At 64.7% G+C, this 110,377-nt stretch carries 113 protein-coding genes (2 of these 113 cut by a window edge); 61 read left to right on the top strand and 52 right to left on the bottom strand.

From position 1 onward, the window contains the following. The 3 genes in view from D0Z70_RS05300 to D0Z70_RS05290 are tightly spaced (at most 42 nt apart) and all read right to left on the bottom strand, a layout consistent with a single transcriptional unit that may run on beyond the window. Nucleotides 1–180, bottom strand: the 5' portion of a protein-coding gene (locus D0Z70_RS05300) for a hypothetical protein (RefSeq protein ID WP_119744380.1). Its footprint begins 294 nt before the window's first position; 180 of the gene's 474 nt are visible here — the first part of the coding sequence; its start codon is at nt 178–180; its stop codon lies beyond the left edge, outside the window. Nucleotides 181–209: 29 nt separating this feature from the next. Beyond that, a complete protein-coding gene (locus tag D0Z70_RS05295) occupies nt 210–2,555 on the bottom strand; it encodes a patatin-like protein (RefSeq protein ID WP_119744379.1) in 2,346 nt (781 codons plus the stop codon). Between the two features lie 42 nt (nt 2,556–2,597). Next, a complete protein-coding gene (locus D0Z70_RS05290; protein WP_119744378.1) occupies nt 2,598–3,293 on the bottom strand; it encodes an endonuclease/exonuclease/phosphatase family protein in 696 nt (231 codons plus the stop codon). 89 nt (nt 3,294–3,382) lie between these two features. On the opposite strand from D0Z70_RS05290, the gene radA reads away from it, so the two are divergent. Both radA and D0Z70_RS05280 read left to right on the top strand, forming a co-directional pair. Next, nucleotides 3,383–4,750: a DNA repair protein RadA gene (radA, locus tag D0Z70_RS05285; RefSeq protein WP_119744453.1), complete on the top strand. Its 1,368-nt coding sequence runs from the start codon at nt 3,383–3,385 to the stop codon at nt 4,748–4,750. Between the two features lie 11 nt (nt 4,751–4,761). Then, entirely contained in the window at nt 4,762–5,277 is a 516-nt protein-coding gene (locus D0Z70_RS05280; protein WP_119744377.1) for a CvpA family protein, read from the top strand. 52 nt (nt 5,278–5,329) lie between these two features. On the opposite strand, the gene trmB is transcribed toward D0Z70_RS05280, so the two are convergent. The 4 genes from trmB to D0Z70_RS05260 form a co-directional block, all read right to left on the bottom strand. Next, nucleotides 5,330–6,025 carry a tRNA (guanine(46)-N(7))-methyltransferase TrmB gene (gene trmB / locus D0Z70_RS05275; RefSeq protein WP_119744376.1) on the bottom strand — a complete coding sequence of 232 codons (696 nt, stop codon included), beginning with the start codon at nt 6,023–6,025 and terminating at the stop codon, nt 5,330–5,332. Nucleotides 6,026–6,306: 281 nt separating this feature from the next. After that, on the bottom strand, nt 6,307–7,506 hold the full coding sequence (metK, locus tag D0Z70_RS05270; RefSeq protein ID WP_119744375.1) for a methionine adenosyltransferase: 1,200 nt from the start codon (nt 7,504–7,506) through the stop codon (nt 6,307–6,309). Between the two features lie 57 nt (nt 7,507–7,563). Continuing rightward, nucleotides 7,564–9,183: an apolipoprotein N-acyltransferase gene (gene lnt, locus D0Z70_RS05265; protein ID WP_119744374.1), complete on the bottom strand. Its 1,620-nt coding sequence runs from the start codon at nt 9,181–9,183 to the stop codon at nt 7,564–7,566. Nucleotides 9,184–9,191: 8 nt separating this feature from the next. Beyond that, a complete protein-coding gene (locus D0Z70_RS05260; protein WP_119744373.1) occupies nt 9,192–9,827 on the bottom strand; it encodes a YqaA family protein in 636 nt (211 codons plus the stop codon). Nucleotides 9,828–10,099: 272 nt separating this feature from the next. Between D0Z70_RS05260 and D0Z70_RS05255 the strand changes: the two genes are divergently transcribed. Together D0Z70_RS05255 and D0Z70_RS05250 are read left to right on the top strand one after the other, a co-directional pair. Further along, nucleotides 10,100–10,342, top strand: a complete 243-nt coding sequence (locus D0Z70_RS05255) for a hypothetical protein (RefSeq protein ID WP_119744372.1) — start codon at nt 10,100–10,102, stop codon at nt 10,340–10,342. A gap of 324 nt (nt 10,343–10,666) precedes the next feature. Beyond that, a complete protein-coding gene (locus tag D0Z70_RS05250; protein ID WP_119744371.1) occupies nt 10,667–11,386 on the top strand; it encodes a hypothetical protein in 720 nt (239 codons plus the stop codon). A gap of 65 nt (nt 11,387–11,451) precedes the next feature. On the opposite strand, the gene D0Z70_RS05245 is transcribed toward D0Z70_RS05250, so the two are convergent. Then, entirely contained in the window at nt 11,452–12,543 is a 1,092-nt protein-coding gene (locus D0Z70_RS05245; protein WP_147418741.1) for a hypothetical protein, read from the bottom strand. 31 nt (nt 12,544–12,574) lie between these two features. On the opposite strand from D0Z70_RS05245, the gene D0Z70_RS05240 reads away from it, so the two are divergent. Further along, complete coding sequence (locus tag D0Z70_RS05240) at nt 12,575–13,225, top strand: glutathione S-transferase family protein (protein ID WP_119744369.1); 651 nt, start codon at nt 12,575–12,577, stop codon at nt 13,223–13,225. Nucleotides 13,226–13,383: 158 nt separating this feature from the next. Then, nucleotides 13,384–13,929 (top strand): hypothetical protein, encoded by a 546-nt coding sequence (locus D0Z70_RS05235; RefSeq protein WP_119744368.1) that lies wholly within the window; start codon nt 13,384–13,386, stop codon nt 13,927–13,929. A 9-nt stretch (nt 13,930–13,938) separates the two neighbouring features. Here D0Z70_RS05235 and D0Z70_RS05230 read toward each other — a convergent pair whose 3' ends face one another. Next, nucleotides 13,939–14,187 carry an HP1242/YdcH family protein gene (locus D0Z70_RS05230; protein WP_119744367.1) on the bottom strand — a complete coding sequence of 83 codons (249 nt, stop codon included), beginning with the start codon at nt 14,185–14,187 and terminating at the stop codon, nt 13,939–13,941. Between the two features lie 164 nt (nt 14,188–14,351). Then, nucleotides 14,352–14,903, bottom strand: coding sequence for a helix-turn-helix transcriptional regulator (locus tag D0Z70_RS05225; RefSeq protein ID WP_119744366.1), 552 nt, complete (start codon nt 14,901–14,903; stop codon nt 14,352–14,354). Between the two features lie 245 nt (nt 14,904–15,148). Between D0Z70_RS05225 and D0Z70_RS05220 the strand changes: the two genes are divergently transcribed. The 7 genes from D0Z70_RS05220 (at nt 15,149) to D0Z70_RS05195 (ending at nt 21,232) form a co-directional block, all read left to right on the top strand. Then, the gene (locus D0Z70_RS05220) at nt 15,149–16,456 is read left to right on the top strand and encodes a M28 family peptidase (RefSeq protein ID WP_119744365.1); all 1,308 of its coding nucleotides are present in this window, start codon (nt 15,149–15,151) and stop codon (nt 16,454–16,456) included. Between the two features lie 36 nt (nt 16,457–16,492). Then, complete coding sequence (locus D0Z70_RS05215; protein WP_119744364.1) at nt 16,493–17,821, top strand: DNA-packaging protein; 1,329 nt, start codon at nt 16,493–16,495, stop codon at nt 17,819–17,821. A 321-nt stretch (nt 17,822–18,142) separates the two neighbouring features. Then, entirely contained in the window at nt 18,143–18,640 is a 498-nt protein-coding gene (locus D0Z70_RS24565; protein ID WP_147418740.1) for a hypothetical protein, read from the top strand. 64 nt (nt 18,641–18,704) lie between these two features. Further along, on the top strand, nt 18,705–19,043 hold the full coding sequence (locus D0Z70_RS05210) for a hypothetical protein (protein ID WP_119744363.1): 339 nt from the start codon (nt 18,705–18,707) through the stop codon (nt 19,041–19,043). A gap of 116 nt (nt 19,044–19,159) precedes the next feature. Continuing rightward, nucleotides 19,160–20,284 (top strand): phage portal protein, encoded by a 1,125-nt coding sequence (locus D0Z70_RS05205; RefSeq protein ID WP_119744362.1) that lies wholly within the window; start codon nt 19,160–19,162, stop codon nt 20,282–20,284. A gap of 100 nt (nt 20,285–20,384) precedes the next feature. Continuing rightward, nucleotides 20,385–20,705, top strand: coding sequence for a DUF6127 family protein (locus D0Z70_RS05200; protein WP_119744361.1), 321 nt, complete (start codon nt 20,385–20,387; stop codon nt 20,703–20,705). A gap of 140 nt (nt 20,706–20,845) precedes the next feature. Beyond that, nucleotides 20,846–21,232, top strand: coding sequence for an HK97 family phage prohead protease (locus D0Z70_RS05195; RefSeq protein WP_119744360.1), 387 nt, complete (start codon nt 20,846–20,848; stop codon nt 21,230–21,232). Nucleotides 21,233–21,340: 108 nt separating this feature from the next. Here the strand turns inward: D0Z70_RS05195 and D0Z70_RS05190 are convergent, their stop codons facing one another. After that, nucleotides 21,341–22,009: a phytanoyl-CoA dioxygenase family protein gene (locus tag D0Z70_RS05190; RefSeq protein WP_119744359.1), complete on the bottom strand. Its 669-nt coding sequence runs from the start codon at nt 22,007–22,009 to the stop codon at nt 21,341–21,343. Between the two features lie 184 nt (nt 22,010–22,193). On the opposite strand from D0Z70_RS05190, the gene D0Z70_RS05185 reads away from it, so the two are divergent. The 7 genes from D0Z70_RS05185 (at nt 22,194) to gp17 (ending at nt 26,884) form a co-directional block, all read left to right on the top strand. Continuing rightward, nucleotides 22,194–23,312 carry a phage major capsid protein gene (locus D0Z70_RS05185; RefSeq protein WP_119744452.1) on the top strand — a complete coding sequence of 373 codons (1,119 nt, stop codon included), beginning with the start codon at nt 22,194–22,196 and terminating at the stop codon, nt 23,310–23,312. A gap of 140 nt (nt 23,313–23,452) precedes the next feature. Continuing rightward, nucleotides 23,453–25,324, top strand: coding sequence for a tail fiber domain-containing protein (locus D0Z70_RS05180; protein WP_147418739.1), 1,872 nt, complete (start codon nt 23,453–23,455; stop codon nt 25,322–25,324). Continuing rightward, a complete protein-coding gene (locus D0Z70_RS24835; protein ID WP_182913843.1) occupies nt 25,311–25,487 on the top strand; it encodes a hypothetical protein in 177 nt (58 codons plus the stop codon). The genes D0Z70_RS05180 and D0Z70_RS24835 overlap by 14 nt, the downstream gene beginning before the upstream one ends. Then, a complete protein-coding gene (locus D0Z70_RS05175) occupies nt 25,484–25,762 on the top strand; it encodes a phage fiber-tail adaptor protein (protein WP_119744357.1) in 279 nt (92 codons plus the stop codon). Before D0Z70_RS24835 ends, D0Z70_RS05175 begins: the two co-directional genes overlap by 4 nt. Continuing rightward, nucleotides 25,762–26,298, top strand: coding sequence for a head-tail connector protein (locus D0Z70_RS05170; RefSeq protein ID WP_119744356.1), 537 nt, complete (start codon nt 25,762–25,764; stop codon nt 26,296–26,298). Before D0Z70_RS05175 ends, D0Z70_RS05170 begins: the two co-directional genes overlap by 1 nt. Beyond that, on the top strand, nt 26,295–26,486 hold the full coding sequence (locus tag D0Z70_RS05165; protein ID WP_119744355.1) for a hypothetical protein: 192 nt from the start codon (nt 26,295–26,297) through the stop codon (nt 26,484–26,486). Before D0Z70_RS05170 ends, D0Z70_RS05165 begins: the two co-directional genes overlap by 4 nt. Further along, complete coding sequence (gene gp17 / locus D0Z70_RS05160; protein ID WP_119744354.1) at nt 26,483–26,884, top strand: tail completion protein gp17; 402 nt, start codon at nt 26,483–26,485, stop codon at nt 26,882–26,884. The genes D0Z70_RS05165 and gp17 overlap by 4 nt, the downstream gene beginning before the upstream one ends. A gap of 143 nt (nt 26,885–27,027) precedes the next feature. On the opposite strand, the gene D0Z70_RS05155 is transcribed toward gp17, so the two are convergent. After that, nucleotides 27,028–27,348: a hypothetical protein gene (locus tag D0Z70_RS05155; protein ID WP_119744353.1), complete on the bottom strand. Its 321-nt coding sequence runs from the start codon at nt 27,346–27,348 to the stop codon at nt 27,028–27,030. 54 nt (nt 27,349–27,402) lie between these two features. On the opposite strand from D0Z70_RS05155, the gene D0Z70_RS05150 reads away from it, so the two are divergent. The 10 genes from D0Z70_RS05150 (at nt 27,403) to D0Z70_RS05105 (ending at nt 36,560) form a co-directional block, all read left to right on the top strand. Continuing rightward, nucleotides 27,403–27,810 carry a phage major tail protein, TP901-1 family gene (locus D0Z70_RS05150; RefSeq protein ID WP_119744352.1) on the top strand — a complete coding sequence of 136 codons (408 nt, stop codon included), beginning with the start codon at nt 27,403–27,405 and terminating at the stop codon, nt 27,808–27,810. Further along, nucleotides 27,807–28,115: a gene transfer agent family protein gene (locus D0Z70_RS05145; RefSeq protein ID WP_119744351.1), complete on the top strand. Its 309-nt coding sequence runs from the start codon at nt 27,807–27,809 to the stop codon at nt 28,113–28,115. The genes D0Z70_RS05150 and D0Z70_RS05145 overlap by 4 nt, the downstream gene beginning before the upstream one ends. After that, nucleotides 28,112–28,309, top strand: coding sequence for a phage tail assembly chaperone (locus tag D0Z70_RS05140; protein WP_119744350.1), 198 nt, complete (start codon nt 28,112–28,114; stop codon nt 28,307–28,309). The genes D0Z70_RS05145 and D0Z70_RS05140 overlap by 4 nt, the downstream gene beginning before the upstream one ends. 107 nt (nt 28,310–28,416) lie before the next feature. Next, on the top strand, nt 28,417–28,968 hold the full coding sequence (locus tag D0Z70_RS05135; RefSeq protein ID WP_119744349.1) for a tail tape measure protein: 552 nt from the start codon (nt 28,417–28,419) through the stop codon (nt 28,966–28,968). Continuing rightward, complete coding sequence (locus D0Z70_RS05130; protein WP_119744348.1) at nt 28,968–31,298, top strand: DUF2460 domain-containing protein; 2,331 nt, start codon at nt 28,968–28,970, stop codon at nt 31,296–31,298. Before D0Z70_RS05135 ends, D0Z70_RS05130 begins: the two co-directional genes overlap by 1 nt. After that, on the top strand, nt 31,295–32,110 hold the full coding sequence (locus D0Z70_RS05125) for a DUF2163 domain-containing protein (RefSeq protein ID WP_420820367.1): 816 nt from the start codon (nt 31,295–31,297) through the stop codon (nt 32,108–32,110). The genes D0Z70_RS05130 and D0Z70_RS05125 overlap by 4 nt, the downstream gene beginning before the upstream one ends. Further along, nucleotides 32,107–32,472, top strand: coding sequence for an NlpC/P60 family protein (locus tag D0Z70_RS05120; RefSeq protein ID WP_119744346.1), 366 nt, complete (start codon nt 32,107–32,109; stop codon nt 32,470–32,472). The genes D0Z70_RS05125 and D0Z70_RS05120 overlap by 4 nt, the downstream gene beginning before the upstream one ends. An 89-nt stretch (nt 32,473–32,561) precedes the next feature. After that, nucleotides 32,562–34,751 (top strand): phage tail protein, encoded by a 2,190-nt coding sequence (locus D0Z70_RS05115; protein WP_119744345.1) that lies wholly within the window; start codon nt 32,562–32,564, stop codon nt 34,749–34,751. Between the two features lie 29 nt (nt 34,752–34,780). Further along, nucleotides 34,781–35,284, top strand: a complete 504-nt coding sequence (locus D0Z70_RS05110; protein WP_420820366.1) for a DUF2793 domain-containing protein — start codon at nt 34,781–34,783, stop codon at nt 35,282–35,284. A 199-nt stretch (nt 35,285–35,483) separates the two neighbouring features. Continuing rightward, nucleotides 35,484–36,560: an OmpA family protein gene (locus tag D0Z70_RS05105; protein ID WP_119744344.1), complete on the top strand. Its 1,077-nt coding sequence runs from the start codon at nt 35,484–35,486 to the stop codon at nt 36,558–36,560. Here the strand turns inward: D0Z70_RS05105 and D0Z70_RS24560 are convergent. Beyond that, entirely contained in the window at nt 36,536–36,829 is a 294-nt protein-coding gene (locus tag D0Z70_RS24560; protein WP_147418738.1) for a hypothetical protein, read from the bottom strand. The genes D0Z70_RS05105 and D0Z70_RS24560 overlap by 25 nt on opposite strands. A gap of 55 nt (nt 36,830–36,884) precedes the next feature. On the opposite strand from D0Z70_RS24560, the gene D0Z70_RS05100 reads away from it, so the two are divergent. Beyond that, nucleotides 36,885–37,418 carry a superoxide dismutase family protein gene (locus D0Z70_RS05100; protein ID WP_119744450.1) on the top strand — a complete coding sequence of 178 codons (534 nt, stop codon included), beginning with the start codon at nt 36,885–36,887 and terminating at the stop codon, nt 37,416–37,418. A gap of 9 nt (nt 37,419–37,427) precedes the next feature. On the opposite strand, the gene thpR is transcribed toward D0Z70_RS05100, so the two are convergent. Then, nucleotides 37,428–37,970, bottom strand: coding sequence for an RNA 2',3'-cyclic phosphodiesterase (thpR, locus tag D0Z70_RS05095; protein WP_119744343.1), 543 nt, complete (start codon nt 37,968–37,970; stop codon nt 37,428–37,430). Between the two features lie 125 nt (nt 37,971–38,095). On the opposite strand from thpR, the gene D0Z70_RS05090 reads away from it, so the two are divergent. Next, entirely contained in the window at nt 38,096–38,830 is a 735-nt protein-coding gene (locus D0Z70_RS05090) for a Bax inhibitor-1/YccA family protein (protein WP_119744342.1), read from the top strand. 148 nt (nt 38,831–38,978) lie between these two features. Here D0Z70_RS05090 and D0Z70_RS05085 read toward each other — a convergent pair whose 3' ends face one another. From D0Z70_RS05085 to D0Z70_RS05070, 4 genes are all read right to left on the bottom strand, one after another. Further along, nucleotides 38,979–39,602 (bottom strand): glutathione S-transferase family protein, encoded by a 624-nt coding sequence (locus tag D0Z70_RS05085; RefSeq protein WP_119744341.1) that lies wholly within the window; start codon nt 39,600–39,602, stop codon nt 38,979–38,981. Between the two features lie 16 nt (nt 39,603–39,618). Next, nucleotides 39,619–40,299, bottom strand: coding sequence for an immunity protein Imm33 domain-containing protein (locus D0Z70_RS05080; RefSeq protein ID WP_119744340.1), 681 nt, complete (start codon nt 40,297–40,299; stop codon nt 39,619–39,621). Nucleotides 40,300–40,486: 187 nt separating this feature from the next. Further along, nucleotides 40,487–42,805: an ATP-dependent Clp protease ATP-binding subunit ClpA gene (clpA, locus tag D0Z70_RS05075; RefSeq protein ID WP_119744339.1), complete on the bottom strand. Its 2,319-nt coding sequence runs from the start codon at nt 42,803–42,805 to the stop codon at nt 40,487–40,489. Between the two features lie 156 nt (nt 42,806–42,961). Next, complete coding sequence (locus D0Z70_RS05070; RefSeq protein WP_006953215.1) at nt 42,962–43,159, bottom strand: DUF1192 domain-containing protein; 198 nt, start codon at nt 43,157–43,159, stop codon at nt 42,962–42,964. Nucleotides 43,160–43,237: 78 nt separating this feature from the next. Between D0Z70_RS05070 and D0Z70_RS05065 the strand changes: the two genes are divergently transcribed. The 7 genes from D0Z70_RS05065 (at nt 43,238) to D0Z70_RS05035 (ending at nt 50,002) form a co-directional block, all read left to right on the top strand. Further along, on the top strand, nt 43,238–44,269 hold the full coding sequence (locus D0Z70_RS05065) for an NAD(P)H-quinone oxidoreductase (RefSeq protein ID WP_239018817.1): 1,032 nt from the start codon (nt 43,238–43,240) through the stop codon (nt 44,267–44,269). Between the two features lie 157 nt (nt 44,270–44,426). After that, nucleotides 44,427–45,296 (top strand): UDP-2,3-diacylglucosamine diphosphatase, encoded by an 870-nt coding sequence (locus D0Z70_RS05060; RefSeq protein ID WP_119744338.1) that lies wholly within the window; start codon nt 44,427–44,429, stop codon nt 45,294–45,296. Between the two features lie 96 nt (nt 45,297–45,392). Next, entirely contained in the window at nt 45,393–46,421 is a 1,029-nt protein-coding gene (locus D0Z70_RS05055) for a glycosyltransferase family 4 protein (RefSeq protein ID WP_119744337.1), read from the top strand. 115 nt (nt 46,422–46,536) lie between these two features. Next, nucleotides 46,537–47,220 (top strand): DUF1013 domain-containing protein, encoded by a 684-nt coding sequence (locus D0Z70_RS05050; protein WP_119744336.1) that lies wholly within the window; start codon nt 46,537–46,539, stop codon nt 47,218–47,220. A 136-nt stretch (nt 47,221–47,356) separates the two neighbouring features. Then, on the top strand, nt 47,357–49,036 hold the full coding sequence (locus tag D0Z70_RS05045) for an AMP-binding protein (protein WP_119744335.1): 1,680 nt from the start codon (nt 47,357–47,359) through the stop codon (nt 49,034–49,036). A gap of 67 nt (nt 49,037–49,103) precedes the next feature. Continuing rightward, nucleotides 49,104–49,637 (top strand): peptide-methionine (S)-S-oxide reductase MsrA, encoded by a 534-nt coding sequence (gene msrA, locus D0Z70_RS05040; RefSeq protein ID WP_119744334.1) that lies wholly within the window; start codon nt 49,104–49,106, stop codon nt 49,635–49,637. A 98-nt stretch (nt 49,638–49,735) separates the two neighbouring features. Beyond that, nucleotides 49,736–50,002, top strand: coding sequence for a hypothetical protein (locus tag D0Z70_RS05035; protein WP_119744448.1), 267 nt, complete (start codon nt 49,736–49,738; stop codon nt 50,000–50,002). A 115-nt stretch (nt 50,003–50,117) separates the two neighbouring features. On the opposite strand, the gene D0Z70_RS05030 is transcribed toward D0Z70_RS05035, so the two are convergent. Further along, nucleotides 50,118–51,074, bottom strand: coding sequence for an L-threonylcarbamoyladenylate synthase (locus D0Z70_RS05030; protein WP_119744333.1), 957 nt, complete (start codon nt 51,072–51,074; stop codon nt 50,118–50,120). A 122-nt stretch (nt 51,075–51,196) separates the two neighbouring features. Here D0Z70_RS05030 and D0Z70_RS05025 point away from each other — a divergent pair, with 122 nt between their 5' ends. Then, entirely contained in the window at nt 51,197–52,012 is an 816-nt protein-coding gene (locus D0Z70_RS05025) for an ATP-binding protein (protein WP_119744332.1), read from the top strand. Nucleotides 52,013–52,096: 84 nt separating this feature from the next. On the opposite strand, the gene D0Z70_RS05020 is transcribed toward D0Z70_RS05025, so the two are convergent. Both D0Z70_RS05020 and D0Z70_RS24830 read right to left on the bottom strand, forming a co-directional pair. After that, on the bottom strand, nt 52,097–53,422 hold the full coding sequence (locus D0Z70_RS05020) for a PQQ-dependent sugar dehydrogenase (protein ID WP_119744331.1): 1,326 nt from the start codon (nt 53,420–53,422) through the stop codon (nt 52,097–52,099). Nucleotides 53,423–53,481: 59 nt separating this feature from the next. Next, entirely contained in the window at nt 53,482–53,655 is a 174-nt protein-coding gene (locus D0Z70_RS24830) for a hypothetical protein (protein WP_182913842.1), read from the bottom strand. Nucleotides 53,656–53,879: 224 nt separating this feature from the next. Between D0Z70_RS24830 and D0Z70_RS05015 the strand changes: the two genes are divergently transcribed. Next, nucleotides 53,880–54,089, top strand: a complete 210-nt coding sequence (locus tag D0Z70_RS05015; protein ID WP_182913841.1) for a hypothetical protein — start codon at nt 53,880–53,882, stop codon at nt 54,087–54,089. Between the two features lie 37 nt (nt 54,090–54,126). Here the strand turns inward: D0Z70_RS05015 and argC are convergent, their stop codons facing one another. From argC to D0Z70_RS04995, 4 genes are all read right to left on the bottom strand, one after another. Beyond that, nucleotides 54,127–55,071 carry an N-acetyl-gamma-glutamyl-phosphate reductase gene (gene argC, locus D0Z70_RS05010; protein ID WP_119744330.1) on the bottom strand — a complete coding sequence of 315 codons (945 nt, stop codon included), beginning with the start codon at nt 55,069–55,071 and terminating at the stop codon, nt 54,127–54,129. Next, nucleotides 55,068–55,976 carry a C40 family peptidase gene (locus tag D0Z70_RS05005; protein WP_119744329.1) on the bottom strand — a complete coding sequence of 303 codons (909 nt, stop codon included), beginning with the start codon at nt 55,974–55,976 and terminating at the stop codon, nt 55,068–55,070. The genes argC and D0Z70_RS05005 overlap by 4 nt, the downstream gene beginning before the upstream one ends. Continuing rightward, nucleotides 55,936–56,343 carry a MarR family transcriptional regulator gene (locus tag D0Z70_RS05000; RefSeq protein ID WP_119744328.1) on the bottom strand — a complete coding sequence of 136 codons (408 nt, stop codon included), beginning with the start codon at nt 56,341–56,343 and terminating at the stop codon, nt 55,936–55,938. Before D0Z70_RS05000 ends, D0Z70_RS05005 begins: the two co-directional genes overlap by 41 nt. Before the next feature lie 61 nt (nt 56,344–56,404). Beyond that, complete coding sequence (locus D0Z70_RS04995; RefSeq protein WP_119744327.1) at nt 56,405–57,799, bottom strand: leucyl aminopeptidase family protein; 1,395 nt, start codon at nt 57,797–57,799, stop codon at nt 56,405–56,407. A 144-nt stretch (nt 57,800–57,943) separates the two neighbouring features. Between D0Z70_RS04995 and D0Z70_RS04990 the strand changes: the two genes are divergently transcribed. After that, a complete protein-coding gene (locus D0Z70_RS04990) occupies nt 57,944–58,144 on the top strand; it encodes a hypothetical protein (RefSeq protein ID WP_119744326.1) in 201 nt (66 codons plus the stop codon). Between the two features lie 14 nt (nt 58,145–58,158). Further along, nucleotides 58,159–58,998, top strand: a complete 840-nt coding sequence (locus D0Z70_RS04985) for a PdaC/SigV domain-containing protein (RefSeq protein ID WP_119744446.1) — start codon at nt 58,159–58,161, stop codon at nt 58,996–58,998. A 102-nt stretch (nt 58,999–59,100) separates the two neighbouring features. Here the strand turns inward: D0Z70_RS04985 and rimO are convergent, their stop codons facing one another. From rimO to serS, 5 genes are all read right to left on the bottom strand, one after another. Further along, nucleotides 59,101–60,483 (bottom strand): 30S ribosomal protein S12 methylthiotransferase RimO, encoded by a 1,383-nt coding sequence (gene rimO, locus D0Z70_RS04980; RefSeq protein ID WP_182913853.1) that lies wholly within the window; start codon nt 60,481–60,483, stop codon nt 59,101–59,103. A 47-nt stretch (nt 60,484–60,530) separates the two neighbouring features. Then, complete coding sequence (locus tag D0Z70_RS04975) at nt 60,531–61,586, bottom strand: potassium channel family protein (protein WP_119744325.1); 1,056 nt, start codon at nt 61,584–61,586, stop codon at nt 60,531–60,533. Next, complete coding sequence (locus D0Z70_RS04970) at nt 61,583–62,629, bottom strand: M23 family metallopeptidase (RefSeq protein ID WP_239018816.1); 1,047 nt, start codon at nt 62,627–62,629, stop codon at nt 61,583–61,585. Before D0Z70_RS04970 ends, D0Z70_RS04975 begins: the two co-directional genes overlap by 4 nt. 45 nt (nt 62,630–62,674) lie before the next feature. Continuing rightward, nucleotides 62,675–63,439, bottom strand: a complete 765-nt coding sequence (surE, locus tag D0Z70_RS04965; RefSeq protein WP_119744324.1) for a 5'/3'-nucleotidase SurE — start codon at nt 63,437–63,439, stop codon at nt 62,675–62,677. Nucleotides 63,440–63,549: 110 nt separating this feature from the next. Continuing rightward, entirely contained in the window at nt 63,550–64,830 is a 1,281-nt protein-coding gene (gene serS / locus D0Z70_RS04960) for a serine--tRNA ligase (RefSeq protein ID WP_119744323.1), read from the bottom strand. A 93-nt stretch (nt 64,831–64,923) separates the two neighbouring features. On the opposite strand from serS, the gene D0Z70_RS04955 reads away from it, so the two are divergent. The 4 genes from D0Z70_RS04955 (at nt 64,924) to D0Z70_RS04935 (ending at nt 68,064) form a co-directional block, all read left to right on the top strand. Continuing rightward, nucleotides 64,924–65,364 (top strand): host attachment family protein, encoded by a 441-nt coding sequence (locus D0Z70_RS04955; protein ID WP_119744322.1) that lies wholly within the window; start codon nt 64,924–64,926, stop codon nt 65,362–65,364. A 262-nt stretch (nt 65,365–65,626) separates the two neighbouring features. Further along, nucleotides 65,627–66,583: a hypothetical protein gene (locus tag D0Z70_RS25305; RefSeq protein ID WP_239018815.1), complete on the top strand. Its 957-nt coding sequence runs from the start codon at nt 65,627–65,629 to the stop codon at nt 66,581–66,583. Nucleotides 66,584–67,156: 573 nt separating this feature from the next. Beyond that, entirely contained in the window at nt 67,157–67,621 is a 465-nt protein-coding gene (gene dksA / locus D0Z70_RS04940) for an RNA polymerase-binding protein DksA (protein WP_006966545.1), read from the top strand. Nucleotides 67,622–67,689: 68 nt separating this feature from the next. Then, nucleotides 67,690–68,064 (top strand): PilZ domain-containing protein, encoded by a 375-nt coding sequence (locus D0Z70_RS04935; RefSeq protein WP_119744321.1) that lies wholly within the window; start codon nt 67,690–67,692, stop codon nt 68,062–68,064. A 148-nt stretch (nt 68,065–68,212) separates the two neighbouring features. On the opposite strand, the gene D0Z70_RS04930 is transcribed toward D0Z70_RS04935, so the two are convergent. Then, nucleotides 68,213–68,371, bottom strand: coding sequence for a YdcH family protein (locus D0Z70_RS04930; protein ID WP_006966541.1), 159 nt, complete (start codon nt 68,369–68,371; stop codon nt 68,213–68,215). Between the two features lie 188 nt (nt 68,372–68,559). Between D0Z70_RS04930 and D0Z70_RS04925 the strand changes: the two genes are divergently transcribed. From D0Z70_RS04925 to D0Z70_RS04900, 6 genes are all read left to right on the top strand, one after another. Further along, nucleotides 68,560–68,739, top strand: a complete 180-nt coding sequence (locus tag D0Z70_RS04925; protein WP_119744320.1) for a YdcH family protein — start codon at nt 68,560–68,562, stop codon at nt 68,737–68,739. Between the two features lie 122 nt (nt 68,740–68,861). Beyond that, nucleotides 68,862–69,341, top strand: a complete 480-nt coding sequence (locus tag D0Z70_RS04920; protein ID WP_119744319.1) for a DUF1465 family protein — start codon at nt 68,862–68,864, stop codon at nt 69,339–69,341. Between the two features lie 77 nt (nt 69,342–69,418). Beyond that, the gene (locus D0Z70_RS04915) at nt 69,419–71,467 is read left to right on the top strand and encodes an autotransporter assembly complex protein TamA (protein ID WP_182913840.1); all 2,049 of its coding nucleotides are present in this window, start codon (nt 69,419–69,421) and stop codon (nt 71,465–71,467) included. Then, the gene (locus tag D0Z70_RS04910; RefSeq protein WP_119744318.1) at nt 71,467–75,645 is read left to right on the top strand and encodes a translocation/assembly module TamB domain-containing protein; all 4,179 of its coding nucleotides are present in this window, start codon (nt 71,467–71,469) and stop codon (nt 75,643–75,645) included. The genes D0Z70_RS04915 and D0Z70_RS04910 overlap by 1 nt, the downstream gene beginning before the upstream one ends. A 2-nt stretch (nt 75,646–75,647) precedes the next feature. Next, nucleotides 75,648–77,027, top strand: coding sequence for an L-serine ammonia-lyase (locus D0Z70_RS04905; RefSeq protein WP_119744317.1), 1,380 nt, complete (start codon nt 75,648–75,650; stop codon nt 77,025–77,027). A gap of 175 nt (nt 77,028–77,202) precedes the next feature. Further along, nucleotides 77,203–77,856 (top strand): outer membrane protein, encoded by a 654-nt coding sequence (locus D0Z70_RS04900; RefSeq protein ID WP_119744316.1) that lies wholly within the window; start codon nt 77,203–77,205, stop codon nt 77,854–77,856. A 155-nt stretch (nt 77,857–78,011) separates the two neighbouring features. On the opposite strand, the gene pyrF is transcribed toward D0Z70_RS04900, so the two are convergent. Genes pyrF through D0Z70_RS04870 form a run of 6 tightly spaced genes read right to left on the bottom strand, consistent with a single transcriptional unit; the run spans nt 78,012 to nt 83,314 of the window. After that, complete coding sequence (gene pyrF / locus D0Z70_RS04895) at nt 78,012–78,686, bottom strand: orotidine-5'-phosphate decarboxylase (RefSeq protein ID WP_119744315.1); 675 nt, start codon at nt 78,684–78,686, stop codon at nt 78,012–78,014. Next, a complete protein-coding gene (locus tag D0Z70_RS04890; RefSeq protein ID WP_119744441.1) occupies nt 78,683–79,033 on the bottom strand; it encodes a LapA family protein in 351 nt (116 codons plus the stop codon). The genes pyrF and D0Z70_RS04890 overlap by 4 nt, the downstream gene beginning before the upstream one ends. Before the next feature lie 33 nt (nt 79,034–79,066). Next, nucleotides 79,067–79,939: an aldose 1-epimerase gene (locus D0Z70_RS04885; RefSeq protein ID WP_119744314.1), complete on the bottom strand. Its 873-nt coding sequence runs from the start codon at nt 79,937–79,939 to the stop codon at nt 79,067–79,069. Nucleotides 79,940–79,956: 17 nt separating this feature from the next. Beyond that, nucleotides 79,957–81,369, bottom strand: coding sequence for a sugar porter family MFS transporter (locus D0Z70_RS04880; protein WP_119744313.1), 1,413 nt, complete (start codon nt 81,367–81,369; stop codon nt 79,957–79,959). A 53-nt stretch (nt 81,370–81,422) separates the two neighbouring features. After that, entirely contained in the window at nt 81,423–82,181 is a 759-nt protein-coding gene (xylB, locus tag D0Z70_RS04875; protein WP_119744312.1) for a D-xylose 1-dehydrogenase, read from the bottom strand. Further along, nucleotides 82,178–83,314 carry a fumarylacetoacetate hydrolase family protein gene (locus D0Z70_RS04870; RefSeq protein WP_119744440.1) on the bottom strand — a complete coding sequence of 379 codons (1,137 nt, stop codon included), beginning with the start codon at nt 83,312–83,314 and terminating at the stop codon, nt 82,178–82,180. Before D0Z70_RS04870 ends, xylB begins: the two co-directional genes overlap by 4 nt. A 173-nt stretch (nt 83,315–83,487) precedes the next feature. Between D0Z70_RS04870 and D0Z70_RS04865 the strand changes: the two genes are divergently transcribed. Beyond that, the gene (locus tag D0Z70_RS04865; protein ID WP_119744439.1) at nt 83,488–83,682 is read left to right on the top strand and encodes a hypothetical protein; all 195 of its coding nucleotides are present in this window, start codon (nt 83,488–83,490) and stop codon (nt 83,680–83,682) included. Between the two features lie 111 nt (nt 83,683–83,793). Here D0Z70_RS04865 and D0Z70_RS04860 read toward each other — a convergent pair whose 3' ends face one another. Beyond that, nucleotides 83,794–84,216, bottom strand: coding sequence for an EF-hand domain-containing protein (locus D0Z70_RS04860; protein ID WP_119744311.1), 423 nt, complete (start codon nt 84,214–84,216; stop codon nt 83,794–83,796). Between the two features lie 285 nt (nt 84,217–84,501). On the opposite strand from D0Z70_RS04860, the gene purB reads away from it, so the two are divergent. Next, complete coding sequence (gene purB, locus D0Z70_RS04855) at nt 84,502–85,818, top strand: adenylosuccinate lyase (protein ID WP_119744438.1); 1,317 nt, start codon at nt 84,502–84,504, stop codon at nt 85,816–85,818. Between the two features lie 91 nt (nt 85,819–85,909). On the opposite strand, the gene D0Z70_RS04845 is transcribed toward purB, so the two are convergent. Next, nucleotides 85,910–86,983 carry a LacI family DNA-binding transcriptional regulator gene (locus tag D0Z70_RS04845; RefSeq protein ID WP_119744310.1) on the bottom strand — a complete coding sequence of 358 codons (1,074 nt, stop codon included), beginning with the start codon at nt 86,981–86,983 and terminating at the stop codon, nt 85,910–85,912. 308 nt (nt 86,984–87,291) lie between these two features. Between D0Z70_RS04845 and uxaC the strand changes: the two genes are divergently transcribed. Continuing rightward, the gene (uxaC, locus tag D0Z70_RS04840) at nt 87,292–88,707 is read left to right on the top strand and encodes a glucuronate isomerase (RefSeq protein ID WP_119744309.1); all 1,416 of its coding nucleotides are present in this window, start codon (nt 87,292–87,294) and stop codon (nt 88,705–88,707) included. Beyond that, complete coding sequence (locus D0Z70_RS04835) at nt 88,704–90,173, top strand: mannitol dehydrogenase family protein (RefSeq protein WP_119744308.1); 1,470 nt, start codon at nt 88,704–88,706, stop codon at nt 90,171–90,173. Before uxaC ends, D0Z70_RS04835 begins: the two co-directional genes overlap by 4 nt. A gap of 6 nt (nt 90,174–90,179) precedes the next feature. Here D0Z70_RS04835 and D0Z70_RS04830 read toward each other — a convergent pair whose 3' ends face one another. Beyond that, nucleotides 90,180–90,659, bottom strand: a complete 480-nt coding sequence (locus D0Z70_RS04830; RefSeq protein ID WP_119744307.1) for an Lrp/AsnC family transcriptional regulator — start codon at nt 90,657–90,659, stop codon at nt 90,180–90,182. Nucleotides 90,660–90,758: 99 nt separating this feature from the next. On the opposite strand from D0Z70_RS04830, the gene putA reads away from it, so the two are divergent. Beyond that, nucleotides 90,759–94,358 carry a trifunctional transcriptional regulator/proline dehydrogenase/L-glutamate gamma-semialdehyde dehydrogenase gene (gene putA / locus D0Z70_RS04825; RefSeq protein ID WP_119744437.1) on the top strand — a complete coding sequence of 1,200 codons (3,600 nt, stop codon included), beginning with the start codon at nt 90,759–90,761 and terminating at the stop codon, nt 94,356–94,358. Between the two features lie 225 nt (nt 94,359–94,583). On the opposite strand, the gene D0Z70_RS04820 is transcribed toward putA, so the two are convergent. From D0Z70_RS04820 to D0Z70_RS04805, 4 genes are all read right to left on the bottom strand, one after another. After that, complete coding sequence (locus D0Z70_RS04820; RefSeq protein WP_119744306.1) at nt 94,584–96,254, bottom strand: MFS transporter; 1,671 nt, start codon at nt 96,252–96,254, stop codon at nt 94,584–94,586. A 79-nt stretch (nt 96,255–96,333) separates the two neighbouring features. Beyond that, nucleotides 96,334–97,338, bottom strand: a complete 1,005-nt coding sequence (locus tag D0Z70_RS04815; protein ID WP_239018814.1) for an NADP-dependent oxidoreductase — start codon at nt 97,336–97,338, stop codon at nt 96,334–96,336. Nucleotides 97,339–97,346: 8 nt separating this feature from the next. Then, entirely contained in the window at nt 97,347–97,877 is a 531-nt protein-coding gene (locus D0Z70_RS04810) for a nuclear transport factor 2 family protein (protein ID WP_119744304.1), read from the bottom strand. After that, a complete protein-coding gene (locus D0Z70_RS04805; RefSeq protein ID WP_119744303.1) occupies nt 97,870–99,183 on the bottom strand; it encodes an aromatic ring-hydroxylating oxygenase subunit alpha in 1,314 nt (437 codons plus the stop codon). Before D0Z70_RS04805 ends, D0Z70_RS04810 begins: the two co-directional genes overlap by 8 nt. Before the next feature lie 87 nt (nt 99,184–99,270). On the opposite strand from D0Z70_RS04805, the gene D0Z70_RS04800 reads away from it, so the two are divergent. Then, nucleotides 99,271–99,996 (top strand): TetR/AcrR family transcriptional regulator, encoded by a 726-nt coding sequence (locus tag D0Z70_RS04800; protein WP_182913838.1) that lies wholly within the window; start codon nt 99,271–99,273, stop codon nt 99,994–99,996. Nucleotides 99,997–100,252: 256 nt separating this feature from the next. Continuing rightward, nucleotides 100,253–101,050, top strand: a complete 798-nt coding sequence (locus tag D0Z70_RS04795; protein ID WP_119744301.1) for an SDR family NAD(P)-dependent oxidoreductase — start codon at nt 100,253–100,255, stop codon at nt 101,048–101,050. Nucleotides 101,051–101,104: 54 nt separating this feature from the next. Here the strand turns inward: D0Z70_RS04795 and D0Z70_RS04790 are convergent, their stop codons facing one another. From D0Z70_RS04790 to D0Z70_RS04755, 8 genes are all read right to left on the bottom strand, one after another. After that, a complete protein-coding gene (locus D0Z70_RS04790; protein WP_119744300.1) occupies nt 101,105–102,124 on the bottom strand; it encodes a hypothetical protein in 1,020 nt (339 codons plus the stop codon). Between the two features lie 90 nt (nt 102,125–102,214). Next, the gene (locus D0Z70_RS04785; RefSeq protein WP_119744299.1) at nt 102,215–102,628 is read right to left on the bottom strand and encodes a GFA family protein; all 414 of its coding nucleotides are present in this window, start codon (nt 102,626–102,628) and stop codon (nt 102,215–102,217) included. A 2-nt stretch (nt 102,629–102,630) separates the two neighbouring features. Then, the gene (locus D0Z70_RS04780; protein WP_119744298.1) at nt 102,631–103,476 is read right to left on the bottom strand and encodes an AAA family ATPase; all 846 of its coding nucleotides are present in this window, start codon (nt 103,474–103,476) and stop codon (nt 102,631–102,633) included. Nucleotides 103,477–103,561: 85 nt separating this feature from the next. Beyond that, nucleotides 103,562–104,242: a DUF6975 family protein gene (locus tag D0Z70_RS04775; RefSeq protein WP_119744297.1), complete on the bottom strand. Its 681-nt coding sequence runs from the start codon at nt 104,240–104,242 to the stop codon at nt 103,562–103,564. 427 nt (nt 104,243–104,669) lie between these two features. Then, on the bottom strand, nt 104,670–106,724 hold the full coding sequence (gene rpoD / locus D0Z70_RS04770; RefSeq protein WP_119744296.1) for an RNA polymerase sigma factor RpoD: 2,055 nt from the start codon (nt 106,722–106,724) through the stop codon (nt 104,670–104,672). A 77-nt stretch (nt 106,725–106,801) separates the two neighbouring features. Further along, on the bottom strand, nt 106,802–108,676 hold the full coding sequence (gene dnaG / locus D0Z70_RS04765) for a DNA primase (RefSeq protein WP_119744295.1): 1,875 nt from the start codon (nt 108,674–108,676) through the stop codon (nt 106,802–106,804). Then, the gene (locus D0Z70_RS04760) at nt 108,667–109,056 is read right to left on the bottom strand and encodes an endonuclease domain-containing protein (RefSeq protein ID WP_119744294.1); all 390 of its coding nucleotides are present in this window, start codon (nt 109,054–109,056) and stop codon (nt 108,667–108,669) included. Before D0Z70_RS04760 ends, dnaG begins: the two co-directional genes overlap by 10 nt. 68 nt (nt 109,057–109,124) lie before the next feature. Continuing rightward, entirely contained in the window at nt 109,125–109,577 is a 453-nt protein-coding gene (locus tag D0Z70_RS04755) for a GatB/YqeY domain-containing protein (protein ID WP_119744436.1), read from the bottom strand. Between the two features lie 157 nt (nt 109,578–109,734). Between D0Z70_RS04755 and carA the strand changes: the two genes are divergently transcribed. Beyond that, nucleotides 109,735–110,377: the 5' portion of a glutamine-hydrolyzing carbamoyl-phosphate synthase small subunit gene (gene carA / locus D0Z70_RS04750; RefSeq protein ID WP_119744293.1), read on the top strand. The gene runs 620 nt beyond the window's last position; 643 of the gene's 1,263 nt are visible here — the first part of the coding sequence; it begins with the start codon at nt 109,735–109,737; its stop codon lies off the right edge, out of view.

Here is a 110,377-nt window from a genome sequence, read left to right as displayed (position 1 = left end):
CTGGGCGCGGACGGTGACGACGGGACCAGCTTTGGGCGGCGGCGGGCTGACCACCGGTGCGGGCTGCGGCTCGACGGGCGCGGGGGTAGCGACCATGGCGGCGGGCTTGGCGGGGCTGGGGTCGGCTTGGGTAACCTGCGGCGACGAGTCACCGCAGCCCGCGACGAGCGCCAGCATCATGCCTATCGGAACCAGCCTTAACCGCCTGCTCACCCGATTTCCTCCCGCAAACTGGCGATCAGGTCCGCGACATGGGGCAGTCGCGACTCTTCTTCGTCCAGGATCGCCAGAAAAGCCGCCCGCCTATAGTCGCGCAGCGCGTCGGGGGAAAGGCGGCTTGCGGCGGGCATGGCCGAAATCACGATGTCCAGCAGTCGCTCGACCCCGTGCAGGCGACCCCACAAATAATCATTCTCCCGATAGACCCTGCTAAAGAAAGCCCCGAAATTATTGAATTCTATGCCTTTGAGCGTAGCCGCTGCGCCGCCGGGCCGGATCGCGGAGCAATCTTCGGGCGAAATCCGGTCGACCTTCACTGGATCATATTCATCCATAGTGTCACCCTGAAGCAACGGTAGGGTGGCGATGTCGTAGAAGGGAAAGCCCAGATAGGCGAGCAGCATGGAGCGGCGACCGGCCTTGGGAAGCGCAGCGAAGGCTTCGGCCAGGATCAGGTCCGCGTTTTCGTCCCGCGCCCGCAGGTCACGGTCCTGCGCCACCGCCTCCAGCGCGGCGGCGGCGTCGCCCGGCACGTTGCGCGCGGCGGCCAGCATGGCGGCCCCGTGAAAATCGCTTTCCTCGCACGCGGCATAGAGGGCCAGCGCGCGGTAGATCGCGTCATGCATCGCCAGCACGGCTTCATCCTCCGCCGCGCCGTCGCTTTCCAGCGTGTCGGCCAGATGCCGCGCCAGAAAGCGCAGACGGCGGATGCGGAAGGCCAGATCGTGGGTGCGGAAGAAGGTGACGGGCGCGGAGCCTGACCCGCCGCTCTCGTTCAGCTGATCCGCGCCATCCTTGCGCACCTGCGCCCAGATCGCCGTGCGGTAGGTTTCGCGCAGCATCCGGCTGTCCTCCCCCGACAGGCGGAACAAGAGGGTCGCGAGCGATTCCACGATCCCCGACAGTTTCAGATGACCATAGGCCGGGAAGGCAAAACCCGCCGAACTGGCCGCGCGCTGCTGCGCCTTGGCGCGCCAGGCCGACAGGCGGGCAGGGGTCGGGCGGTCGAGGAACAGCATCCCGCCGATGGCCCCCTCCACCTCCGCCTCGATACCGGGGCGCAGCGCGTTCAGGATGCGGCGCATCCGGCGGATCCGCGCGGAGTGGCGGTCGATCGCCTCCAGATTGTCGCGGATCGGCTGTTCGCGTGGAATGTCGCTCAAAGCGCCGAAGATGGTGCGGAAGAAGCCGGGCAGCGGTGCATCTTCGCCGGTCGGCACGGCGACCTGATCGCCATGGCGGTTCAACTGGATGGTGCGGTGGCCGGGCTTGGGGTCGATATAGACGAAGCGCCGGTCGACCTCCCGCCGCGACGGCCGGTTGCGCAGCGCGCCGATCGCCTGGGCAAAGGGCGCGTTGGCCAGCACCGATCCGTCAATCAGCACGGCGTCCTCCGCCGTGCCGCGCGCCCAGTGGCGGGGCAGGGCGCGGGCCAGGAAGGCGTCGCGCGTCGGCCAGTTGCGATGGCGACGCTTCAACACCCTGTCCAGTTCGCGCACGGTGAAGGGCGGGAAGGCGCCGGGGAAGCTGGCGGTGGCGCGCGCGGCGAACACCAGTTCGGCGGTATCGGCGAAATCGCGCGTCCCCCCATCCTGACCCCGGCCCCGCGCCCGGAAGCCGATCGACAGGCGATGCTCAGTCTCGATCACCTGGGGCGGGCTGTTGAGCGTCAGGCTTTGCGGATGGCCTTCAAAATCAGTGACGGTGACGAACAGGTCGAGCGGATGGCCGTCGGGCAGCAGCACGGGGCCGCGTTCGCTGGCGGCCATCGCGTCGAAGGCGTCGAGGATCAGGGTGGTGAAAATCTCCCCGCCAAAGGGCGGCTCGAACCAGCGCGATCGGATGAAGCGGGAGAGTTTCATCCGCACTTCCTCGCGCGTATCTGGCGCGACCGTCCGTTCCACCGCGTCGCCCGGTCGCCGCGCCGCCATCCAGACGAGCGGCGTCGCCCAGAATTTGGTCAGCGCGCGGGCGGGGCGGGCGTCGGGATCGAGCAGGCTGTCGACATCGGCATTGTCGAGCCACAGGTCGGTCAACGGTTCGAGCGACTGGCCGGTCTCGATCGCCTGCGCCAGGAAAATGCCGTTGATCCCGCCTGCGCTGGCCCCGGCGATGATGTCGGGCAGCACGCGCAGCCGCACCCCGCTGGCGGTTTCCATGTCTGCCAGCAGCTTGTGATAGATGGCCTCGCTGCCCGTGGTCGGCGGCACCCCATCATGGAAGGCGCGGCTGGCGCGCGCCAATCGCCACACCTCCTTGGTGATGCCATGCATGTAGATCGCCAGGCTGATGCCGCCATAGCAGACCAGACCGAGCCTGAGTTCCCTCTCCTTCATGGCGCGAACGTCGCAGAGCGCGGGCGGCTTGTCGAGAGGCTGTCAGGCGCGGAAATCGGCCCAGATCGGCAGATGGTCCGACGCCTTGCGCGACGATGCGCTGTCATGGACGCCGCAGTCGGTCAGCGTCAGGCGGGCGCAGTGCATGATCCGGTCGAGCCGGGCCACCGGGCGGCGCGCATGGAAGCTGCGGCCGCATGGCGCGAAACTATAATGATGGGCAAAGTCAGCGAGGCAGCCGCGATTGGCGCTCCATTCATTGAGGTCGCCCATCAGCACGGTCGGCATAGCCGCGCCCTGCGCCGCCGCATGGATCACCGCTGCGGCCTGCCGCCGTCGCCACAGGCCCGACAGGTCGAGATGCATCCCGAATATGCGCAGCGACAGGCCACCCAGCGTCACTTCCGCCATGGTCGCGCCGCGCGGCTCCAGATAGGGCAGGTGCAGCACATCGCTGAGGTCAATCTGCGCGGCCTTTCGCACCAGCAGCGCATTGCCGTGCCAGCCCATCGAATCGATCTGCACATTGAGCGGCACCGGCTTGTAATCGCTCAGCCGTTCCATCAGCGCGGGCGGGATGGCGGCTGATCGGACGCCGAAGCGCCGGTCTGCCTCCTGCAGGGCGATGATGTCCGCATCCACCTCGCCCAGCACCTCCAGCACCCGTTCGGGCATCCGCCGCCGGTCGGTGCCTATGGCCTTGCGGATATTGTAACTGGCAACGCGGATTTTTTTCATTGCGGCCTTAATGCCTGAGCGAAACGGATGTTTCCAGTGTATCGCGGGATGTTCTTGCAATGTTCACGCATGGTCGGCATATCTTCGCCATGGCCAAGGCAAAGCGCAAATATGTCTGTCAGCAATGCGGCACCGTGGCGGCACGGTGGCAGGGGCAGTGCGAGGATTGCGGCGAGTGGAACAGCATTGTCGAGGAGGCGCCGGAAACGGCCTTTTCCGCGCGGCATGATCTGCACGCTGGCGGGCGGGCGATCACGCTCATTGGCCTGGACAGCAAGATCGAGCTGCCGCCGCGCACCAGCACCGGCATTGCCGAGTTCGACCGGGCGCTGGGCGGCGGGATCGTGGCGGGATCGGCGACGCTGATCGGCGGCGATCCGGGCATCGGCAAATCGACATTGCTGTTGCAGGCAGCGGCACGGGTCGCGGCGCGCGGGCTGTCGGTCGTCTATATCAGCGGCGAGGAAGCGACCGATCAGGTGCGGTTGCGCGCGCAGCGGCTGGGGCTGGGCAGTGCGCCGGTCATGCTGGCGAGCGCCACGTCGGTGCGCGACATTTTGACGACGCTGGGGGAGGGGGAGCCGCCCGCCTTGCTCATCATCGATTCGATCCAGACGATGCATAGCGACCTGATCGAAGGGGCGCCCGGCACCGTCAGTCAGGTGCGCGCCTCGTCACAGGAGTTGATCCGCTTCGCCAAGCAGCGCAACACCGCGCTGGTGCTGGTCGGCCATGTCACCAAGGATGGCAGCATCGCAGGTCCCCGCGTGCTGGAGCATATGGTCGACACGGTGCTGGCGTTCGAGGGGGAGCGCAGCCATCAATATCGCATCCTGCGCGCGATCAAGAACCGCTTTGGCGGCACCGACGAGATTGGCGTGTTCGCGATGGTGGCGGAAGGGCTGGAGGAAGTCTCCAACCCGTCCGCCTTGTTCCTGACCCATCGCGACGAAAGTGTGACCGGCGCGACGGTGTTTCCGGCGCTGGAAGGGACGCGACCCGTGCTGGTCGAGATACAGGCGCTGGTCGTGCGCCTGTCGAGCGGGGCGACGCCGCGCCGGGCGGTGGTGGGCTGGGACAGCGGGCGGCTGGCGATGGTGCTGGCGGTGCTGGAATCGCGCTGTGGCCTCAGTTTTTCGACCTGCGAAGTCTATCTGAACGTCGCGGGCGGCTATCGCCTGTCGGACCCGGCGGCGGATCTGGCGGTCGCGGCGGCTTTGGTGTCGGCCCTGTCGGAAAAGCCGGTCCCTGCCGATGTCGTGCTGTTCGGCGAAATTGCGCTGTCGAGCGAAATCCGGCCCGTCGCCCATGCGCCGCTGCGACTGCGCGAATCGGCCAAGCTGGGGTTCAACCGCGCCTTCATCCCGGCTGCCGCCGCCGATGGGGTGAAGGGGATTGCGGTCAATGGTTTCCGCACGCTGGCCCAACTGGTTGACCAGATGCTGGGCAGGGGATAGCCACGCTGGCGATGAACGCCGTCGATATTCTCGTCCTGCTCGCCATTGGCGGTTGCGCCGTGCTGGGTCTGCTGCGCGGTTTCGTGCTGGAAACGCTTTCGCTGATGGCCTGGGTGCTGGCGATCTTTGCCATTCGCCTGTTCCATGCGTCGGCGACCGATTTGCTGAGCGCCTTTGTCGGCACGAAGAGCGGGGCGGCGGTGCTGGCGCTGGTGCTGGTGTTTGGCGTGACCTTTGCAGCGGGCAAGCTGGTCGCCCACGCCATCGGCCGTCGCACGCGTCAGTCGGTGCTGGGTCCGGTCGACCGGGTACTGGGCGGCGGCTTCGGCGCGGTCAAGGGACTGATCGGCGCAACCCTGATCTTCCTCGCCTTCAGCCTGGTTTATGACACCATGTATGGCAGCGGCGCGCGCCGTCCCGACTGGCTGTCCGACGCGCGGACCTTCCCGCTGCTCAATGCCAGCGGACAGGCGATCAGCGAATTTCTGGCGGAACAGCGGGCGAAGAAGCCTGTGGCGGCGGAGTAGCTCAAGCCCATTGTGATGGGTGTTGTGCTGCCACGGTCATCAGGCCATCGCCCTATTTGCGCCGGTAGCGGAAATACCAGACTTCATGGCCTTTTTGCCGGGCCTTGGCTTCGTAGCGGGTCTGGGGCCAGCCGCCGGGGCGGGTGAGGAAGTCGGCGGGGTCGCTGGCCAGCCAGTCGAAATCGGGATGGCCGTTCATCACCATCAGCGCCCAGCGCAGATAGATGGGATGGTCGGTGCCGAAGCGAAATTCGCCGCCGGGCTTGAGCTTGCGCGCGATCATCGCGACCGGGCCGGGGTTCATCATCCGCCGCTTGGCATGGCGCGCCTTGGGCCAGGGGTCGGGGTGGAGCAGATAGACGAAGCTCAAGCTGCCGTCGGGGAGGCGGCTCAATACTTCGAGCGCATTGCCCATATGGAGGCGGATATTGCCGAGTGCGCCTTCGCGGATATGGCCGAGCGCGGTGACGACACCGTTGAGGAACGGCTCACAGCCGATAAAGCCATGGTCGGGCAGCATGTCGGCGCGATAGGCAAGATGCTCGCCGCCGCCAAAGCCGATCTCGAAATGGAGCGGGCGGTCGTATCCGAAGAGCGAGGCGGCGGTGACTTCGCCCTCTTCCGGCACGGAGATGGCGGGGAGGAGGGTGTCGACCAGTTCCTGCTGCCCCTGCCGCAGCTTGTGGCCCGATTGGCGGCCATAGAGGCGGTTGAGCGTCGTGGGATCGCCGGATTTATGCGCTGTCATGGGGTGCGCGGATAGCGGGACGCGGGAGTGGGGGCAAGGGGGAGCTTGGCCCCGCTATTCAGGAAGGCGCGTTCTTCTCCCCTCCCTTTCAGGGAGGGGAGAAGAGGAGCGATGCGTTGATCGGTCATGTGCCAGAGCGGGCGTCGCTGGCCCACCCCGCTGCGACTAAATTCCCCCGGCAAAGGGCCGGGGTCATTAAGTCTCGCTGCCCCTCCCGTTTACGGGAGGGGAGACAAAAGGGTGGCGCGGAAACATTTGTTTCTGCGCCCCTTTTGATTGGCTTAGGCCAGTGCGGCCTTCAGCGCGTCCACCAGGTCGGTCTTTTCCCAGGGGAAGAAATCGCCTTCGGGGGTGCGGCCGAAATGGCCGTAGGCGGCGGTTTTCTGGTAGATGGGCTTGTTGAGGCCGAGATGGGTGCGGATGCCCTTGGGCGTCAGGCGCACCAGCGTGGGCAGGACCGCTTCGATCGCCGAGGCTTCGACAGTGCCGGTGCCGTGCAGATCGACATAGAGGGAGAGCGGCTCGGCGACGCCGATGGCGTAGCTCAATTGGATCGTGCAGCGGCGGGCGAGGCCGGCGGCGACGATATTCTTGGCAAGGTAGCGGGTGATATAGGCGGCCGAGCGGTCGACCTTGGTCGGGTCTTTGCCGCTGAACGCGCCGCCGCCATGGGGGGCCGCGCCGCCATAAGTGTCGACGATGATCTTGCGGCCGGTCAGGCCTGCGTCGCCATCTGGGCCACCGATTTCGAACAGGCCGGTCGGGTTGACGTAGATGCTCTCGTCGCCGGGCAGCCAGCCCTGTGGCAGGACGTCGGCCATCACGCCCTTGACATAGTCGCGCAGCTTGGCGCGGCTGTCGTCATTGTCCATGCCTGCGGCGTGCTGGGTCGAGACGACCAGAGCGGTGGCGCGGACCGGCTTTTCATTGACATATTCCAGCGTCACCTGGCTCTTGGCGTCGGGTTCGAGGAAATCGACGACCTTGCCATGGCGATCGGCGGCCATGCGCTCCAGTATCTTGTGACTGTAATAGAGGGTGGCGGGCATCAGGTCAGGGGTTTCGTCCGAGGCATAGCCGAACATGATACCCTGATCGCCGGCACCTTCATCCTTGTTGCCGCTTTCATCGACGCCCTGCGCGATGTGGGCGGACTGGCCGTGGAGGTTGTTTTCAAAGCGGAAGGTTTCCCAGTGGAAGCCGTCCTGCTCATAACCGATGCGCTTGACCGTGGCGCGCACGGCGGCTTCGATCTCTTCCTTGGCACCCGGTGCCCATGCGCCGTCCTCATAGACGCCCTTGCAGCGGATTTCGCCGGCCAGGACGACGAGCTGGGTCGTGGTCAGGGTTTCGCAGGCGATGCGGGCTTCGGGGTCTTTGGACAGGAAGAGATCGACGATGGCGTCGGAAATCTGGTCTGCAACCTTGTCGGGATGGCCTTCGGACACGGATTCCGAGGTGAAGAGGAATTGGTTACGCATGGGACTCCCGTAAACGGCTGAACCGGAAAACGATATAAAGAATAGTTTATATGGCTATTAGCTTCTGGCGCGGCGCAAGGCAAGGGCCAGTCCGGCGAGCAATGCCATGACGGCGAAGGACGCCCAGTTGCCGAGCCGCGCGAACAGGGTGGGGGGCAGCGCCGAGGGCAGACCGGAATCAAGGAAACCGGCGCGGTTGAGGCCCAGCGCATGGACGACATGGCCGCGCGCGTCGATGATGGCGGAGACGCCGGTGGGGGTGGAGCGGATGACGGGGATGCCCTCCTCCAGCGCGCGCAGGCGGGCTTGGGCGAGATGCTGGACCGGTCCCCAACTGCCGAACCAGGCGTCGTTGGAGGGGTTGAAGAGGAAGGCGGGGCGGTTGGCGCGGTCGATCACCTGGCCGGAGAAGATGATTTCATAGCAAATTTGCACCCCCATTTTGAGGTCGGGGCGACCGAGCGTGGCGGGCAGGGGCAGGCTTTGCGGGCCGGGGCCGGGCCAGAAATCGGCGTCGCCCGGCACCAGGCGGGAAAGGCCGAGGGGCGTGAGGATGTTCCGCATCGGCAGATATTCGCCATAGGGGACGAGATGCGCCTTGCTGTAGCGGCCGAGCAATTGGGCGTCGGGGGTGACGATCCACACGCTGTTGTTCGCGCCCGCCAGCTTTTGCGTGATGAAGCCGTCCTGTTCGACCGGCTTGAAATAGACCTTGTCCGCGCCGGTCATCAGCAGGTCGCCGGGACCAAGCAGGCTGGCGAGGCGGGCGCGCCAGCCCGGTTCCATGTCGAGATAGGCGGGGATGGCGGCTTCGGGCCAGAAGACAAGGCGCGGGGCGGGGCGGGGCTGGCCGGACAGGGCGGCGAGCTTGCGGAAATTGGCGACTTCGTTTTCGACTGAATATTTCTGGTCCTGGCCGATATTGGGCTGGACGATGCGGACGCGCGGCGCGCCGGGCGGGGTCGGCGGGGCGGGCGCGAGATGGCCCCAGAGCGCGAGGAGGGCGAGTGGCGCGGCGAGGGCGGCGGCGGGGCGGTAGTGGCGCTGGAGAGCGAGGAGGAGCGCGCCTGCCGCGAGGATGGTGAGCGCACCAAGGCCATAAGTGCCGATGAGGGTGGCGGCGATGGCGATGCCGGTCGGGAGCAAGGTGACGCCAAGCGGGTTCCAGGCGAAGCCGGTGAAGAGGGTGGCGCGGCAATATTCCGTTGCCAGCCAGAGGGCGGCGAAGAGGAGGAGGGATGTTGGGGTTGCGTGTTCCCGCGAAGGCGGGAACCCAGACGAGAGGGCGGGACTGGGTTCCCGCCTTCGCGGGAACACTGGGTGATGGGTGATCCACCATGTCCCCAGCGTTGCGAGGCCCGGATAGATGCCGAGATAGAGGGACAGCAGCGCCACGGCGGGGTAGCCCAGCCAATGGGGCATCGAGTCCTGAAAGGTGAAGGCGTGGGCGATCCAGTTGAGGCCCAGGGTGAAATGGGCGACGCCGAAGAGCCAGCCGCGCGTGAAGGCGGCGCGGCGGTCGGGGGCGTGCTGGACGAGGTGGATGAGCAGCGCCAGGCTGGCGAGGGTGACGGGCCAGAGGTTTAAGGGCGCGAAACCGGTGGCGCTGAGCAGGCCCGCCAGCAGCGCGGCGAGGCGGGGCCAGGACCTGACATGCCGGGCGATCAGGCTTTGCATCGCGGGGATTAGCGGACCGTGGCCATGGTGGCGGCGCTGCAACTGTCGCTCTTGCCGGGGCCGCCGGTCAGCATCGAGGCGGCGATGAAGCCGCCGACGATAAGGACAAGGAACAGGCCGGACAGGAGGGCGAGATATTTTTCGATGAACGCCTTGATCGGGCGGCCAAATTTCCAGAACAGGAAGCCTACAGCCATGAACTGAAAGGCGCGGGACAGGATACTGGCCCAGATGAAGGTGAAGAGCGGCAGGCCGATGAAACCTGCGGTGATCGTGATGAGCTTGAACGGGATCGGCGTTGCGCCCTTGATCAGGATGATTTCCGCCCCGAACTCGCGCAGATAGCAGGCCGCGACCGGGAATTTGGCAGCCAGGCCAAGCGCGGCGAGCAGTTGCTGGCCCACGGTTTCATAAAGGAAATAGCCGATCGCATAACCGAGCAGCCCGCCCAGCACCGAGGCGAGGGTGCAGATGACGCCGAAGCGCAGCGCGCGTTCCGGGCGGGCGAGGCACATGAGGCCGAGCAGCGGGTGCGGCGGGATGGGGAAGAAGCTGGATTCCATGAAGCTGAAGGCGAACAGCCAGCGTTCGGCGTGGCGGTGGGCGGCTTTCGCCAGCATCCATTGGTAAAGGCGTGTCAGCATCGGGCGGGGGTCAGGCCGACTTTCCGGTGATGCCGGGCTGCAAATGATGCCTTTTTCCGCTTCCGGTGCTCACGTGCTGGCAGCACGCTGCGCTCCGGTTCTCAAAAAACATCATTTTCGCCTCGGCCTGACCGGAAATTCGACCTGACCCCTAGCCGAGATGAAGGCCGGTCGCCAGCGCCTTTTGCCGGTCGGGCGATAGGTGAAGGCGCGGGCTGCGCTTGATTGGTTGGTGCGAGTGGGGGTAGGACCGTCCGACAAAGGAGAAACAGATGCAGGGCATGGGTGAGGGCGGTTGCCCGTTTGAATTCAATACCGATCCGGCGACGTTCAAGGTCGGCGATTCGGTCAGCTATCGCGTGACCGGCAGCCTGGAGGGGTTTCCCTTCGCGGGCGTGCTGCTGGAGGTGCATGACGATCATGTCGTGCTGACCAGCAATGTGGACGACAAGGCCAGCCGGATGCGCGCGACGCGGGAGAGCAGGCCCGTGGTGCAGGAAGCGGATGTGTGCTGAGGAAGTGCCTGTTTGAAGGCGATTATGTAGGGTGCAAGGCCGATCCTCCCCTTTAAGGGGAGGTGGATGGCCGCAGGCCAGACGGAGGGGTGTCATGCTATCGATAGGGTGACACCCCTCCACCACACCCTTCGGGTGCGGTCCCCCTCCCCTTTTAGGGGAGGATTTTGGTGCCTCATTTGCGGGACATGATCGCACGCTTTGACGCGACGGCGTTGACGCGGCGGCGGCGTCTGGGCATGAGCCATCATCAGTCCTGTTCGGTCGGCGCGTTTGACATTTTCTACCATTTCCTGGGCCAGATTGCGGCAACGCGCGGGCGGCATGGCGTTTGCGCTGGTGCTGAACGCTATCCTGCTGCTTGCGCTGTTCACGCTGGCCCCCAAGCCTGAACCCAAGCGGGTCGATGACCGGATGCCGGTGACGTTCGATGTCGAGACCGGGCAGAAGGCGGAGACCGAGCAAAAGCGCGCGCCCAAGGCGGAGCGGCGCGAGAAGGAGGATGCGGCGGCGCCCAAACAGGCCGAGGCGGTGGTGCGGCCACCCGTGCCGGTCGCCAAGCCCGCCGAGCAGCCGCCATCGCCTTTCCCCTTCCTGACGCTCAACCGCGAGCAGATGGCCTCAGCCGATATCGGCCAGATGCCCAGGGCGGCGCAGGGGGCAAATGCCGCTGGGCAGGGCAATAGTGCGGCGGTGGCGGGGCCGGGCGAGGGGCCGGGGGGCGTGCAATTGTTCAATGCCGAATGGTATCGGCGACCCACCAATGCCGAGCTTTCCCCCTTCCTGCCTGCCAATGCGCCGCCCAATGGGTGGGGCATGGTCGCGTGCAAGACGGTCGATCATTATCATGTCGATAATTGCCAGACGCTGGGGGAATCGCCGCTTGGGTCCGGCTTTGCCCGCGCGGTGCGGCTGGCGGCGTGGCAGTTTCTGGTGCTGCCGCCGCGCGAGAATGGCAAGGTTCTGGTCGGCAGCTGGGTGCGGATACGGATCGACTATACGCGCACGATGGTGAGTGCGGGGGCTGGCGCGGGCGGCGAGTGAGGTTGCTGGTGCGTGCGGCTATCCTTATCGGAGGACAGCCGCGCGGGCATTTTATGCGCCGAACATCATCTGTTCTGCACGCGGGTGGTGACCATTTCCAGTCCCTTGGACGGGGCTGCGGCTACAGGCGGCGTGACCGTCACTTTGGCCTTTGCGGCGGTGATTTGCTGGTCCGTGATCGCGTTGTCCAGCTTGAGCTGTTCCAGCACGGATTTCACCTCCCTCAATTCCTTTTCCGCCGCGGTTTCCGTTGGCGCGGCAGATGGGGTGTCGCTTGTCGTCGATTCGACCTCTCCAGCCTCAATGGCTTCACTGACCAGTTGCAGGATATGGCCGGGCGAACAGACCGCCTGATTGTTGAGCAGGTGGGTAACGGACTGGGAATATGTGAGTTTCGCGTCGGCGGTCTTTGACGCTTCCATCGCATTGTCGGCGAGCGCCTTGAGAATCAGCAGGCGCACCGAGTTTACATTTTCGGCCCCGAACAGGTAGCGTTGCTCATAGATGCGAAAACCGGCCGATGCGGCGCTGGTGCCGAGCGACAGGGCGGTCAGTGCGTCGTTGCTGGTGTCGTCGCCCTTGCCGATCAGTGCGACTGCCCCGGTCAGCAAGGCGGTGATCGGGGCGAAAGTATCGCGCCATACATTCACGCGGCGCTGATTGTCGGCCTTGGACAGGATATAGATGTTGCAGCGCGCCTGAATGAGGGCGAAGCCGGCGTCCATGAAGGCGCGCTGCTTGACGGGATCATTGGTTTTGAGGGCAATGGTCGCGCCGCTGGTAAATGGACTGGCTTCGGCTGCGGCAAGTTTGAACTGATACAGAAGTCCGTCGCCCATAGGGCTGACGCCATTTGCATCGATGACTTCTTTGGTGACGCCGCGATCCGAAATGAAAGTGGGCCGTCCATCATTGGCGCAACCGGATAATATGGAAATTGTTGCGACCAGACCAATAGTCTTGAACGACATATGCATGATTCCTGCCCTCCCAGAAGCTGCATCATTACTTGCACGTAACGGAACGGCAAACGGCATTTGCGCCAAAGTTGCTCCGTTGTGGCAGGAGGTTTCCGTCTTTCCATCGGCAAAGTACAAATCGGGGATTGATGGCAGAAGGGCACATAAAATAGTTGCATTTTGAGACTTGGTCGCCATCCTGCCGCGCTGACAGGTAGGGGGAGATTGCATGATCATCCATGGTGCGCGGCCGTCGCCTTTCGTGCGCAAGGTTATCGTTTTTGCGGCGGAAAAGGGGATTGATGTCGAGGTGCAGTCGGCCGGGTTCGGGCGCGGGGCGGAGGGCTATCTGAAGGGATCGCCCTTCGGCAAGATTCCGGTGCTGGAGGATGGCGATTTCCTGCTGTGCGATTCGACCGCGATCATAACCTATATGGATGCGCTGTGGCCGGGCAGCGAGATGATTCCGGCAGAGCCGCGGGCGCGAGCGCGGACGATATGGTATGAGGAATTTGGCGATACCGTCGTGCAGCCGGTGGGCCAGAAGATATTTTTCAACCGCGTGGTGGCGAAGGCGCTGAAGGCGCCGCAGGATCTGGCGGCAGCGGACAGGGCGGAGGCGGAGGAAATGCCCCGCCTTTACGACTATCTGGAGGGGGTTTTGCCCGACAGCGGCTGGCTGGTCGAGGATCGTTTCACGCTGGCCGATCTGGCGGCGGCCTGCCCGATCATCAATGTGACCTATTGTTCGGACGGGCTGGATGCGGGGCGCTGGCCCAGGGTGGCGGCGTGGATCGGAGCAGTGAAGGCGCGGCCCAGCGTGGCGGATGCGCTGGCGCTGGAGGCACCGATCGTGGCGGGAATGATGGCCAAAAAATAACCTATATGGAACATTTGTCTTGACAGCGTCACGCTGTTCTGGCAGAGATAGGCACAGTGGAAAAATGTGAGTCGCCAAGGCGCGACGCAGCGGGGGCTGATCCGGGCGGGTCGGCCCTTTTTGCGTTGGGCTGTGGCGCGCGGGCGGGGGACACAGGCATGGCGGACGGGGTGGAGGCGCAGGGGCGCGACCTGGAACCGATGCGCCGAAGGCGCGCGGGCGAGGATCAGGTGCAGATGCGTGCGCCGCGCAAGGACGGCTGGACCAGGGATCAGGAGCGGCTGTTTTTGCAGACGCTGGCGACGACCTGCAACACCAGCGAGGCAGCGCGGGTGGCCGGGGTCAGCCGGACCAGCGCCTATGACCGCAGGCAGCGCAACCGCCGCTTTGCCGCCGACTGGGAGCGGGCGATGGATATCGGCTATGCCGAGATAGAGGCGATGCTGATGCGCGAGGCCTTGTTCGGCAGCGAGAGCGAGGAGATTGTGCTGGACGGCGAGGGCGCGGTGAAGAGCCGCAAGGTCAGGCGCGGGCATGACCTGAAATTGGCGCTGCAACTGCTGACCCGGCATCGCGACCGGGTGCTGGCCTATCGTGCGAGCGCGGCGGCGGGGAAGGAGCGGCCCGACAGCCCGGCGGTGGTGCGGCGGGTGCGGCGTGCGCGGGATGAAGTGGAGCGGATGCGGGCGGCGACGGGGACGTGAGGCGCGCGCTCAGGCCGTGCGTTCGGGCGCGATCATCGCACCGATCGTGTCGAGCAGGGCGAGGCGCTGCTTCTTGAGATCCTCCAGCCGGGCGTCCGATGCGGCGCTAAGCCCCTCTATGATCCGGCTGATTTCGCTGACCAGATCATGATAGCGATCGGCAAGATTGCGGAAATGCGCGTCGGTGAGTTTGAGATGGTGCAGCCGGTCGGTGGCGTGCGGAAACAGGCTGTGGAGATCATGGCCATGTTCGCTCATTCTGTCGTCTCCATAAGGAGGATGGGTATGAGCGGATTATGCGGCGGGGTGACGCTGTGGTCTCTAGGTAGTTGTCCGGGGGCTGGCCGCTGAAACTATCTTCGCCGGACAAAAGTAAAGCGGGCGTTTGCACGATCGCAACGCCCGAAGTCACGAGTGGCCGATCAGTCCGGCCTGCGGTGGTTTTGCGTCGATTTGCCGGCACGAGCCGGGTCCAGCGGTCGAAACGGGGTTTCGGGATCAAGTTCGCCATGACGGATGCTGCGCGGGTGGATGGCGGTCGACGGAGACGCGCCATGCGCAGCATTCAGACCAGATGGTGGCGCGACGCAAAAGCTGAGAATGAGGTCGTACATCACCGCCATTGTCCTGGGGGCGGCTTCCATAATGGATTTCCTGGAATCATGACGATGTTCACGCCGGTAGATCAGGCCGCTGCTTTCCAGACGGGCAAGGTGGCGCAGCGCGGTGGTCATCGGAGCGCCGCTGGCATAGCATAGCGAGGTAACGCAGGATGGCCGATATTCCGCCATATCCGCGACAAGCGCCAGCAGCATGTTCCAGCCAGGGTCTGAGACGGGCTGCCCAAGCGCTTCGCTACGGCGCAGAGAGAAGCGGTGAAATTGTCGCGCAATCTCTCCAATCTCCGCTTCGGTTGCCGTCGGGCTGATGCTCGGATCATCAGATATGTCGGGTTTTGCATGGCTGCGGATCATAGTCATTATATTGGCAACAACGTCCGGGTTGATGCCTAATTTTGTCATGTGGCGCTCGATCTCATATATTCGGTGGGGCATCGAGGTTCCCTTCATGATTGAATCGTTTCCGAAACGATGTCTGTTTTTATAGGGTTAGCAAGGCAGCCGCAGCAGATGAATTTTTTGTTTGATCCGATTTGGAGGTTGTCGCTCTTGCCAATCGCCGTCTTTACAGGGCGGGGGGGTGCGATAGATTGACGTCCATGAAAAATCACATTTTATTCGCTGTGGCGTCGATACTGTCCACATCAGCCATGGCGAAGGCACCGGCCCCCGACGCCGATCGTTTGAAGGCGACGGTCGAAAAACTGGTGAGTTTCGGGACGCGGCATACATTGTCGTCGGCGACTGACCCCAAGCGGGGGATTGGCGCGGCGCGGGCGTGGGCGGCGGCCGAGTTTGCGCGGATTTCCAAGGGGTGTGGCGGCTGTCTGAAGGTCGAGAGCGTGTCGGAGCGCTTTACCGCGCCGCGCGTGCCCAATGGCGCGGATATTGTCGATGTGCTGGCGATCCAGACCGGGACGGGCGACCCCAATCAGGTGGTGATCGTCGCGGGGCATATCGACAGCCGGGTGAGCGACGTCATGGATGCAACCAGCGATGCTCCGGGGGCCAATGACAATGGGTCGGGCAGCGCGCTGGTGATCGAGGCGGCGCGGGTGCTGGCGGGCGAGAAATTTGACGGGACGATCGTCTATGCGCTGCTGTCCGGCGAGGAGCAGGGGTTGCTGGGCGGCAAGTTGCTGGCGAGTACGGCCAAGGCGCGCGGCTGGCAGGTTCGGGCGATGCTGAACAATGATATTGTCGGCAACACGACCGGGCTGAACGGGCGCATCGTGGCGGATCGGGTGCGGCTGTTTTCCGAAGGGATACGCTCCGTCGAGGATGCCAAGGCGGGGCTGACCCGGCGCGGCATCGGCGGCGAGGATGACGGGCCTTCGCGGGCGCTGGCCAAGGCGATTGACGCGATTGCCGAGGCCAATCCGCAGATCGGGCTGGACGTGTTTGCGGTGCGGCGGCCTGACCGTTTCGGGCGGGGCGGGGATCATACGCCAATGCTGGAAGCGGGCTATCCGGCGGTGCGTTTTTCGGTGGGGATCGAAAATTACGACCGGCAACATCAGGATTTGCGGGTCGAGGGCGGGCGCGATTATGGCGACACGGTCGTGGGTATGGACTTTCCCTATCTGGCGAAGGTGACGGCGCTGAATGTCGCGGCATTGCGGGCTTTGGCGAAGGCTCCGGCGGCGCCTGCGACTGTATCGCTGGACGGTGCGCTGTCGATGGATACGCGGGTGTATTGGGACGCGGTGCCGGGGGCGGCGGCCTATCGCGTATATTGGCGGCGGGCCGATGCGCAGGACTGGACCGATAGCCGCGTCGTGACGGGCGCGACCGAATGGCTGCTGAAAGATGTGGTGGTGGATGATCATTTTATCGGCGTGGCGGCGGTGGCCAGGGACGGGAGCGAGAGTATCGTGACGTTCGGCGGGATGGCGCCGCGCAAATAGGGGCGCGTTTGTCGCTGCCCCGGCAAGGGGAGGGCGATGGAGACTTCGCATATCGAATGGTTGGATGCGTGGCCGGACCAGCAGGCCAAGGTGCGGCGGTTGCTCAAGGAGGCGGGCCGCGACCGGGTAGAATATGAATGGGACTGGCTGGCGCGGCCGGGGCAACTGGCACCGGAGGGTGACTGGCGTGTCTGGCTGATGATGGCTGGGCGCGGGTTCGGCAAGACGCGGGCCGGGGCGGAGTGGGTGCGCGGAATTGCGGAGGCTGATCCTACCGCGCGGATCGCTTTGGTCGGCGCAACGCTGGGCGAGGCGCGGCGGGTGATGGTGGAAGGGGCGTCGGGCCTGTTGGCGATTGCGCCCTGGTGGTGCCGCCCGGTCTTTGCGCCTGCGCTACGCAAGCTGACATGGCCCAATGGCGCGGTGGCGACCCTGTTCGGCGCGGCGGAGCCGGAAAGTCTGCGCGGGCCGCAGTTCAGCCATGGCTGGGCCGACGAGATCGCCAAATGGCCCTTTGCGCAAGGGGCGTGGGACAATTTGATGATGGCGATGCGGCTGGGCAGGCGGCCACAGGTGATGGCGACGACGACGCCGCGCCCGGTGGCGCTGGTGCGGCGGCTGGTGGCGGATGCAGCGGCGGGGAGCGTGGTGGTGACGCGCGGGCGGACGGCGGACAATCGCGCGAACCTGGCCGACGGGTTCGTCGAGGCGATGGAGCGCAGCTATGGCGGCACGCGGCTGGGGCGGCAGGAACTGGACGGCGAGCTGATCGAGGAGGTGGAGGGCGCTTTGTGGAGCCGCGACCTGATCGAGCGGTGCCGGGTGGCGCATGTGCCGGGGGCAGGTGACGGGGCGGCGTTGCACCGGGTGGTGGTGGCGGTCGATCCGCCGGCGTCGGCGCATGGCGATGCCTGCGGGATCGTGGTGGCGGGCATCGGCGGTGACGGGCGGGCCTATGTGATTGCGGATGCGAGTGTCGAGGGGTGTTCGCCGGAAAGCTGGGCGCGGGCGGTGGCGGCGGCGGCGACCGTGCATGGCGCGGACAAGGTGGTGGCCGAAGCGAATAATGGCGGCGAGATGGTCGCCAGCGTGCTGCGCGCGGCGGACGAGCGGCTGCCGCTGAAGCTGGTCCATGCTTCGCGCGGCAAGGTGGCGCGGGCGGAGCCGGTGGCGGCGCTCTACGAGGCCGGGCGGGTGGCGCATCGTGGGGCGTTTCCGCAACTGGAGGATGAGATGTGCGGGCTGCTGACGGGTGGCGGCTATGTCGGGCCGGGACGATCGCCCGATCGCGCCGATGCGCTGGTGTGGGCGCTGACCGAGCTGATGCTGGGGAAGAGGGGGGAGGCGCGGGTGCGGGGGTTTTGAGGGGTGGCCAAGTTTCGACTTGGCTCAATCCTTCACCCTTGTGACGCACCACATATGGGGGTTACCAAAACAATCGAAGATGCCGAAAAAGCATCTGGTTTCGTTGAGCAATTGATCGGAACCATTGTAGCGCATCCAATTGCGTTTATATGCGTTATCCTTGCGATTGCGTTTGTGCTATGTTTCTTGCCCAATGGCGTTATCCGAGAGTTGATCGTTCACAGAACCGAAATGCGGAAACTGGATGAGCGTGTTGGCATTAGTCGGAAAAAATTAACGTCGAATCGGCAGAACAGACGGAAATGAACAGAGAGGGATGATATGTGGGTGATTGGAATCGCCGCCGTTATCCTGGCGGCTCCGTTTTTTGTCTCATGGTGGGTGCGCCGCAGTACTGTGCGCCTCGTTCTTGCAGATCGTGTTTGGGGAAACCTTGAGTCGAGCGCACAGGTGCTCCTTGAGGACAAAAGCCTTAATCCGATTTTGGGAGATTTGGTTGAGGCTTTGTCGCATCGAACGGGTGACGGAAGTTTAACCCGCGCGCTTCTCGTATCGGTAGTTTTTAAGCGTTCCCATACTCAAGATCAGGTTGCTAATGCTATCAACGAGTTGTCGGATGGGCAAGCGCGTCAATTTATGCGTTTTGCTATCTATGCAATTTTTTATGATAGTTTGCGTACATCCATTTCAGGCGGAATTTTGCGTCGGGTTGTGATGTATTGGCTTGAAACCACAGCAAAAGACACCAAGGCTTCGGTAAGTTCCTCCCAAGTTATGCCGATCGCTGTCGCAGCAGAGCGGGCTTATCATTTGGCATGACGTTATCGGAACTCATGGTCGCATCACTTGTTTGGAATTAGAGATTTCCAGAGAGGTAGCTACTGTGAATGCGATCAAAATTCTGGGCGCGCTGGTCGGGGCGACGCTGGTGGCGACGCCGGTGATTGCGGTGACGTTGAGCGCCAAGGAGCGCGCGCGGGTGGCGCGGGCGGTGCCGCGGGATCGTGATGATGTGCGCTATTGCCTGATCCAGGCGAAGAAGGGGCGCGACAAGGGCACGGTGATTGGCGCGGCCGGTGGTGCTGGCGTCGGGCTGATTGCAGGCGGCGGCTTGGGCGAGACGCTGCTGGGCGCGGGTGCCGGGGCGCTGGCGGGGCGGGTGATCGGCAAGAGCGAGGGGACGAATTCGACCTGCGACCGGGTGTTGCGGCGTAATCCTTGATTTAGCGTGAGGGGGCGTTGATCCCCCTCTCCCAGTTTCGGTAGGCGGCTTCGCCACCAACCTTCACTAGCCCTCTCCCCACCAGGGAGAGGGTTTTTGCGTTTTGGGGACAGGATATGAAATTTTTTGGGATGAAGGCCGCTGCGCCGGCGGATGTGCGGCCGGTGCTGGCGCGCGCCTGGGGGACGGGCGCGGTGGCGCTGGGGGAGTGGCCGGCCAGCTATGAGGCGCAGTTGCGCGCGGGGGTGATCGGCAATCCGGTGGCGCAGCGGGCGATGCGGCTGGTGTCGGAAGGCGCGGGGGCGACGGCTTTGAAAGTCGCTGGCGTGGCGGATGGGGCGCGGGTGCTGGCGCTGGTGGCGCGGGCGTCTGCGGGGCAGGGCCTGGTGGAGACTTTGGCCTGCCATTTGCTGTTGCACGGCAATGCCTATGTGCAGCTGATTGGCGGGGCGGACGGGATGCCGGCGGAGCTGTTTGCGTTGCGGCCCGAACGGGTCTCGGTGGAGGCGGATGCGCGGGGGTGGCCGGCGGCTTACCTCTATCGCGTCGGGGAGAGCGTGACGCGGCTGTCGCCCGAAGATGGGGCGGGGCGGACCACTGTGCTGCATCTGAAAAGCCTGCATCCGCTGGACGATCATTATGGATTGGGCTGTGTCGGCGCGGCGGCGGGAGCGGTGGCGATCCATAATGCGGCGACGGTGTGGAACAAGGCGCTGCTGGACAATGCGGCGCGGCCCAGCGGGGCGATGGTTTACGATCCGGGCGACGGATCGGTGATGGCGCCCGACCAATATGAGCGGGTGAAGCGCGAGATGGAGATCGCTTTTGCAGGCGCGGCCAATGCCGGGCGGCCGATGCTGCTGGAGGGCGGGCTGAGCTGGAAGGCTTTGAGCCTGACGCCGGCGGAGATGGATTTTGTGGGATTGAAGGCGGCGGCGGCGCGGGAGATTGCGCTGGCTTTCGGGGTGCCGCCGATGCTGATGGGGCTGCCCGGCGACAATAGCTACGCCAATTATCGCGAGGCGAACAAGGCGCTGTGGCGGCAGACGATATTGCCGCTGGTGGGGAAGATATGCGCGGGGCTGGGGCAGGGATTGAGCGGCTGGTGGCCGGGGCTGCGGATCGAGCCGGACCTGGATGGCGTGGCGGCGCTGAGCGATGAGCGGGCGGCGCTGTGGGAGCGGGTTGCGGGGGCGGATTTCCTGTCGGCTGAGGAGAAGAAGAGGCTGTTGGGGCTGTGAGGCGGGCGGCGGTTCCCCCTCTCCCAACTGCGCCTAGGCGGCTGCGCCGCCAAGGCTTCGTATCCCTCTCCCCCACGGGGCGAGGGGATTGGAGGGCGTGATGAAACAGGATGGCGAGATGCTGGCGCGGTTGGTGGCGCAAGCCGATGGCGGGCCGGGGGCCGCGGATATGGTGATGATCCGGGCGCTGGTGGAAGAGGCGAGCGAGCTGGGCGCGGGTCGGGCGCTGGAGCGGCTGGGGCTGGCCGACCGGCGGGCGGAGGGCGATGTGCGGGAGCTGCGCGAATTGCTGCGCGCCTGGCGCGACGCGAAGAAGGCGGCGCGCGGGGCGGTGATCGGCTGGATGGTGCGGATCGCGCTGGCGCTGCTGTTGCTGGGGATTGCGGTCAAGACCGGGCTGGTCGGGTTGGTCAGGGCGTGAGCGTGCGTCTGTCACCTGTTCCGTTCGGGCTGAGCGAAGTCGAAGCCCTTGGCCGAGCGGAGCGAGGTCAGAAGCCTTCGACAGGCTCAGGCAAACCCTTCGACAGGCTCAGGGCGAACGGGGGTTTTAGGGGCGATGACGTGCGCTTTGCGGGCTATGCGGCGATTTTCGATCGGGTGGACCGGGGCGGGGATGTGGTGCGGGCGGGGGCGTTTGGTGGCGTGCGCGCGGCGGGGGTGCCGTTGCTGTGGCAGCATGGGCCAGGGCAGGTGATCGGATCGGTCGAGCGGCTGGAGGAGGATGCGCGGGGCTTGCGCGTGATCGGGCGCGTGTCGGCACGGACGGCGGCCGGGCGCGAGGCGGCGGCGGGGTTGAAGGCGGGGGCGCTGGATGGGCTGTCGTTTGGATATAGGGTGCGCGAGGCGCGGGGGGCTGGACCGCGCGAATTGCTGGCGCTGGAGTTGGTGGAGGTGAGTCTGGTGACGCATCCGATGCAGGATGGGGCGCGGGTGATTGCGGTGGAGTGATTTACCCGGGGCGCGCCTACCCCTCATCCAACTTCGCCTAACCGGCAAGCCGGTAAGGCTGCGTATCCTTCTCCCCCCCCCCCAGGGGAGAAGGTTTTTTTGTGGGTTCTATATCCCTAGCCATTCCAGATCGCCGGGCAGATCATCGGCGCTATAGTCGAGTTGGAGAACGCGGCGGTGGCGGGGATTGGCGGCGGCGTCTGAAGCGTGGAGGATGGGCGTGGCGTAGAGCCAGATGTCACCGCGCGACGCGAGGCAGGCGACGGTGCCGCAGCGATCGACCATGGCTGGGACATCGCTTTCCGCGATGCGGCCATGCCGGTGGGAGCCGGGGGCGATGAGCAAAGGCGCGTTGTCGGCGTCGACTGGGTCGAGATGGATGCGCAAGGTACACATGCGGTCGAGCAGCGATTGCGGCGGGGCGACATGCTGGAGGCCGGATTTGATCGTCCAGGGGCCAAAGCCGGGTGTTTCGATGCGTTGACGCACGGCGATGGTGCGGTCCTGATGCCAGCCGAGCGCCCAGTTGGTGGCTTCGTTTTTGTCAAACAGGATCGCACGCACCGGCTTTGCGGCGTTGCCCAGATGGGCGGCGGCGTGGCAGCCGATGGGGCCGGTTGGCGCGAGAAATGGCGCGAGTTCGGCGAGGGCGGTCAGGCGTTGGCCGGGGCGGTCCTTTGGCAGCGTCGCTAGGGCGGTTTCGATGGTGGCGAGGGTGGTGGCGTCGAGGGCGGCGGGGATGTGTTGCGCGCCGTCGGTCTGGATGGTCAGGGGCATGGGGTTTTATGCTGTGCGGGGATGAGCGACGCAAGCGGCGCTTCCCCCTCATCCAACTTCGCCTAGCCAGCAAGCTGGCAAGGCTTCGTATCCTTCTCCCCCCAAGGGAGAAGGTTTTTGAGAGTTTCAGGGCGGTCCCATGCGGGGCCGCCCTTTTTCGTGTTTCAAGCAGCGGGAGAATGACATGACGGACGGCGTGACGGATGCTCTGGAGGGGAGCTTTGATGTGGTGCTTCAGGGGGAGCGGATTGCGGCTTTGGAGGCGGATTTGAGCGCGATGCGGGTGGCTATGCAGCGGCCGGCATTGGATGGGGTGAAGGGCGGGGCGGTTGATCCGGTGCGCGCCAACTTCGTCGATCGCTATTTGCGGCAGGGGCAGGAAGCGGGGGTGGAGCTGAAGAGCTTTTCGGGGGCTTCGGGGGCGACCGGCGGTTATGCGGTGCCGCGGGAGATTGATCAGCTGATCGATGCGACGCTCAAAAGCATTTCGCCCATTCGCACGATCGCCAATGTCGTGCGGACCGGGACGGCGGGCTATCGCAAGCTGGTGACGGCTGGCGGGATCGTGTCGGGCTGGGCCAGCGAGACGGGCGCGCGGGCCGAGACGGGGACGCCAAGCTTCAACGAGATTGCGCCGCCGTCGGGCGAATTGTTCGCCAATCCGGCGGCCAGCCAGGCGATGCTGGACGATGCGCAGTTCGATGTCGAGGGCTGGCTGGCGGGCGAGATTGCCCGTGAGTTTGCGGTGGCGGAAGGGGCGGCCTTCATCAACGGCAATGGCACGAACAAGCCCAAGGGCTTCCTGACCTATACGACCACGGACGAGGCGGACAGCGTGCGGGCGTTCGGCGCGCTGCAATATGTCGCGTCGGGCGCGGCGGGGGCTTTTGCCGCGTCGAACCCGGAGAATAAGCTGATCGACCTGGTGCAGAGCCTGCGTGCGCCCTATCGGCAGGGGGCGTCGTTCGTGATGAATAGCGCGACGCTGAGCGCCATCCGCAAGATGAAAACGAGCGATGGCGCGTTTTTGTGGCAGCCTTCGCTGAGTGCGGGGCAGCCCGCGACTTTGCTGGGTTATCCGGTGGTCGAGGCCGAGGATATGCCGGATATCAGCGCGGGCAGCCTGTCGATCGCCTTCGGCAATTTCCAGGCGGGCTATGTCATCGCCGAGCGCAGCGACACCAGCATCTTGCGCGATCCGTTCAGCAACAAGCCGTTCGTGCATTTCTATGCGGTCAAGCGGATCGGCGGGGCTGTGGCGAATAGCGAGGCGATTAAGTTGATGAAGTTTGCCGCTTCGTGAGGGGCGAGGGGGTGGTTCCCCCTCTTCCAACTTCGCCTAACCCGCTGCGCGGGTAAGGCTGCGTATCCTTCTCCCCCCAGGGGAGAAGGTTTTTGGGGGGAGGCTTTTGGGCTTTCCCCCTTTTTTGTGGGGAGAGGGGCGTGGCGATCACGGGGTTGGAGATGGTCGATCTGGTGCGCGAGGTCTGCCATGATGGCGGGGCCGGGCCGCTGCTGCTGGGTGGGGCGGTGCTGGGGTATCGGGGATTTGCGGCAAGCGTCGGGGCGGGCGCGGCTTTTCCTTATGCGATTTTGAGCGTGGTCCATCCGGCGGAGTGGGAGTGCGGCGTCGGCGGGCTGGACGTAGAGGGGCGGCTGGCGCGGACGCCGACGGCCTCTTCGGCAGGTGGCGCGGCGGTGGATTTTGCCGTGGGCGAGAAGCTGGTGGTGTTGACGCCCCATGCGGATTGGCTGGCGGCGGTCGAGGCGCATGGGCATGGGATCGGTGAGATTGGCGGCCTGGCGGCGGCGCTGGCGGGCAAGCAGGCGGCGAGCGGGGAGCTGGACGCGATTGCGGCGCTGGCGACGAGCGGGTTCGGGCGCGGGGCGCTGGTGCAGGCGGATGCGGCGGCGATGCGCGCCTATATCGGCGCGGGGACGAGCAGCACTGTCGGCACGGTGACGCAGGTGGCGGGATCGGGCGGGACGACCGGGCTGACCGTCAATGGCGGGCCGGTGACGGGCGCGGGGACGCTGACGCTGGGCGGCACGCTGGCCATCGAGCATGGCGGCACCGGGGCAGTGAGTGCGGCGGGGGCGCGGACGGCGCTGGGACTGGGATCGGCGGCGACGCAGGCGGTGGGGACGAGCGGGGCGAGCGTGCCGTTGCTCAATGGCGCGAACAGCTTTTCCGCGACGACGACATTTTCGAGCAACTGCGTGTCCACGCGGGTCGGGCAGGCCATTGAGGTGGGCCATTATCTGCGCGCCGATGCAGGCTATAATTGCCGGCATTATTATCAGACCGGCACATCGACCCGGTGGGATGTCGGCAAGACCGCGGCGGCGGAAAGCGGGAGCGACGCCGGGTCGAACTTCACCTTCAACCGCTATGGCGACAGCGGTGCCTATATTTCGACGGTGCTGACGCTCAGTCGATCGAGCGGGCTGGCGACGTTCGGCCATGGCGTGGCGCTGAGCAGCACCAGCGCGGCGCTGACGGTGGGCAATGGCGCGAGTGCGACGCTGGGGAGCGTGGCGCCGCTGGCCTGGGTCAGCGCGCGGGCCAATTCGCAGAGCAATGCCAACACCACGCCGCAGGAATCGCTGCGCCTGTCCTGGCAGGAAGGGTCGCAGGATCTGGGTGTGGGTGAGGGCAATGCGATCAATTTTTCGGCGTCGCTGGCGGGGGACGGGACGGTCTTTTATCCCGTCTGCCAGATTGCCAGTTACAAGGAAGCCAGCGCCGATAGCGACCGCCGATCATCGCTGATCTTTTCGACCAGCGACGATGGCACGGTGGCGGTCAGCGAGAAGATGCGGATCACGGCGGCGACCGGGGTGATGGTCAATGCGGTGCTGCAACCGCTGACCGACAATGTGCGGACATTGGGGAGCGCGGCGAGCCGATGGTCGGTCATCTACGCCGCTACGGGCACGATCAACACGTCCGATGCGCGCGCGAAATGCGATGTCGCGGCGGTGGATGATGCGCTGCTCGACGCCTGGGGCGATGTGCAGTGGGTGACCTATCGCTGGCGCGACGCGGTGGCGGCGAAGGGTGACGAGGCGCGGGTGCATGTCGGGCTGATGGCGCAGGGGGTGCGCGACGCGATCGACGCGCGGCTGGGCGCGGGGGCGGCGGTGCGGCTGGGGCTGCTGTGCTGCGATGATTTGCCTGACGGCGCGGTGCGATGGGGGCTGCGTTATGACCAATGTTTTGCGCTGGAGGCGGCGTGGCAGCGGCGGCGGCTGGACCGGATCGAGGCGCGGATCGACGCGCTGTTGGCGGGAGACGGCCATGATGCAGGGTGAGGCGATTGGCGCGCGGGCGATCAGCGACGGGCGGTCCGATCCGCGTGCGAGCCGATGGAGCGGTGCGTGGCGGGCCGGGGTGCGGCCGGGGCAGGGGCTGCGCGTGACAGGAGGGCGGGCGGACGAGCGCCCGGTGGCGGACGGGGGGAGTAGGATCCGATGAGCCTGTATCTGAAGGATGCCGACAGCCGGATCGACCATGGCGTCGACTGGTCGGCCTATCTGGCGGGGCAAAGCGTCGTTGCCAGCGTGTGGAACGTGGTGCCGGTCGAGGCGGGCGGGCTGACGATTGAGGCGTCGGCTTTCGAGGCGGCGCGGACCAGCGTGCGGGTGAGCGGGGGGGTGGTCGGGCATCTGTATCGGCTGACCAACCGGGTCACTTTGTCCGACGGGCAGGTGGATGAGCGGTCGGTGACATTTCGGGTGGAGGAACGGTGATGCTGGCGCAGGATGAGAGCGGGGCGCTGGCGGCGTCTTTGGCCGAGCTGAAGGCCTATTTGCGGATCGAGACGAGTAGCGAGGATGCGGTGCTGGCCGGCTTGCTGCGGAGCGCGGCGGCGTTGTGCGAGCAATTTGTCGGGCAGTGGCTGATCGTGCGGGGTGCGCGCGAGACGGTGGCAGGCGACGGGAACTGGCAAAGGCTGGGCGCGCGGCCTGTCGTCGCGATCGAGAGTGTCGAGGCGGTGGAGGCGGATGGCGGGGCGGTGGCTTTGCCGGTCGATGCCTATGCGATCGACATTGATGCGGCGGGCGAGGGATGGGTGCGATCGACGCGGGCGGGGGACCGGCGGCGGTTGATGGTGCGCTATGCGGCGGGGATGGCGAGCGAGATGAACGGGCTGCCCGAAGCGCTGCGGCAGGGGATCGTGCGGCTGGCGGCGGAGCATTTTTCTGCGCGCGGGACGGAGAGCGCCGCGCCGCCTGCGGTGGTGAGCGCGCTTTGGCGACCCTGGCGGCGGATGCGGTTGCGATGAGGGCGGCGCTGGCGCGGCTGGTGGAACAGCGGGCGGCGCGCAGGCGGGCGGCTGTGGCGGCGGCGCTGGCGGAGGTTGGGCTGGTCGTGGCGGTCGAGGGGGATGCGGTGCGGGTGTCGGGACGTGGGCTGGCGGCGCGCTGGTGGCGGGATCTGGCGCTGAGGGACGCGGGAAGGGGTGGGTTATGAGCGCTGAAGTGGCGGTGCGCGCGGCGGTGATCGATGCGCTGCGGGCGGATAGCGCGCTGATGGACGGGCTGAATGGGCTGTTTGATGGTGAGCCGGTGCGGGCCAGCCTGCCCTATGGCGTGGTTGGCGAATGCATCGGCGCGGACTGGGGCGGCAAGGATGTGGCGGGGCGCGAGGTGCGGTTGACGATCGGCCTGCATGACGGCGGGGAGACGCCGGGACGGCTGGCGGGGATGATCGCGCGGATCGACCCGGTGCTGGCGGGGGTCGCGGTGCGCGACGGGTGGCGGATCGTGACCGCACGGCTGGTGCGGTCGCGCGTGGCGCGGGCGTCGCGGCAGGGTGGTGGGTGGTCGGCGGTGGTGGATTATCGGGTGCGGGCTGTGCGGGAGGGGTAGGGGGGCGTATCGCACCGAGCGTCGTGCCCCCTCTCAACTGCGGCTAGGCAGCAGGCTGCCAAGCCTTCGTATCTCTCCCCGGCGGGGAGAGAGGGAAGATGTGGTGCGTCATCGCTCCCCTTAATCGGGGAGAGAGATTCCCGTCAGCCCGGCTTGTTATAGTCCTCATATTCCGCGGTGATTTTGTCGACATATTCGGCGATCTGGTCGTCGGCGTCGGCTTGCGCTGCCTTTTCGGACATGCCGTCGGCCTTGTCGGCGGCGACGATCGCGGCGCGGAAGGTGGCTTCCTTGGCGGCGCAGGTCTTTTTCATGTCGGACTGAAAATCGCCGAGCGTCAGCTTCTTTTCCAGGCCCGGTTTGATCTGGTCGGCCAGACATTGGGAATAGGCCTTGCGGCCCAGGCCGACAGCGTCTGCGGCGGGGGCTGCGGCCAGCAACATGAGCGGTGCGATGAAGATCATTGAGACTCTCCTTAACCAGCGTTTTGCACGCTTTATCGGAAGAAAGGATGCGCCATGGGCGTCGAAAAGGGAAGTGCGTTTCTGTTGAAAGTGGGGGATGGCAACATTCCGGCAACATATGCGACCGTGGCGGGGATGCGCACTACGCAATTGTCCGTGAATGGCGAGGCGGTGAACATCACGTCCAAGGATTCGGGCGGCTGGCGCGAATTGCTGTCGGGTGCGGGGGTGCGTTCGGTCAGCGTATCGGCGGCGGGGCTGTTCACCGGATCGGCGGCGGAGGTGCGCATTCGCAACCATGCGCTGTCGGGCACGATCGAGGATTATGAGCTGAGTTTCGAAAGCGGCGAGCGGATGCGCGGGCGCTTTCTGGTGACGCGGCTGGACTATGCCGGGGACTATAATGGCGAGCGCAATTATGCGCTGAGCCTGGAAAGCTCCGGCGCGGTGGTGTCGGAATGAGCGGCGTGAATGAGGCGCGGGGCGAGGCGGCGCTGGAGATTGGCGGGGACGTGCTGGCGTTGCGGCCCAGCTTTGCCGCGCTGGTGGCGGTAGAGGCGGAACTGGGACCGCTGTTCGCGCTGGTCGAGCGGGCGGCGGACGGGAAATTGTCGCTGGGCGATCTCGTGGCCTTGTTCTGGCATTGCCTGGTCGATCGGGATCGGATGGATCGCGAGACGCTGGGCGAGGCGATATTGGCGGTGGGGCTGGCGAAGGTGACGCCGGTGCTGAAGGCGATCTTGCAGCAGATATTGGCGGGGAAATGACGGGCTTTGCGCAAGGGGCGGCGCGGCTGGCGGGGGTGGCCGGATGGCTGCTGGGCTGGCGGCCGGATGAGTTTTGGCGCGCGACTCCGGCGGAGCTGGCGGCGGTGCTGCGGGCGGCGCGGGAGGATGAGGTTGTGGATGCGGGGGTCGATGGGGTGGTTCTGGATCGGTTGCGGGCGATGTTCCCGGATTGATCTGGCGTGGAACCCCCTCTTCCAACTGCGCCTAGGCAGCAAGCTGCCAAGGCTTCGTATCCTTCTCCCCGCCGGGGAGAAGGTGATTTTTTGATCGGGAGGCGCTGGTGGACGAGGAAATCGAGACGCTGGTGGTGCGGGTTCGGGCGGATACGCAGGGGTTGAGCCGGGACGTGGAGGCGATGCGGGCCGGGATTGAGGGGCCGCTTGGTGATGGGGCCGAGCGGGCCGGAAGGCGGATCGAGCAGGGGCTGTTGCGGGCGGTGCGGACCGGCAAGTTCGGCTTTGAGGATTTGCGGCGGATCGCGCTGTCGGTGCTGGACGAGATTGCGGCCAGTGCTTTGCGCGGGGTGATGGGCAGCGCTGGCGGCGGGGGTGGCCTCGTCAATCTCGGCGCTTCGTTGCTGACGTCGGCATTGGGGCTGCCGGGGCGGGCGACGGGCGGGCCGGTGACGCCGGGGCGGGCCTATATGGTCGGCGAGCGCGGGCCGGAGATGTTCGTGCCGACGAGCAGCGGGCAGGTGGTGGCGCATGGCGGTGGCGCGCGGGATGTGCGGGTGAGCATCGCCGTGAATGGGCGCGGGCAGGAGAGCGAGGCGCGGTTGCTGGCGCGGAGTGCGCGGCAGGTGGCGCGGGCGGTGAAGGGGGCGCTGGGCTGATGGCGGGCATCGACTATTGGCTGGCGGATGCGCGGCGGGGGCAGGAGATGCGCTGGATGAAGCGCTTTGCGCCGACCCACTGGACCGTCAATTTCCCGCGCCCGATGATGGCGAGTGTGGTCACGACCGGGGCGGACTCGCTGCGGGTGGATGCGCTATTCTACGGGTCGGGCGATCTGGCGGGGTTGATCTGGGAGGCGGCGGACGGGTGGAGCCATCCTTTGCTGGCCTATGAGACCGCGCGGGATTTTCGCGCTTGCGTGCTGCGGTTTCGCTGGCGGAGCGGGGGGCTGCGCCAGTTGGACGAGACGCATGGGCCGACGCTGACGATCGAGGGGCGGGACGCGGCGGGCAATCCGCGCGCCTGGTATGTGCGCTTGTGGAACTATGCGAGTGGTGTGCCGGAAGATGCGGTTATCACGCTGAATTTTGCCGCGATGGAGGGCGGCTTCCTGCTGCCGGGCGAGGCCGATCCGGTGTGGGCGGGCGATGTGGACCGGATGTTCATATCGCTGGTGCCGCCAGACTATGATGCGGGGGATACGGCCTTTGCTGGCGCGGTCGAGGGCTGGGCTGAGCTGTCGGACATGGCGTGCGACGGGGCGGGGGCCGTGCTGGGGACAGGTGACGTCATGGTGCCGGAGCATGGGCTGGCCATGGCGACGGGCTATGATGACTGTTTCAACCAGACGCCGGAGCGGGTGGTCGCGGCGATCCATGCGCTGGGCTATCGCGGGGCGATCAACCATTATGTGGGGATGAGCCATTATTTCCGGCTCGAACGGGTTGGGGCTGGGCTTTACGTCAGTCTGGCAGGTGGCGTGCTGAACGGGCCGTGCGCGGCGTGGCATCGGGATTTTGCGGCACGGGCCAAGGCGCTGGGTTTCGATGTGATCTGGTCGCTATCCTATGAATTGTTCGATGCGCATTGCTGGAATGACTGGAAGCAGCGGGCGGAGAATGGCGATCCGGCGCTGACGGGGTGGGTGCCGCCGTCTACCCTGCTGTCGCCTGCGCATGGCGGGGCGATGGCTTATTTGCAGGCTGTGGCTGGTGCCTTTGTTTTCATTGGGTTGGAAGCGGGACTGCCGATCCTGTTTCAGGTGGGCGAGCCCTGGTGGTGGGTGGTGCCGGGCGACGGGCGGATCTGCATCTATGACGATGCGGCGCGGGCGGCCTTTGGCGGCAGTCCGGTGTCGATTGCGAGCATCTGGGGCGCGCTGGACGGGGCGCAATGCGCTTTGCTGGATCAGGCGGGGGCGGTGCTGGCGGCATCGACGGCGGCCCTGTGTGCGGCAGTAAAGGCGGTCGCGCCGGGGGCGGTGACGCATTTGCTGGCCTATTTGCCGACGATACTGGACCCACGCGCGCCGGAGGCCAAGCGGGCGAATATGCCGGTGGGGTGGGCGTCGCCTGCCTTCGATGTGCTGCAACTGGAAGATTATGACTGGGTGACCGAGGGGCGACCGGGGCTGACTGCGCGGGGCGTGGAACTGGCGACGGCGCGGCTCGGCTATCCGGTGGAGGAGCAGCATTATCTGGCGGGCTTTGTGCTGTTGGGGAGCCAAGCGGCGCAGTGGCGCGAGATTGTCGCGGCGGCGCAGGCGTCGGTGGCGCGGGGGACGGCGGCGACCTTTGTCTGGGCGCTGCCGCAGGTGTGCCGCGATGGCTTTGTCGCGTTCAGGATCGATGGAGAGGATGGGATGCAAGCCTTTGATGATGTGCTGTTTCCTTTGGCTATTGGGCGGGAGGCGAGTCTTTCGCCGGTCTTTTCGACGCAGATTGTCGAAAGCCCGTCCGGGCATGAGCGGCGGAGCAGCGACTGGGCGGATGCGCGGCTGTCCTTCGATGCCGGGCCGGGGGTGCGGTCCGAAGCGGACATTGGGGCGCTGATCGCGTTTTTCCGGGCGCGGCGGGGCGCGGCGCGGGGGTTCCGGTTTAGCGATCCCTATGACGATCGCAGCGGGGCGATGGGGCAGGCGCCGGGGCCGCTCGACCAGAGGCTGGGCGTGGGGGACGGGGTGCAGGCCGCGTTCCAGTTGATGCGCTATTATGGTGTGGGGGAGGATGCGCAGGGGCGGGTCATCACCCGGCCAGTGGCGGGGACGATCCGGGTGGCGGCGGATGGCGTCGAGATGGTCGGCGGGTGGAGCCATGAGGGGATGGGGATCATCGCCTTTGACGAGCCACCCGGCGAGGGCGTGGTGCTGACCGCCGGGTTCCGTTTTGACGTGCCGGTGCGCTTTGCCGAGGATCGGCTGGACATCAACCGTGCGACCTTTGCAGCGGGCGAAGCGCCGTCGGTGCCGCTGGTGGAGATACGCGAATGAGCATGATCGAGGCGCTGGAGCAGCCGCTCGTCACTTTGGCCTTTTGCTGGCGGATCGAGCGGCGGGATGGGGTGACGATCGGGCTGACGAGCCATGACCGCGATCTGGTGATCGGCGGGCTGACCTATCGCGCCGCGCCGGGGATGACGCCATCGGCGATCCGTAGCGGGATCGGGCTGGAGGGCGAGGATAGCGATCTGGCGGGAGCGCTTTCCAGTGATGCGATCAGCGAGGCGGATTTGATGGCGGGGCGCTGGGATGGCGCGGCGCTGGAGCTGTGGCTGACGCATTGGGAGGCACCGGGCGACCTGTGGCTGTCGCTGGCGCGGGGCGAGATTGGCGCGGTGGCGCGCAAGGGGGCGGCGTTCAGCGCGGAACTGATCGGCGCGGCGGCGGTGATGGGGGCGGCGGTCGCGCCATCGACGTCGCCCGATTGTCGCGCCAGCCTGGGCGACCGGGCGTGTCGGGTCGATCTGGCGGGGCGGCGGCGCGTGGTGGCGGTGGCTGGGGTCGAGGGTGCCGAGGTTGCTGTCACCGGGCTGGTGGCGGGGCATTATGCGTTCGGGACGTTGCGCTGGCTGGGCGGGGCGAATGCGGGGCTGGTGCAGGCGGTGGTGGATAATGGGGCGGACGGAGTGACGTTGGCTGATCCGCCCGCCTTTGCGGTGATGGCGGGGACTTTGGCGCTGCTGACGGAAGGATGCGACCGGCAGATGGCGACCTGCGCGGGGCGCTTTGGCAATGGGGTGAATTTTCGGGGTGAGCCTTATCTGCCGGGGATGGATCTGCTGACCCGCTATCCCGGCGCATGAGCGCGGTGGAGCGGGCGCGGGCGCTGGTGGGCGTGCCGTTTCGGTTGCATGGGCGGAGCGTGGCTGGCGTGGACTGCGTCGGGCTGGTGGCGCTGGCGCTGGGGCGGGGTGCGCCCCATGCTTACGGGTTGCGCAGTGGCGATGTCGGGCGGGCCGAGGGCTGGCTGCGCGCGGCTGGGCTGGTGCCGGTGGCGGGCGGTGCGCCTGGCGATGTGGCGCTGGTGCGGCCGGGGCCTTTGCAATTGCATCTGATGATCTGTGTGCCCGGCGGCTTCGTCCATGCCCATGCCGGGTTGCGGCGGGTGGTCGAGATGCCGGGGGCGTCGCCCTGGCCGGTGATGGGTTGGTGGGCCTTGATATGAATGTGCTCCCGCGAAGGCGGGAGTCCAGTCCCACGGCCTGAACTGGGCTCCCGCCTGCGCGGGAGCACGATGCGATTTGGGAGACATTTATGGCGACGGTGGTGCTGAGTGCGGTAGGCACGGTGATTGGCGGGCCGATCGGCGGGGCCATCGGGGCGCTGATCGGCAATGCGATTGACCATGCCGTGCTGTTCAAGCCCAAGGGGCGGGAAGGGCCGCGCCTCAACGAGTTGCAGGTGCAGACATCGAGTTACGGGACACAGGTGCCGCAATTGTTCGGCACGATGCGGGTGGCCGGGACGGTGATCTGGGCCACCGACCTGCGCGAGACGAAAACGAAAAGCGGCGGCGGCAAGGGGCGGCCGAGCGTGACGAGCTATAGCTATTCGGCGAGTTTCGCGGTGGCTTTGTCGGCGCGGAAAATCCGGTCGATCGGGCGGATCTGGGCCGATGGCAATTTGCTGCGTGGGGCGGCGGGGGACTTCAAGAGCGCGGTGACTGCGTTTCGGGTGCATGACGGGGGCGAGGATCAGCCGGTCGATCCACTGATCGCGGCGGCGCAGGGCGTGGGGGAGACGCCTGCGCATCGGGGACAGGCCTATGTCCTGTTCGAGGATCTGGCGTTGGAGGATTATGGCAATCGCATCCCGTCGCTGACGTTCGAGGTGGAAGCGGACGCGGGGGCGGTGGCGATCGAGACTGTGGCGGCGGCGGTGAGTGCGGGGCGGATCGGCGGGACCGGACTGGCCAGTGTCGCGGGCTATGCCGCGAGCGGGGCGGATGTGCGCGAGGCTATCACGCCGCTGGTCGAGGCGCATGGGTTGGCGTTGCAGGGGCTGACGCTGATGGCGGCGGGCGAGAGCGTGGACGAGATTGGCTCTGGCGCGCTGGCGGCGCGGGTCAATGGGCGGCTGGTCGATGCGGTCGAGCAGTCCGGCGGGGCGGCGGATGGGGTGCCGGTGGCGCTGTCGCTACGCCATTATGACGCGGCGCGCGATTATCAGGCGGGGGTGCAGCGGGTGACGCGACCGGGGCCGGGGCGCAGCGAGCGCGGGATCGAGCTGCCTGCGGTGCTGGCGGCGGATGCAGCGCGGGGACTGGCGGGCGAGCGGCTGGCGAGTGGCTGGACCGGGCGGGCGACGATGGTGCTGCGGTGCGGCTGGGCGGCGCTGGGGCTGGCGCCGGGCATGGTGGTGCGGGTGGCCGATGCGCCGGGGCTATGGCGGATCGAGGAGCGCGAGTGGGAGGCGATGGCGGTGCGGCTGTCACTGCGGCGGGTGCCGGGGGCTGGCGGGGTGATGCCCGGCGGCGCGTCGTCCGGCGTGATCGTGCGGCAGGTGGATGCGCCGCATGGGGTGACGACGCTTGTGCTGGCTGACCTGCCGCGCCTGACCGACGGGGTGGCGAGTGCGCCGCTGGTGGTCGCGGCGGCGAGCGGGGGGCCGGGATGGCGCAGCGCGGCGCTGTTTGCGATGAGCGGGACGGGCGAGGCGGTGCCGATCGGCCGGAGCGCGCCGCGGGCGGTGTTGGGGGTGGCCGATAATGCGCTGTCGCCGGGTAGCGTGACGATGGTGGACGGGCAGAACGCACTGCTGGTGACGGTGCTGGCGGCGGATATGGATTTGTTGTCGGCGGACGAGGCAGCGTTGGCGCAGGGGCGGAACCTGTGTCTGCTCGGCCAAGAGCTGATCCAGTTTGGCGCGGCGGTGCAGACGGGCGAGGCGAGCTATCGGCTGACCGACCTGCGCCGGGGGCTGCGCGGGACGGAATGGGCGATGGCGGGCCATGCGGCGGGCGAGGCCTTCCTGCTGATCGAGGAGGAACGGCTGGTCGAGCCGCTGGCGACGCTGGGCGGGACGGGCGAGGTTGGCGGGACGGTGCAACTGTCGGCGATCGGGCTGGGCGATGTGGAACCTGTCGTGGCCGAGGTGGCGGTGACGGGTGAGGCGCTGATGCCGCCTGCGCCGGTGCATCTGACGGCGCGGGCGGACGGGGGTGGCAGGACGATTGGCTGGACGCGGCGGAGTCGGGCGGGGTGGCGCTGGAGCAGCGGGGGTGACGTGCCGCTGGGCGAAGAGAGTGAGCGCTATGTCGTGCGGGTGCTGGATGGCGATGTCGTGGTGCGCAGTGCCGAAACGGTGGTGCCGGGCTGGACCTATGACGCGGCGATGATCGCGGCGGATAGCGGTGCCGGGCATGACGGTGCGCTGAGCGTGGAGGTGCGGCAGCTCGGCACCTTTGCGACCGGGCGGGCGGGGGTGATCGGGATCACCACCTGACGGGCGATGTCGGATTTGGGATGGGAGCGATGGTGATGGACATGACGGCGCGATGGGCGATGCCGATGCTGTTTGCGGGGCAGGCGCAGAAGGAAATTTTCCACAATGAGGCGCTGGTGCGGATCGATGCGCTGCTGCACGGCAGGGTCGAGAGCGCTGATGTGGCGACGCCGCCAGCGACGCCAGAGCTGGGCCAGTGCTGGATCGTGGCGGCAGGCGCGACCGGGGACTGGGCGGGGCAGACAGGGTCGGTCGCCTGCTGGACCGACGGGGGGTGGCGCTTTGTTCCGCCGAGGGCCGGGCTTTCGATCGATGTGGCGGACCGGGGCCATGCGCTTTTTCATGACGGAAGCCTGTGGCGGGACGCATTGGTGCAGGCCGATGGGCTGTATCTGGAAGGGGAGAAAGTGGTTGGTACGCGGCAGGCGGCGATCAGCACGCCGGCTGGCGGGGCGGTGATTGACGCAGAGGCGCGCTCTACGCTGGCCGCCATTCTCGTTGCTTTAAGGACACACGGGCTGATCGAAAGCTGATTTTGTCAGAATTTACTTTTTCTTGTCATGCAGCTCCGCTATTAGCGACACGAACCATGCGATTAGTCTCCCAGGGGGTTCAAGGACCTTACTGCGTTATTTTTGCAACGGTTTCACTATTTGTGGACTTGCTATGAAACTTTCTTGGCGATACAGGGTTTCAGCAGTCCTTCGTGACACTTTTGAAAGGGGAATTCAGATGCGGAAGCTTGCCCTCGCGGCTGCTCTTGCTACCACTGCTTTGGCCACCCCGGCCATGGCACGTGACGACAGCTGGTATGTCGGCGTCGACGCCGGTGTGCTGCTGGTCGAAGACCAGGACATGACCTTCTCGGCAGTTCCTGCCGGTGGTAGTCCGGTGCCGTCGATCGATTATCATAAGGGTTATGATGTCGACGCTAATATCGGCTACGATTTCGGCGGTTTTCGCCTGGAAGCCGAAGCGGCTTACAAGCGCGCCAAGATCGATCTCGACAAGACCGGTGGCGGTTTTGGTGGCGCGGCTTCGGCCCTGTCTTTCATGCTGAACGGCTTGCTGGACTTCGGTCCCGATGATGGCCTGCAGGGCTTTGTCGGCGGCGGCGTCGGCGTTTCGCGCGGCAAGATTGCTTCGGACATCGTCAACGACAGCGACACGGGCTTTGCCTGGCAGGCAATCGCCGGTGTTCGTTACCCGGTTACCAGCAATGTCGACGTTTCGCTGAAATATCGCTTCTTCAACCAGGACGATATCAAGCTGATCCCGGCTTACACGACGGCTTATGGCGTCGCAGGTTCGACCGCCGACACCAAGCTGCGCACGCACAGCCTGTTGCTGGGTCTGACCTACAACTTCGGCGAACCGGCTGCTCCTCCGCCGCCTCCCCCGCCCCCGCCGCCTCCCCCGCCGCCTCCCCCGCCGCCGCCTCCGCCGCCAGTGGCAGAGTGCAGCCCCGGACCGTACATCGTGTTCTTCGAATGGGACAAGTCGGACGTCACGCCTGACGCCGCCACCATCCTGGACAACGCGGTTTCGGCCTACAGCAACTGCGGCAGCGCCCAGGTCATGCTGGCGGGTTATGCGGACAAGTCGGGTTCGTCGTCCTACAACGTTGGCCTGTCGCAGCGTCGCGCTGACGCCGTCAAGGCTTACATGGCTTCGAAGGGTATCCCCGATGGCGTCATGACGACCCAGGCGTTCGGTGAATCGAACCCCCGCGTCGAAACCGCCGACGGCGTTCGCGAACTGCAGAACCGTCGCGTGGAAATCACCTACGGTCCCGGTTCGGGCATGTAAGAGATTTTTCCTTCCGCAAGGATGGAAAGCAGATGAAGGGGCTGGTCGAATGACCGGCCCCTTTTTCGTTGCGCTGAATGGCGTTGGGTGTGCGGATCAGGAAGATTGGCCGTCTTGTAGCGCGCGGGTTTGTAGCGCAGGGGGGGCAGTGCGATTGCGGTTTTTCGACTTCGCTCGAAGCGAACGGTGGTTGGCGTGACCATGTTTGGCTGCACTTGGTAGGATATTGTCGGGCAAAAATGCGGTGACAGGCCGATGGTGATCGGCAACAAATGCGCCGTTGCGGCGTTCGCTGCTATGTTCGCCGACCTCCGGGAGTTTATCATGAAGTTTGCCTCGATATTGCTCGCCTTGCCCCTGACGATCGCGGCATCGGCCTGTGCAACCACTGGGTCGAACCCGTCTGCGCCAACGGCCAGTGCCAGTCTGACGGCAGGCGATGGGTCCGCGCGCGGCACCGCCAGCGTGACCGAGGCGGCGGACGGGCTGCATGTGCTGGTCAAGGCGACGGGGCTGACGCCCGGTATTCATGCGGTACATGTGCATATGATCGGCACCTGCACCGCGCCCGACTTTGCCAGTGCCGGTGGCCATTGGAACCCGACCGGGCGCAAGCATGGCATGGACAATCCGGCGGGCGCGCATATGGGCGACATGCCAAATATGACGGTCGGGACGGACGGCACCGGCGCGATCGAATATGTCATTGCGGGCGGGACAATCAGCAGCGGGACGATGCCCTTGCTGGATGCCGATGGCGCCGCGGTGGTGATCCATGCGCAGGCCGACGACAATAGGAGTGACCCGGCGGGCAATGCGGGCGGGCGGATTGCCTGCGGCGTATTGACGGCGGGCTAGGACCGGCGTTCAGGCCGGGCTGCCTGGCCCATAATCCTCAACGATATGATAGCTCGCGCCGTTATGGCCGAGGCGGCTTTCGAACAGGGCGAAGCTGTCGATGGTGAAGGGCGGGCTGGTCAGCGCGGCATGGGTCGCAAGGAAGGGGTCGACCAGCGCCCCCGTCCGGCCGAAGCGGGCGAGGGTGATGTGGGGCAGGTAAGCCCGTTCTTCGGGCGGAAGGCCAAGTGCGACACAGGCGCGGTCTACTTTGCGATGCAGGCTGGCGAGCGGATCGCGCGGCTGGACCCCGGCCCAGAGCGTGTCGATCACGCCGCGACGGTCGAACGCGCCAACGCCTGAGACACTGACGTCGAACGGAGCGAAGCGGATGGTGCGCAGCGTATCGGCGATGTCAGTCGCGCGATGACGATCGACTTCGCCGATGAAGCGCAGGGTGAGGTGCAACTGGTCGTCGCGTTGCCAGCGGGCGCCCGCGACTCCGCCCATCAGTGCAAGCAATGGCGCGCGGTGGCTGGCCGGCGGGCGGATGGCGACGAACAGGCGGTGCATGACGCGGCGACTATAGGCTTTACCGCGCGTTAGGCCAGTGTGGTTACGACAGCGCTTGAATATCCGGGCATAAGCGCCGATAATGAATCATGCGGCGACAGTGACGCCGACGAAGGAGAATTTTCATGGCCAACTGGTCCGATCCCCGTTCCAATATTGCGGGCTTTGGCGGCAGCAGCGTCGCGCAGGGCGCGGCGTACGACGCCGGTCTGCGCAGCTATATGCTGTCGGTCTATAATTATATGGCGAGCGGCGTGCTGCTGACGGGCATCGTCGCAGTGCTGTTTGCGTCGAGCGGGCTGGCGTTGCAGGTGCTGGGCGGTCCCGGCATCCTGAAATATGTCATCATGTTCGCGCCTTTGGTGTTCGTGATGGTGCTGAGCTTTGGCATCAACCGGCTGTCGACGGCGGCGGCGCAGGGGCTGTTCTGGGCCTATGCCGCGGTGATGGGCCTGTCGCTCTCGTCCATCTTCCTGGTCTATACCGGCACGTCGATCGGCCAGACCTTCTTTGCGACGGCGGCGGCTTTCGCGGGGCTGAGCCTGTTTGGCTATACCACCAAGAAGGATCTGTCGGGCTTCGGCACCTTCCTGATCATGGGTGTTGTTGGCTTGCTGGTCGCCAGCCTGATCAACCTGTTCCTGAAATCGAGCGTGATGGATCTGGTCATCAGCTTCATCGGCGTGCTGCTGTTCGCGGGCCTGACAGCCTATGACACGCAGAAGATCAAGAGCATCTATGCGCATGTCGCGGGCACGGACATGATGGGCAAGTCGGTCGTCATGGGGGCGCTGAACCTCTATCTCGACTTCATCAACATGTTCCTGTTCCTGCTGCGCTTCATGGGCAATCGCGACTGATTGGCGCGGACGGCGAGATAAGGGAAGGCCCGGTGGAGTGATCTCCGCCGGGCCTTTTTTGTTTGTGCGGATGATCCCACGAAGGTCGTGGTGGGGGGCAAGCGCCGGACTGGACTCCCGCCTTTGCGGGAGTACGGGGTGGGTGGGATCAGGGCTGTTTCTGCATCGCCGCGATGAGGGCGCCGTCGATCTCCTTCTGGCGCTGATAGGCCGGGCGGGCGCGCAGGCGCGCCGCATAGGCGGTGAAGGCGGGGCGTTCCGGCATGGTGCCGAAGGTCAGGCCCCAGTCGATCTGCGATCCGACATAGACGTCGGCGGCGGTGAACTGATCGCCGCAAATCCATGTCGTCCCCGATACCGCCTGTTCGAGCGTGTCCAGCACCGCGTCGAGCGATCCATAGCCCGCGCTGCGATCCCGCCCTTCGGGCAGGACGAAGCCCATCGCCTTGTTGGTGATGGCGGCTTCGACCGGGCCAGCGGCGAAGAAGAGCCAGCGATAATAAGCGCCGCGTGCGCTGGTGGGCGGGGCGAGGTTGGCGGCGGGGAAGGCGTCGGCGAGATAGGCGCAGATGGCGGCGCATTCGGTGACGATGGTGCCGTTGTGGACGATCGCGGGGACTTTGCCCATCGGGTTGATGGCGAGATAGTCGGGGGATTTCATGGTGGTGGCGTAATCGAGGATGACGGTGTCATAGGGCGCGCCGACCTCCTCCAGCATCCAGCGGGCGATTTGGCCGCGCGACATGGGGTTGGTGTAGAGGGTGAGGATCATGGGGACTCCTGAGCGACTAGTCGATGATATGATATGTTCCGGTAGAAAAATCGCGAATGTAGGCGCAGCCGACAGGTTCATCGATCAGGTGTAGCCAGCTATCGTCCGCGTTCAATACCTTGCCGATTGCGATATATTCCATCTTCCGGGTGTTGAGTTCTTCATCGCTTATATCGCGGTAATCCCCCCGGATGCGCCAGCCACTGTCAGGATATCGATCACCATCCTGCTCCAGTTCAGGCTCTTCGCGATAGATAAAATATATTGGGATACCATCATCCACGACACAGCTATCGACAAGGCATCGCTCCCAATATTGTCGGATTGGTGGAGTTTCCACGACGTCGCGTTCGCCTTCATATTGAAGGTCAATAATATTATGAGGTTGAAAGCAGATGCGATCGCCAGGTTGTAACTGAGGCATGTCGCACGGAGCATTGTCCAGACGGCCCTGCCACTCCTCTGGCCCAAGCGAGTCAAGAATGACCCACATTCTTTCGGCATCATATTCGAGACCCGCTGGTGAGCCTTTGATGGTCAGTTTAACGAGGTCACCTGGCCGCAAAGCCATGATCTCCTCAGCGGTCGGCAGAAAGAATGTGTATGGGGCTTCGTTATGGATCGGACGAGGATCTTCAACGGCCCAAGTACCGAAATAGCGGCGGCGCAGATTATAGAGGCGGTCATATATACGCATCGTGGGAAACTAGCCCCGATTACCGAGGTTGCAACACCAACGGAGCGATAACCCCCCTCATCCAACTTCGCCTAACCGGCAGAGCCGGTAAAACTTCATATCCTTCTCCCGCCGGCGGGAGAAGGTTTGTAAGATAAAAAGGGCGGCCTTTGCGGGCCGCCCTTTTCATTTGCGTTGGTCGTCGCGCTTATTTGGTGGCTTCGCTTGTCTTGGCCTTGCCGCCCTTCTTGCCCTTTTTGGGGGCTGCCGGGGTGATTTCAAACGCCAGGGCTTCGTCCTTCATATGGACATGGACTTCGCCGCCATGGACCAGCTTGCCGAAGAGCAGTTCCTCGGCCAGCGGTTGCTTGATCTTTTCCTGCATCAGGCGGCCCATCGGGCGGGCGCCGTAGAGCTTGTCATAGCCCTTCTTGGTGAGCCAGTCCTTGGCGTCCTGATCCAGGGTGATGTGGACGTCGCGGTCGGCCAGTTGCAGTTCGAGTTGCAGGACGAACTTGTCGATGACGCGGGCGACGATTTCCGGCGGGAGGTAGCCGAAGGGGACGATCGCATCGAGGCGGTTGCGAAATTCCGGGGTGAAGAGCTTTTTCACCGCATCCTCCTGCACATCCTCGCGGGTCAGTTCGCCAAAACCGATCGATTCCTTCGCCATGTCCGACGCACCGGCATTGGTGGTCATGATGAGGATGGTGTTGCGGAAATCGACGGTCTTGCCGTGATGGTCGGTCAGGCGGCCATTATCCATCACCTGCAACAATATGTTGAACAGGTCCGGGTGCGCCTTTTCGATTTCGTCGAGCAGCAGGACGCTGTGCGGTTGCTGGTCGACGGCGTCGGTCAACAGGCCACCCTGATCATAGCCGACATAGCCCGGAGGCGCGCCGATCAGGCGGCTGACCGAGTGGCGTTCCATATATTCCGACATGTCGAAGCGCTGGAGCGGGATGCCGAGCAGGGTCGCGAGCTGGCGCGCCACCTCCGTCTTGCCGACGCCGGTGGGGCCGGAGAAGAGATAGTTGCCGATCGGCTTGTCGGGATCACGCAGGCCTGCACGCGACAGCTTGATCGCGGAGGACAGCACTTCGATCGCCCTGTCCTGGCCAAAAACGACGCGCTTCAGGTCGGTGGTCAGCGATTCCAGCACGCTCTTGTCGTCGGACGAGACCGTCTTGGGCGGGATGCGGGCCATGGTCGCGATGACCAGCTCGATCTCCTTGGGGGTGATCACCTTCTTGCGCTTGCTTGGCACGACCAGCATCTGCATTGCGCCGACTTCGTCGATCACGTCGATCGCCTTGTCGGGCAATTTGCGGTCGTTGATGTAGCGGGCGGACAGTTCCACCGCCGCCTTGATCGCGTCGGGCGTGTAGCGGACGTGATGATGCTCCTCGAACGCGGTGCGCAGCCCGGCGAGGATCTTGATCGTATCCTCGATCGTAGGTTCGTTGACGTCGATCTTCTGGAAGCGGCGCAGCAGCGCCCGGTCCTTCTCGAAATGGTTGCGGAATTCCTTGTAGGTGGTCGATCCGATGCAGCGGATCGTGCCGCCCGACAGAGCGGGTTTCAACAGGTTGGACGCATCCATCGCGCCGCCGCTGGTCGCGCCAGCGCCGATGACGGTGTGGATTTCGTCGATGAAGAGGACCGCGTGGGGCAGTTTTTCCAGCTCGGTGACGACCGCTTTCAGCCGCTCCTCAAAATCGCCGCGATAGCGGGTGCCGGCCAGCAGTGCGCCCATGTCGAGCGAGTAGATGACGGCTTCTTTCAGCACATCAGGCACTTCGCCCTCGATGATCTTGCGCGCCAGACCTTCGGCAATAGCGGTCTTGCCGACGCCGGGATCACCGACATAGAGCGGGTTGTTTTTTGAGCGGCGGCACAGGATCTGGATGGTGCGGTCCACCTCCGACGCGCGCCCGATGAGGGGATCGACCTTGCCGCGCGCCGCCTTCTCATTGAGGTTGACGGTGAACTGATCGAGGGCGCTGTCCTTCTTACCCTTGCCGTCCTGCACCTTCTTCTCCTCTTCGGCTGCCCCCTTGGTCTCCTGACGCTCAGGCGCGGGCGTACCCTTGCCGACGCCATGGCTGATGAAGCTCACGGCATCGAGACGGCTCATATCCTGCTGTTGCAGGAAATAGACGGCATAGCTTTCGCGTTCGGAAAAGAGCGCGACGAGGACGTTTGCCCCGGTCACTTCATCCTTGCCGGACGATTGCACATGGAGAATGGCGCGCTGGACCACGCGCTGGAATCCGCTGGTGGGGGAGGGGTCGGATGCGCCCTCCACCTTGAGGCTGTCGAGTTCGGTGTCGAGATATTGGGTGACCGCGTCGCCCAGCTCGCCGATTTCCACGCCGCACGCCTGCATCACCTTGGACGCATGTTCGTCGTCGATCAGCGCCAGCAGCAGATGCTCCAGCGTCGCATATTCATGCTTGCGTTCCGACGCATGGGTCAGCGCATTGTGCAGGGTGGTTTCCAGAGCGGGGGCGAAAGAAGGCATGTCTGTTCTACTCCTGGCCCGATAAAGGGGCGGTCTTGAACCTTATGTCGGCATTGCTCGACGCCGGATCAAGACGTGCGTCCCGACCTGCGGAATTGCCAGACTGACCGTACCCGGTAGAACCCGTCAAAAGGGTGCGTGGGGCAAGGCGCGGGTTCATCGCTTGAATAACGCCTCGGCAGTTGCCTTATGGTTAACGGCGTATTCCATTTTCGCTTCTGTCCGCGCTATTTCCGCCTTGAGAGCGGCGATGCGGGCGTCCAGTTCAGCCACGGACAAGGGGTCCAGATCCTGCGCGTGCAGCCGGGCCAGTGGATCGTCAGCCCGGCGGGGGAGATCATCATCCTTGTCCATAAAGCGTAATGTTGACCCTGCGGGCCACTCTGTCAATAAGGGCGCTCGTTCTGCCTGTCGATTTTTGTGCGGTGCAGCATGAGCGTGTTTTTGGGGGAAGCGACGATGGCCGACGGCAACCGCGTACCGGGCGAGATGATGGCGATTGCCATTCCTGTGCCGGGTGGTCCTGATGCGCTGGTGCCACAGCGGCGCGCGGTGCCGGTGCCGGGCGATGACGAAGTGCTGATCCGGGTCGCTGCTGCCGGGGTGAACCGGCCCGATGTGCTGCAACGACAGGGCAAATATCCGCCGCCGCCCGGCGCTTCGGACATTCCGGGGCTGGAGGTGTCCGGCACGGTCGTGGCGGCCGGGCGCGGGGCGGAGTTGCTGGTGGGGCAGAGGGTTTGCGCGTTGCTGGCTGGCGGGGGCTATGCGGAATATGCGGTGGCGCCTGCGGGGCAATGCCTGCCGGTGCCGGACGGCTATGACATGGTCGAGGCGGCGGCGCTGCCGGAGACTTTGTTTACCGTGTGGACCAATTTGTTCGAGCGTGCCTATGCGGTGGGTGGTGACACGGTGCTGGTGCATGGCGGGACCAGCGGGATCGGCACGATGGCGATCCGCCTGTGCAACCTGTTCGACGTGCGTGTCATCGTCACCTGCGGGTCGGATGAGAAATGCGCGGCTGCCAGGGCGTGGGGCGCGGACGAGGCGATCAATTACAAGACCCAGGACTATGTCGCGGAGGTGAAGCGGATCACCGGCGGGCAGGGCGTTCAGGCGGTGCTGGACATGGTCGGCGGCGATTATCTGCCGCGCAACCTGGAGTGCCTGGCCGAGGATGGGCGGCATGTGTCGATCGCGGTGCTGGGCGGGGTGAAGGCCAATATATTCATTCCCGCGATCATGCAGCGGCGGCTGACGATCACCGGATCGACGCTGCGGGCGCGGTCGGTGGGGTTCAAGAGCCTGGTGGCCGATGAACTGGTGCGGACGGTGTGGTCGTTCGTCGAGGAAGGGAAGTTGCGCCCGGCGATGGATCAGCGGTTCGGGCTGGCGGAGGCGGCCAAGGCGCACGCGCGGATGGATGCGGGCGAGCATTTCGGGAAGATCGTGCTGGTGGTTTGAGGGTGCGTTGGCCCACCCCCCACCCCCCTCCCGCAGGCGGGAGGGGGAGCAGAAAACCCCGCAAACCGTAGCATTTCCGTCATAATCCCTTCGGAACTGTAACATTGCGGCGCTAGGGAACCGGTCCTGAGGGCATCAGTCTTTGTAGGATCGTATCATGAACGCCATCACGCGCCTGCCATTTCTGGCGGACCTGCCGGAGGACGGCGCAGAGCCATTTTCCGTGCCCGAACGGACGCAGGGCGAGCGTCGCCGGTTTCGCACGATCTGGATTTCCGACATCCATCTTGGCACGCGCGGCTGCAACGCGGCGATGCTGATCGATTTCCTCGACAATGTGGACAGCGACACCATCTATCTGGTGGGCGACATCATCGACGGCTGGCGGCTGAAGAAGCGTTTTTACTGGCCGGCCAGCCATAATGACGTGGTGTGGCGGCTGATGAAACGCGCCAAGCGCGGCACGCGGGTCGTCTATATTCCCGGCAATCATGACGAAATGTTCCGCCAGTTCACCGGCATGAATTTCGGTGGCGTGGAAATAAGGCGCAAGGCGATCCATACCACCGCCGACGGGCGCAAGCTGCTGGTGCTGCATGGCGATGAATTCGACACGATCATGCTGGCGCACCGCTGGCTGGCGTTCGTGGGGGACGCGGCCTACACCACGCTGATGCGGCTGAATGTCGTGGTCAATGCGGTGCGGCAGCGCATGGGGCTGCCCTATTGGTCGCTCAGCAAAATGGCCAAGCACAAGGTCAAGAACGCCGTATCCTTCATCTCCCAGTTCGAGGAAGTGGTCGCGCATGAAGCGGGTGCGCGCGGCGTCGATGGCGTGGTGTGCGGGCATATCCACAATGCCGAAATGCGCGAGATTGGCGGCGTCGCTTATTATAATGATGGCGACTGGGTGGAAGGCTGCACCGCTCTGGTCGAGCATGAGGGCGGACGGATGGAAGTGCTGCACTGGGCGGATGAGATTGCCGCGCGGGAGGCACGGGACGAGCCGGCGCGGATTGCCGCCTAAGATATTATGCCGCGTGTTCCCGCGCAGGCGGGAACCCAGTCCGGCCGTTAAACTGGGTTCCCGCCTGCGCGGGAACATGGTGAGTGAGGTGACCAAATGCGCATTATGATCGTCACCGATGCCTGGACCCCGCAGGTCAATGGCGTGGTGCGCACGCTCCAGACGATCCGGGCGGAGCTGGAGGCGATGGGGCATGAGGTTCAGGTGATTTCGCCTGATCTTTATGGCTCCATTCCCTGCCCGACCTATCCAGAAATAAGGCTGGCCTTGGTGCGGCCGGGCGTGGTGGGGCAGGCGATTGCGGCCTTCCAACCGGATGCCGTGCATCTGGCGACGGAAGGGCCGCTCTGCCTGGCGGCGCGGCGCTGGTGCTTGCGGGAGCATGTGCCGTTCACCACCGCCTATCACACCCATTTCCCCGATTATGTGGCGCAGCGGACCGGCCTGCCTGCGGCCTGGTTCTGGCGCTATATTCGCTGGTTTCACGGGTCTGCGCAGGCGGTGCTGGTATCGACCGGGTCGGTGCGCGCGCAACTGCGCGCGCATGGGCTGAACAATGTGCGGCCCTGGGGCAGGGGGGTGGACCTGAGTGCCTTCACCCCCGACGCGCCGCCGCCCACGCTGTTTGCCGACCTGCCCCGGCCGATCATGCTGGCTGTCGGTCGGGTGGCGGTGGAGAAGAATCTGGAGGCGTTCCTCGCCACCGATCATCCCGGCACCAAGGTGGTGGTGGGCGATGGCCCGGCGCGCGCGGCGCTGGAGCGGCGCTACCCAGAGGCGCATTTCATGGGACCATTGTTCGGGGAGGCGCTGGCGGGTGCCTATGCCGGGGCCGACGTGTTCGTTTTCCCCAGCCGCACCGACACGTTCGGCTTGGTGATGATCGAGGCGCTGGCCTGCGGCACGCCGGTCGCGGCCTATCCCGTCACGGGGCCGGTGGACATTGTGACCCCGGAAAGCGGCGCGCTGTCGGATGATCTGGGGCAGGCGATTGCCGGAGCGCTAAGCTGTGACCGGGCCGCCTGCGCCGCCTATGGCCGCAGCTTCAGCTGGGAACGCAGCGCGCGCGAGTTCCTGGCGGGGCTGCACACCATTGACCGGTTGGGGCTGGATAGCGCGGCCTGACGCTTTTCCTTGCTCCAGCGGGGATGATCGACTATCTCCAGACGGTCGCGGCCGCCCTGCTTGGGCGGCCCTTATCGTTTTTGTGCCGGAGAATGTTCCCGTGTCCCAGCCACTCATGCCCCATGCGACCGCCAGCTGGCTGGTCGACAACAGCGCTCTGAGCTTTGACCAGATCGCTGAATTTTGCGGGCTTCACATCCTGGAAGTGCAGGCAATCGCCGACGATACCGCCAGCACCAAATATACCGGCCGTGACCCGGTGCGCGCCCATGAAATCACCATGGACGAAATCCACAAGGGCGAGCAGAACCCCGACTACAAGCTCAAGATGCTGAAAGGCCCGGAGCCTGTCCGTCGCACCAAGGGGCCGCGCTACACGCCGGTGTCCAAGCGCCAGGACAAGCCTGATGGCATCGCCTGGATCCTGCGCAACCATCCCGAAGTGTCGGACGGCGCGATCGGCAAGCTGATCGGCACCACCCGCACCACCATCGCGGCGATCCGCGACCGGACCCACTGGAACATTTCCAACATCACGCCCAAAGACCCGGTGACGCTGGGCCTGTGTTCGCAGCGCGAACTGGACGCTCTGGTGGCCAAGACCGCCAAGAAGCTGGGCATCGAGGCACCGACCGATTCGCGTCTGGATGGCGACCGTGCGGCGCTGATCGAGGAGCTGCGGCGTGAGCGTGACGACAATGCGCGGCGTGCTGATGAGGCTCTGCGCAGCGAAGCAGAACTGATTTCCGGCGTCGCCACCATCCTTGATCCGTTCAGCAACAACAAGGGCGCGGTGTGATGCCGTAGCGTCATTCGGCGACCGTCCTAAGTCGCTGCAATGCAGCATTTTCAAGGGTCGCGCCGGGTAACCGACGCGGCCCTTTTTGCTGTGGTTGACGCTTGCGTAAAGCAGCCATTCTCCATAGACTTCACTCATGGAGAGCATAGAAAAAATCTGGCGGGAGCATTATCAGCACCCCACCGTCTGGGACCGGACGTTCGCCCCGATGTCGATGGGGGAAATGGTCACCACCAGTGCGCTGGCCCACCCCGATGCGCCGATGATCGATTTCATGGGGCGCCGGTTCAGCTATGGCACGATGTTCGGGCAAATCCGCCGCATCGCCTGTGGTTTGCAGGCGATGGGTGTGAAAAAGGGCGACCGGGTCGGCCTCTATCTGCCCAACACCCCCCATTATGTCGCGGCTTATTATGGCGCGCTGATCGCGGGCGCGATCGTCGTCAATTTCTCTCCCCTCTACACTGCTGCCGAACTGGAGCATCAGGTCGAGGATAGCGGGACCAAAATCCTGTTCACCCTGTCGGCCAAGGCGCTGCTGCCCACCGCCTTGCAGGTGTTGGATCATAGCAGCCTGGAGAAGCTGGTCGTCGGATCGGTGGCGGAGATGCTGCCCCCGGTCAAATCCGTGCTGTTCCGCCTGTTCAAGGCGAGCGAGTCCGTGCCGTTGCCGGACGATCCGCGCGTGTTGCGCTATGACCGGCTGATCGCCAATGCGGGCGACTGCACCGTGCCGCCGATCGACCCGGAGCGGGACATCGCCCTGCTGCAATATACTGGCGGCACCACCGGCACGCCCAAGGGCGCGATGCTGACCCACCAGAATCTGACCGCCAATGCCCGGCAGGCGCAGGCGATCGACCCGCACGCCAATGAGGAGGACCGCATCATCGCGGTGCTGCCCTTCTTCCATGTATTCGCCAATACCTGCACCCTCAACCGCACCGTGATGAACGGCGGCGAGATGGTGATGCTGCCCCGTTTCGACGCGGCGCAGGTGCTGGCGGCGGTGCAGCGGGTGAAGGCGACGTCGCTGCCCGGCGTGCCGACCATGTTCCAGGCGCTGCTGGATCATCCCGCGATCCGCAACATCGACTTTTCCTCGCTGCGCGCCTGTATTTCGGGCGGCGCGCCGCTGCCGCTGGAAGTGCGGCAACGGTTCGAGGCGGCCACGGGCGCCAAGCTGATCGAAGGTTATGGCCTCACCGAAACCAGCCCGATCGTCTGTTCCAACCCCTATGAGGGGCTGAACAAGACCGGGACGGTGGGGCAGCCGGTGCCGGGGACGCGGGTGAAGCTGGTCGATCGCGAAGATCCGACCAGGCCACCGCCGCCCGGAGAGCCGGGTGAATTGCTGTTCGCCGGGCCGCAGATCATGAAGGGCTATTGGAACCGGCCCGATGCCGACGCCGAAGTATTCATCGGCGATTTCATCCGCACCGGCGACGTGGGCGAAATAGACGAGGATGGCTATGTCCGCATCGTCGACCGGCTCAAGGACATGATCGCCGTCGGCGGCTTCAAAGTGTTTCCGAGCCAGGTCGAGGCGGTCCTCTATCATCATCCGATGGTCAAGGAGGCGCTGGTGATCGGCATTCCCGACCATTATCGCGGTGAACAGCCCAAGGCGTTCGTGACGCTGATCGAGGATGCGCAGATTGACGGCGCGGCGCTCAAAGACTGGCTCAATCCGCAACTGGGCAAGCATGAGCGGGTGTGTGAGGTCGAGGTGCGGCTGAACCTGCCGCGCACGCTGGTCGGCAAGCTGTCCCGTAAGGAACTGGTGGCCGAGGAACGGGCGAAAGCGGCGGCGTGACGGCGGAGGCTGGAACGGCGGCCTGAGCGTTCCTATCTGTGTGGCCAACATGGATAGGAATGGACAGATGGCGCAAGAAATCGCGACACTCGCAGGCGGATGCTTCTGGTGTACCGAAGCGGTGTATCAGAACCTCAAAGGCGTATCCGCGGTCGAGAGCGGTTATATTGGCGGGGAAAAGCCCGACCCGACCTATGAGCAGGTCTGTTCCGGCACGACCGGCCATGCCGAGGCGATCCGCATCAGTTTCGACCCTGACGTCATCAGCTATGCCGATCTGCTCGACATTTTCTTTGCGACGCACAATCCCACGACGCTCAATCGCCAGGGCAATGATGTCGGCACCCAATATCGATCCGCCATCTTCCCCCGTTCGCCGGAACAGGAGGCCGAGGCCAAGGTCGCGATCGGCCGGGCGCAGGCGGACCATGACGATCCGATCGTCACCACGATAGAGCCGGACGGTCCCTGGTATCCGGCGGAGGATTATCATCAGCAATATTGGGACCGGGTCGGCGACCGTAACCCCTATTGCATGGCCGTGATCCCGCCAAAGCTCGCGAAACTGCGCAAGGGCTTTGCCGACAGGATTGACGGTTGATTTTCCGCGACAGGTTTCGCCGCTTTTTGTGTTTGGCTTAGGCTGCGGTTAAGGTGGCCTGTGCCAGGACGGCGGCGAACCAAGTCGGGGGACTGATGATGAACAAGATGATGATGCTGGCCGCGCCGCTGATGCTGCTGGCTCTGCCCGGCTGTATCGCCAAGACGGCGCTGGATATCGCGACGATGCCGGTGCGCGCGGGCGCGCAGGCGGCGGACTGGGCGACGACCAGCCAGGATGAAGCCGATCGCAATTATGGCCGCAAGATGCGCGAGCAGGAAGCGCGCGATGGCAAGGTGCGCAAGAAGGCGGACAAGGAACGCCGCCGCCAGTGCGAGGATGCGGGTTACGACAATTGCGATTAAGCGCGATGACGTCACCTTGACCCGTGCGTTTCGAGCGAAGTCGAGAAACGGTGGCACGCAGGTTTCGACTTCGCTCGAAACGAACGGAGCTTGGAGTTTCACCTCATTTTCAAACTCAAGCCGCGGCGCGTTTTAGCCGGTCGTTGATGGCCGCGCCGACCCCCTCTTCGGGAATGGGCGCAACGGCGATGCGCTGCTGCGCGCTGGCGTCGGCAATGTGAAGCGCCGCGAATAGATTGGCCGCGGCCTCCCGCACGTCGGCTTCCGGGCTGAGATTGATGTGGCAGGGCATCAGGCCGAAGCCGATCAGATATTCGTCCCGCTCCGCGCGCATCGCGTTGAGCCGCACCGGTTTGGACGGCGCATAATGGCTTTCGAGTTGGCCGGGCGCTTCGATCTTGCCCCCGGCCTTGCCGATCATAACCGGCAGGCCGGTCGCTTCCTCCAGCATCGCCGCCGTCACCGGGCCGGGGCGGAGCAGGCGGACATGGTCATGTTCCGGCGCGGCGATGGTCGATTCCACGCCTTCGCTGGTCGGCCCTTCATCCAATATCATCCGCACCCGGCCATTGAGGCTGGCCAGCACATGCTCGGCGCGCGTCGGGCTGATCGATCCGCTGCGATTGGCCGATGGCGCGGCGAGTGGTCGCCCGCTCTCGCGGATCAGCGCGCGCATCGCGGGGTGGGCGGGCAGGCGCAGCGCTACGGTGGGCAGGCCGGCCATGACTAGCGGGGAGAGGCCGCTATCGGCCCGCATCGGCAGCACCAAAGTCAACGGCCCCGGCCAGAAGCGGTCGGCCAGCGTCCTGGCGACAGCGGAGAAATCCGCCAGCCGCTCCGCCATCTCCCGGTCGGCGACATGGACGATCAGCGGATTGAAACTGGGCCGCCCCTTGGCGCTGTAGATGGCGGCGACGGCGTGGCTGTCAGTCGCATCGGCGGCCAGGCCATAAACGGTTTCGGTTGGCACCGCCACCGGCTCCCCGGCGCGGATCAGCAAGGCTGCCTCACGCAGGGATTCCGCGCCATAACGGCAGGATCGGGTGGAATAGGCTGGATTGGCGATGGTCACGGCCCCCGCGATATAGACGGCGATCCCACCGAGTAAAAGGCCATTGCGTCAGTCGCATGACAGCGGCGGGAATCGGGGCGCGGATGCTTGCCGCAACGCCCATCGCCGTTTAAGCCCGCGCCATGACCGACGAACTCCTCAACCGCATTGCCCAGGCGCTCGAACGGCTCGCGCCGCCGCCCGCACTGTCCGCCGATCTTGCCGCGTCGCCAGCCTATGTCTGGGACGGTCGCGCGATCCGCGCGGTCGAGGCGTTCGCGCCGGTGGACTATGACCTGCTGACCGGGATCGACGCGCAGAAGGGTGCTTTGCTCGACAATAGCCGCCGTCATGCGGCGGGCCATGCCGCGCATGACGTGCTGCTATGGGGCGCGCGCGGGACCGGCAAGTCGGCGGTGGTCGCATCCGTCGTCGGCCAGTTGCAGGGGGAGGGGCAGGACATCGCCCTGCTGCAATGCGCGATCGATGAACTGGCGAGCCTGCCCACGCTCTTCTCGCTGCTGCGCGGGACGAGCCGGCCCTTCATCCTGTTCCTCGATGATCTGGGCTTTGACGAAGGCGTGGGGGACGCCCGGTCGCTGCGGTCGCTGCTTCAGGGCGGCACCGCCGCGCGTCCCGCCAATGTGCGCCTCTATGTGACGTCAAACCGCCGCCATATCGTGCCGCGCCATCTGTCGGAGCAGGATGACCCGATCAATCCGCGCGATGTGGTCGATGACCGGATGGCGCTGTCCGACCGCTTTGGCCTGAGCCTTGGCTTTCACGCGCTCGATCAGGACGCCTATGTCGCGATCGTTGGCGGCTATGCGGCGAAACTGGGGATCAGTTTCGATCCATTGGAAGCGATCCAGTGGGCAACCCAGCGCGGCAGCCGGTCGGGCCGGGTTGCGTGGCAATATGTCGTCGAACTGGCGGGGCGCAACGGGTTGCATATTTGATGGAGCGTGCTCCCGCGCAGGCGGGAGCCCAGTTGAGAGGCTGGAACTGGGCTCCCGCCTGCGCGGGAGCACGCAAACCTCAAATCACTTCCCCTTCGTCACCCGCCACACAATGCCGCCGACATCGTCGCTGACCAGCAGCGCGCCCTTCGCGTCGGCGGTCACGTCCACCGGGCGACCATGCGCGTTGCCATCCTTGTCCAGAAAGCCGGTCAGCACATCGACCGGCTTGGCCTTGCCCGCCTCGCCATCGGCAAAGCCGACGAACACGACCTTGTAACCCGCCGCCGGCTTGCGGTTCCAGCTGCCGTGGAGGCCCACGAACGCGCCGTCGGCATAAGGTGCACCTAGCGTCACCTTGTCCGCGAAGGTCAGGCCCAGCGGTGCGACATGATTGCCCAGCGCATAGTCTGGCCGCTTGGTATATTCGCGGATTTCCGGACGTTGCGGCTGGACCCGGCGATCCTCATACCCGCCCCAATAATTCCATGGCCAGCCATAGAAGCCGCCAAATTCAACTCGCGCCAGATAATCGGGCACCAGGTCGCTGCCCAGCATGTCGCGTTCATTGACCACGCCCCACAGCGCGCCGCTCTTGGGTTCAAAGGCCAGGCCCACCGGATTGCGCATCCCCGACGCCCAGATGCGATAGTCGCCGGTCCGGGGGTTCACTTCCAGCACCGACGCGCGGTTGGCTTCGCTTTCCAGCCCATTTTCGCCGATATTGCTGTTCGACCCGACGCCGACATAGAGCAGCCCTTCGGGGCTGACGGTCAGGCTGCGGGTCCAGTGCATGTTGGGCGCCTGCGCGGGCAGGTTCAATATCTTGCGGCCCGGCGCGCTGATCTTCGTATCGCCCGGCTTGTAGGGATAGGCCATCAGCGCGTCGGTATTGGCGACGAACAATGTGTTGCCCAGCAGCGCCATGCCATAGGGCGAATTCAGTCCGGTCAGGAAGGCGGTTTTCGTCTCCGCCCGCCCGTCGCCATCGGCGTCACGCAGCAGCGAAATGCGGTTGGGCGACGGATCGCCCGCGCCCGCCTTGTTCATCAGATAATTCATCACCCGGTTGACGATGCCGCCGGTCGGGCGGGGCGGGCTGTTGGTTTCGGCCACCAGCACATCGCCATTGGGTAGAAGCAGCAGCGAGCGGGGATGGGACAGCCCCTCGGCAAAGCGCGCCACCGACAACCCCTTGGCCGGCACCGGCTTTTCGCCGGCGGTCCATGGCTTCACTTCGGCGATATTGACCGTGGGGATCATCTCGCTGCGTGGCCCGGTGAACACCGGTTCGCGTCCCATATCCGCGCCGGGCGGCAATTGCGCCGTGTCGCCTTGCGCGAAATAGAGGAATGCGCCGCCGGCCAAAGTGAGGACGACGAGCGGGAGGGCGATCAGATGCTTGTTCATTCCCCTCATCTATGTCGCGATGCCGCGTCGGGCAAGGCGGATGGGGCTGGCCGCGTCGCTTATTTGCGCCGGTCGCGCAGCCACAGCAGCAGCGCGATCACGATGCCCGCGCCAACGCCCGCCAGCAGGCCGATGCTGGGCTGGCCCATCAGCCCGCCGGTGATTGCACCCCCCAGGATGAGGAAGGCGATGATCGCGCCCGCGCCGGTCGGGTCTTTCCTGTCATTGCTCATGCCCAGCCCCTTGCCATGGACGGCGGGGCAAGGCCAGCGGCTTTGACGGCGTGCGGATGCGGGACGCATCGTGCCGTTACGGGATGGCTGTCCCGTGATGGGACTTGGCTAACGCCCCGTTCACCCTCGCATCCCGCCTGCTACACCAAGGCACTGAAATGGCACGGGGATTGAAGGTGGTAGCCAACCAATACATGTCGCCAAAAAAACAAATGGGGGTCGCAATGCAGTTGCCATATCTTTCGGGTCGAAAGAGCTATGAGGATGCCGCCGAGTTGATGGCGCTGTTCGGTGACAATGCCGGATACGAAGCTGCCGCGCGCGCCGACCGCAGTCTGGACGTGGGCAATCATATCCATTTCTGCCACTGGCGGCAGATCGAACGGCTCATCGTGCTGCTGACCTATGACCAGCCGCTGGGGACGATTCACTGATTTAGGCAACAGCCGCTCGAAACGAACGGATGAAAGCTTAAAGCCGCAGACCCGCCGTCTCAGGCAGTCCCGCCAAAATATTGAGATTCTGCACCGCCGCGCCTGCCGCACCCTTGCCCAGATTGTCGAGCGCCGCGACCAGCCGCGCCTGGCCACTGGTCGCATTGCCGAACACGAAGAGTTGCAGCCGGTCGGTCGCGCCGACCTGCTCCAGCTCGATTGCGCCCATGGCGTCGCTGTCGGCCAGCGGCGCAACGCTGACGATTGGCGATCCGGCATAGGCGGCCGCCAGCGTGGTATGAACATCTGCCAGTGCAGGCGCTCCGGGCATGGCGTGCAATTGCAGCGGCACTTCCACCAGCATCCCGCGATAGGCGTTGGCGACAGCAGGCGCGAAAAGCGGCGCGTGAGTCAGGCCGGAATAGCGCGTCATTTCCGGCACATGCTTGTGCGCGAGGCTGAGGCCATAGGCGCGGAACGCGGTGGGTGCGCCGCCTGCGCCTTCATATTCCGCGATCATCGCCTTGCCGCCGCCCGAATAGCCCGACGCGCCCGATACGGTGACCGGCCAGTCGGCAGGCAGCAGCCCGGCGAGCGACAGCGGCCGCACCAGCGCCAGAAAGCCGGTCGGCCAGCAACCCGGATTGGCAACGAAGCGGCTGGCGGCCAGCGTCTCGCGATGCCCCGGCTCCAGTTCGGGAAAGCCGTAGGTCCAGCCATCCGCCACCCGATGCGCCGTCGATGCGTCGATCACACAGGTGCGGTCATTGTCGATCAGCGCCACGGCTTCGCGCGCGGCATCGTCGGGTAGGCACAGGATCACGACGTCCGCGGCGTTCAGCGCATCGCGGCGCGCGCCTGCATCCTTGCGATCCTTTTCGTCCAGCCGGATCAGCGAGAGTTCAGGACGTCCGGCCAGCCGGTCGGCGATTTCGATGCCGGTGGTGCCATGGCCGCCGTCGATGAAAACCTGTGTGGTCATGCGCCGATCCTCCGCCGCGCGATGATGGGTTGGGCATGGTCCCCGGCCAGCCGCGCGACCACATCGACCAGCGGCTCGGCGACTACCGCCATCCAGTGCGCATTGGCGTGGAGCAGCGTCTTGCCGTCGATCATGATGCCGACATGGCGGGGGAAGAAGAGGATATCGCCGCGCTGCAAGACGGCGTCGCTGTCGATCGGATTGCCGATCCCTTCGCATTGCAGGTCGGTGTCGCGAGGCACGGACAGGCCGCATTGGCCCAGCGCCACCTGCACCAGCCCCGAACAGTCGATGCCGCGATGCCCGCGCCCGCCCCAGACATAGGGCTGGCCCAGATAACGCTCCGCCACCGCGACCCAGTCCGCCGCAGGGGCGTCGAGCGGGGCGGCGTGGCGCGCATGGATGAAGCCTTCGGCGCAGGCGATGAAGCCATCCTCCGCCTCCCCCGAAAACAGCGCGCCGCCCGGCCAATAATCGGCGATCGGTGCCTTGATGTCTGGCGCGCGGAACAAAGGCGCGGTCTCGGCAATGATCCGGTGGCTGACAGGTTCCAGCACGTCCAGTGCTTCGCGCCTGATATAGCCGACATAGCCGTCATGCCCGCAAAAGCCCCAGGCCCAGTCGGTCATCACGTCCAGCGCATGGAATGTCTCGCCGCGCAGCAATTCGCTGACCGCTTCTCCGCTCGCCGATGGCGCGCTCAGGATAGGCGTGCCGGGCGCAACGCAGGTGAGGGCGACGGCGCGGGCATAATGGGCGGAAAATAATGTGCCAGCCAATGCCAGGTCGGCCAGGTCGCCGCGCGCGGCATGGATGCGGCGGTCGAGCGCGACGGAACGCCCGTCCAGCTTGAAGCGGGTTCTTTCAGGCGGTCCGTTCCGCGCGGGGCTGTTCATACCTGTCATCGCGCGCGGTTCCTGCGATGAAAAGGTGAAAGGCGTCAAGAAATTCCGCCCCTTTGGGGGTCCGGGTGATGAAAATATTGCGCCGGTCGCTCACATCGCGCTCACGGCGAAGGTAGCCGAGCGCCGATAATTTGTTCAGGGCGCGGGTGATCACGGGTTTTGACACATGCAGCGCTTCGGCCAGGCCGCGCACCGTATGAGGCCCTTCGCCGATATAAACGGTCATCATCAATGCCATCTGGCGGTTGGTCAGGTCAGGTTTCCCCGACCGGACATAATCGACCAGGGTGCGCATCCAGTGAGTCAGCGGCAACAGGCCGGGCCGGTCGATTGCGGGCGAATGATCTGTGGCTGGATGAGCGTTCATGTGGCCTTAACGCACGATGGCCAATCCGGTTGCGTAACGGCTGGGTACAATCGTGCTGGAGTCAATCGCGCCCGTAGCGCTGCTGCAACAGGCGGAAAACCGCACGCAATCCCAGCGCCTCGCCGCCCTTGGCGCGACCCGGCTTCGCCGCCGGTCGCCAGGCGAATGTATCCAGATGCAGCCAGGCCACATCGTCCGGCACGAAGCGCTTGAGGAACAGCGCAGCCGTGATCGCGCCGGCAAAGCCGCCTTCGCCCGCATTGTTGATGTCGGCAATGTCGGATTTGAGCATGTCGGCATAGCCATCCCACAAGGGCAGCCGCCAGGTCGGGTCGTCGACCGCTGCGCCCGCAGCCGCCATCTCCGCCGCGAGTTGCTCGTCATTGGCAAACAAAGCGGGCAGGTCCGGCCCCACCGCCACCCGCGCCGCGCCGGTCAGCGTGGCATAGTCGATGATCAGTTCCGGCTTTTCCTCCCCCGCGCGGGTCAGCGCGTCGCCCAGCACCAGCCGTCCTTCGGCATCGGTATTGCCAATCTCTACCGTCAGCCCCTTGCGCGTCTGCAATATGTCGCCGGGGCGGAAGGCATTGCCGCTGATCGCATTTTCCGCCGCCGGGATCAGCAGGTGCAGCCGCACCGGCAGCCGCGCCCCCATGATCAGCTGCGCCAGCGCCAGCGCATGAGCCGCGCCGCCCATATCCTTCTTCATCAGCCGCATCCCAGACGATGGCTTGATGTCAAGCCCGCCGCTGTCGAAGCAGATACCCTTGCCAACGATCGCGATGCGCGGCGCGGCGGGATCACCCCATGTCAGTTCGATCAGGCGCGGGGCAAAGCTCTTGTCCGCTGCCTTGCCCACGGCGTGGATCATCGGATAACCCTGTTCCAGCGCATCGCCGCGCGTCGTGCTGACGCTGGCCCCGAACGCCTTGCCGACTTGCGCCACCGCTGTTTCCAGATCGGCCGGTCCCATGTCAGCGGCGGGCGTGTTGACGAGGTCGCGCACCAGCGCGATCGCCTGCGCCAGTTGCACGGTCGCCTCGATCCGCGCGACGTCGCTGGTCAGCAGCACGCGCGGCCCGACGGTGCCATCCTCCTTGCGATAACGGTCGAACCGGTAATGCGCCGTCAGCCAGCCCAGGGCCGCTGCATCGGGTGATCCTTCCGCCAGCCGATATGTGCCTTCGGGCAAGGTCTCTGCGAGTTTTGCAAGACACCAGGGACCGGGCGCGGCCTTGCTGGTGATACCGGCCACCACCCACCAGTCGCCCGCAGCCTCGCCCGGCACGATCGCCTGTTCGCCCGGCTTGCCCTGAAATTTCTGCGCCGCCACGATCGTGCGGACCCGCTCCGGCTGGGTCGCCAGCCAATCGTCATAGCCTGTCGCCTCGATCAGCTGGATCGAACGGGCGGGTTGCTTGTTGTCGGCTTTGAGCAAGGCTGAATAATCGGTCATGGCGTGGGTGTAGGAGAAAGGCGCAAGTGATGGAAAGTACGAAATTGCATCGCCTGCATCGCACATGTCGCCCTTTCCCCATTTGCGTCCCGCGCCGGTGAGGCCTAGCTTCATTCCCATCACAAAATGCCAAGGAGAGAGACGATGATTCATTCCGATGACCGCGGCCTCCAGGCCGCCCGCGCCCGCGCTTATGCGCTGGCGGAGAGCGGCCATTTCGACAATGGCCATGCCGTCGAACAGGCGCTGATCGCCGAAGGCTGGCCCAATGCCGGGCAGGCGCTGCAAAGCGACTATGCGCGCAAGGCGATCGGCGAACGCTGCCGCGCTGCACGGGCGCACTGATGCGGCGCAGACTGATGCGATACAGGGAGCTGGCCCGGTCGGCGGGGCTGTTGGGTATCGCCGCGATGCTCTTGGTCGCCTGCACCCCCTCGCAGGAGGAGGGTAGCGGCAACGCGGCGGCCAATGTCGCGGCGTCCCGCTTCGCTGACAAGATGGTCGGCACGCCGCCACCGGCTCCCCCCGCCAAGCCCTTTGCGCAAAAGGACAAAAGCGCGTTGCTGGAGTTCGCCTATGCCTATCCGGCGCAGGCGGCCGCCATCCCCGCGCTGGTGGACAAATTCGGCAAGCAATTGGCGACATCGAAGGCCGATGCGCTGAAAATGGCGAAGGAGGATAGCGCGGCGGCGAAAGAATCAGGCTTCCCCTTCCACGCGCATAGTCTGGAAACAGAGTGGAGCGTCTCCGCCGACACCCCGCGCTTTCTGGCGCTCCAGTCGCAAACCTATGTCTTTACTGGCGGCGCGCATGGCATGACCGGCTATGACAGCTTGCTATGGGACAAGGCGCGCAGCCGCGAAACCAGCGTCAAGGCGGTGATGACCACGCCTGCGGCCTTCGCCGCCGCCATCCGCGACCGCTTCTGCGCCGAACTGGACAAGCAACGCGCGGAAAAACGCGGCGCGCCGGTGGTGCGGGGTGACGATGAATTTACCCAGTGCATCGACCCGATGGAGCAGGTGCTGGTGCTGACGTCAAAGGACGGCAAGCTGATCGACGGCGTCACCGTCGTGGTCGGCCCCTATAGCGCCGGGCCCTATGCGGAAGGGACGTATGAGGTCGCGCTGCCGGTCGATGCCGCGATGCGCAAGGCGATCAAGACCGAGTATCAGGACGGGTTTGTGGCGATTAATTAGCGTCCGTCATCCCAGCGAATGCTGGGATCCCGCTTTTCTTGATCCACTCGAACCAGAAGAAGGGAGATCCCGGCTCTCGCCGGGATGACGGAGCGTATGCCCCTAAACCGGCACCCCGTACAGATCATGCTCGTCGGCATCCTCGATCATCACGTCGAACATGTCGCCAGCCTTCCGCCCTTCGCCGACATCGCGCAGGAACACATTGCCGTCGATTTCCGGGGCGTCAGCCTGTGAGCGCGCGGTCGCGCCGATCGAGCCATCCTCTTCGTCCGGCTCGCCCACTTCATCGACGATCACCGGCAGCACACGCCCGACCTTGGCCGCGAGCTTGGCGGCGCTGATCGCGGCGGTTTTTTCCATGATCCGCTGATAGCGTTCTTCCTTGACCTCTTCGGGCAAAGCGCCGTCAAGCAAGTTGGCCGCCGCACCCTCGACCGGCTCGAAGCGGAACGCGCCGACGCGGTCAAGCTGCGCCTCGTCCAGCCAGTCGAGCAGATATTGGAAATCCGCCTCCGTCTCGCCGGGGAAGCCGACCACGAAGGTCGATCGGATCGTGATGTCGGGGCAGATCGCGCGCCATTTATGAATGCGGTCCAGCACCTTGGCTTCGTTGGCCGGGCGCTTCATCGCCTTCAATATGGTGGGCGCGGCGTGCTGGAAGGGAATGTCGAGATAGGGGGTCAGCAGCCCGTCGGCCATCAGCGGGATGACATGATCGACATGGGGGTAGGGATAGACATAGTGGAGCCGCACCCAGGGCGCGCGCCCCTCCGCCGTGCGCAACTGCCCCAGTTCGCGCGCCATGTCGGTCATATGCGCGCGGACATCACGGCCCTTCCACGACCGGCTTTCATGCAGGGTATCGACGCCATAGGCGGACGTATCCTGGCTGATGACCAGCAATTCCTTGGTTCCGGCGTGAACCAGTTTCTCCGCCTCACGCAGCACCGCGTCGATCCGTCGCGACACCAGATCGCCCCGGATCGAGGGGATGATGCAGAAGGAACAGCGATGGTTGCAGCCTTCTGAAATCTTCAAATAGCTGTAATGGCGCGGCGTCAGTTTCAGCCCGCCTTCGGGGACCAGATCGACAAAGGCGTTGGGGACGGGCGGCGATGCGTCATGCACCGCGTTGACGACCTGCTCATATTGATGCGCGCCGGTGACGGCCAGCACTTGCGGGAATTTCGCGCGGATCAGTTCCGCCTCGTCGCCCATGCAGCCCGTCACGATGACGCGGCCATTTTCGGCTATCGCCTCGCCAATGGCCTCCAGCGATTCCTCCTTCGCCGAATCGAGAAAGCCGCATGTGTTGACCAGCACGACGTCCGCCCCGGCATAGTCGGGCGACATCTGATAGCCGTCGGAGCGCAGCTTGGTCAGGATGCGTTCGCTATCGACCAGGTTTTTCGGACAGCCGAGCGAAACCATGCCGATCTTCGGCGCGTCAGGAAATTTGGTTGCCATGATGGTCGCGCACATAGGGATTTTTGCGCGGAATGTCACGCAACGCTGTTCCAGCGGTCCAATCAGTCGAGTTTGCGGCTCTCCCGGACGCCATCACCCTCGACAATCTCGATGATCAGATCGCCGGTCTGGAGTTGCCGTGCGCCTTCCTCCCAGAAGCCGATGGGCCGATCGTCACGATAGACACGCACGCCAAGGCCGGTGGAAATCGCCGACAATGGCCCGCCAATCTCCTGCGGCTTCACGAACCGCTCATTGAGTTTCACCCGCCCACCCGACGCGGCCAAATCGGCCATATAATCGGCGATATGCTTGCCGCTGGTGCTGCCCGCCAACAGCAGCCCGGCAAAGCTGACCGGATTGATCACCGTGGTCGCGCCCGCCTGCCGCGCGGGCAGCTCGTTATCCTCGTTGCGCACCACGATGCTGATCGGCAGGCGCGGGGCGAGGTGCCGGGCGGTCAGCGTGATCAGGATCGACGTATCGTCGCGCCCGGCCGATACGATCATGCTGCGCGCGCGGTGGATCGCCACGTCCTTCAATGTCCGGTCGCGGGTTGAATCGCCGCACAAGATATTGCACCCCTGCGCCTCGGCCAGTTCCAGCGCCTGCTCGCTGCCGTCGATCACCACAATCTCGCGCGGGTCGGTGCCGCGCGCCAGCAATTCATGCACCGCTTCCTGCCCGCTGGTGCCAAAGCCGGTGACGATGATGTGATTGTGCAGATCGGCTTGTATGCGGGCCATGCGCCACCTGTAGAGGATGTTGCGGAGGAAAAGCGAATAGGCTGTGCCAAGGAAAATGAGCCACACGAACAGCCGGATCGGCGTGACGAACAGCGATTCGAACAGGCGCGCTTCGGGCGTCACTGGCACAATGTCGCCATAACCCACCGTCGTCACGGTGACGGTGGTGAAATAGAGCACATCGACAAAGCTGATATGATTGTCGAGATTGTCCTTCAGCCCATCGCGCCCGATCCAGTGGAGCAGCAGCACCAGGCTGATCAAACCCACGACCAGCGCCACGCGCCAGCTTAAATCCACCCACATCGGCATGGACGATCGCCGCCGCAGGAAACCTTCGGTCGATCGCGACGCCGCCCGGTCCACCCTCATGGTGCGGACGGCAATTGCGGTATTGGGTTTACCGGCACCCGGTCCTTGCGCAGTTCGAAATGCAGCTTGGGCTGGCTGGCATAGCCGGTATCGCCGGTCAGGCCGACAATCTGGCCGCGCGTTATTTTCTGCCCGCGCACGACATCGACGCGGCTGGCATGGCCATAGGCGCTTACCCAGCCGCTGCCATGGTTGATCAGCACCAGCCCGCCAAACACCGCCACCCGGTCACCGGCATAGGCCACGACGCCGTCCGCCGTGGCTCGGATGGGGGTGCCGGCCGGAACGCCAATGTCGATGCCATTGTTCTTCGCGCCACTCTCGCCGGGGCCAAAGCGCGATAGCAGCGTGCCCTTGACCGGCCAGGCGAAACGGCCGGTAAAGCTGGCGGGCTGGGCGATCGGCACATTGGTCGGCAGCGGGCGCGGCTGGGACGATGCGACGGCCACCGGCGCATTTTCCGCCGCAGCAGGCTGGCCGCCGGTCAGCACATCGTCAATATCGATGCGGAAAGCGGCGGCGCGCTGCTCCAGGTCCGGCGCGGCCACTGGTGCGTCGCCCGGCAGCAACAGTCGCTGGCCCCGCCGCAGCATGAAGGGTTCGCTCAACCCGTTGGCCGTCACGATCCGGCTCCACGCCACGCCATAGGCGGATGCGATCGCAATCCCCGTCTCCCCCTCCGCCACCAGATGATAGCGGCCGCCGGGTATCGTCAGCTTCTGACCGACGCGAATGGCGAAGGGCGGCGTCAGCCCATTGGCGCGCGCGATCGCTTCCGATCCGGCACCGCTGCGATTGCCGATGCCGCGCAGCGTATCGCCGGGCTGGACGACATAGATGGAGCCGGTGACGCTCTGCGCATTGGCGACAACCTGCTGCGCGGTCCATACCGGTTCCGCCTCGACCAGTTCGACGGCGGACGCATCAGCGTCCAGCCGAGGCGGGGGGGTATCGTTGCGGCCCGGCGTCGTCTCAACGGGGATGCAGCCAGCCAGCAGCAGCGGGGCGAGCAGCAGGGCGGCATGAAGGGACGATCGTTGCATCCCTGCCTGTCTATCGCATCGCGCCGCGCTTGCCACCCCCTGCCTTTATTGCCCGAACGCCGCCGCCGTCGCCGCCATCGCGCTGTCCTGCGTCAGATCATAGTGGAGCGGCGTGACCGTGACATAATCCTGCGCGATCGCCGCCAGATCGCTCCCCTCCGGCACCGCGTCGCTGCTGCCCAGGCTGAACCAATAATAGCGGTAACCGCGCGGGTCGGTGCCTTCGACAATCTTCGTGCGATCGACATCATGGAAGCCCTGCCGCACGACGCGAATGCCCTTGACCGCGTCCGGCTCTATCGCAGGAAAGTTGACGTTGAACAGCATCCGGCGCGATGGCGGCATGGCGATCAGCGGCGCAATCGCCTTCGCCCCCCACGCCTGCGCGGCGGCGAATGGCACGGCATCACCCATTCCCTCGCGCGCATAGACCTGGCTCAGCGCGATCGACCTGATCCCCGAAATCGCGCCCTCCATCGCGGCTGCGACGGTGCCGGAATAGGTGACATCCTCGGCCAGATTGGCCCCGCGATTGACGCCCGACAGGATCAGGTCGGGCCGCGCATCCTTCATCAAATGCCCCACCGCCATCATCACCGCATCGGTCGGCGTGCCGGTGACGCTATAATGCTGCTCGCCATGTTTGCGAATGCGCAACGGCCGGGTCAGCGTCAGGCTATGCCCAGCCCCCGACTGCTCCTCGCTCGGCGCGACGATCCAGATATCGTCGGAAAACTGCCGGGCGATGGCCTCCAGCACTTTGAGGCCAGGGGCGTGAACGCCATCGTCATTGGTGAGCAGGATACGCATAAACTAAACAACTCCGTTCAGGCTGAGCTTGTCGAAGCCTTCCGCTGAGCGAAGCGAAGCCGCCTCGCTCGCGCTCGGCATGGCCCTTCGACTTCGCTCAGGGCGAACGGCTAAGCTTTCGGCGTCAGGCGCGTCACCCCACCCATATAGGGAGCCAGTGCCTCCGGCACGATCACGCTGCCATCGGCCTGCTGGTAATTTTCCAGCACCGCCACCAGCGTCCGCCCCACGGCCAGCCCCGATCCGTTGAGCGTATGCAGGAAGCGCGTCTGCTTCTCCCCTTCCGGCTTGTAGCGGGCGTTCATTCGCCGCGCCTGAAAATCGCCGCAGTTGGAGACGGAGCTGATCTCGCGATAGCTATTCTGGCTGGGCAGCCACACTTCCAGATCCCATGTCTTGCGCGCGCCAAAGCCCATGTCGCCGGTGCACAGCAGCATCTTGCGATAGGGCAGGGCAAGCGCCTGGAGGATACCCTCCGCCGCCGCGCACATGCGTTCATGCTCAGCCTCCGACTCGTCAGGCGCACAGATCGCGACCAGCTCGACCTTCTCGAACTGATGCTGGCGGATGAACCCGCGCGTATCGCGTCCGGCCGACCCGGCTTCGGAGCGGAAACAGGGGGTGAGCGCGGTCAGCCGGACGGGCAGGTCAGCCAGCGGCACGATCTGGTTGGCGACGAGGTTGGTGAGGCTGACTTCGGCGGTGGGGATCAGGTAGCGGTCGTCGTTGGTCTTGAACAGATCATCCTCAAACTTCGGCAATTGCCCGGTCCCGAATAGGGCGTGGTCCTTCACCAGCAGCGGCGGATTGACCTCCTCATAGCCATTCTGAGCCGTCTGCGTGTCGAGCATGAATTGCGCCAGCGCCCGGTGCAGCCGCGCCATCTGGCCGCGCAACGCTGTGAAGCGTGCGCCGGACAAAGCCGCGCCGCCCTCGAAATCCAGCCCCAGCGCCGGGCCGAAATCGGCATGGTCCTGCGGCGTGAAATCGAAGTCGCGCACAGTGCCCCAGCGGCTCACTTCCACATTGTCGGCTTCGCTGTCGCCCAGCGGCACATCGTCGGCAGGCAGGTTGGGGATCGCCGCCAGCATTGCGCCCAGCGCGTCGCCAACCTCGCGATCCTGCGCCTCCAGCGCGGGTGTGCTTTCCTTGATCGCTGCGACTTCGGCCTTCAGCGCTTCGGCCTTGTCCTTGTCGCCAGCCGCCATGGCCTGCCCGATCAGCTTGCTCGCCTCGTTGCGGCGGGCCTGCCCCACCTGCAACTGGGTCTTGAGCGCCCGGCTTTGCTCGTCCAGCCCCAATATCTCGGCGGACAGGGGTGCCAGCCCGCGCCGGGCGAGGCCAGCGTCGAAAGCAGCGGGATTTTCGCGGATGAAACGGATGTCGTGCATGGGCCAGTCCTATGCCGCCGTGCGACGGGCCACGCAACCCTGCGCGCTGTCATCCGTTAGGCAAGCATCCCGTAAAATGAAAAGGACAAGGCGATGCAGATAGACCAGGACGCGCTCATATTGGTGGCCGACGGCCGCAAGATGCTGTTTTTCCGTAACAAGGGCGACGCCGCCATCCCCAGCCTGGAGACGGAACAGGTCGAAAAGCAGGATAATCCGGCTGGTCGCGATCAAGGGACGGACACGCCCGGCCGCGCCTTCAGCTCGGTCGGCGGCCATCGCAGCGCCATGTCGGAAACCAATTTCCATGATCTGGAGGAGGACCGGTTCGCAGCGCAAGCCGCCGACATCCTCAAGCATCGCGCCTTTGCCAATGATTATGAGAAGCTGATCATCGTCGCCCCGCCCGGCACGCTGGGCGAAATGCGCAAACATTATCACAAGGAAGTCGAAAGCCGCCTGACCGGTGAGATTGCCAAGGATCTGGTCAACCATCCGATCGCCGACATCGAACGGATCATTGCCGACAATTGATTTGGGAGCGGTTTGTAGCAAGATGCGCTGGACCAGTCTGCATCTCCCCTCCCCAGCGGGGAGGGGTCGGGGGAGGGGGAGCGAGGCGAAGCCGAGCGTCCACGCTGGCGGCAGCACACCCCCACCCAACCTCCCCCTCCAAGGGGGAGGAGCTTTACAGATCACGATCATCACAGTGGCGGTTTGGCACCAACGAAAAAGGGCGGCCCCCGCTATCGGGAGCCGCCCTTTTTCGCGTCGCTGCCTGGCGGATCAGGCCGCCTTGTCGCCCTTGCGCTCGGCAAAGCGGCGGCGGGCGACCAGTGCGACCGCGGCGGCGCCGAACAGCAGGATCATCGGCGGGGCAGGGACGTCGGTGCCGCCGCTGCTGCTCGATCCGCCGCTGGAGCTGCTGGACGAGGAGGAACTGGTCGAAGAGGAGGACGAACCGCTCGATCCCGAACTGCCGCTGGAACCACTCGAACCGGAACTGCCGCTCGATCCGCTGCTGCCCGTGCTGCCGAAGCTGGACGAACCGCCCGACGAGGAGGAGCTGCCCGACGACGAAGAGGAGGACGAACTGCTGCCGCTGGAGCCGGAGCTACCCGACGATCCGCTGCTGCCGCTTGATCCTGAACTGCCGCTCGATCCGCTGGAACCTGACCCGCCGCTCGATGTGCCATGGCCAGGCTTGCCCGGCTTGCCGCCGCTCGATCCGCCCGAACTGCTCGATGAGGAGCTGGACGAGGAGGATGAGGACGAAGAGCTGGAACTGGACGAGGACGAACTGCTGCTGACATTGCCGCTGGAGGTCGACACGTTACCGCTCGACGTCGAAACGCCGCTCGATGTGGACACGTTGCCGCTGGAGGTGGAAACGCCGCCGGTGGAGGTTGAGACGCCACCGGTCGATGTGGACACGCCGCCCGTGGTCGAGCTGGTCGAGCTGCTGATGCCGCCGGTCGAGCTGCTGGTCGACGAGATCACCACCGATCCGCCGCCACTGCCACCACCGCCGCCGCCGAAAAAGCCGCCGACAAAACCGCCGCCGCCAAAGCCGCCGCCACCGCCCATGATCATGGGAACGGCACCGCCGCCGCCCGACATCATCGGCATTTCGGCCATCGGCATGGGCGCTGGCAGGGGAATGGGCGCCTGCTGCGTGACGACCGTCACCGTGCGCGGCGTGCTGGTCGTCACCGTCCGCACCACCTTGCGCTTCACTGTCCGCACGGCATAGCGTTTCCGGGGCGCTACCGCCTTGGTGCTTTTGCTGCTGTGGACCACTGCCGGCCGCGCATTTTCGGCGACATGCACCGCGCCACCGCCGATGATCGCCCCGCCGCAAGTGCAGGCGCACAATTTAGCCAAAGCCATCCGTACCGACATAGGGTCCACTCTTCATCTTGTTGTCCTGCAACCCGGCACTGGCGTCATCCAGTGAAGGGTTGTTCGGAACTTCCTATGCGCAAGAACGCAAAAGAAAGCGTTAACTGCAACGGTGTTAACCCCGATTATGGGGTCCAAGTCGAGGGAATTCCTGCCTTCTTCTCAAGGCAAATGGTTAACGTCCCACTATGGAACGACTGCCGTGTGTCGGGTAAAAATCGCTTGGCCCATTTCTCATTGTTCACGCGGCTGGCCGGACTCGGCGGTGCAGGCTGCCCGCCTCCGGCAAAATCCGACAGAATGAAGTGTACGCGCAAGATTGCCCGCTTGTGTCGCCCTGCGCCCGTCGCTATGAGGCGCCCTCAATGAAAAGTCATGGGCGCCCGGACGTTAAGCGCCGGCGTCCTCCGAGTCGGAGAGCCAGATGGCATCGGTCCTGAATTCCGATAAAGACGGCGATAAGCCGCCCAAATCGACTGTCGAACTTCCTGCTGACTACCGGCCGTCCGCCGATGAGGAATTCATGAACCCGCTCCAGCTGGAATATTTCCGGCAGCGTTTGTGGGACTGGAAGAAGCAGATCCATGCCGAAGCGGAAGGGACGCTGGCCGTCCTCCAGAATGAACCGCTGCGCGAACCCGACCTGAACGACCGTGCGTCGAGCGAGACCGACTGGTCGATCGAACTGCGCACCCGCGACCGCCAGCGCAAGCTGATCTCCAAGATCGAGGCGGCACTGCGCCGGATCGAGGATGGCGAATATGGCTATTGCGAAGTCACTGGCGAGCCGATCTCGCTTGGCCGACTGGAAGCCCGGCCGATTGCGACAATGACGGTCGAGGCGCAGGAACGGCACGAGCGACAAGAGAAAATCTCGCGCGACGATTAACGCTTTCTCCATTCCCATGGGCGTAAGATGCCGGTCATTCATCTGGCATTTTATTCACGGGTCTTGGCATGAACGACGAACAGGATTCTTCCGATCGGGGACCGGCACGCGCCGCGCCGCGTGACAGCCTGTTCCTGCTCACCAGCTTCATGACGCCTGAAGGCGTGCCGCTGGGCAAGGCCCGCATCCGCAATCTGTCCGCCACCGGCCTGATGGCGGATTGCGAACGCGGCGTGCCTGCGGGGACCAAGGTCGAATTTGAGCTGCGCGGCGTCGGCAAGGTGACGGGAACGGTCGCCTGGGCGCGCGAGGACAAGATTGGCCTGGCCTTTGATGAACCGATCGACCCGCAACTGGCGCGCAAGCCGGTATCGACCGGCGCAGTGCCGCAGGCGGTGCCCGATTATCTGCGAGCGCACCAGCGCACCATCCCGCGCCGCTGATCCGGCCAGACAGTAAAAAGCCCCGTCAACCAACTGGTTGCGGGGCTTTTTACTGTCTGAACAATGGGAACCGAAATGATCAGGATGGGCCGGGCCGACAGCGTGTCGCTGCCGGAGTCCGGCCTCCTCCCGTATCGCGCACTGATGCTTAGTGCTGCGCTTCCAGTTCTTCCTTCAACCGTAATTTCTGCTTCTTGAGCGAAGCCACCAATATGGCGTCGGGCATGGGCCGACTCGTCTCCGCCTTGATTCGGGCGTCGATACCTGCGTGCTTGGCAGAAAGAGCTGAAATGTGGCTGTTTTCCATAACATTCTCCAGATGAGGGGTGATGGATGACGAAGTAGATCATGAAATAATCGCCTTGTCTCGCCCTGATTCGTACCCTGCGCCTGAATGAGAAAATTTTGCGATGGCCCGCATCCGGGCGGCGGGTTATCAGGGCGTATGACGAGCATGGTTGACGGATCGGGGGCGCAGTGAGCCGGGAAGATATTATGCGTCGGCTGGAGCTGTTGCGGGTGGAGCATCGCGACCTCGACAGTGCGATCGCTGTGTTGATGGAGGCGGGCGCGGGCGACCAGATGCAGATCGCCCGGTTCAAGAAACGCAAGCTGCGCCTGCGCGACGAGATCGCCCAGCTGGAGGACGCCCTGGTGCCGGACATCATTGCGTAAATTCGCATTGGCATCAGGATTTTGTGGTTAATGTTACGCTAACCGACCTTTAATGGGACAAAGCCCCGCAAAAGCGCGCCGTCGGACCTGACAAGGTTGCGATAATATGTCAGTCATCCTCCATGCAACGCGCAGCCTTTCTGGATCGTGGCCTTCACCGCCGGTTGGTCGATGGCCTTTATCTCGAAGCCATGGTCATGGCTGACGAGGCGCGATCCTATTTTGACGGCAGCACGAGCACGGACGAAGGGATGAACGACCCGCTGCGCCGCGTCTCCTTCGCCTGCGAATCGCTTAAAGTGACGACCCGGCTGATGCACATCATCGCCTGGCTGCTCAGCCAGCGGGCCTGGCAGCGCGGCGAGATTGGCGACGCGGATCTGGCGGACGATAAATATCGGCTGGGCCACGCAACCCGGACCGCGCCGGAACTGGCTGCCGGTTTCCCCTTCGCGGCCCGGTCGCTGATTGATGCGAGCCAGGAACTGTACGACCGGGTCGCCCGGTTGCAGGACCGGATGGACCTGATGACCGCTCCGGCCACGATGCAGGATGCCAACCCGGCCCGCGCGCTGATGGACCGCTTACACAACGCCTTCTGATCGCATCTGCGCAATTGACCGCATTCTTCGCTTTCTAAGGCTGGCGCTTTCGCCCGCACTTGGTCTAGACCATCGCCATGATCCATGGTTTGCGGACCTTTCGCCGCCCTTTTGGCCGCCCGCACCCCGCACGGCTCCTGCTTGTCCCCATACTGCTCGCCTGTCCGGGCGGGGCGCTGGCGCAGTCCGTCACGCCGCCAGACGCCATGCCGGATATCGACCAGTCGCTCGATACCATGCCCGACATCGGGCTGGACTGGCCCGACATGGGGCAAGCGGACAGTGTGAAACCGCTGCCCGACGATCCGGCCGATGTGCAGGTGGCGACGCCTGACGCTGCGCCCGATGCCAGCGCGCCGGCCGAGCCGGTCGAGGAAGCCGCGACCTTCGCTGACGCAGGGGAGGAACGGCGCTATACTGTCCAGCTCACCGGCGTCGACACGATCGCGGACGCCACCTTCAAGCTGCGCTTTGACGAATTGTCCGCATTACGGTTGGGGGAGGGCAAGGCCGCCAACCTGGCGCAGATCAACCGTCGGATCAAGGAGGATGACGAACTGCTCGACCGGCTGCTGCGCGCCAAGGGCTATTATGCCGCGCGCATCCGGGGGGCTGTCGCCGCGCCGCCCGCAGGCAGCGACCGTCTGGCGGTCAGCTTCGGCATCACGCCCGGCCCGCAATATCTGCTCGAATCGGTTGATCTGACTGGTCTTGCCGAAACGGGCGACAAGGAAGCGCAACTGCGCGCCGCTTTTCCGCCCAAGATCGGCGATCCGGTCGATGCCGATGCGATCCTGGCCGGGCGCGACGCGCTCTCAGCAGTGCTGGCCGAAACCGGCTTTCCCTTTGCCAGGGTCGATGAACCCGAAGTGCGGATCGACCATGAGGAGCGCAAGGGCGACCTCGACATCATCGTGACGCCGGGCGGCTATCGCAGCTTCGGTGCGATCCGCCTGAACGACGAAAAACTGTTTAGCGCCCACCATGTCCAGGAAATAGCCCGCTTCGACCCCGGTGATCCGTACAAGGCGTCGGACGTCGAGGATCTGCGCCGCGCCATCGTAGCCACCGGCCTGGTCTCTTCGGTCAGCCTGACGCCCCAAGAGGCAGGCGACGGCACCCATGTCGATCTCGCCGTCGATGTCCGCCCCGCACCGTTGCGCACCATCGCCGGCCAACTGGGCTATGGCACGGGCGAAGGCTATCGCGCCGAAGTCAGCTGGCAGCATCGCAACCTCTTCCCGCCCGAAGGCGCGGTCACGGTGCGCGGTGTCGTCGGCACGCAGGAGCAGACCGCTTCCTTCACCTATCGCCGCAACAATTTCCACCGCCGCGACAATATATTGACCGGCCTGCTGTCGGTCAGCAACATCAAGCGTGACGCCTATGACGCGCGCACTATCACCCTGTCGGGCGGGCTGGAGCGGCAGACCAACATATTGTTCCAGAAGGACTGGGTCTGGCGTTTCGGCGCGGAACTGATCGCGTCGGACGAAGCCGATGCGTTCAGCGGCGGCGCGCGCCGCACCTTCCTGATCGCCGCGATCCCCTTGAGCCTGACCTATGACGGCAGCGACGACCTGCTCAACCCTACCAAGGGCTTTCGCCTCGGCGGTCGGCTCAGTCCCGAACTCTCCTTTCAGGACAAAACCTTCGGCTATGCCAAGGTACAGGTCGATGGCAGTATCTACCAGCCCGCAGGTGAAAAGGTCGTGGTCGCTGCCCGCGCGCGCTTTGGCACCATTCTTGGCTCGACGGTCGATCAGATCGCGCCGTCGCGGCGCTTCTATGCTGGCGGCGGCGCATCGGTGCGCGGCTATGGCTATCAGGCGATCGGCCCGCGCTTCGGCGTCGATGACGATCCGGTCGGGGGCAAGAGTCTCGCGGAATTTTCGCTGGAGGCGCGGGTGCGCTTTGGCAATTTCGGCGTCGTGCCGTTCGTGGACGCAGGCAACATCTCCACCACCTTCCTGCCGCGCTTCCGCGACCTGCGCATCGGCACCGGGCTTGGCCTGCGTTACTATAGCAGCTTCGGCCCGATCCGCATCGACGTCGGCACGCCGATCAACCCGCAAAAGGGCGACCCGCGCGTCGCCGTCTATGTCTCGCTGGGGCAGGCCTTCTGATGGCGGACGACGCCCCCGCCACCAAGCCGCATCGCCGCCGCGCGTGGGACGGGCGCTGGCAGCGCTGGCTGCTCGGCATCGCCGCATCGCTGCTGCTGATCGTCGTCGGCGCGCTGGCGTGGCTCGATACGTCGTCGGGCCATCGCTTCCTCATCAGCCGCATCGCGACGATCAAGCCGCCATCGGGCCTGCGCATCCAGGTCGACCGGATCGACGGCAGCATCTATCGCAAGGCGGTCCTGCACAATCTGACCCTGTCCGATCCCAAGGGCCGCTTCTTCGACGCGCCACGGGTGGAGCTGGACTGGTGGCCTTTCGCCTGGGCCTATAACCGGCTGGATATCGACCGGCTGGTGATCCCGCGCGCGACCCTGCACAAATTGCCCAAACTCAACCCCAGCCTGAAACAGGGACCGATCCTGCCTGGTTTCGACATCCGCCTGATGCAATTTTCGGTCGGGCAGCTGACGATCGCACCGGGCATTACGGGCCGGGTGCAGCAGGCGACGATGGCGGGCGACGCCGACATTCGCGGCGGACGCGCGATCATCGATCTGACCGCCCGCGTGATCAACGGGCAGGACGCGCTGACCGTAGCGCTCGACAGCCGCCCTGACAATGACCGCTTCCGCCTCGACGTCACGGTCAACGCGCCAAAAGGCGGCGTGCTGGCGGCCATGGCGGGCCTGAAACAGGACGCCAATCTGCGCATCGGCGGCAAGGGCGGCTGGAGCCGCTGGGACGGGCGCCTGTCCGCCACGCTCGACAGCCAGCCGGTCGCCGACTTCGTGCTGGCCGCGCGCAGCGGCGCTTATTCGGCGCGCGGTTCGATCGAGGGCGGCGCGATCGCAGGCACTGGTCTGGTCCAGCGTCTCGCCAAGCCGCGCCTCGCTGTCCGCGCCAATGGCACGATGGTCGATCGGGTGATTGACGGTCGTCTCTGGCTGCGCTCCGCTGCGATCGATCTGGACGCGGACGGCGCGATCGACCTGCGCAACAGCGCGCTCGACAATATGCTGGTACAGCTGAAGCTCGCGCGCCCGCAGGCCTTGCTCAAAAATATGCGCGGTCAGGATGTCGCGGCGAAAATTCGCCTCGACGGCCCCTTTGCGACGTTGGGCTATGAATATCTGCTCACCGCCCGCCAGCTGGCCTTCGACAAGACGTTGATCAGCACTGTGCGGATGGATGGCAAGGGTCGTCGGGCGGAGAATGGCCCGGCGCTGATCCCGCTGCGCCTGCGCGCCGCGCGGCTCGACGGGCAGGGCGAACTGGTCGAGGGCATCATCCGCAATTTTGCGCTCGATGGCGTCCTTCAGCTGAACGGCCAGCAGATCGTCAGCAACCCGATGGACGTGCGCTCCGACAAGCTGCGCGGCAAGCTGGTCATGCTCGCGGACCTCAAGACTGGTCGCTATGATTTCGGGCTGGATGGGCAGATCAACGGCCTGGCCATTCGCGGCCTTGGCATTGTCGACCTGACCTCCAAGTTGCGCGCAGTGCCCGGTCCCAATGGCAGTTTTGGCCTCAGCGGTAATGCGCTGGCGCGGGTGCGGCGGCTGGACAATGAATTTCTGCGCACGCTGGGCGGCGGCCTGCCGACCGTGCGCAGCGCGCTTGCGCTCCGCCCCGATGGGCAGTTGGCGCTCACCAATTTGCGGCTCGACGCGCCGTTGCTGACGCTCACCGGCAATGGCCTGCGTCACCGCGACGGCACGCTGCATCTGGAGGGGCAGGGGCGGCATGGCCAATATGGCCCGGTCAGGCTGACGCTGGACGGCAAGATTGATCGTCCGACCGTCGACCTGTTGCTCGCCAGTCCGATGAAGGCGCTGGGCCTGCGCGACGTGCGCGCGAAGCTGATCCCCGATGCGACCGGTTACAGCTATACTGCCGCGGGCGGATCGACCCTTGGTCCGTTCACCGGACGCGGCGTCATCCTGTTGCCGCAGGGCGGGCAGGCGGTCGTGCGCATCGCCCGGATCGACGTGTCCGGCGTCACCGCCAGCGGCGATATTCGCCCGGTGACGGGTGGTCTTGATGGGCAGCTGGCCGTCAATGGTCCCGTCACCGGCTATATCAGCCTGAAACCTGTCAATGCGATCCAGCAGGTTCAGCTCAAGCTGACCGCCAATGACGCCAGTTTCGACGGGCCGACCGTCATTGCGGTGCGGCGCGGCACGCTGGACGCGACGATGCTGCTCGATCTATCCCGCACCACGCTGACCGCCACGGCGCAGGCGCGGGGTCTGCGCGTTGGCGGCGTGCTGCTAGGGCGCTTTGCCGCCAATGCCGATCTGGTCGATGGCCGGGGCAAGATACGCGGCAGCCTGTCGGGCCAGCGCGGCCGTATCTTCGACATACAGGGCGAAGCGCAGGTCGATGCCGACCGCATCCGCCTGACCGCTGGCGGCACCATCGACAAGCGTCCCATCCGCCTGACCCGCGCGGCGCTACTGACCCGCACCGTCGATGGCTGGAAACTGTCGCCCGCGACCATCAGCTATGCGGGCGGATCGTTGCAACTGGCGGGCGAGCTGGGTAGCACCTCCACCCATGTCGAGGCGCGGATGCAGAAATTGCCGCTCTCCCTGCTCGACATTGGCTATGACAATCTGGGGCTGGGCGGCACGGCGACCGGGTCATTAAGCTATGCCCAGCCGCGCGGCGGCGGCCTGCCGACCGGCACGGCGGAACTGCGCATCCGTGGCCTGTCGCGGTCGGGCCTGTCGCTCAGCTCGCGCCCGGTCGATGTCGGCCTCAACGCTGCTCTGACGGCGGATCGCCTCGCCACCCGCATGATCTTCGTCGCCGATGGCAAGACGATCGGGCGGGCGCAGGCACTGCTCAATCCGTTGGGTCGCGAAGGCGGTCTGGTCGAACGCTTGAACCGCGCGCCTTTCTTCGCGCAGCTGCGTTACGGCGGCACGGCGGACACGCTGTGGCGGCTGACCGGCGTGGAGATTGTCGATATCGGCGGGCCGGTCAACGTCTCTGCCGACATGCGCGGCACGCTAGGCAACCCGCAAATCACCGGATCGCTGGCGACCGACAATGCCGCGATCAACAGCCCCGTGACGGGCATGCGCCTGAAGAATGTCAAGGCGCGCGGCCGCTTCTCCGGCGACCAGCTGGTTATTTCCAGCTTCGCTGCGACCGCGCAAAATGGCGGCACCGTGGGCGGCACCGGCCGCTTCACCTTCAATGGCATAGCAGGCGTCGGCATGGATCTGGCGATGCAGGCGGATAATGCCGCGCTGCTGGAGCGGGATGATATCGCCGCCACCGTCACCGGGCCGATCAGCCTGCGCTCCGACGGCGTGGGCGGGACGATCGGCGGCGACCTGACGCTCAACAGGAGCCGCTTCACCCTGGGCCGTGCCGCTGCCGTTGCGCAAATCCCCGAACTTGCGGTCACGGAAATCAACCGGCGCGGCGAGGAGATTGAGCGGGTCCGCACCAATGTCCCCTGGGCGCTGGCGATCAAGGCTCGCGCGCGCAACCGCCTGACCGTTACCGGGCTTGGCCTCGACAGCGAATGGCGCGCCGATCTCGACATTGGCGGCACCGTCACCAGTCCGGCGATTGCGGGCCGGGCGGAACTGGTGCGCGGCGGCTATGAATTTGCCGGGCGCCGGTTCGACCTGCGCGACGGGCGCATCCAGTTCGACGGCAAAACGCCGGTCAACCCGACGCTGGACATCGACGCGCAGGCCGATGTTAGCGATCTGACCGCCACCATCCATGTCGGCGGCACCGGCCTGAAACCTGAAATCACCTTCACCAGCGTGCCCGCTTTGCCGCAGGACGAACTGCTCTCGCGCATCCTCTTCGGCACCTCGATCACCAACCTGTCCGCGCCCGAAGCCCTGCAACTCGCCTCGGCAGTTGGGTCATTGCAGGGTGGCGGCGGGCTGGACCCGATCAATGCGGTGCGCAAGGCGGCGGGCCTCGACCGGCTGCGCATCATCGCAGCTGACCCGACACAGGGGCAGGGGACGTCGATCGCGGCGGGCAAATATCTGACCCGCAAAACCTATGTCGAACTGATCACCGACGGGCAGGGCTATAGCGCCACCCGGATCGAATATCAGGTCACGCGCTGGCTCTCCTTGCTCGGTGCAATCTCGACCCTGGGCCGCGAAAGCGCCAACGTGCGCGTGTCGAAGGATTATTGAGCGTGACCAAATCGCGCATTGACGCTGCCGCCGCGATCAGCGTCATGGACCTGTTCACCATCGGCATCGGCCCGTCCAGCTCGCACACGGTCGGCCCGATGCGCGCGGCTTTGATGTTCATGGAATCGCTGCCCGCCCGGCCCGCGCGCGTCCGCTGCGATCTTTATGGGTCGCTCGCGCTGACCGGCCACGGCCATGCGACCGACAGCGCTATCTTGCTTGGCCTGTCGGGCTACAGCCCCGAAAGCGTTGATCCCGATGCGATTCCCGCCATATTGCGCGCCATCCGCGACGATGGCCGCATCCGGTCGGGCGAGGGCTGGATCGCATTTGAGGAAGCGCGCGACCTCATCTTCCACAAGGGTGAATTTCTCGAAGCGCACAGCAACGGGATGCGCTTTTCCGCCTGGTTCGACGGGCAGGACGATCGCCAAGTACAGGATTATTACTCCATCGGCGGCGGCGCGGTCCTGCCCGGCAGCCCCCAGCCCGAAGCGCCGCTCGGCCACAATATCGTCCAGCCCTATCCCTTCTCCTCCGGCGCGGAAATGTTGGCGCAGGGGGAAGCGACGGGCCTCTCCATCGCCACGCTGGTCCTGCGCAACGAAGGCGCGTGGCGGGCGCAGGCGGACACCGACGCCTTCCTCGACAGCGTGATCGACGCGATGAGCGCCTCGATCGACCGGGGCATGGCGCAGGAGGGGCTGCTGCCCGGCGGCCTCAAAGTCCGCCGTCGCGCCATGGCGATCCACCAGCGGCTGCGCCTGCAACAGGACGCGCTTGGCCCGGCACAGATTTTCGAATGGGTCAGCCTGTTCGCGCTGGCGGTGAATGAGGAGAATGCAGCCGGTGGCCGCGTCGTCACCGCCCCCACCAATGGCGCGGCGGGCGTCATCCCGGCGGTGCTGCATTATTATCGCCGCTTCGTCCCCGGCGCGGATCGCGATGGTGAGCGGCGCTTCCTGCTCACCGCCGCCGCCATCGGCTTCCTCTACAAGAAACGCGCGTCCATCTCGGCGGCGGAAATGGGCTGTCAGGGCGAAGTCGGCGTCGCCTGCTCCATGGCCGCAGCGGGCCTGGCCGCCGTGCTGGGCGGCACCAACGGGCAAATCGAGAATGCCGCCGAAATCGGCATGGAACATAATCTCGGCCTCACCTGCGATCCGATCGGCGGCCTTGTCCAGATCCCCTGCATCGAACGCAACACGATGGGCGCGGTCAAGGCGATCAACGCCGCCTATCTCGCGCTCCAGGGCGATGGCCGCCATATCGTCAGCCTTGACGCGGTGATCGAAACCATGCGCCAGACCGGCGAGGATATGGCCAGCCGCTACAAGGAAACATCGCTGGGCGGACTGGCCGTCAATGTGGTGGAGTGCTGAGCAGGTTCCAATCGGCTCATCCTTTTCAGCCCACAATATCGGGACGAGACGGTCGCAACTGTGCCAATTTGGCAACATAAGTCCTTGTTTATCTTAGGTTCATGCAACCAACGGCTTTGCCCGGACTTCAACGTCTCACCCCTGCGGGGCGTGAATGACAATTGGAGTTAAGCATATGCGTAAGTTAGTGGTCGCAACCCTTTTGGCCGGAACCGCGGTCGCCTCACCTGCTCTGGCACAGGATACTGGCCCGACCTTCACCGGTCCCCGCGTCGAAGCGATTTTGGGCTATGATCATGTCGGTGCCGGCAGCGATGTCGACAATAATAATGGCCGCGACGACCAGTCGATCGACGGCCTGCTCTATGGCGTTGGCGCAGGCTATGACGTCAATTTGGGCAGTGCAGTCGTCGGTGTCGAGGGTGAATTTACCGATTCGACCGCCAAGAGCGATCGCTATGACCTGACCGACCAGTTCGGTTTCGGCCGCGTCAGCCAGGGCCGTGACCTCTATGTCGGCGCGCGCGCCGGTATCCTCGCCAGCCCCAACACTTTGGTCTATGTGAAGGGTGGCTATACCAACACGAAGCTCAACGTGCTGGCGGGCGACAGCGACGAAACCACCGACACCGCGTTCAAGCTGGACGGCTGGCGCATCGGTGGTGGCGTGGAGCGCGCGATCAACCAGAACACCTTTGCCAAGGTAGAATATCGCTACTCCAAATATGACAGCGCCCATATCGACTATATGGACGGCGCAACCAGCAGCGAATTCGACATCGACACCGACCGGCATCAGGTCGTGGCCAGCGTCGGCTGGCGCTTCTAAAAGCAGGTCAACTGCGTCATCCTCCCCTTTAAGGGGAGGTGGCATCGCGTAGCGATGACGGAGGGGTGGTGTCCTCTCGTTGGGGCGACACCCCTCCGTCTGACCTGCGGCCAGACACCTCCCCTACAAGGGGAGGAATGAGCCTGGAACCCAGTTTACAGCGTCGCCTCAATCTCGCGCGCGGCCAGATCGGGATTTTCCGCTAGGCTGATCGGCCGTCCGACGACCAGGATGGACGCGCCGCGATCCAGCGCCTGTCGCGGCGTCACCGCGCGCTTCTGGTCGCCCATTGAGCCCCCTGCGGGTCGCACACCCGGCACGACGAAGAAGCCGTCCGACCAATGCTTCTTGACCATCGCGACTTCCTCGCCCGAACAGACGATCCCGTCCAGCCCGGCATTTTGCGCCAGATCGGCCAGCCGCCGCACCTGATCCTCTGCTTTGCCGCCCACGCCAATGTCGAGCAGGTCGGCATCGTCCAGGCTGGTCAGCACCGTCACCGCCACCACCTTGGTCTTGATGCCTGCCGCGGCCTTGGCATCCTCCAGCATCGCCCGCCCTCCCGCGGCATGGACGGTCAGGATCGCCGGTTCCAGCAGGTGCAGTGCCTGCACCGCCTTGGCCACCGTATTGGGAATGTCGTGCAGTTTCAGGTCGAGGAAGATCGGCAGGCCGAACTTCATCATCTCATGCACGCCATGATGACCATTGGCGCAGAAAAATTCGAGCCCCAGTTTCAGCCCGCCGACATGATGACGCACCTGCTGCGCCAGATTTTGCGCCTTGCCAAGGTCCGGCGTGTCGATCGCGACATAAAGGGGGCTGCTCATACGGGTCCTGTAGGGGTGAGAGGGGGCAGGGACGGGATGGAGACGTCAGGCGTGATGGGCGGATTGGTCAAGGGCTGGGTTGGGGGCGGCGGGGTGGCTGCCGCAGTGACGGCCAGCGCCCGCTCGGCGCTGTCCAGCCGCCGCTTCAATCGCCAGCGCGTCGCACGCGCCATGATCCAGAAGGGCAGCGCCCCCAGCAGAAATGCGCCGATCAGCAGCACCGGCAATTTGGTTTCCATCACCATGTCGCCCCACAGGCGGACGGTCACGGGCACATAATTCGCCATGCAGAAAAAGGCGAGGGCGACGGCGATCACGACCCAGAAGGCAGTCCGCAAAAATTGCATCGGCATGTCCTCTTGCTGCTCAACTAAGGCAGCTTAGGCGATCCCGTCGCTTTTCGGAAGCGTCTGATCGCTTTTGTCGATGGCGATCGTCATCGACAGTTGCGTGGAGGCGCCCGGTGCCAGCACGGCCATGCCGCCCGCCCGGTTTATCGCGTCGGGACAATGGCTGACCGGCTCGATGCAGAAGGTGACGGAATCGGGCGGGCGATAGACATGCAGCCAGTCCGCGCCGCTGGCAGTCAGGACGATGCGGGTGCCGTCGCCCCGCACGATCGTCGCGCGTCCGTCCCAGCCGGCATAGACATTGTCGATCAGTGTATCGCCGATCACTGCGGCCCCGCGCGACCAGTCGCCTAGCGTATCGGCAGTGACTTCCCGGTCGGGCAGCATGTCGGGCGTCGCAAGCCACAGGCTGGTCGCGGCGAACTGCAATTGCGTCCCGGCATCGGCCAGAAAATAGGGATGGAAACCCAGCCCTGCAGGCATCGCCGCGTCGCTCCGGTTAGTCAGCATCAGGCGCATGTCGATCGCGTCGGGCCGCACCTGCACATGCTGCTCGGCGCGATAGGCCCATGGCCAGTCCGCCCCGCCACCATGATCCTGCACCAGCCGCACAGCGTCCGCGCTCTGCGCTTCGACCTTCCAGGCGGCCTGCCATCCCGTGCCATGAATGCTGTGCGGATGATCGCCGAAATTGCGCGGCAATTGATAGTCACGTCCGGCAAAGGCAAAGCGCCCGTGCGCGATCCGGTTAGCATAGGGGACCAGCGGAAAACTGGCCATGCCCAGCGGATCGCGGCACTCCACCGGCGCGCGCCGCAGCACATCCGCACCGCCATGACGCAACCACAGCAGCGATCCGCGGCCAGCAGGGGAGAGCGCCGCTTCCAGCGCCCCCGCCCGCAACAGGACCGGCCCGCCGCTCAGCCGACCATATCCTCAAGCTCGCGGCCCTTGGTTTCCTGCACCATCTTGCGCACGAAAAAGTAGGAAATCGCCGCGAACAGCGCATAGCCGCTATAGGTCATGACCAGCCCCGGCGACACCGCCAGCGCGGGAAAGCTGACCGAGATCGCGGCATTGGCGATCCATTGGGCAAATCCCGCGACGGCCAGGCCCGATCCGCGAATCTGATTGGGGAACATCTCACCCAGCATCACCCACATGATCGGTCCCCAGCTCATGTTGAAAAAGATCACATAGAGATTGGCGGCGATCAGGGCGATCAGGCCATTATGCCCTGGCAGGCTGACCCCGCCATCCGCTCCGGTGACTGCGGTGGAGAAAGCATAGGCGACGATCGCCAGCGTCACCGCCATGCCCGCCGATCCAATCAGCAGCAGCGGCTTGCGGCCGATCCGGTCGATCAGCAGCATCGACCCCAGACAGGCACCAATCGACAGTACGCCCGACAATATGTTGATCTGCAACGCATTATCTTCGGAAAAGCCGACCGCTTCCCACAAGGTCGCGCCATAATAAAAGACGACATTGATGCCGACCAACTGTTGAAACACGGCCAGCCCAATGCCCGTCCATACGATCGGGCGAATCTTGCCGCTGCCCTTGTCGATCAGGTCGGACAGCTTGGGGCGATGATGATCGGCGGCCAAGCTGTCGCGTATCTCCATCACCTTGCGAGCGGCTTCCCGTGGGCCAAACAGGCGCGTCAGCACGGCTTCAGCTTCGGCATCGCGACCGCGCGCGACCAGATAGCGCGGGCTTTCCGGGATGAAGAGCAGGGCGACGAAATAGATCGCCGCCGGTATCGCCTGCAACCAGAACATCCAGCGCCATGCCGGATAATCCAGCCACAGCGGCGCGGTCGATCCGCCCGCATGGCGCGCCAGCACGAAATTGGCGACGAACGCGCCGGTCAGGCCGGAAATGATCATGACCTGCTGTATGCTCGACAGCCGCCCACGCACCGCCGCCGGGGTCACTTCGGAAATATAGACCGGCGAAATCACGCTGGCCGCGCCCACGCCCAGCCCGCCGATGATCCGTGCAAGGATGAAGATGGCCGACGACCCGGCGGCCCCCGCCAGCAACGCGCTGACCAGAAACAGGATGGCGGCCAGCATCATGACGCCGCGCCGCCCGATCATGTCGGCCATCCGCCCCGCACCAAAAGCACCGATGGACGACCCGACCAGAATAGCCCCGACATTGACGCCGATGCCCAGCTTGCCCAGGTCAAAGGCGCTTTCCAGCCCCTTTTGCGTGCCGTTGATGACCCCGCTGTCATAGCCGAACATGAACCCGCCAATCGTCGCCACCGCGACGATCGCGGCGATAAAGGCCATATTGACCTTCTCCGCGCTGCCCTCACTCATCCTCGTGCGTCCTCTCTGCTTTTATATCGTTGCGACAATCCAGTTATGCCGCGTCAGCGCCACCCGGCATCGATAAAATAATCATGGCCGGTGCAGTAACGCGCATCGTCTGACGCGAGGAACAGCGCCAGCGCAGCAACATCGACCGGCATGATCCGCCCGTCCAGGCATTGCGCCGCCACAATCTCGGCCTCGCCTTCGGGCGTGTACCATGTCATCTGGCGCGGAGTTTTGACATTGCCCGGAATGATCGTGTTGACGCGAATATTGTCGCGCCCCAGATCGCGGGCCAGACTGCGGGTCAGCCCCTCGATTGCGGCCTTGGCGGTCTGATACAGCACCAGATCGGGCAAGCCGAGATGCCAGCTGATCGACCCGAAATTCAGGATCACCCCGCTGCCTGCGCGTTTCATCGCCGGGATGGCGGCCTGTGCCGCAAAGAACAGGTGGCGCAGGTTCACCGCCATCCGCTCGTCCCAATAGGCCGGGGTGACATCGTCGATGCTGTGCCGGTCATCATTGGCGGCATTGTTGATCACTATGTCGATGCCACCCAGCTCTGCCTCGACCCGTCCGATCATCGCCTGCACAGCATCAATATCGCGCAGGTCGACATGGTGAAAGACCGGCGCGAAGGCAGCGCCGTCCAGCCGCGCGACCAGCGCCTCGCTTTCCGCCTGCGCAATATCGCAAAAGGCGACGCGCGCACCCTGCGCGACGAAGCCCTCGACCAATCCCTCGCCAATGCCGCTGCCACCGCCCGAAATGAACACCCGTTTGCCCGCCAGGCTGGGATAGATCGCCCGGCTCATGCCGCATCCGTCCCTGCCAGCAAGCCGCGCTGCGCCAGATTGGTTATCAGCGCGCTCAGCCCCCAGGTCCAGGGCGCGGCATCCTTCGACGTCACGACCCGGTTGACCAACCTGCCCAGACGCGGCGTCGCGATGGTGACGACATCACCAACTTTATGGGTAAAGCCGCGCCCCGGATCATCGCGATCCTGCACCGGCGCGAACAACGTCCCCAGGAACAGCGCGAACCCGTCGGGATATTGATGTTCGCTCAGCGTCTGGCGCACCAGTTCCAGCGGGTCGCGGCTGATCTGGTTCATGCTGCTGCGCCCCTCCAGCCGATAGCCTTCCGGTCCATCGATGGTCAGCCCCACCTCGGCATTGCGCACATCGTCGATCGTGAAGCTGTCGTCGAACAGGCGGATCAGCGGCCCCAGCGCGCAAGACGCATTATTATCCTTCGCCTTGCCCAGCAGCAGCGCGGATCGCCCCTCGAAATCGCGCAGATTGACGTCATTGCCCAGCGTCGCGCCGACTGCCGTGCCGCCCGCATCGACGATCAGCGCGATTTCCGGTTCTGGATTGTTCCAGGTCGAATCGGACCGGATGCCGATATCTGCGCCCGCCCCAACGGTCGCCAGCACCGGCGCCTTGGTGAACACCTCAGCATCCGGGCCGATCGCGACCTCCAGATATTGCGACCACAACCCATCCTCGATCAGCGCGGCCTTGAGCGCCGCCGCTTCGATCGATCCGGGGACGACCGCACGGATGGAGCCGCCGACCCGCTCCTCCAGTCGCCCGCGAATGGCCGCAGCCGCGTCCGAATCGCCGCGCGCCCGTTCCTCGATCACCCGCTCGATCGCCGACAGGGCGAAGGTCACGCCGCACGCCTTGACGCATTGCAGATCGACGGGGCTGAGCAGCGGCAGATCCAGCGCGTCGAGCGCGCCCAACGCTTCGCCTGCGTCCGGCGACAGCGGCAGCTTCTCGATCAGCTGCGCCACGGTCGGCGCAACCCGGCTCATATCATAGGCGATGCCCTGCGCCACCAGCAGCGGGCTTGGTCCTTCGGCGCGCAGGACGCGACCGATAAACAGGCCATCGCGCCAATCGGCGGGCAGGCAATCGGACAGGCTCATGTCCACCGGCATCATCAACTCCTGGCAGTTTATACTTGATAGCGTTACCAACAATGCCGATGCACGGAAGTCAAGGGGCAGGGCAGGGGGCAGTCCGCGCGCAGCGACAATTGCGACCGATGGTGGTCACAAAACTGCCTTTGATCTTTTCCCCGCCGCCGCTTTACGGCATAGCTGCTGATGTCATGAGCAAAATTGAAAAGACCGCGCCGGACACCGACGCCTCATCCGCCACTCCCGCAATACCCGCTGACGACAAGCGCGATCTTGCCAGCGCCGCCCGCAAATCCGCAGGCAAGGCCGCCTGGACCGGCGCAGCCGTCGGCATCGGATCGGCCGCGATCGTCGCGGCTTTGCTCTACACCCGCAAGCGCAGCTAAATTCCACCCATGCAAAAAGGGCGGCATGGCCTTCGCACCATACCGCCCATTCGCGCGACCCTTACGGGCTCTTCTTCTCCGTCCTTCGCGACGGGGAGAATGTGTGTCCGCTTATCCGGCGCCACCGCTCAGATAGGTGACCAGTTCCGGCTTGCTGACCGACACGCTCTTGTCGGCGTCCGCCGTGGTAAACGCGCCATTCGCCCAGGCTGTCACCTGCTCGGCAGGCAGCGTCTTGCCGGTCGCCTTCATTTCCTGATCCTTCAGCGCGACCATCCACTTGGAAAATTCGGACTGGTCGAGCTGGCCGTCGCTATTGGCGTCATAGGCCGGAAATTCGGTGTCGACGATCGACGCGACGGCATTGGTCGGGTTGGCGGGCGTCGCAGGCGTTGCCGCTTCCGGCGTAGCAGCCTGCGGTTCCGCTGGCGTTGCGGGCGCTGCGGGCGTCGCGCTTTGGGGCGTTGCAGTCTGCTGCGCCATGGCGGGGGCGGCGATGGCAAGGGCGGTCGTGACTAGAAGAGTACGGATCATGACAATCTCCTTGGTTACTTGAGCCGGAGCCATAAAAACTTGCTCTGTCCGGCGTTGAATGACGAAGGGATAATGACTGATAACCCGCCAAAGTTCCTGAATATCCGTTCATGTTCAACAGCTTGTCTTGGGAATCGGCTCGATTCGACTGTCGTTGCTGTTGCAAGTGCGACGAGTTGAGGCCTTTATCTTCATTTTCTTTGATGACATCGGCGCGATTTGCCCCGGCGCAAGGACGCTGCTAGGCGCGCGGCACCTTATCCCTCTCCTATGCAGGATTCGCCCATGGTCCCCCGCTATTCCCGTCCCGCAATGACCGCCCTCTGGGAACCGGAAGCCCGCTTCAAAATCTGGTTCGAGATTGAGGCGCACGCAACCGAAAAGCTGGGCGAGCTGGGCGTGGTGCCGCCATCGGCGGCCAAGGCGCTGTGGGATTGGTGGGCAACCAATCCGGCGATCGACGTCGCCGCGATCGACGCGATCGAGGCGGTCACCAAGCATGACGTCATCGCCTTCCTGACCTGGGTGGCCGAACAGGTGGGCGACGAAGCCCGCTTCATGCATCAGGGCATGACCAGCTCCGACGTTCTCGACACCTGCCTTGCAGTCCAGCTTGCCCGCGCGTCCGACATCCTGATCGAGGATCTCGACCAGCTGCTGGAGGTCATCAAGCGCCGCGCCTTTGAACATAAGCTGACGCCCACCATCGGCCGCAGCCATGGCATCCATGCCGAACCCGTCACCTTCGGCCTCAAAATGGCCGAAGCCTATGCCGAGTTCAGCCGCTGCAAGGCCCGCCTGATCGCCGCCCGCGCCGAAGTCGCGACATGCGCCATTTCCGGCGCGGTCGGCACCTTCGCCAATATCGACCCTGCCGTCGAAGAGCATGTCGCGGAGAAGCTGGGCCTCGCGATCGAGCCGGTCTCCACCCAGGTGATCCCGCGCGATCGCCACGCCATGTTCTTCGCGACGCTGGGCGTCATCGCCAGTTCCATCGAGCGCCTCGCCGTCGAGGTCCGCCACCTTCAGCGCACCGAAGTGCTGGAGGCGGAGGAATATTTCTCGCCCGGCCAGAAGGGGTCGTCGGCCATGCCGCACAAGCGCAACCCTGTGCTGACCGAAAACCTGACCGGCCTTGCCCGTGTCGTCCGCGCCGCGGTTGTTCCGGCGCTCGAAAATGTCGCCCTCTGGCACGAACGCGACATCAGCCATTCGTCGGTCGAGCGCTTCTTCGGCCCCGACGCGACCATCACGCTCGACTTCGCGCTGGGTCGCCTGACCGGCGTGATCGACAAGCTGCTCATCTATCCTGAGCGGATGATGAAGAATCTCGACAAGATGGGCGGCCTCGTCCACTCGCAGCGGGTGCTGCTGGCCCTCACCCAGGCGGGCGTCAGCCGGGAAGACAGCTATCGCTACGTTCAGCGCAACGCGATGAAGGTGTGGGAATCGGACGGCCAGCTATCGCTGCTGGAACTGCTCAAGGCCGACACTGACGTCACCGCCGCGCTGCCCGTCGCGGAGATTGAGGACAAGTTCAACCTCGATTATCATTTCAAGCAGGTCGACACCATCTTCCGCCGGGTGTTCGGCGAAGCGTAACAATCCAACATCCGTTCGTTTCGAGCGTGTCGAGAAACGTCTGGCACAGCGCTTTGCGTTTCTCGACTGCGCTCGAAACGAACGGATGTTGTTAAACTCCGCCCGCCTTCGGTCTCACCCGTGGCGGCGCATCCGATTGCCGCCGGATCAGTTGATGGTCCAGCACCAGATGCGCTGGGTCCGCCTCAACATTGCTTCGTTGCGCGCGCAGCATCCGCACCAGCACGTCCACCGCCGCGCGTGACATCGCGCTGATCGGCTGGCGTATCGTCGTCAGTTCGGGCCAGATCGTCGTCGCCAGCGACGTATCGTCAAAGCCGCATACGGTCAGGTCGCCCGGCACGTCCAGCCCGTTCCGATGGGCGATCGCCACCGTCGCCGCCGCCATATCATCATTGCTGGCAAAGACAGCAGTCGGCGGCTCCGCCAGCGCCAGTATCTGTTCGGCTGCATCCAGCCCGGACCGGTAGGTGAAATAGCCCTGCGCGATATAATCGTCCTGCATCGCGATGCCAGCATCGCCGAGCGCCGCGACATAGCCCTCCAGCCGCCGGGTGCTGGCGCTCTGGTTGGGATGGCCCTTGATAAAGCCGATGCGGCTATGGCCCAGCGCGATCAGGTGGCGGGTCATCTCATAGGCGGCCTGTCGATCGTCGATCCGCACCACGGCCAGATTGCCGCTCGATCGCCCGGTGGCAACGGCGACGGCAGCGATGTTGGCGGCGGCCAGAGCCTGCGCCATCGAATCCAGATCGCATAGCGGCGGCGGCAGCACCACCCCGTCGATCCGCCCGCGCAACAGATGGTCGATCACCGACTTGACGGACGTTTCCTCATCCCATTTCTCGACCACCAGATGCACACCGCTGCGGCTGGCCTGTTCCAGGCTGCCGACCAGAAATTCGCTCAGATAAGAAGCGGACGGATTGCTGTAGAGCAGGCCTATCCGCATTTCCTCACCGCCAGCCAGGCTGCGTGCCGCAGGGCTTGGCGCATAGTTGAGCGCTGCAATGGCAGCATCCACCATGGCGCGCGTCGTCGGGCGGACCACTTGCTTACCATTGATGACGCGGGACACGGTCATCGGCGACACACCGGCATGGCGCGCGACATCGTTGATCGTGGGTGCGTTGCGCTGGCGGCGCGAAGTGCGGCTGATACTCAACGGGTCGAACCTTGTTCTGTAAAATTCAAAGTCCGGGCGGTGCTAGCGCAAGCGGTGGGATATGGCGAACCGCAAAATGACAAAGTGTCGACCTCATGCATCCCAACCTTGCCCGACGAGTCCGGAATGGGAATCCAGGATGAATTTCACGCGATATCGATTCAGCCTCTCATGCCTCATTCCGCGACGAAATCTTGTGCTGAGCCGATCATATCGATCCAGTCGCACTTTGCACTATTCATCTGATCATTCCGCGCTATCAGGGCGTTGCCACCGCTGGCATAGCCAGCGTCGAAGGAGCCTGATTCTTGCCTAAACCCCTCACCCTGCACCCGGATCGCCTGTTCCCGGCCGAACCGCGCACCCGCGACATCGCCCGCGCGCTCTATGCCAGTGTCAAGGATCTGCCGATCGTCTCGCCCCATGGCCATACCGATCCGCGCTGGTTCGCCTATGACGAGCCTTTCGCCAATCCGGCGGAGTTGCTGATCGTGCCGGACCATTATGTGTTCCGTATGTTGTTCAGCCAGGGCGTCAAGCTGGAAGAGTTGGGCGTGCCGACCGTCGATGGCAGCCCCACCGCCAGCGACCCGCGCGCCATCTGGCACATCTTCGCCGCCAATTATCATCTGTTCCGCGGCACCCCGTCGCGCATGTGGCTCGACTGGGTGTTCGCCGAAGCGTTCGGCATTGACGTTCGGCTGGAGGCGGAGACCGCCGACCATTATTACGACATTATCGACGCCGCGCTCAAAACCCCGGCTTTCCGCCCGCGCGCCTTGTTCGATCGCTACAATATCGAAGTCATCGCCACGACCGAAGGTCCGCTCGACCCGCTCGACCATCACCGCGCGATCCGCGCGAGCGACTGGAACGGCAAGGTCGTCACCGCCTATCGCCCCGATCCGGTGCTGGACCCCGACGACCCCAAATTCATCGCCAATGTCCAGCGCTTCTGCGCCATTGCGGGCGAGGATGCCGCCAGTTTCGCAGGCTATCTGCGCGCCCATGAAAAGCGCCGCGCCGATTTCCGCGCGGCTGGCGCGACCTCGACCGATCATGGCCACCCCTCCGCCTTCACCGCCAATCTGCCCCGCGCGGAGATTGAGGCGCTCTATGTCAAAGTCACCAGCGGCCCGGTCAGCGCGGCGGACGCGGAACTGTTCCGCGGCCATATGCTCACCGAAATGGCGCGCATGTCGATCGCCGACGGCATGGTGATGCAGCTCCATCCCGGTGTCCACCGCAACCATAATGCCGCCGTGCTGGCGCGCTTTGGCAAGGATAAGGGCGCGGACATCCCGACCGCCGGGGAATTTGTAAAGGCGTTGAAGCCCCTGCTCGATCTCTACGGCACCGACCCGCGCCTGACGCTCATCCTCTTCACCCTGGACGAGGATGTCTATTCACGCGAACTCGCGCCGCTGGCGGGCCATTATCCCGCGCTCAAGCTTGGCCCGCCCTGGTGGTTCCATGACAGCCCCGAAGGGATGCGCCGCTTTCGCGAACGCGCGACCGAGACGGGCGGCTTCTACAACACGGTCGGCTTCAATGACGACACCCGCGCCTTCCTGTCGATCCCCGCGCGCCACGACGTCGCCCGCCGCATGGATTGCGGCTGGCTGGCACAACTGGTCGTCGAACATCGCATGGAAGAGGATGAAGCGTTCGAGGTCGCCCGCGCGCTGGCCTATGACCTCGTCAAGCAGGCCTACAAGCTGTGAGCCGTCTTTCCAGCCAGACACTCGCCAGTCTGCCCGCCGACGTCATCCGCCCCGGCTATGACCGTGCGCAGGTGAAGGCAGGCGTCGTCCATCTGGGCATCGGTGCCTTCCACCGTGCGCATCAGGCGGTGGTGTTCGATAATACCCTGAACGCAGGCGACCTGCGCTGGGGCATCATCGCCGCCTCGCTCCGTTCGCCGTCGGTGCGTGACCAGATGGTGCCGCAGGACGGCCTCTACACCATGCTGGTGCGCGATGGCGGATCGGAGCAGGCGCGCATCATCGGCGCGGTGCAGGCCGTCATCGTCGCCCCGCAAGACCCGCAGGCGCTCATCGCCGCGCTGGCCTCGCCCGACACCCATATCGTGACGCTCACCATCACCGAGAAGGGCTATAAGCTCGACCCGGCGACCGGCGCGCTGATCGGGGATGATGCGCAACTCGCCGCCGATCTCGTCTCACTCGACACCCCCCAGACCGCGCCCGGCTATCTCGTTGCTGCCTTGGCCCGACGCAAAGCGGCGGGGCTTGCCCCCTTCACCGCGATCAGCTGCGACAATCTCCCCCATAATGGCACGCGCCTGCGCAACGCCGTGCTGGCGCTTGCCCGCCGCCATGACGCCATGCTGGCCGACTGGATCGCGGCGGAGGGCGCTTTCCCCGAAACCATGGTGGACCGCATCGTCCCCGCCACCACGCCCGACGATATCGCCGACCTGACCGCGCGCCTGGATGTCGAGGATCAGGCGATGGTCAAGACCGAACCCTTCATCCAATGGGTGATCGAGGACAGGTTCTGCGGCCCGCGCCCCGATTTCGGCGCAGGGGTTCAGATCACCGCCGCCGTCGCCCCATGGGAAGAAGCCAAGCTCCGCCTGCTCAACGGCGCGCATAGCGGCATCGCCTATCTGGGCGGCCTCGCGGCGATCGACCATGTCCATGACGTCCTTGCTCTGCCCGAAGCGCGTATCTTCGTCGAAGCGCTGTGGGACGAAGCGGAAACCACCCTGTCGCCCCCGGCGGAACTGAACGTCGCCGCCTATCGCCGCGCATTGATGGCCCGGTTCGACAATCCGACGCTCCGCCACCGCACCCGCCAGATCGCGATGGACGGATCCCAGAAACTGCCCCAGCGCCTGCTAGCCACCATCGCCGCGCGACTGGAGGCGGGGCAGGGGATCGACGCGCTTTCGCTGGCGGTCGCGGCATGGGTCCGCTGGCAGGCCGGACAGGATGATCTGGGTCAGCCCTATATCGTGGACGATCCGCTGGCGACGCCCATCGCCGCAACACTCGGCACGGCGACCACGACGCAGGAGCGGGTCGCTGCCATCCTCGCCTTCGACGCTGTCGTTCCGCCCGCCCTGGGCGCGAACCCGCTATTCCGCACCGCGCTGATCCGCTGGCTGACCATGCTCGAAACAGATGGCGCCCGCGCCGCGCTCGCCACCTTCCGCCCAAACTGACGCGGCCTATTTCCGCCTGCCGCCTGCCTCCAGCACCGTTTCCATCGCCACGAAGGTCGATGTGCTGGCGACATGCGGCAGGCTGGAAATCTTCTCGCCCAGCACGGTGCGATAGCGCCTGATGTCCGCCGTCCGCACCTTGAGCAGATAGTCGAAACTGCTGGCGATCATGTGACATTCCTCGACTTCGGGGATACGTCGCACGGCGTCGTTGAATTCGGCCAACGCACTCTCGCGCGTGTCGGACAGCTTGACCTCGGCAAAGGCGACATGGTCCATCCCCAGCTTGGCCGGATCGACCATCGCCCGGAACCCCCGGATCACCCCGTTCTCCTGCAATCGCCGCAGCCGCATCTGGCAGGGCGTCTTGGACAGCCCGACCGCGACGGCCAGATCGGTGACGGTCATCCGCCCATCCTCCACCAGAGCGGCGATGATCTTGCGATCGAAATCATCCAGATCGACTGTTTGAGTCAATTTATCCATCCATATCACCTATGCAATGTCGATTAATAAGTCATAACATGGACCAAATGCCATCTTAAAAGACGGATCGACTTGCGCAAATGGGATATTCTGCGCGCCATGACCGCTCAGCTCCCCTTCGCCGCCTTCGCCCCCGCCATCCGGGCACAATCCCCCCTGCGTCAGGCGATCACCGCCGCCTGTCGCCGGGACGAGGCGGAGGCGCTTGCGCCCCTGATCGAAGCTGCGACCCTCCCCGACGAAACCCGCGCCGCCGCCCGCGAAACCGCCCGCATCCTCGTCACCGCGCTCCGCGCCAATCACAAGGGCAGCGGCGTTGAGGGGCTGGTACAGGAATATGCGCTCTCCAGTCAGGAGGGCGTCGCGCTGATGTGCCTCGCCGAAGCGCTGCTGCGCATCCCTGACGCGGCGACCCGCGACGCGCTGATCCGCGACAAGATCGCCGACGGCGACTGGGGATCGCATCTGGGCACCGACAAGTCGCTGTTCGTCAATGCCGCCACCTGGGGTCTGGTCGTCACCGGCAAGCTGGTCGGTAGCGTCGATGATCGTGGTCTTGGCGCAGCGCTCACCCGCCTCGTCGCCCGTGCTGGCGAACCTGTGATCCGGCGCGGCGTGGACCTCGCCATGCGGATGATGGGCGAACAGTTCGTCACCGGCGAAACCATCAAGGAAGCGCTCAAACGCGCCAAAGTCATGGAGGCCAAGGGCTTTGCCTACAGCTATGACATGCTGGGCGAAGCGGCCACCACCGCCGCCGACGCCACGCGCTATCATGCCGATTATGAGCAGGCGATCCACGCCATTGGCAAGGCATCGGCGGGACGCGGCATCTATGCCGGCCCCGGCATCTCGATCAAATTGTCCGCGCTCCACCCCCGCTACGCCCGCGCGCAGGCGGACCGGGTCATGGCCGAACTGCTGCCCCGCGTGCAGCAACTGGCTGCCTTCGCCAAACGCTATAATATCGGCTTCAACATCGACGCGGAGGAGGCCGACCGGCTCGAACTCTCGCTCGACCTGCTCGAAAGCCTCGCGCTCCATCCTGCGCTGATGGACTGGAATGGCCTCGGCTTTGTCGTGCAGGGCTATGGCAAACGCTGCCCCTTCGTCATCGACTGGATCGTCGATCTCGCCCGCCGCGCCGACCGGCGGATCATGGTGCGGCTGGTCAAGGGCGCCTATTGGGACGCGGAAATCAAGCGCGCGCAGGTCGATGGCCTGGCCGACTTCCCGGTCTATACCCGCAAGCTGCATACCGACATCGCCTATATCGCCTGCGCCCGCAAATTGCTCGCCGCGCCCGATGCAGTGTTCCCGCAATTCGCCACCCATAATGCCCAGACGCTGGCGACCATCTACCAGATGGCCGGCCCGGATTTCAGCATCGGTTCTTATGAATTTCAGTGCCTCCACGGCATGGGCGAACCGCTCTACGAACAGGTGGTGGGTGCTGACAAACTCAACCGCCCCTGCCGCATCTACGCGCCGGTCGGCACGCATGAGACATTGCTCGCCTATCTCGTCCGCCGCTTGCTGGAAAATGGCGCGAACAGCAGCTTCGTCAACCGCATCGCCGACCCCGCCGTGTCGGTCGAGGAGATGATCGCCGACCCGGTGGACATGGTCAAAGCCATGCCAAATCCCGGCGCGCATCATGATCTGATCGCGCTCCCCGCTGCGATCTACCCCGACCGCCGCAACGCCGCTGGCCTCGACCTGAGCGACGAAACCACGCTCGCCAGCCTGACCCAGGCGCTCCGGCACAGCGCCACGCTCGACTGGACCGCTGCGCCAGCAGGCGGGGCAGGGGAGGCGCGTCCCGTCCGCAACCCCGCCGACCATCGCGACAGTGTCGGCACCGTCATCGACGCCACGCCGCAAGAAGCCCAGACCGCCGCTGTCCGTGCAGCTGCCTCGTCATGGTCCAATACCCCAGTCGCCGACCGCGCCGCCGCGCTGGATCGCGCGGCTGACGCGATGCAGGCGCGGATGCCGATCCTGCTTGGCCTCATCGTCCGCGAGGCCGGCAAGTCCATCCCCAACGCCATCGCCGAAGTGCGCGAGGCAATCGATTTTCTGCGCTATTACGCGAGCCAAGCCCGCACCCGCTTTGGCCCGCAGCAGCAGGCGCTGGGCGTCGTCACCTGCATCAGCCCGTGGAACTTCCCGCTGGCCATCTTTACCGGGCAGGTCGCCGCTGCGCTCGTCGCGGGAAATGCCGTCCTCGCCAAACCTGCCGAGGAAACGCCGCTGATCGCGGCTGAAGCCGTCCGCCTGCTCCATGCCGCGGGCGTGCCCACCGACGCGCTCCATCTGGTCCCCGGCGATGGCAGCATCGGCGCGGCCCTCGTCGCCGCGCCGCAGACTGCCGCGGTCATGTTCACCGGCTCCACCGACGTCGCTCGCCTGATCCAGCGCCAGCTTGCCACCCGCCTGTCGCCCACCGGCCATCCCATCCCGCTGATCGCCGAAACCGGCGGCCAGAACGCCATGATCGTGGACAGCAGCGCGCTGGCCGAGCAAGTCGTCGCCGACGTCATCGCGTCCGCCTTCGACAGCGCAGGCCAGCGCTGCTCGGCGCTACGCGTCCTGTGCCTGCAGGAGGAAGTTGCCGACCGCACCCTGACGATGCTCAAGGGCGCGCTGGCGGAACTGCGCATCGGCCGCACCGACGCGCTCAAGGTCGATATCGGCCCGGTCATCACCGCAGAGGCGCAGGCTGGCATCACGTCCCATATCGACGCGATGCGCGCGCTGGGCCGCAAGGTCGAGCAACAGCCGCTCCCGCCCGAAACCAAGCACGGCACCTTCGTCGCACCGACCATCATCGAAATCGACAGCCTGACCGATCTGGACCGAGAGATTTTTGGCCCGGTCCTCCACGTCCTGCGCTTCAAACGCGACGGGCTCGATGCGCTCGTCGATGCGATCAACGCCACCGGCTACGGCCTGACCTTCGGTCTCCACACCCGCCTCGACGAAACCATCGCGCGGGTCACATCGCGGGTGAAGGTCGGCAATATCTATGTCAATCGCAACGTCATCGGCGCGATCGTCGGGGTCCAGCCTTTTGGCGGCTGCGGCCTGTCCGGCACTGGTCCCAAGGCTGGCGGCCCGCTCTATCTGGGGCGCCTCGTCACCACCCCGCCGGTCGGCGCGGCGCGGGTCACGTCGCTCATCTCCCCGCTCCACAGCTTTGCCGACTGGCTCGACGCGCAGGGGGAGGGGGATGCCGCTGCCGATGCCCGCCGCGCCGGCGACAGGTCCGCCCTGGGGCTTGAGCTGACGCTGCCCGGCCCGGTGGGGGAGCGCAATCTCTACACGCTCCACCCGCGCGGCACGATGCTGCTGCGCCCCACGACCCGCGCAGGCCTGTTCCGCCAGATGGCCGCGATCCTCGCCACCGGCAATGACGCGCTGGTGCAGGGCATGGCGCTGCCCCCCGGTCTGCCGACGGACGTCGCCGCCCGCTTCGCCATTCCCGCCAACACGCCCATAGCTGCCGTGCTGGTCGACAGTGACCCGGACATAGTCTCCGCCATGGTGCAGGACGTCGCCAACTGGCCCGGCCGCATTGTCCCGGTCCATGCGCCCGGACCGGACGGCTATTGCCTCGACTGGCTGATGGAGGAGGTCTCCACCTCCATCAACACCACCGCTGCGGGGGGCAATGCCAGCCTGATGATGATCGGCTGAGCAGTCGTTTCACTATGTCCGGCTTACTGTCTCATAACAAAAGGCGCTGATTGTGACTCCTCTCCCCTCCCCGGCGGGGAGGGTTGATTGGAGTCACGTGCCTCCAATCAAGGGGAGGGGGAGCGAGGCGAAGCCGCGCGTCCACGCTCGCGGCAGTACACCCCCACCCAACCTCCCCCTCAAGGGGGAGGAGATAGAGTAGGTCACGATCAACGCATCTTGGTATCACTCGTCGATATTGCGCCGGAATGTTTCGGGCAGGAACAGCAGCCCGACCACCACCGTCGCCGCCGCGATCAGCACCGGATACCAGAGGCCGTAATAGATATTGCCGGTCGCCGCGACCATCGCAAAGGCTGTCGTTGGCAGGAAGCCGCCAAACCAGCCATTGCCGATATGATAGGGCAGCGACATCGACGTGTAGCGGATCCGGCTGGGGAACAACTCGACCAGCATCGCGGCGATCGGCCCATACACCATCGTCACCAGCATCGCGAGCGCCCACAGGATCGCGACCACCGCGACCTTGTCGATCTGTGCGCTGTCGGCCTTGGCGGGATAGCCAGCCTGCGCCAGACCGTCTTTCAACGCATCCTGAAAGCCAGCAATCGCCGCTTTCTTGTCAGGACCAGCCAGCGTGGCCGCATCGGGCGCGGCAAAGCTGGCGCTGCCCACCTTCACTACAGCCGGGCTGCCCGCTGCCGCCTCGACATTGGCGTAGCTCACCCCCGTCTTGGCCATATAGGCCTTGGCGACGTCGCAGCTGGTCCGGTCAAACTGGTTCTTGCCGACCGGATCGAACTGGAATGAACATTCTGGCCCATAAGCGATGATCGTTACCGGTGCCGCCGCCTGCGCCGCCGCCAGCGCCGGATTGGCAGCGCTCGTCAGCGCCCCGAACAGCGGGAAATAGCTGATCGCCGCCAATGCGCAGCCGCCCAATATGATCGGCTTGCGCCCGATCTTGTCGCTGAGCCAGCCAAAGAACACGAAGAACGGGGTCGCCAGCGCCAGCGCGATCGCGATCAGGATATTGGCCGTTGCGCCATCCACCCGCAGCGTCTTTTCCAGAAAGAAGAGCGCGTAGAATTGCCCGGCATACCAGACCACCGCCTGCCCCATCACCGCGCCCAGCAGCGCGATGATGACCCAGCGCAGATTGCCCCATTGACCGAACGCTTCGGTCAGCGGCGCCTTCGACACCGTGCCTTCATCCTTCATTTTCTGAAAGACCGGGCTTTCATTGAGCTGCAAGCGAATCCACATCGACACGCCCAGCAGCAGGATAGAAATCAGGAAAGGCAGCCGCCAGCCCCAGGCGGCAAACGCCTCTTCACCCAGCGCGAAACGGAATCCGATCACCACCAGCAGCGCGGCAAACAGGCCGAAGGTCGCGGTCGTCTGTATCCAGCTGGTATAGAGGCCGCGCTTCCCCTCCGGCGCATGTTCGGCCACATAGGTCGCCGCCCCGCCATATTCGCCGCCCAGCGCCAGCCCCTGCGCCAGCCGCATGATCAGCAGGATGATCGGCGCAGCCACGCCAATGCTGGCATAGCTTGGCAACAGCCCGACCGCGAAGGTCGACAGGCCCATGATCCCCATCGTCACCAGAAATGTATTCTTGCGCCCGACCATGTCGCCGATCCGCCCGAACACGATCGCCCCGAACGGCCGCACGGCAAAGCCCGCCGCAAAGGCTGCCAGCGCAAAGATGAACCCGGTCGTCTCGTTCACGCCGGAAAAGAATTGCGCCGAAATATAGGTGGCCAGCAACCCGTAAAGGTAGAAATCATACCATTCGAACACCGTCCCCAGCGAGGAGGCGGCTATGACCAGCCTCTCATTCTGGGTCGCGCCATGATGTTTGGGCAGGCCGTCCTCTATGCCGGTCGCCATGACCCATTCTCCCCCTGAACTCTCTATCAGTCCAGCATGGCGACAGTCGGCGCGCAAATCCAGTCGCTTGATGGTTCCGTCAGGCGAGTTTCAGGATCATCTTTCCTTCATTGCTGCCATCGAACAATCGCATGAAGGCGGGATAGGCGCGGTCGATCCCCTCCTCGATATGCTCGTCAAAGACCAGCTTGCCCTGCGCGATCAGCGCCGCGATGGCGCGGCTGCCTTCGGGGAAGCGATCGACAAATTCCATCAGCAGATAGCCGCGCATCGTCGCGCTCTTGACGATCAACTGCCAGATATTGCGCGCACCCTGCGGGTCGCCATTATATTCGGCGATCAGCCCGCACAGGATGATCTGCGCTTGCGTATTGATATGCAGCAGCGTCGCGTCGAGGCAGGTGCCGCCGACATTCTCATAGACATGGTCGATCCCCTGCGGGCAGGCCGCCCCAATGTCCGCCGCCAGCGCCGCGACGTCCTTGCCGCGATAGTCGATCGCGGCGTCAAAGCCATATTGGTCGATCAGCCTGGCGCATTTCGCCGCGCCCCCGGCAATGCCGACCACCCGCGCGCCCTGCAATTTCGCCAGCTGCCCGACCATGGAACCGACCGCGCCCGCCGCGCCGCTGACCAGCACGGTCTGGCCCGCCTTGGGCTTCATAATCTCGCTGACCCCGAACCAGGCGGTCAGCCCGACCGCGCCCATGGACGACAGGTAACTGGTCACTGATGGGGCCAGCGACACGTCGATCGGGTGCATGAAATCGTCCGGCGTCACGACGCTATAGTGCTCGATCCGGTTCAACCCCATCACCCAGTCGCCGGGCGCAAAGCGATCGACATGGCTCGCCTCGACCGTGCCGATGGTCGACGCCCGCACCGCGTCCCCCAGCGCCACTGGCGGCAAATAGCTTGGCGCATCGTCCAGCCAGCCGCGAATGGCCGGGTCGAGCGAGGCATAATGGTTGCGGATGACGATCTGGCCGCGGCCGGGCGCGGGCAGGGGGCTATCCTCCAGTCGGAAATCGCTTTCCTGCGGCAGCCCGGCCGGCCGCGCCGCCAGTATGAAACGGCGGTTCATGGTGGCACTCATTGACCCGGTCCTTTCCAAAGATCATGCACGGGATCGTCCGCCCCCTGCGCGCCGCGCAACGGATAGGGCGCGCGCAGCATATCGTCCGGCCCGCCCGACGGCTGGTGGATCGCCCAGTCGCTGACATAGCGGCGCGCGCTGAATTTCCACACGCCGTCCCGCCGCGCAAAGCGATCGAGATAGCGCCCGCCCGACAGCATCTGCACCGACCGATCCGCCTCTTGGCGCGGTGTCGCCACCCCGAACACATAGGATTCGCCGACCGCCTCCTCGCCATCGACCCGGAACCACTGGTTGGTGGTCATATGCGATGTCTGGTGAAAGGCGGACTGGACGATGGCGCAAATCTCCACGGCAAAATCCGCTCCGCTGCCATTGAACACGCCGCTTTCCACGATGCTGTCCTCATGAAAGATCGACCGGAGCAGCGCCACATCGGCGCGATCCACGCCCCGGCAATAGGCCATGGTCAGCTCGGCCAATTGCTGCTTGGCGATCAGCACCGCGACACCGCCCGCCTCAGTCATGGATGCCGCACAGATCGTTCAGCCGCTCATGGAACATCTGCACCCGCTTTTCCTGCCCCGCCAGCATACCGCCGGTATAGCCGCGCGAATGAAGCCCCTGCTGCTGGCCGATCGCCACGCTCATATCCTGATCGGCGACATCACCCAGCGTTTTGGTGCCAAACACCACCGTCTCGCGCTCCACCTGCTCGAACGGCGTTGGTCCCATCGGTCCGAACACGACATCGCTGCCGGGGATTTCATGCGCCATGAACCAATGGTCGAAAATGCAGCGTTCCGGGTCGGTCGGGTGGGGTTCCGACCGCAACAACTGGAACCCGTCCGGCCACATGGTCAGGGTGATGTTGGGGAACAGGGTATAATGGTGATAGTCGATAATCTCGCTGTCGCCCATTTGCGCATAATGGGCATAGCCCTTCGCCGCGCCCAGCTTGCGCTTCTGCGCCAATATCGCCTCGCGCGCCTCGCTGGCGCGGCCTTCGAAATCCCTGGGGTCCAGCTCCCAATAGTCCAGCGCCTGCGCCAGCGGCATTTCCAATATGTCAGCGGTCGGATAGCGGCCCGATGGCTTCAAGCCCCGCATCACCATGCAATTATGGCCTTCAGGGTTCATCTCGAAAATGGTGCCGTCCAGCGCATCGTCGATCGACCCGGCAATTTGCGGGTGGAGCGTGGGCAGGTGATAGCTTTCGTTGAAATTGTCGCGGATGATCTTCCAGTTGCACGGCACGTCGGATTTGAGCGCCATCACCCGCGTCATCTTGTCCATCTGCCACTGTTCCAGCTGCTTGCCCGCCGCGCCCAGCCATTCGCTTAACGGGGCCGCGTCGCGATCCATGGTGAACCAGACGAACCCGCCCCACACCGTGCAGGGAATTTCCTCCAGCTTCACCTTGCCGCAGGGCGAACCGCCCGGAAAATCATCCGGGTCCTGCACATGGGCCAGCGTGCCGTCGGGCGCATATTTCCAGCCATGATAGCCGCAGGTCAGCAGCGGCGCGCCGCCCACTTCCGTCCAGGCCAGCCGGTAGCCGCGATGCTTGCAGGCATTGTAAAAGGCTTTGACCGACCCATCCTCCTGACAGAGCATCACGATCGATTCCCGCCCGATCGCATGGGTCAGGAAATCGCCCGCTTCCTCCAGATCGGCCGCCATGCCGCCAATATGCCAGGCCTTGGTCCAGACATGCCGCCATTCCGCATCCGCCCAGCGCTGCGCATGATAGCGTTCGCCGGTAATGGGGTCGCCGCGGACGGGCGGATCATAGTCCGCGATTGCGCGACCCAGAAAGGATTCCACCGTCATGACACGCCTCTCATTCATTATTTGAACGATCGACTAAACATATCGGCGCGACTTGTCGCCTGTCAATTCGTCGGGCATAGGTCTGAAATGGGCGGAAATACGTTAAAACTAGCGGAAACGTCAGGTGCCGAAACAGGCACAAAGGCGACGCCAAAGCCCGACCGCCGCCGTGCGCCGGAGACCGCAGCCCGCATCCTCGACGCCGCCGAGTCGCTCTTTTCGCAGCGCGGTTTCTACGGTGTCTCGCTGCGCGACATCGCGACCGAGGCGGGGGTTCAGGTCGCATTGACCCATTATCATTTCGGGTCGAAGGACGATCTGTTCCGCGCCGTGATAGACCGCCGGGCGGATGAACATGCCGACGGCATGACCCAGACACTCGCGCAGGCGGTGATGCTGGATGGCAGCCGTGCCGACCGCCGGCGCGCCATCATCCGCGCCTTCATCACCCCGATCGTCGATCGATCGATGCGCGGCGGGCCGGGATGGAAAAATTATATCCGGCTGATGGCCCTTGTCGCAAACCTGCCGCAGGGGGAGGCGTTTGTTTCCCCCTTCCGCCAGCATTTCGACGATCTGATCGCGGCCTATGTCCACGCGCTGCACGCGCTCCACCCGGAAATGGATGAAGGCGACGTCCATTGGTGCTTCTTCTTCTTTCAGGCGATGACCACGCATATATTGGTCGAAAGCGGGATGCTCGACCGGCAATCGGGCGGCCGTTTCAGCTCCAGCGATCTGGACGCCATGGTCGACCGGCTGGTCGATTTCGTCGCGGCGGGCTTCACAGGGCTGGGCGCGGAGGCGGACTGATCCCGCCCGCCTAGGGCCGATCGACATTCAGATGATGACGTGCCGAAAATGGTCGTTTTCCGTGACCCTTGAAACGAGTCACGTGCCTCGTTTCAACGCAGCCTACTAAAAGTAGGTGAGCACCGGAAGCGCGGAAAACGGCCATTTGCAGGCCGTCAGGGCTGAATGTCGATTGGGCCTAGCACAAAGCCGAGTTGGCCCCCCGCGTTAATCCCTTCATCCCGGCAACAAAGAAGCTGTGTTGAGGGAGGATGATATGGCGCGTCTGCAAGGCAAGACGGCATTGGTGGTCGGCGCGGCTGGCAAGGATAATATGGGCCAGACCATCGCCCGCCGCTTCGCTGCCGAAGGCGCGCGCGTCGCCCTTGCCGGGCGCAGGATCGACGCCATGCAGACGCTGGCTGACGAGATTGGCGGCATCGCCATTCCCGGCGACATGACCGATCGCGCCAGCATCTTTGCCATGGTCGATGCCGCCGAACAGGCGCTGGGCGAGCTGGACATTGCCGTCAACGCCACCGGCTGGGGGCTGCTCAAGCCATTCCTTGAAACGACGCAGGACGAACTGGACGCCATGTATGCGCTGCAACTGCGCGGCCCGTTCCAGCTGGCGCAAGCGCTGATTCCGGCGATGGAGCGGCGCGGCGGCGGGTCGATCATCCAGATCAGCTCCGCCACCGCGACGATCATGTTCCACGATCATGCCGCCTATATGGCGACCAAGGCCGGGACCGATCATATGATCCGCACCGTCGCCAATGAATTTGGCCATCTGGGCATCCGCGCCAACAGCGTGTCGCCCGGCCTGACCGAAACCCCGATGACCGCGGACGCCGCCGCGGTGCCGGGCCTGATGGAGGCGTTCAAAAAAGGCTATCCACTGGGGCGCTACGGAACGTCGGCAGATATCGCGGCCAGCTGCGTATTCCTGGCCAGCGACGAATGTTTCATGACCGGCCAGAATCTTCAGGTGAGCGGTGGCCTGACCCTGCGCGCCAATCCGAGCAAGGCGGATATAGAGGCATCGGTCGCCGCCGCCATGGCCGCGGGGTGAGGCGCAACCCGATCGCCATGGCATCGGGCATCATGCCCGAAGCGGCGCCAAGCGTCAGTGCCGTACCATCGTGACGACGCCATTGGCGGCATAGGCAGCGGTCGCCTCGGCCTTGGCGGTCTGCGGGTCTTTGCCGTCCAGAATCGCGGCGATCTGGCGCGGGCTGGGAACGCGATCATAGACGCCATAAAGGTCGGTCTGCCCGACCATATGGATCGACAGCTTATAGCCCTTGCCCTGCACCGCCGGATCGAACGCCAGCACGGTGCCGCTGTCATCCACCGGAACGATGATCGCGCCGTCGCTCCGCCCGGCCTGCTGGAGCATGTCATAACTACCATCGGCGGTGGTCACCGTGCCGCGCACGCACAGCGCATCCTTGCCCTCGCGCGGGATGCGCACATCCTGCGGGGCGGCCATCATGGTATCGTCCTTCGTAAAGCGCGCATCATGGATGTCGGCTGCGAGACAGCTATCGAACTTGGCAGGGCCGGTCGCGTGCAACGACGCCGGATCATCCAGGGCCAGCCCCGCCAGCATCCCGTCCAGCCCCGCCAGCACGTCAGCCCGGCGTTCGGTCGGCCCGGTGACGCGGATTTTGACGATCCAGCGCCCGGCATGGACGAAGCCTGCCGCCGTCGTCAGCGCGCCATCGGCGGCATCGTCATAGACCGCGCGGATCGCGCTGTCGGCCTTGCCCGCCACTGGCGCGCTGGCATAGGCGGTGCGCCGCGTGCGCGATCCGAACCGCTCCATGATCGCCTTGTCAGTCATATAGGCGGCCAGCGATGCGTCGGCATAGGTTGGCAGATAGACGTAGAGCGTCGCCTGGATCGCGCCATCTTCCGACAGATATTGCGCATAATTGTCCACCGCGCGCCCGCCGTTTGAGGCCTCGCCGCTCTTGGTCAGCGACAGGCTGGCGATCGTCTGCGGCAGGCTGATGCCGGCCGTGGCGGCACGGATCGCGGTCTCGGTAGGCGTCCAGGCCTCGGCGTCGTCCGCAGCATAGGCGCACATGGGTGCGGCCAGGGACAGGATCGCAGAAACCAGGAATAACGCGCGCTTCGGCATGGCATCCCTCTCCAGAACAGACCATCTTGGCGCGGCCTTGAACTATGACAGAGACGCTACAGACAAAGCGCGTGCGCGCAAGAGCCTAATTCAGGCGACAGGCGGGATTTGCGCCGGATAGTGCGGCAGGTCGGGATCATGATGCGCCCAGGCGGGGGCCGCTTCGGTCCAGATCACCGCCTGCGGCCCGATCAGCGCGGGATTATCGAGCGCACCGGCACGAATGAAGGTCAGATGCGGGCGCGATTCGGCCATGCTGAATAGTGGCGTGCCACAGGTCGGGCAGAAGCCCCGCTTCATCGCATTGCCGCTGTCAGCGATACTGTCATGCCAGCGGACTTCACCGTTTGTGGTGACATGCTCGCTGGGGAAGCAGACATTCACCGTGCCCGATCCCGCACCCAGATATTGGCACAGGCGGCACCAGCATTGGCGCGCCGCCATCGGTTCCGCGTCGATCGCGATGCGGACGGCGCCGCACAGGCATCCGCCTTCATGCGCCATCGTCAGCGCCCCTGACGCCGCGCCATGAAGGCCAGCCGCTCGAACATCATCACATCCTGCTCATTTTTGAGCAGCGCGCCATGCAGCGGCGGGATCGCCTTGGTCGGGTCGCTATTCTGAAGGACGTCGAGCGGCATATCTTCATTCAGCAGCAGCTTGAGCCAGTCGAGCAACTCGCTGGTGCTGGGTTTTTTCTTCAGGCCCGGCACATCGCGTATCTCGTAGAAAATATCCATCGCCTTGGACACCAGGATTTTCTGGATGCCAGGGAAATGCACGTCGACAATCGCCTGCATCGTCTCGCGATCGGGGAATTTGATATAGTGGAAGAAGCAGCGGCGCAGGAAGGCGTCGGGCAATTCCTTCTCATTGTTCGACGTGATGATGACGATCGGCCGGTCCTTCGCCGCGATCGTCTCGCCCGTCTCGTAAACATGGAAGGCCATGCGATCGAGTTCCTGCAACAGGTCGTTGGGAAATTCGATATCGGCCTTGTCGATCTCGTCGATCAGCAGCACGGGAAGGGTGGGGCAGGTGAACGCCTCCCACAGCTTGCCCTTGCGGATATAGTTGGAAATGTCGTGGACGCGCTCATCGCCCAACTGGCCATCGCGCAGCCGGGCGACAGCGTCATATTCATACAGGCCCTGATGTGCCTTGGTCGTGGACTTGACGTTCCATTCGATCAGCGGCGCGCCGAGCGCGGTCGCAATCTCCTGCGCCAGCACGGTCTTGCCGGTCCCCGGCTCCCCCTTCACCAGCAGCGGGCGGCGCAGCAGTACCGCGGCATTGACCGCGACCTTTAGGTCGTCGGTAGCGACATAATCCTGGGTGCCTTCAAAACGCATATTTCTGGTCCGCCTTGCTGTCCTGCTTTCGGACTAGGCAAAGCGGGGCAGGGACGCAAGCCGTGCTGGCGTTATCGGTAAGGGATCAGAGCTGGCGTGCGCGCACGTCGGCGCGGGCGGCGAGCAGATCCCACAGGCCGCGATGCTGGTTCAGCAACTGGCGCGCGCCAAACTGGATCGCCCGGTCCACCACATCATCGCCGCCGATCGCACGCGCGACCTCCAGCGTGGCGGCGCGGTCGGGCAGGGTGCAGCGATGCGGCTCCAGCCCCGCGCGGATCGCCGCCATGTCCAGGATATGGCGCACCGCGCGCCAGTCCAGCACCAGCGCCATCGCCGCGCCCATGGCGCAACCGCGCCGGTCGGACTGGGCGAGCATGTCGAGCGCATGGCGTTGCTGACCGACGGTGGTTTCGCAATCGGCCTGGCCCGCCGTGCTGGGGGCAGGGCCGACGGCGACGGAAACCTGGGTCAGATAGGCACGTTCGGTGGCAAAGGAATCGGCGGCCTCGATCAGCCAGGCACGGGCGGCATTGTCGGCCGATCGCGTCGCGGCATGATCAATCACGCCGGGATGGCGGCCATGAAGCAGGCAAAGATAATAAGCGCCATCGGCAAGGTCGCCCAGCGAGAGCAGCGAATCGCGCGCCACGCTGGCACCGGCCCGGTTGGCATAGGCATGGGCCGCCGTGCCATCGGCAGCGACCAGCGCCTCCAATATCCGCGATATGTCGCCAAATTGATAGCGTGGTGCCGCTTCGCTCATATGCCATTCCCTGTCAGCCCCGGTCCGCCAGCGGGGATTTGACGGTCAAGCTAGGGTAACGGGGTAAAGGAGCGGTTTACGGACGAGAAAAAAGGGCGATCATGATCTTTGCAAGCCCAGCGCCGAAACTCCTCACCTGTTAGAGGGCATCATTGCGAAACTCATGACCTACCCATTTTCACGTCATCCCCGCGCAGGCGGGGATCCATCTCCGGACCTAAAATCAAGATGATAAGTTGGGAGATGGATTCCCGCCTGCGCGGGAATGACGATAATTTGTGCGCTATCCGCATTTTGCAACGATCCTCTGCCAACGAGGGATGCGCGTTGTTCAACACGCCAATATTGGGTTGGCAAACGACATGATCGCCATAAAAAAGGGCGGCCCAACCAGACCGCCCTTTGATACTCTCCGACAAACAGCAGCTTACTGGTCTAGGAAACTGCGCATCTTGCGGCTGCGGCTCGGATGCTTGAGCTTGCGCAGCGCCTTGGCCTCGATCTGGCGGATGCGTTCGCGGGTCACGCTGAACTGCTGGCCCACTTCCTCCAGCGTATGGTCGGTGTTCATGCCGATGCCAAAGCGCATCCGCAGCACGCGCTCCTCACGCGGCGTCAGCGACGCCAGCACGCGGGTGACGGTTTCCTTGAGGTTCGCCTGAATCGCGGCATCCACCGGGATGATCGCATTCTTGTCCTCGATGAAGTCGCCCAAGTGCGAATCTTCCTCGTCGCCGATCGGCGTTTCGAGGGAGATCGGCTCCTTGGCGATCTTCATCACCTTGCGCACCTTTTCCAGCGGCATGGAGAGGCGCTCGGCCATCTCCTCCGGGGTCGGTTCGCGGCCCTGCTCGTGCAGGAACTGGCGGCTGGTGCGCACCAGCTTGTTGATCGTTTCGATCATATGGACCGGGATACGGATGGTCCGCGCCTGATCCGCGATCGATCGGGTGATCGCCTGCCGGATCCACCAGGTCGCATAGGTGCTGAACTTGTAACCGCGGCGATATTCGAACTTGTCGACCGCCTTCATCAGGCCGATATTGCCTTCCTGAATAAGATCAAGGAATTGCAGGCCGCGGTTCGTATATTTTTTAGCGATGGAGATGACCAGGCGCAGGTTCGCCTCGACCATTTCCTTCTTGGCGATCCGTGCCTCACGCTCGCCCTTCTGCACCATGTTGACGATGCGGCGGAATTCGCTGAGCGACATGCCGGTCGCCTGCGCGATTTCGCTGACTTCAGTGCGGATGCGTTCCACCGCGCGCCCTTCGGCAGCGACGAAGGCGGTCCATTTCTTGTCCAGGCCCGCGACCCGGTCCATCCAGCCATCGTCCAGCTCATGGTTCACATAGCGGTCGAGGAAGTCCTTGCGCGGCACCTTGTGCCGTTCGGCCAGACGCAGCATCTGCCCGCCCAGCGCGGTCAGGCGCCGGTTATAGGCATAGAGCTGATCGACCAGATATTCGATCTTCTGCTGGTGGAACTGCACGCTTTCGACCTGCGCGGTCAGGCTTTCGCGCAGCTCGTGATAGCTGTCCTCTTGCGCCTGGCTCAGCGCGTCGCCATTGCCCATGGCCAACATGCGCGCGGCCTGGATGCTCGAAAAGGCGCGGAAAATCTCCGTGATGGTCGCAAACTTCTCCAGCGCCATCGGCTTGAGCGTTTCTTCCATCTGGGCAAGGGAGAGGGTGTTATCCTCTTCCTCTTCCTCTTCGACCCGGCGGGGGCGGCGTTCGTTGCCGTCCTCATCCTCGTCGGCGTCGGCGGACTCCTCTTCAGGCTCCTCCTCTTCCTTGAAGCTGGGACCGGCGGTCTTTTCGCTTATCTCGCCATCATCATCCTCGGCGCCTTCCTCCAGGCTCTCCGGGGCAGGGTCCTTGGACAGCATCGCGTCGAGATCGAGAATCTCGCGCAGCTGCATTTCGCCATTGTTGAGCGCGGTCGACCATTCGATGATTGCGTTGAAAGTCGTCGGGCTTTCGCACAGCCCCAGGATCATGGTGTCGCGGCCAGCCTCGATCCGCTTGGCGATGGCGATTTCGCCCTCACGGCTGAGCAATTCCACCGCGCCCATTTCGCGCAGATACATGCGAACGGGATCGTCGGTGCGATCGACCGTTTCCTTCTTCTTCTCGGTGATCAGCCGGGGCGAGCCGTCATCCTCTTCCGCCGCCTCATTGGCGTCGTCATTATCATCCTCGCGCTGCTGGTCCTCACCATCCTCGCTGGCTTCTTCATTTTCGACGATGTTGACGCCCATGTCGTTGAGCGCGGACATGACATCCTCGATCTGCTCGGAGGACATCTGGTCCTGCGGCAGGGCGTTGTTCAGCTCGTCATAGGTGATGTAGCCGCGCTTCTTGGCACGGGCGAGCAGCTTCTTGACCGAGGCTTCGTTGAGGTCGAGCAGGGGGGCATCGCCGCCTTCATCCCCGCCATCGCCCGCACCCGCACTTTTGCTGTTAGCCTTGGTCGCCATCTATTCGCCTTAACTCCGCCGCCCCCTCTTGCGGGAGCGATCATATAAATCCCTCGTTCCATATCGGAACGACCATCTCATTCAATGTCGTCGGACTGCGCCAGTTCCGCCAGGCGGCTTTCATGGTCCATTTTCAGTCGATGGACCCGTTGCTGCTCGGCATAGCTTTCCTCGTTGAGGTCATCCCTCGCCCGTCTCGTCGCCTCCGCCAGCGCAGCGTCCAGCTCCGGTCCCTGCGCCATCACCCCAATGGCCTCTTCCAGATCGCGGGTCACGCGATCGGCGTCGGTTGTCATCCTGTGGGGGGTGAATGTGAACGTGTCGGCCCGAAGCATCCCCTTCGCCATATTATACACTTCACCTGGCCCCAATATGGTAAGGAGGCCATCGGTTTCAACTGTTTCTTTGCGAAAGGAAGCAGCAATCATCGCGGCGAGCAATTGACCCAGCGCCCGATCGGCCACATGCAGGCTCGCCAGCGTCTCGCGATGGCGGACAATCTGGTCGGGATGGCGCAGCAAACTGGCCAGAATCGCGCGGAGCAAGCGTTGTTCCATCCCCGTCGCGCCGATGGCGCGCGCCTCTTGTAAGGGTGGACCGATAGGTGGCTTCCAATTGCCCTTCTTGTCGCGCTGCCACCGCCCGGCATTGCGGGTGCCTTGCCCACGGGGCGCACTATTGAAGGCAGGACGGGCGAAAAACAGCGCGTCATAGCGTTCACGGAACGCGTGGGCATAATGAGCGCGCACGTCGGGATGGCCAATCGCCTCGGTAATCGCGGCCAGCCTTTGCTTGAGCGCCGCTTTCTGCTCCGGCGTGTCGAGCGGCGCGGCACCCTGTTCATGGCTCCACAGCCGGTCGACCAGCGGCTGCGCGGCGGCCAGCACCGCGTCCATCGCCGCTGGCCCTTCGGCGCGGATCAGGTCGTCGGGGTCTTTGCCCGCCGGCAGCGTCGCAAAGGCCAGGCTATGACCGGGGCGCAGCAGGGGCAGGGCGCGTATCGCCGCGCGGATCGCCGCCTTCTGCCCCGCCGAATCGCCATCGAAGCACAGGATCGGCACTTCGACCATCTTCCACAATCGCTCGATCTGATGCTCGGTCAGCGCAGTTCCCAGCGGCGCGACCGCATCGCCAAAGCCCGCCTGCGCCAGCGCGATCACGTCCATATAGCCTTCGACCACGATCACCCGGCCGGTGTTGCGGCTGGCGGGGGAGGCGCGGTCGATATTGTAGAGGGTACGCCCCTTGTCGAACAAAGGCGTGTCGGGGGAATTGAGATATTTCGGTTCCCCCGCGCCCAAAATCCGCCCGCCAAAAGCAATCACCCGCCCGCGAATGTCCCGGATCGGTAGCATCAGCCGACCACGGAAACGGTCATAGGTGTCGCGTTCGCCGTCCGGGTTTATGAGGAGACCCGCCTCAACCAGCATCGGCTCGCCAAATTCCTTGAGCGCGGTTTTCAGGCGCCCGCGTCCATCGGGCGAATAGCCAAAACCGAACACCCGCCGCGTCGCATCGCTGATCCCGCGCTTGCCCAGATAAGCCCGCGCTTCCGCGCCCTCGATCCCGCCCAGTTGCTCCTCGAAAAAGCCCTGCGCCGCCGCCATCGCATCATGCAGCCCCTTGGCCGCCTCCGCCCGCTGCGCCGCGCGCGGATCGGGCGCGGGGACATCCATCCCCGCCGCCTGCGCCAGCTCCTTGACCGCCTCCATGAAGGGCAGGCCGCGCTGATCGGTCATCCACCGGATCGCATCGCCATGCGCCCCGCAGCCGAAGCAGTGGTAAAAGCCCTTCTCGTCGTTGATCGTGAAGCTGGGGGTTTTCTCGTTATGGAACGGACAGCACGCCTTATACTCGCGCCCGGCCTTCTGCACCTTCACGGTACGCCCGATCAGCGTGGACAGCGACGTGCGCGCACGCAATTCGTCGAGAAAGGCGGGGGTTAGCGACATGAACTCCCCTCCCGCCTGCGGGAGGGGTCAGGGGAGGGCATGTCCGCCACGACGCGCATAATGTCCTCGATCACCCCGTCCAAATTGCCCAACACATCATTGTTCCAGAAACGGATCACGCGAAATCCCTGTGCTTCGATATAGCGCGTCCGTTCCGCATCGACGGCATCATCATGCTGGCCGCCATCAACCTCAATCACCAGACCTATGGATCGCGCCACGAAGTCGCAGATGAAAGGGCCGACAGGCACCTGGCGGTTGAACCGGATGCCGGACAGTTTGCGCGCGCTGATCGCCTGCCACAGCACGCGCTCGGCGTCCGTCGCATTGTTGCGCAGGGCGCGCGCTCTTGCGGTGGGGCGGGCATAGCCTTTGTCCATTGGGGTCAAACATGCCCTCCCCTGACCCCTCCCGCAAGCGGGAGGGGAACCACAAGCGCCAGTTCAGTTCAGCTAAGCGCCGCCTTCACCAGTGCGCTGGCCTTGCTCATGTCGATCACCTGGCCGTGCCGTTCCTTCAGCACCGCCATCACCTTGCCCATATCCTTGACGCTCGCTGCGCCGACCTCGGCCTTGATCCCTTCGATCGCTGCCTTCGTCTCGTCCTCGCTCAGCTGTTGCGGCAGGAAGCTTTCGATCACTTCCAGCTCGCTCTGTTCCTTGGCGGCCAGTTCGTCGCGCCCGCCGCTCTTGAACATGTCGATCGATTCGCGGCGCTGCTTGACCATCTTTTGCAGCACTTCGACCACCACCACATCGTCGTCCGGCACATTGCTGGCCACGCGCAGTTCGATGTCGCGGTCCTTCAGCTTGGCCATGATCAGGCGCACGGCGGCCAGACGGTCCTTGTCGCCCGCCTTCATGGCTGTGATCTGGGCGCTCTTGATGGTATCGCGAATCATGGCGAAGCGAATCCTGTCGTTATTCGGAAAGGAGCAGATATAGTGCCAAAAGAGATTTTTAACAGGCGTTGACCGCGACGCCGCACAGGCATAGGTGACCGGCCGTTTAACCCGCACCAGACGGGACCCCGCAAAAGCAAAAAAGGACCACCCGACCATGGCTGACGCCAAGACCCTCATTGTGCCCAAAGGAGCGACAGGGGTATTGGTTTTCGCCGATGGTTCCGTCGTGTTCGGCCGTGGTTTCGGCGCTGTGGGCGAAGCGGTGGGCGAGCTTTGCTTCAACACCGCCATTACCGGCTATCAGGAAATCATGACCGACCCCAGCTATGCGGGCCAGGTCGTGACCTTCACCTTCCCTCATATCGGTAATGTCGGCACCAATGCCGACGATGTCGAGGCGGACACGCCCTTCGCGCTGGGCTGCGTCGTGCGGCAGGACGTGACCGAGCCGAGCAATTTCCGCAACGTCCAGCCATTTGACGACTGGATGCGCGATCATGGCCGCATCGGCCTGTCGGGCGTCGATACCCGTGCGCTGACCCGCATGATCCGCGAAAAGGGCGCGCCCAATATCGTCATCGCCCATGATCCCGATGGCGCGTTCGATCTCGCCGCGCTGGCCGCCAGGGCTGCCGCCTGGCCGGGCTTGGAGGGCATGGACCTCGCCATCGAAGTGACGGGCAAGGACAGCCGGTTGTGGGAAGGCGGACCATGGACGCTGGGCGTGGGCTATTCTTCTCCCCTCCCGCTTGCGGGAGGGGTCGGGGGAGGGGCTGTTACAGCCGACACCCCGGACA

Origin of the sequence: Sphingobium terrigena, from assembly GCF_003591655.1 — a bacterium.
GTDB lineage: Bacteria > Pseudomonadota > Alphaproteobacteria > Sphingomonadales > Sphingomonadaceae > Sphingobium > Sphingobium terrigena.
The sequence above is the reverse complement of the archived record's forward strand: the minus strand, read 5'-3'. Positions and strand labels throughout refer to the sequence as shown.

Bases quoted from the DNA above. Each gene is read 5' to 3' on its own strand.
- radA (WP_119744453.1), top strand. From the start codon at position 3,383: ATGGCCAAGGCAAAGCGCAAATATGTCTGTCAGCAATGCGGCACCGTG.
- D0Z70_RS04775 (WP_119744297.1), bottom strand. From the start codon at position 104,242: ATGAGCGAAGCGGCACCACGCTATCAATTTGGCGACATATCGCGGATA.
- D0Z70_RS05110 (WP_420820366.1), top strand. From the start codon at position 34,781: ATGGTGATGGACATGACGGCGCGATGGGCGATGCCGATGCTGTTTGCG.
- D0Z70_RS04915 (WP_182913840.1), top strand. From the start codon at position 69,419: ATGATCCATGGTTTGCGGACCTTTCGCCGCCCTTTTGGCCGCCCGCAC.
- D0Z70_RS05230 (WP_119744367.1), bottom strand. From the start codon at position 14,187: ATGAGCGAACATGGCCATGATCTCCACAGCCTGTTTCCGCACGCCACC.
- D0Z70_RS05025 (WP_119744332.1), top strand. From the start codon at position 51,197: ATGACCGACGAACTCCTCAACCGCATTGCCCAGGCGCTCGAACGGCTC.
- D0Z70_RS05220 (WP_119744365.1), top strand. From the start codon at position 15,149: ATGAAAAATCACATTTTATTCGCTGTGGCGTCGATACTGTCCACATCA.
- D0Z70_RS04975 (WP_119744325.1), bottom strand. From the start codon at position 61,586: ATGAGGGTGGACCGGGCGGCGTCGCGATCGACCGAAGGTTTCCTGCGG.
- argC (WP_119744330.1), bottom strand. From the start codon at position 55,071: ATGACCACACAGGTTTTCATCGACGGCGGCCATGGCACCACCGGCATC.
- D0Z70_RS04985 (WP_119744446.1), top strand. From the start codon at position 58,159: ATGCGATACAGGGAGCTGGCCCGGTCGGCGGGGCTGTTGGGTATCGCC.
- D0Z70_RS05055 (WP_119744337.1), top strand. From the start codon at position 45,393: ATGCGCATTATGATCGTCACCGATGCCTGGACCCCGCAGGTCAATGGC.
- D0Z70_RS05175 (WP_119744357.1), top strand. From the start codon at position 25,484: ATGAGCCTGTATCTGAAGGATGCCGACAGCCGGATCGACCATGGCGTC.
- D0Z70_RS05090 (WP_119744342.1), top strand. From the start codon at position 38,096: ATGGCCAACTGGTCCGATCCCCGTTCCAATATTGCGGGCTTTGGCGGC.
- D0Z70_RS05120 (WP_119744346.1), top strand. From the start codon at position 32,107: ATGAGCGCGGTGGAGCGGGCGCGGGCGCTGGTGGGCGTGCCGTTTCGG.
- D0Z70_RS04755 (WP_119744436.1), bottom strand. From the start codon at position 109,577: ATGATTCGCGATACCATCAAGAGCGCCCAGATCACAGCCATGAAGGCG.
- D0Z70_RS04860 (WP_119744311.1), bottom strand. From the start codon at position 84,216: ATGATCCGTACTCTTCTAGTCACGACCGCCCTTGCCATCGCCGCCCCC.
- D0Z70_RS04800 (WP_182913838.1), top strand. From the start codon at position 99,271: ATGGGCGGAAATACGTTAAAACTAGCGGAAACGTCAGGTGCCGAAACA.
- D0Z70_RS05020 (WP_119744331.1), bottom strand. From the start codon at position 53,422: ATGAACAAGCATCTGATCGCCCTCCCGCTCGTCGTCCTCACTTTGGCC.
- D0Z70_RS05250 (WP_119744371.1), top strand. From the start codon at position 10,667: ATGGCGTTTGCGCTGGTGCTGAACGCTATCCTGCTGCTTGCGCTGTTC.
- xylB (WP_119744312.1), bottom strand. From the start codon at position 82,181: ATGAGCCGGGCGATCTATCCCAGCCTGGCGGGCAAACGGGTGTTCATT.
- D0Z70_RS05115 (WP_119744345.1), top strand. From the start codon at position 32,562: ATGGCGACGGTGGTGCTGAGTGCGGTAGGCACGGTGATTGGCGGGCCG.
- D0Z70_RS05125 (WP_420820367.1), top strand. From the start codon at position 31,295: ATGAGCATGATCGAGGCGCTGGAGCAGCCGCTCGTCACTTTGGCCTTT.
- D0Z70_RS04880 (WP_119744313.1), bottom strand. From the start codon at position 81,369: ATGAGTGAGGGCAGCGCGGAGAAGGTCAATATGGCCTTTATCGCCGCG.
- D0Z70_RS04970 (WP_239018816.1), bottom strand. From the start codon at position 62,629: ATGCAACGATCGTCCCTTCATGCCGCCCTGCTGCTCGCCCCGCTGCTG.
- D0Z70_RS04790 (WP_119744300.1), bottom strand. From the start codon at position 102,124: ATGCCGAAGCGCGCGTTATTCCTGGTTTCTGCGATCCTGTCCCTGGCC.
- D0Z70_RS05080 (WP_119744340.1), bottom strand. From the start codon at position 40,299: ATGCGTATATATGACCGCCTCTATAATCTGCGCCGCCGCTATTTCGGT.
- D0Z70_RS04805 (WP_119744303.1), bottom strand. From the start codon at position 99,183: ATGACGGTGGAATCCTTTCTGGGTCGCGCAATCGCGGACTATGATCCG.
- D0Z70_RS04900 (WP_119744316.1), top strand. From the start codon at position 77,203: ATGCGTAAGTTAGTGGTCGCAACCCTTTTGGCCGGAACCGCGGTCGCC.
- dksA (WP_006966545.1), top strand. From the start codon at position 67,157: ATGGCATCGGTCCTGAATTCCGATAAAGACGGCGATAAGCCGCCCAAA.
- D0Z70_RS24830 (WP_182913842.1), bottom strand. From the start codon at position 53,655: ATGAGCAATGACAGGAAAGACCCGACCGGCGCGGGCGCGATCATCGCC.
- D0Z70_RS05045 (WP_119744335.1), top strand. From the start codon at position 47,357: ATGGAGAGCATAGAAAAAATCTGGCGGGAGCATTATCAGCACCCCACC.
- D0Z70_RS05200 (WP_119744361.1), top strand. From the start codon at position 20,385: ATGAAACAGGATGGCGAGATGCTGGCGCGGTTGGTGGCGCAAGCCGAT.
- pyrF (WP_119744315.1), bottom strand. From the start codon at position 78,686: ATGAGCAGCCCCCTTTATGTCGCGATCGACACGCCGGACCTTGGCAAG.
- D0Z70_RS05015 (WP_182913841.1), top strand. From the start codon at position 53,880: ATGCAGTTGCCATATCTTTCGGGTCGAAAGAGCTATGAGGATGCCGCC.
- D0Z70_RS05035 (WP_119744448.1), top strand. From the start codon at position 49,736: ATGAACAAGATGATGATGCTGGCCGCGCCGCTGATGCTGCTGGCTCTG.
- D0Z70_RS04925 (WP_119744320.1), top strand. From the start codon at position 68,560: ATGCGTCGGCTGGAGCTGTTGCGGGTGGAGCATCGCGACCTCGACAGT.
- D0Z70_RS05260 (WP_119744373.1), bottom strand. From the start codon at position 9,827: ATGCTGACACGCCTTTACCAATGGATGCTGGCGAAAGCCGCCCACCGC.
- rpoD (WP_119744296.1), bottom strand. From the start codon at position 106,724: ATGGCGACCAAGGCTAACAGCAAAAGTGCGGGTGCGGGCGATGGCGGG.
- D0Z70_RS05170 (WP_119744356.1), top strand. From the start codon at position 25,762: ATGCTGGCGCAGGATGAGAGCGGGGCGCTGGCGGCGTCTTTGGCCGAG.
- D0Z70_RS05145 (WP_119744351.1), top strand. From the start codon at position 27,807: ATGAGCGGCGTGAATGAGGCGCGGGGCGAGGCGGCGCTGGAGATTGGC.
- D0Z70_RS04780 (WP_119744298.1), bottom strand. From the start codon at position 103,476: ATGCGTTTTGAAGGCACCCAGGATTATGTCGCTACCGACGACCTAAAG.
- lnt (WP_119744374.1), bottom strand. From the start codon at position 9,183: ATGCAAAGCCTGATCGCCCGGCATGTCAGGTCCTGGCCCCGCCTCGCC.
- rimO (WP_182913853.1), bottom strand. From the start codon at position 60,483: ATGTGCGCGACCATCATGGCAACCAAATTTCCTGACGCGCCGAAGATC.
- D0Z70_RS04830 (WP_119744307.1), bottom strand. From the start codon at position 90,659: ATGGATAAATTGACTCAAACAGTCGATCTGGATGATTTCGATCGCAAG.
- D0Z70_RS05245 (WP_147418741.1), bottom strand. From the start codon at position 12,543: ATGGCGACCAAGTCTCAAAATGCAACTATTTTATGTGCCCTTCTGCCA.
- D0Z70_RS24565 (WP_147418740.1), top strand. From the start codon at position 18,143: ATGTGGGTGATTGGAATCGCCGCCGTTATCCTGGCGGCTCCGTTTTTT.
- D0Z70_RS05155 (WP_119744353.1), bottom strand. From the start codon at position 27,348: ATGATCTTCATCGCACCGCTCATGTTGCTGGCCGCAGCCCCCGCCGCA.
- D0Z70_RS05065 (WP_239018817.1), top strand. From the start codon at position 43,238: ATGAGCGTGTTTTTGGGGGAAGCGACGATGGCCGACGGCAACCGCGTA.
- D0Z70_RS05280 (WP_119744377.1), top strand. From the start codon at position 4,762: ATGAACGCCGTCGATATTCTCGTCCTGCTCGCCATTGGCGGTTGCGCC.
- D0Z70_RS05225 (WP_119744366.1), bottom strand. From the start codon at position 14,903: ATGATCCGCAGCCATGCAAAACCCGACATATCTGATGATCCGAGCATC.
- D0Z70_RS04935 (WP_119744321.1), top strand. From the start codon at position 67,690: ATGAACGACGAACAGGATTCTTCCGATCGGGGACCGGCACGCGCCGCG.
- trmB (WP_119744376.1), bottom strand. From the start codon at position 6,025: ATGACAGCGCATAAATCCGGCGATCCCACGACGCTCAACCGCCTCTAT.
- D0Z70_RS05130 (WP_119744348.1), top strand. From the start codon at position 28,968: ATGGCGGGCATCGACTATTGGCTGGCGGATGCGCGGCGGGGGCAGGAG.
- D0Z70_RS04760 (WP_119744294.1), bottom strand. From the start codon at position 109,056: ATGGACAAAGGCTATGCCCGCCCCACCGCAAGAGCGCGCGCCCTGCGC.
- D0Z70_RS24835 (WP_182913843.1), top strand. From the start codon at position 25,311: ATGATGCAGGGTGAGGCGATTGGCGCGCGGGCGATCAGCGACGGGCGG.
- clpA (WP_119744339.1), bottom strand. From the start codon at position 42,805: ATGCCTTCTTTCGCCCCCGCTCTGGAAACCACCCTGCACAATGCGCTG.
- D0Z70_RS04815 (WP_239018814.1), bottom strand. From the start codon at position 97,338: ATGAACCGCCGTTTCATACTGGCGGCGCGGCCGGCCGGGCTGCCGCAG.
- D0Z70_RS04910 (WP_119744318.1), top strand. From the start codon at position 71,467: ATGGCGGACGACGCCCCCGCCACCAAGCCGCATCGCCGCCGCGCGTGG.
- D0Z70_RS05100 (WP_119744450.1), top strand. From the start codon at position 36,885: ATGAAGTTTGCCTCGATATTGCTCGCCTTGCCCCTGACGATCGCGGCA.
- D0Z70_RS05295 (WP_119744379.1), bottom strand. From the start codon at position 2,555: ATGAAGGAGAGGGAACTCAGGCTCGGTCTGGTCTGCTATGGCGGCATC.
- D0Z70_RS04865 (WP_119744439.1), top strand. From the start codon at position 83,488: ATGAGCAAAATTGAAAAGACCGCGCCGGACACCGACGCCTCATCCGCC.
- D0Z70_RS05205 (WP_119744362.1), top strand. From the start codon at position 19,160: ATGAAATTTTTTGGGATGAAGGCCGCTGCGCCGGCGGATGTGCGGCCG.
- D0Z70_RS05070 (WP_006953215.1), bottom strand. From the start codon at position 43,159: ATGGACAAGGATGATGATCTCCCCCGCCGGGCTGACGATCCACTGGCC.
- D0Z70_RS04795 (WP_119744301.1), top strand. From the start codon at position 100,253: ATGGCGCGTCTGCAAGGCAAGACGGCATTGGTGGTCGGCGCGGCTGGC.
- D0Z70_RS04785 (WP_119744299.1), bottom strand. From the start codon at position 102,628: ATGGCGCATGAAGGCGGATGCCTGTGCGGCGCCGTCCGCATCGCGATC.
- dnaG (WP_119744295.1), bottom strand. From the start codon at position 108,676: ATGTCGCTAACCCCCGCCTTTCTCGACGAATTGCGTGCGCGCACGTCG.
- putA (WP_119744437.1), top strand. From the start codon at position 90,759: ATGACCGCTCAGCTCCCCTTCGCCGCCTTCGCCCCCGCCATCCGGGCA.
- D0Z70_RS05240 (WP_119744369.1), top strand. From the start codon at position 12,575: ATGATCATCCATGGTGCGCGGCCGTCGCCTTTCGTGCGCAAGGTTATC.
- D0Z70_RS05255 (WP_119744372.1), top strand. From the start codon at position 10,100: ATGCAGGGCATGGGTGAGGGCGGTTGCCCGTTTGAATTCAATACCGAT.
- D0Z70_RS05050 (WP_119744336.1), top strand. From the start codon at position 46,537: ATGCCCCATGCGACCGCCAGCTGGCTGGTCGACAACAGCGCTCTGAGC.
- D0Z70_RS05190 (WP_119744359.1), bottom strand. From the start codon at position 22,009: ATGCCCCTGACCATCCAGACCGACGGCGCGCAACACATCCCCGCCGCC.
- D0Z70_RS05150 (WP_119744352.1), top strand. From the start codon at position 27,403: ATGGGCGTCGAAAAGGGAAGTGCGTTTCTGTTGAAAGTGGGGGATGGC.
- D0Z70_RS04990 (WP_119744326.1), top strand. From the start codon at position 57,944: ATGATTCATTCCGATGACCGCGGCCTCCAGGCCGCCCGCGCCCGCGCT.
- D0Z70_RS04995 (WP_119744327.1), bottom strand. From the start codon at position 57,799: ATGACCGATTATTCAGCCTTGCTCAAAGCCGACAACAAGCAACCCGCC.
- D0Z70_RS04820 (WP_119744306.1), bottom strand. From the start codon at position 96,254: ATGGCGACCGGCATAGAGGACGGCCTGCCCAAACATCATGGCGCGACC.
- D0Z70_RS05290 (WP_119744378.1), bottom strand. From the start codon at position 3,293: ATGAAAAAAATCCGCGTTGCCAGTTACAATATCCGCAAGGCCATAGGC.
- gp17 (WP_119744354.1), top strand. From the start codon at position 26,483: ATGAGCGCTGAAGTGGCGGTGCGCGCGGCGGTGATCGATGCGCTGCGG.
- purB (WP_119744438.1), top strand. From the start codon at position 84,502: ATGGTCCCCCGCTATTCCCGTCCCGCAATGACCGCCCTCTGGGAACCG.
- thpR (WP_119744343.1), bottom strand. From the start codon at position 37,970: ATGCACCGCCTGTTCGTCGCCATCCGCCCGCCGGCCAGCCACCGCGCG.
- D0Z70_RS04890 (WP_119744441.1), bottom strand. From the start codon at position 79,033: ATGCAATTTTTGCGGACTGCCTTCTGGGTCGTGATCGCCGTCGCCCTC.
- D0Z70_RS05215 (WP_119744364.1), top strand. From the start codon at position 16,493: ATGGAGACTTCGCATATCGAATGGTTGGATGCGTGGCCGGACCAGCAG.
- metK (WP_119744375.1), bottom strand. From the start codon at position 7,506: ATGCGTAACCAATTCCTCTTCACCTCGGAATCCGTGTCCGAAGGCCAT.
- D0Z70_RS05005 (WP_119744329.1), bottom strand. From the start codon at position 55,976: ATGACAGGTATGAACAGCCCCGCGCGGAACGGACCGCCTGAAAGAACC.
- D0Z70_RS04930 (WP_006966541.1), bottom strand. From the start codon at position 68,371: ATGGAAAACAGCCACATTTCAGCTCTTTCTGCCAAGCACGCAGGTATC.
- D0Z70_RS05105 (WP_119744344.1), top strand. From the start codon at position 35,484: ATGCGGAAGCTTGCCCTCGCGGCTGCTCTTGCTACCACTGCTTTGGCC.
- serS (WP_119744323.1), bottom strand. From the start codon at position 64,830: ATGCACGACATCCGTTTCATCCGCGAAAATCCCGCTGCTTTCGACGCT.
- surE (WP_119744324.1), bottom strand. From the start codon at position 63,439: ATGCGTATCCTGCTCACCAATGACGATGGCGTTCACGCCCCTGGCCTC.
- D0Z70_RS05140 (WP_119744350.1), top strand. From the start codon at position 28,112: ATGACGGGCTTTGCGCAAGGGGCGGCGCGGCTGGCGGGGGTGGCCGGA.
- D0Z70_RS05060 (WP_119744338.1), top strand. From the start codon at position 44,427: ATGAACGCCATCACGCGCCTGCCATTTCTGGCGGACCTGCCGGAGGAC.
- msrA (WP_119744334.1), top strand. From the start codon at position 49,104: ATGGCGCAAGAAATCGCGACACTCGCAGGCGGATGCTTCTGGTGTACC.
- D0Z70_RS04870 (WP_119744440.1), bottom strand. From the start codon at position 83,314: ATGCCGGTGGACATGAGCCTGTCCGATTGCCTGCCCGCCGATTGGCGC.
- D0Z70_RS05000 (WP_119744328.1), bottom strand. From the start codon at position 56,343: ATGAACGCTCATCCAGCCACAGATCATTCGCCCGCAATCGACCGGCCC.
- D0Z70_RS05185 (WP_119744452.1), top strand. From the start codon at position 22,194: ATGACGGACGGCGTGACGGATGCTCTGGAGGGGAGCTTTGATGTGGTG.
- D0Z70_RS05085 (WP_119744341.1), bottom strand. From the start codon at position 39,602: ATGATCCTCACCCTCTACACCAACCCCATGTCGCGCGGCCAAATCGCC.
- D0Z70_RS05235 (WP_119744368.1), top strand. From the start codon at position 13,384: ATGGCGGACGGGGTGGAGGCGCAGGGGCGCGACCTGGAACCGATGCGC.
- D0Z70_RS04955 (WP_119744322.1), top strand. From the start codon at position 64,924: ATGCAGATAGACCAGGACGCGCTCATATTGGTGGCCGACGGCCGCAAG.
- D0Z70_RS04810 (WP_119744304.1), bottom strand. From the start codon at position 97,877: ATGACTGAGGCGGGCGGTGTCGCGGTGCTGATCGCCAAGCAGCAATTG.
- D0Z70_RS04920 (WP_119744319.1), top strand. From the start codon at position 68,862: ATGCAACGCGCAGCCTTTCTGGATCGTGGCCTTCACCGCCGGTTGGTC.
- D0Z70_RS05165 (WP_119744355.1), top strand. From the start codon at position 26,295: ATGAGGGCGGCGCTGGCGCGGCTGGTGGAACAGCGGGCGGCGCGCAGG.